The 111,991-nt window shown below is 60.2% G+C and carries 102 protein-coding genes, 7 tRNA genes and 2 other RNA genes (2 of these 111 only partly in view); 68 read left to right on the forward strand and 43 right to left on the reverse strand.

What is annotated here, in order from left to right:
• From cysT to FO014_RS17035, 7 genes are all read left to right on the forward strand, one after another.
• Positions 1-236 carry the final stretch of a sulfate/thiosulfate ABC transporter permease CysT gene (gene cysT / locus FO014_RS17005; protein WP_105232058.1) on the forward strand. Its footprint begins 604 nt before the window's first position, so the window shows 236 of its 840 coding nt (coding positions 605-840); its start codon lies beyond the left edge, outside the window; its stop codon occupies positions 234-236.
• Positions 236-1,105, forward strand: a complete 870-nt coding sequence (gene cysW / locus FO014_RS17010; protein ID WP_105232057.1) for a sulfate/thiosulfate ABC transporter permease CysW — start codon at positions 236-238, stop codon at positions 1,103-1,105. Before cysT ends, cysW begins: the two co-directional genes overlap by 1 nt.
• Positions 1,102-2,190, forward strand: a complete 1,089-nt coding sequence (gene cysA, locus FO014_RS17015) for a sulfate/thiosulfate ABC transporter ATP-binding protein CysA (RefSeq protein WP_160030379.1) — start codon at positions 1,102-1,104, stop codon at positions 2,188-2,190. The genes cysW and cysA overlap by 4 nt, the downstream gene beginning before the upstream one ends.
• Before the next feature lie 77 nt (positions 2,191-2,267).
• Complete coding sequence (cysM, locus tag FO014_RS17020) at positions 2,268-3,149, forward strand: cysteine synthase CysM (RefSeq protein ID WP_160030380.1); 882 nt, start codon at positions 2,268-2,270, stop codon at positions 3,147-3,149.
• A 141-nt stretch (positions 3,150-3,290) separates the two neighbouring features.
• The gene (locus FO014_RS17025) at positions 3,291-3,980 is read left to right on the forward strand and encodes an SDR family oxidoreductase (RefSeq protein ID WP_246168141.1); all 690 of its coding nucleotides are present in this window, start codon (positions 3,291-3,293) and stop codon (positions 3,978-3,980) included.
• 279 nt (positions 3,981-4,259) lie between these two features.
• Complete coding sequence (locus FO014_RS17030; RefSeq protein ID WP_105232054.1) at positions 4,260-4,940, forward strand: response regulator transcription factor; 681 nt, start codon at positions 4,260-4,262, stop codon at positions 4,938-4,940.
• A 5-nt stretch (positions 4,941-4,945) separates the two neighbouring features.
• Entirely contained in the window at positions 4,946-6,265 is a 1,320-nt protein-coding gene (locus FO014_RS17035) for an ATP-binding protein (RefSeq protein ID WP_160031430.1), read from the forward strand.
• Between the two features lie 41 nt (positions 6,266-6,306).
• Here FO014_RS17035 and crr read toward each other — a convergent pair whose 3' ends face one another.
• The 5 genes from crr to cysZ all read right to left on the reverse strand — a co-directional run bounded on the left by crr (position 6,307) and on the right by cysZ (position 11,322).
• Positions 6,307-6,816, reverse strand: a complete 510-nt coding sequence (gene crr / locus FO014_RS17040) for a PTS glucose transporter subunit IIA (protein ID WP_004936467.1) — start codon at positions 6,814-6,816, stop codon at positions 6,307-6,309.
• Positions 6,817-6,865: 49 nt separating this feature from the next.
• Entirely contained in the window at positions 6,866-8,593 is a 1,728-nt protein-coding gene (gene ptsI, locus FO014_RS17045) for a phosphoenolpyruvate-protein phosphotransferase PtsI (protein ID WP_160030382.1), read from the reverse strand.
• 46 nt (positions 8,594-8,639) lie between these two features.
• Entirely contained in the window at positions 8,640-8,897 is a 258-nt protein-coding gene (gene ptsH / locus FO014_RS17050) for a phosphocarrier protein Hpr (RefSeq protein ID WP_000487600.1), read from the reverse strand.
• Between the two features lie 402 nt (positions 8,898-9,299).
• Entirely contained in the window at positions 9,300-10,268 is a 969-nt protein-coding gene (gene cysK / locus FO014_RS17055; protein WP_160030383.1) for a cysteine synthase A, read from the reverse strand.
• Between the two features lie 292 nt (positions 10,269-10,560).
• The gene (gene cysZ, locus FO014_RS17060) at positions 10,561-11,322 is read right to left on the reverse strand and encodes a sulfate transporter CysZ (RefSeq protein ID WP_160030384.1); all 762 of its coding nucleotides are present in this window, start codon (positions 11,320-11,322) and stop codon (positions 10,561-10,563) included.
• Positions 11,323-11,545: 223 nt separating this feature from the next.
• Between cysZ and zipA the strand changes: the two genes are divergently transcribed.
• The 3 genes from zipA to FO014_RS17075 all read left to right on the forward strand — a co-directional run bounded on the left by zipA (position 11,546) and on the right by FO014_RS17075 (position 14,870).
• The gene (gene zipA / locus FO014_RS17065; RefSeq protein WP_160030385.1) at positions 11,546-12,556 is read left to right on the forward strand and encodes a cell division protein ZipA; all 1,011 of its coding nucleotides are present in this window, start codon (positions 11,546-11,548) and stop codon (positions 12,554-12,556) included.
• Between the two features lie 77 nt (positions 12,557-12,633).
• Positions 12,634-14,655, forward strand: coding sequence for an NAD-dependent DNA ligase LigA (gene ligA / locus FO014_RS17070; RefSeq protein ID WP_160030386.1), 2,022 nt, complete (start codon positions 12,634-12,636; stop codon positions 14,653-14,655).
• On the forward strand, positions 14,655-14,870 hold the full coding sequence (locus tag FO014_RS17075) for a DUF3820 family protein (protein ID WP_015673278.1): 216 nt from the start codon (positions 14,655-14,657) through the stop codon (positions 14,868-14,870). Before ligA ends, FO014_RS17075 begins: the two co-directional genes overlap by 1 nt.
• A 33-nt stretch (positions 14,871-14,903) precedes the next feature.
• On the opposite strand, the gene FO014_RS17080 is transcribed toward FO014_RS17075, so the two are convergent.
• On the reverse strand, positions 14,904-15,890 hold the full coding sequence (locus tag FO014_RS17080; RefSeq protein WP_160030387.1) for a bile acid:sodium symporter family protein: 987 nt from the start codon (positions 15,888-15,890) through the stop codon (positions 14,904-14,906).
• A gap of 96 nt (positions 15,891-15,986) precedes the next feature.
• Between FO014_RS17080 and FO014_RS17085 the strand changes: the two genes are divergently transcribed.
• Positions 15,987-16,907 (forward strand): LysR family transcriptional regulator, encoded by a 921-nt coding sequence (locus tag FO014_RS17085; RefSeq protein ID WP_160030388.1) that lies wholly within the window; start codon positions 15,987-15,989, stop codon positions 16,905-16,907.
• Position 16,908: 1 nt separating this feature from the next.
• On the opposite strand, the gene FO014_RS17090 is transcribed toward FO014_RS17085, so the two are convergent.
• From FO014_RS17090 to FO014_RS17100, 3 genes are all read right to left on the reverse strand, one after another.
• A complete protein-coding gene (locus tag FO014_RS17090) occupies positions 16,909-17,340 on the reverse strand; it encodes a FlxA-like family protein (protein WP_160030389.1) in 432 nt (143 codons plus the stop codon).
• Between the two features lie 57 nt (positions 17,341-17,397).
• Positions 17,398-17,946 carry a nucleotidyltransferase family protein gene (locus tag FO014_RS17095; protein ID WP_160030390.1) on the reverse strand — a complete coding sequence of 183 codons (549 nt, stop codon included), beginning with the start codon at positions 17,944-17,946 and terminating at the stop codon, positions 17,398-17,400.
• Positions 17,947-18,007: 61 nt separating this feature from the next.
• Positions 18,008-18,910: a LysR family transcriptional regulator gene (locus FO014_RS17100; protein WP_160030391.1), complete on the reverse strand. Its 903-nt coding sequence runs from the start codon at positions 18,908-18,910 to the stop codon at positions 18,008-18,010.
• 401 nt (positions 18,911-19,311) lie between these two features.
• On the opposite strand from FO014_RS17100, the gene budA reads away from it, so the two are divergent.
• The gene (gene budA / locus FO014_RS17105; RefSeq protein WP_160030392.1) at positions 19,312-20,091 is read left to right on the forward strand and encodes an acetolactate decarboxylase; all 780 of its coding nucleotides are present in this window, start codon (positions 19,312-19,314) and stop codon (positions 20,089-20,091) included.
• Positions 20,092-20,160: 69 nt separating this feature from the next.
• Entirely contained in the window at positions 20,161-21,846 is a 1,686-nt protein-coding gene (alsS, locus tag FO014_RS17110) for an acetolactate synthase AlsS (protein WP_105232042.1), read from the forward strand.
• Between the two features lie 131 nt (positions 21,847-21,977).
• Here the strand turns inward: alsS and FO014_RS17115 are convergent, their stop codons facing one another.
• On the reverse strand, positions 21,978-24,272 hold the full coding sequence (locus FO014_RS17115) for a TonB-dependent siderophore receptor (RefSeq protein WP_105232041.1): 2,295 nt from the start codon (positions 24,270-24,272) through the stop codon (positions 21,978-21,980).
• 313 nt (positions 24,273-24,585) lie between these two features.
• Here FO014_RS17115 and fes point away from each other — a divergent pair, with 313 nt between their 5' ends.
• The 3 genes from fes to FO014_RS17130 all read left to right on the forward strand — a co-directional run bounded on the left by fes (position 24,586) and on the right by FO014_RS17130 (position 30,117).
• Positions 24,586-25,968: an enterochelin esterase gene (fes, locus tag FO014_RS17120; protein ID WP_160030393.1), complete on the forward strand. Its 1,383-nt coding sequence runs from the start codon at positions 24,586-24,588 to the stop codon at positions 25,966-25,968.
• On the forward strand, positions 25,946-26,155 hold the full coding sequence (locus tag FO014_RS17125) for an MbtH family protein (protein WP_105232039.1): 210 nt from the start codon (positions 25,946-25,948) through the stop codon (positions 26,153-26,155). The genes fes and FO014_RS17125 overlap by 23 nt, the downstream gene beginning before the upstream one ends.
• A 65-nt stretch (positions 26,156-26,220) precedes the next feature.
• Positions 26,221-30,117 carry an enterobactin synthase subunit F gene (locus FO014_RS17130; protein WP_201282949.1) on the forward strand — a complete coding sequence of 1,299 codons (3,897 nt, stop codon included), beginning with the start codon at positions 26,221-26,223 and terminating at the stop codon, positions 30,115-30,117.
• 75 nt (positions 30,118-30,192) lie between these two features.
• Here FO014_RS17130 and FO014_RS17135 read toward each other — a convergent pair whose 3' ends face one another.
• From FO014_RS17135 to fepD, 5 genes are all read right to left on the reverse strand, one after another.
• A complete protein-coding gene (locus FO014_RS17135) occupies positions 30,193-30,387 on the reverse strand; it encodes a hypothetical protein (protein ID WP_160030395.1) in 195 nt (64 codons plus the stop codon).
• A 72-nt stretch (positions 30,388-30,459) separates the two neighbouring features.
• A complete protein-coding gene (locus FO014_RS17140) occupies positions 30,460-31,083 on the reverse strand; it encodes a hypothetical protein (protein WP_160030396.1) in 624 nt (207 codons plus the stop codon).
• Between the two features lie 97 nt (positions 31,084-31,180).
• Positions 31,181-31,984: an ATP-binding cassette domain-containing protein gene (locus tag FO014_RS17145; RefSeq protein WP_105232035.1), complete on the reverse strand. Its 804-nt coding sequence runs from the start codon at positions 31,982-31,984 to the stop codon at positions 31,181-31,183.
• A complete protein-coding gene (gene fepG / locus FO014_RS17150) occupies positions 31,981-33,006 on the reverse strand; it encodes an iron-enterobactin ABC transporter permease (RefSeq protein WP_111736682.1) in 1,026 nt (341 codons plus the stop codon). The genes FO014_RS17145 and fepG overlap by 4 nt, the downstream gene beginning before the upstream one ends.
• Positions 33,006-34,079 carry a Fe(3+)-siderophore ABC transporter permease gene (gene fepD, locus FO014_RS17155; protein ID WP_160030397.1) on the reverse strand — a complete coding sequence of 358 codons (1,074 nt, stop codon included), beginning with the start codon at positions 34,077-34,079 and terminating at the stop codon, positions 33,006-33,008. The genes fepG and fepD overlap by 1 nt, the downstream gene beginning before the upstream one ends.
• 136 nt (positions 34,080-34,215) lie before the next feature.
• On the opposite strand from fepD, the gene entS reads away from it, so the two are divergent.
• Positions 34,216-35,487 (forward strand): enterobactin transporter EntS, encoded by a 1,272-nt coding sequence (entS, locus tag FO014_RS17160; protein WP_160030398.1) that lies wholly within the window; start codon positions 34,216-34,218, stop codon positions 35,485-35,487.
• On the opposite strand, the gene fepB is transcribed toward entS, so the two are convergent.
• A complete protein-coding gene (gene fepB, locus FO014_RS17165) occupies positions 35,474-36,424 on the reverse strand; it encodes a Fe2+-enterobactin ABC transporter substrate-binding protein (RefSeq protein WP_160030399.1) in 951 nt (316 codons plus the stop codon). The genes entS and fepB overlap by 14 nt on opposite strands.
• 234 nt (positions 36,425-36,658) lie before the next feature.
• Here fepB and FO014_RS17170 point away from each other — a divergent pair, with 234 nt between their 5' ends.
• Genes FO014_RS17170 through dhbA form a run of 4 tightly spaced genes read left to right on the forward strand, consistent with a single transcriptional unit; the run spans position 36,659 to position 41,128 of the window.
• The gene (locus tag FO014_RS17170; RefSeq protein ID WP_160030400.1) at positions 36,659-37,867 is read left to right on the forward strand and encodes an isochorismate synthase; all 1,209 of its coding nucleotides are present in this window, start codon (positions 36,659-36,661) and stop codon (positions 37,865-37,867) included.
• Positions 37,868-37,874: 7 nt separating this feature from the next.
• Positions 37,875-39,506, forward strand: coding sequence for a (2,3-dihydroxybenzoyl)adenylate synthase (locus tag FO014_RS17175; protein WP_160030401.1), 1,632 nt, complete (start codon positions 37,875-37,877; stop codon positions 39,504-39,506).
• A gap of 3 nt (positions 39,507-39,509) precedes the next feature.
• Entirely contained in the window at positions 39,510-40,376 is an 867-nt protein-coding gene (locus FO014_RS17180) for an isochorismatase (RefSeq protein ID WP_160030402.1), read from the forward strand.
• The gene (dhbA, locus tag FO014_RS17185) at positions 40,373-41,128 is read left to right on the forward strand and encodes a 2,3-dihydro-2,3-dihydroxybenzoate dehydrogenase (RefSeq protein ID WP_160030403.1); all 756 of its coding nucleotides are present in this window, start codon (positions 40,373-40,375) and stop codon (positions 41,126-41,128) included. The genes FO014_RS17180 and dhbA overlap by 4 nt, the downstream gene beginning before the upstream one ends.
• A 275-nt stretch (positions 41,129-41,403) precedes the next feature.
• Here the strand turns inward: dhbA and FO014_RS17190 are convergent.
• From FO014_RS17190 to FO014_RS17215, 6 genes are all read right to left on the reverse strand, one after another.
• Positions 41,404-41,530, reverse strand: a non-coding RNA gene (locus FO014_RS17190) — RtT sRNA.
• A gap of 75 nt (positions 41,531-41,605) precedes the next feature.
• Positions 41,606-41,732, reverse strand: a non-coding RNA gene (locus tag FO014_RS17195) — RtT sRNA.
• A gap of 74 nt (positions 41,733-41,806) precedes the next feature.
• Positions 41,807-41,882 (reverse strand) — tRNA-Lys (locus FO014_RS17200).
• 7 nt (positions 41,883-41,889) lie between these two features.
• Positions 41,890-41,965: transfer RNA gene (locus tag FO014_RS17205), tRNA-Val, on the reverse strand.
• A gap of 39 nt (positions 41,966-42,004) precedes the next feature.
• Positions 42,005-42,080: transfer RNA gene (locus tag FO014_RS17210), tRNA-Val, on the reverse strand.
• A gap of 27 nt (positions 42,081-42,107) precedes the next feature.
• A tRNA-Val gene (locus FO014_RS17215) sits at positions 42,108-42,183 on the reverse strand.
• Positions 42,184-42,476: 293 nt separating this feature from the next.
• Here FO014_RS17215 and gltX point away from each other — a divergent pair.
• The 3 genes from gltX to FO014_RS17230 all read left to right on the forward strand — a co-directional run bounded on the left by gltX (position 42,477) and on the right by FO014_RS17230 (position 44,359).
• Positions 42,477-43,892 (forward strand): glutamate--tRNA ligase, encoded by a 1,416-nt coding sequence (gltX, locus tag FO014_RS17220; RefSeq protein WP_160030404.1) that lies wholly within the window; start codon positions 42,477-42,479, stop codon positions 43,890-43,892.
• Positions 43,893-44,145: 253 nt separating this feature from the next.
• Positions 44,146-44,221, forward strand: a tRNA-Ala gene (locus tag FO014_RS17225).
• 62 nt (positions 44,222-44,283) lie between these two features.
• A tRNA-Ala gene (locus tag FO014_RS17230) sits at positions 44,284-44,359 on the forward strand.
• Between the two features lie 123 nt (positions 44,360-44,482).
• Here FO014_RS17230 and FO014_RS17235 read toward each other — a convergent pair.
• Positions 44,483-45,670 (reverse strand): NupC/NupG family nucleoside CNT transporter, encoded by a 1,188-nt coding sequence (locus FO014_RS17235; protein ID WP_160030405.1) that lies wholly within the window; start codon positions 45,668-45,670, stop codon positions 44,483-44,485.
• A 379-nt stretch (positions 45,671-46,049) separates the two neighbouring features.
• Here FO014_RS17235 and FO014_RS17240 point away from each other — a divergent pair, with 379 nt between their 5' ends.
• The gene (locus FO014_RS17240) at positions 46,050-47,291 is read left to right on the forward strand and encodes an Nramp family divalent metal transporter (protein WP_160030406.1); all 1,242 of its coding nucleotides are present in this window, start codon (positions 46,050-46,052) and stop codon (positions 47,289-47,291) included.
• 55 nt (positions 47,292-47,346) lie between these two features.
• Here FO014_RS17240 and FO014_RS17245 read toward each other — a convergent pair whose 3' ends face one another.
• Both FO014_RS17245 and FO014_RS17250 read right to left on the reverse strand, forming a co-directional pair.
• Positions 47,347-47,811 (reverse strand): DUF2502 domain-containing protein, encoded by a 465-nt coding sequence (locus tag FO014_RS17245; RefSeq protein ID WP_160030407.1) that lies wholly within the window; start codon positions 47,809-47,811, stop codon positions 47,347-47,349.
• Positions 47,812-48,020: 209 nt separating this feature from the next.
• Positions 48,021-49,010: an aldo/keto reductase gene (locus tag FO014_RS17250; protein WP_160030408.1), complete on the reverse strand. Its 990-nt coding sequence runs from the start codon at positions 49,008-49,010 to the stop codon at positions 48,021-48,023.
• 215 nt (positions 49,011-49,225) lie between these two features.
• Here FO014_RS17250 and FO014_RS17255 point away from each other — a divergent pair, with 215 nt between their 5' ends.
• The gene (locus tag FO014_RS17255) at positions 49,226-50,887 is read left to right on the forward strand and encodes an alpha-keto acid decarboxylase family protein (protein ID WP_160030409.1); all 1,662 of its coding nucleotides are present in this window, start codon (positions 49,226-49,228) and stop codon (positions 50,885-50,887) included.
• On the opposite strand, the gene FO014_RS17260 is transcribed toward FO014_RS17255, so the two are convergent.
• On the reverse strand, positions 50,884-51,750 hold the full coding sequence (locus tag FO014_RS17260; RefSeq protein ID WP_160030410.1) for a LysR family transcriptional regulator: 867 nt from the start codon (positions 51,748-51,750) through the stop codon (positions 50,884-50,886). The genes FO014_RS17255 and FO014_RS17260 overlap by 4 nt on opposite strands.
• A gap of 100 nt (positions 51,751-51,850) precedes the next feature.
• Here FO014_RS17260 and FO014_RS17265 point away from each other — a divergent pair, with 100 nt between their 5' ends.
• From FO014_RS17265 to glk, 3 genes are all read left to right on the forward strand, one after another.
• A complete protein-coding gene (locus tag FO014_RS17265) occupies positions 51,851-52,291 on the forward strand; it encodes a multidrug/biocide efflux PACE transporter (protein WP_160030411.1) in 441 nt (146 codons plus the stop codon).
• Positions 52,292-52,357: 66 nt separating this feature from the next.
• Entirely contained in the window at positions 52,358-53,053 is a 696-nt protein-coding gene (locus FO014_RS17270) for an aspartate/glutamate racemase family protein (RefSeq protein ID WP_160030412.1), read from the forward strand.
• A gap of 162 nt (positions 53,054-53,215) precedes the next feature.
• Positions 53,216-54,178, forward strand: coding sequence for a glucokinase (gene glk / locus FO014_RS17275; RefSeq protein ID WP_160030413.1), 963 nt, complete (start codon positions 53,216-53,218; stop codon positions 54,176-54,178).
• A gap of 62 nt (positions 54,179-54,240) precedes the next feature.
• Here glk and FO014_RS17280 read toward each other — a convergent pair whose 3' ends face one another.
• A complete protein-coding gene (locus tag FO014_RS17280; protein ID WP_160030414.1) occupies positions 54,241-55,467 on the reverse strand; it encodes an L-lactate MFS transporter in 1,227 nt (408 codons plus the stop codon).
• A gap of 386 nt (positions 55,468-55,853) precedes the next feature.
• On the opposite strand from FO014_RS17280, the gene FO014_RS17285 reads away from it, so the two are divergent.
• Positions 55,854-56,150 (forward strand): DUF2502 domain-containing protein, encoded by a 297-nt coding sequence (locus FO014_RS17285; protein ID WP_160030415.1) that lies wholly within the window; start codon positions 55,854-55,856, stop codon positions 56,148-56,150.
• Here FO014_RS17285 and FO014_RS17290 read toward each other — a convergent pair whose 3' ends face one another.
• The 3 genes from FO014_RS17290 to FO014_RS17300 form a co-directional block, all read right to left on the reverse strand.
• Positions 56,151-56,885: a LytR/AlgR family response regulator transcription factor gene (locus FO014_RS17290; protein WP_160030416.1), complete on the reverse strand. Its 735-nt coding sequence runs from the start codon at positions 56,883-56,885 to the stop codon at positions 56,151-56,153.
• Between the two features lie 7 nt (positions 56,886-56,892).
• Entirely contained in the window at positions 56,893-58,578 is a 1,686-nt protein-coding gene (locus FO014_RS17295; protein ID WP_160031431.1) for a sensor histidine kinase, read from the reverse strand.
• Positions 58,579-58,681: 103 nt separating this feature from the next.
• On the reverse strand, positions 58,682-60,172 hold the full coding sequence (locus FO014_RS17300) for a UbiD family decarboxylase (protein ID WP_160030417.1): 1,491 nt from the start codon (positions 60,170-60,172) through the stop codon (positions 58,682-58,684).
• Between the two features lie 133 nt (positions 60,173-60,305).
• Here FO014_RS17300 and FO014_RS17305 point away from each other — a divergent pair, with 133 nt between their 5' ends.
• Positions 60,306-61,199, forward strand: a complete 894-nt coding sequence (locus FO014_RS17305; protein ID WP_160030418.1) for a LysR substrate-binding domain-containing protein — start codon at positions 60,306-60,308, stop codon at positions 61,197-61,199.
• Positions 61,200-61,220: 21 nt separating this feature from the next.
• Here FO014_RS17305 and FO014_RS17310 read toward each other — a convergent pair whose 3' ends face one another.
• Positions 61,221-62,465, reverse strand: coding sequence for a DUF1479 domain-containing protein (locus FO014_RS17310; protein ID WP_160030419.1), 1,245 nt, complete (start codon positions 62,463-62,465; stop codon positions 61,221-61,223).
• A 294-nt stretch (positions 62,466-62,759) separates the two neighbouring features.
• On the opposite strand from FO014_RS17310, the gene alaC reads away from it, so the two are divergent.
• A complete protein-coding gene (gene alaC, locus FO014_RS17315; RefSeq protein ID WP_160030420.1) occupies positions 62,760-63,977 on the forward strand; it encodes an alanine transaminase in 1,218 nt (405 codons plus the stop codon).
• 70 nt (positions 63,978-64,047) lie between these two features.
• On the opposite strand, the gene ypdK is transcribed toward alaC, so the two are convergent.
• From ypdK to FO014_RS17330, 3 genes are all read right to left on the reverse strand, one after another.
• A complete protein-coding gene (gene ypdK, locus FO014_RS17320) occupies positions 64,048-64,107 on the reverse strand; it encodes a membrane protein YpdK (protein ID WP_370447008.1) in 60 nt (19 codons plus the stop codon).
• Between the two features lie 548 nt (positions 64,108-64,655).
• A complete protein-coding gene (locus FO014_RS17325; protein WP_160030421.1) occupies positions 64,656-65,096 on the reverse strand; it encodes a type II toxin-antitoxin system HicB family antitoxin in 441 nt (146 codons plus the stop codon).
• A gap of 1,047 nt (positions 65,097-66,143) precedes the next feature.
• Positions 66,144-66,218, reverse strand: a tRNA-Arg gene (locus FO014_RS17330).
• A 379-nt stretch (positions 66,219-66,597) separates the two neighbouring features.
• Here FO014_RS17330 and ccmA point away from each other — a divergent pair.
• From ccmA to mlaA, 10 genes are all read left to right on the forward strand, one after another.
• Complete coding sequence (ccmA, locus tag FO014_RS17335; RefSeq protein ID WP_160030422.1) at positions 66,598-67,230, forward strand: cytochrome c biogenesis heme-transporting ATPase CcmA; 633 nt, start codon at positions 66,598-66,600, stop codon at positions 67,228-67,230.
• The gene (ccmB, locus tag FO014_RS17340; protein ID WP_111736694.1) at positions 67,230-67,889 is read left to right on the forward strand and encodes a heme exporter protein CcmB; all 660 of its coding nucleotides are present in this window, start codon (positions 67,230-67,232) and stop codon (positions 67,887-67,889) included. Before ccmA ends, ccmB begins: the two co-directional genes overlap by 1 nt.
• Positions 67,890-68,003: 114 nt before the next feature.
• Positions 68,004-68,741, forward strand: a complete 738-nt coding sequence (locus tag FO014_RS17345) for a heme ABC transporter permease (protein WP_160030423.1) — start codon at positions 68,004-68,006, stop codon at positions 68,739-68,741.
• Positions 68,738-68,986 carry a heme exporter protein CcmD gene (ccmD, locus tag FO014_RS17350; RefSeq protein ID WP_105232003.1) on the forward strand — a complete coding sequence of 83 codons (249 nt, stop codon included), beginning with the start codon at positions 68,738-68,740 and terminating at the stop codon, positions 68,984-68,986. The genes FO014_RS17345 and ccmD overlap by 4 nt, the downstream gene beginning before the upstream one ends.
• Entirely contained in the window at positions 68,983-69,474 is a 492-nt protein-coding gene (ccmE, locus tag FO014_RS17355; RefSeq protein WP_105232002.1) for a cytochrome c maturation protein CcmE, read from the forward strand. The genes ccmD and ccmE overlap by 4 nt, the downstream gene beginning before the upstream one ends.
• Complete coding sequence (locus FO014_RS17360) at positions 69,471-71,441, forward strand: heme lyase CcmF/NrfE family subunit (RefSeq protein ID WP_160030424.1); 1,971 nt, start codon at positions 69,471-69,473, stop codon at positions 71,439-71,441. The genes ccmE and FO014_RS17360 overlap by 4 nt, the downstream gene beginning before the upstream one ends.
• Entirely contained in the window at positions 71,438-71,989 is a 552-nt protein-coding gene (locus FO014_RS17365) for a DsbE family thiol:disulfide interchange protein (RefSeq protein WP_160030425.1), read from the forward strand. The genes FO014_RS17360 and FO014_RS17365 overlap by 4 nt, the downstream gene beginning before the upstream one ends.
• Entirely contained in the window at positions 71,986-72,450 is a 465-nt protein-coding gene (locus tag FO014_RS17370; protein WP_160030426.1) for a cytochrome c-type biogenesis protein, read from the forward strand. Before FO014_RS17365 ends, FO014_RS17370 begins: the two co-directional genes overlap by 4 nt.
• The gene (gene ccmI / locus FO014_RS17375; RefSeq protein ID WP_160030427.1) at positions 72,450-73,661 is read left to right on the forward strand and encodes a c-type cytochrome biogenesis protein CcmI; all 1,212 of its coding nucleotides are present in this window, start codon (positions 72,450-72,452) and stop codon (positions 73,659-73,661) included. Before FO014_RS17370 ends, ccmI begins: the two co-directional genes overlap by 1 nt.
• 37 nt (positions 73,662-73,698) lie before the next feature.
• Complete coding sequence (gene mlaA / locus FO014_RS17380) at positions 73,699-74,460, forward strand: phospholipid-binding lipoprotein MlaA (RefSeq protein WP_015673230.1); 762 nt, start codon at positions 73,699-73,701, stop codon at positions 74,458-74,460.
• A 75-nt stretch (positions 74,461-74,535) separates the two neighbouring features.
• On the opposite strand, the gene fadL is transcribed toward mlaA, so the two are convergent.
• Positions 74,536-75,813, reverse strand: a complete 1,278-nt coding sequence (fadL, locus tag FO014_RS17385; protein WP_160030428.1) for a long-chain fatty acid transporter FadL — start codon at positions 75,811-75,813, stop codon at positions 74,536-74,538.
• Between the two features lie 385 nt (positions 75,814-76,198).
• On the opposite strand from fadL, the gene FO014_RS17390 reads away from it, so the two are divergent.
• From FO014_RS17390 to sixA, 4 genes are all read left to right on the forward strand, one after another.
• Positions 76,199-76,495, forward strand: coding sequence for a YfcZ/YiiS family protein (locus FO014_RS17390; RefSeq protein WP_160030429.1), 297 nt, complete (start codon positions 76,199-76,201; stop codon positions 76,493-76,495).
• A 203-nt stretch (positions 76,496-76,698) separates the two neighbouring features.
• On the forward strand, positions 76,699-78,009 hold the full coding sequence (gene fadI, locus FO014_RS17395; RefSeq protein WP_160030430.1) for an acetyl-CoA C-acyltransferase FadI: 1,311 nt from the start codon (positions 76,699-76,701) through the stop codon (positions 78,007-78,009).
• Positions 78,009-80,171, forward strand: a complete 2,163-nt coding sequence (gene fadJ / locus FO014_RS17400) for a fatty acid oxidation complex subunit alpha FadJ (protein WP_160030431.1) — start codon at positions 78,009-78,011, stop codon at positions 80,169-80,171. Before fadI ends, fadJ begins: the two co-directional genes overlap by 1 nt.
• 451 nt (positions 80,172-80,622) lie before the next feature.
• Positions 80,623-81,105: a phosphohistidine phosphatase SixA gene (gene sixA, locus FO014_RS17405; protein ID WP_160030432.1), complete on the forward strand. Its 483-nt coding sequence runs from the start codon at positions 80,623-80,625 to the stop codon at positions 81,103-81,105.
• Positions 81,106-81,168: 63 nt separating this feature from the next.
• Here the strand turns inward: sixA and smrB are convergent, their stop codons facing one another.
• On the reverse strand, positions 81,169-81,699 hold the full coding sequence (gene smrB, locus FO014_RS17410) for an endonuclease SmrB (protein WP_105231992.1): 531 nt from the start codon (positions 81,697-81,699) through the stop codon (positions 81,169-81,171).
• 266 nt (positions 81,700-81,965) lie between these two features.
• Here smrB and prmB point away from each other — a divergent pair, with 266 nt between their 5' ends.
• The 6 genes from prmB to FO014_RS17440 all read left to right on the forward strand — a co-directional run bounded on the left by prmB (position 81,966) and on the right by FO014_RS17440 (position 86,739).
• Positions 81,966-82,898, forward strand: a complete 933-nt coding sequence (prmB, locus tag FO014_RS17415) for a 50S ribosomal protein L3 N(5)-glutamine methyltransferase (RefSeq protein WP_160030433.1) — start codon at positions 81,966-81,968, stop codon at positions 82,896-82,898.
• 62 nt (positions 82,899-82,960) lie between these two features.
• Positions 82,961-84,046: a chorismate synthase gene (gene aroC / locus FO014_RS17420; protein ID WP_105231991.1), complete on the forward strand. Its 1,086-nt coding sequence runs from the start codon at positions 82,961-82,963 to the stop codon at positions 84,044-84,046.
• 104 nt (positions 84,047-84,150) lie between these two features.
• On the forward strand, positions 84,151-84,978 hold the full coding sequence (mepA, locus tag FO014_RS17425) for a penicillin-insensitive murein endopeptidase (RefSeq protein ID WP_160030434.1): 828 nt from the start codon (positions 84,151-84,153) through the stop codon (positions 84,976-84,978).
• Between the two features lie 3 nt (positions 84,979-84,981).
• Positions 84,982-85,782, forward strand: a complete 801-nt coding sequence (locus FO014_RS17430) for a sulfite exporter TauE/SafE family protein (protein WP_105231990.1) — start codon at positions 84,982-84,984, stop codon at positions 85,780-85,782.
• Positions 85,783-85,848: 66 nt separating this feature from the next.
• Entirely contained in the window at positions 85,849-86,397 is a 549-nt protein-coding gene (locus FO014_RS17435) for an elongation factor P hydroxylase (protein ID WP_105231989.1), read from the forward strand.
• A gap of 60 nt (positions 86,398-86,457) precedes the next feature.
• Positions 86,458-86,739 carry a YfcL family protein gene (locus FO014_RS17440; RefSeq protein ID WP_105231988.1) on the forward strand — a complete coding sequence of 94 codons (282 nt, stop codon included), beginning with the start codon at positions 86,458-86,460 and terminating at the stop codon, positions 86,737-86,739.
• Between the two features lie 58 nt (positions 86,740-86,797).
• Here FO014_RS17440 and mnmC read toward each other — a convergent pair whose 3' ends face one another.
• Complete coding sequence (gene mnmC, locus FO014_RS17445) at positions 86,798-88,819, reverse strand: bifunctional tRNA (5-methylaminomethyl-2-thiouridine)(34)-methyltransferase MnmC2/FAD-dependent 5-carboxymethylaminomethyl-2-thiouridine(34) oxidoreductase MnmC1 (protein ID WP_160030435.1); 2,022 nt, start codon at positions 88,817-88,819, stop codon at positions 86,798-86,800.
• Between the two features lie 171 nt (positions 88,820-88,990).
• On the opposite strand from mnmC, the gene fabB reads away from it, so the two are divergent.
• The 8 genes from fabB to FO014_RS17485 all read left to right on the forward strand — a co-directional run bounded on the left by fabB (position 88,991) and on the right by FO014_RS17485 (position 98,654).
• Entirely contained in the window at positions 88,991-90,211 is a 1,221-nt protein-coding gene (fabB, locus tag FO014_RS17450) for a beta-ketoacyl-ACP synthase I (protein ID WP_160030436.1), read from the forward strand.
• Positions 90,212-90,426: 215 nt separating this feature from the next.
• Positions 90,427-90,849, forward strand: a complete 423-nt coding sequence (locus FO014_RS17455) for a hypothetical protein (RefSeq protein ID WP_160030437.1) — start codon at positions 90,427-90,429, stop codon at positions 90,847-90,849.
• Between the two features lie 69 nt (positions 90,850-90,918).
• Positions 90,919-91,248, forward strand: a complete 330-nt coding sequence (locus tag FO014_RS17460) for a copper-binding protein (protein WP_160030438.1) — start codon at positions 90,919-90,921, stop codon at positions 91,246-91,248.
• Positions 91,249-91,256: 8 nt separating this feature from the next.
• A complete protein-coding gene (locus FO014_RS17465) occupies positions 91,257-92,513 on the forward strand; it encodes a TolC family protein (RefSeq protein WP_160030439.1) in 1,257 nt (418 codons plus the stop codon).
• On the forward strand, positions 92,513-93,847 hold the full coding sequence (locus tag FO014_RS17470) for an efflux RND transporter periplasmic adaptor subunit (protein ID WP_160030440.1): 1,335 nt from the start codon (positions 92,513-92,515) through the stop codon (positions 93,845-93,847). Before FO014_RS17465 ends, FO014_RS17470 begins: the two co-directional genes overlap by 1 nt.
• Complete coding sequence (locus tag FO014_RS17475) at positions 93,844-96,978, forward strand: efflux RND transporter permease subunit (RefSeq protein ID WP_160030441.1); 3,135 nt, start codon at positions 93,844-93,846, stop codon at positions 96,976-96,978. The genes FO014_RS17470 and FO014_RS17475 overlap by 4 nt, the downstream gene beginning before the upstream one ends.
• A 220-nt stretch (positions 96,979-97,198) precedes the next feature.
• The gene (locus FO014_RS17480; RefSeq protein WP_160030442.1) at positions 97,199-98,236 is read left to right on the forward strand and encodes a hypothetical protein; all 1,038 of its coding nucleotides are present in this window, start codon (positions 97,199-97,201) and stop codon (positions 98,234-98,236) included.
• Between the two features lie 139 nt (positions 98,237-98,375).
• Positions 98,376-98,654 carry a hypothetical protein gene (locus tag FO014_RS17485; protein WP_246167982.1) on the forward strand — a complete coding sequence of 93 codons (279 nt, stop codon included), beginning with the start codon at positions 98,376-98,378 and terminating at the stop codon, positions 98,652-98,654.
• Positions 98,655-98,719: 65 nt separating this feature from the next.
• Here the strand turns inward: FO014_RS17485 and apbE are convergent, their stop codons facing one another.
• Both apbE and flk read right to left on the reverse strand, forming a co-directional pair.
• The gene (gene apbE / locus FO014_RS17490) at positions 98,720-99,751 is read right to left on the reverse strand and encodes an FAD:protein FMN transferase ApbE (RefSeq protein ID WP_160030443.1); all 1,032 of its coding nucleotides are present in this window, start codon (positions 99,749-99,751) and stop codon (positions 98,720-98,722) included.
• Between the two features lie 74 nt (positions 99,752-99,825).
• Positions 99,826-100,848: a flagella biosynthesis regulator Flk gene (gene flk / locus FO014_RS17495; RefSeq protein ID WP_160030444.1), complete on the reverse strand. Its 1,023-nt coding sequence runs from the start codon at positions 100,846-100,848 to the stop codon at positions 99,826-99,828.
• 191 nt (positions 100,849-101,039) lie between these two features.
• Here flk and FO014_RS17500 point away from each other — a divergent pair, with 191 nt between their 5' ends.
• The 5 genes from FO014_RS17500 (at position 101,040) to FO014_RS17520 (ending at position 105,396) form a co-directional block, all read left to right on the forward strand.
• Complete coding sequence (locus FO014_RS17500; protein WP_160030445.1) at positions 101,040-101,405, forward strand: copper resistance protein; 366 nt, start codon at positions 101,040-101,042, stop codon at positions 101,403-101,405.
• A 48-nt stretch (positions 101,406-101,453) separates the two neighbouring features.
• Positions 101,454-103,499, forward strand: coding sequence for a protein-disulfide reductase DsbD family protein (locus FO014_RS17505; protein WP_160030446.1), 2,046 nt, complete (start codon positions 101,454-101,456; stop codon positions 103,497-103,499).
• Entirely contained in the window at positions 103,496-104,212 is a 717-nt protein-coding gene (locus tag FO014_RS17510; protein ID WP_160030447.1) for a DsbA family protein, read from the forward strand. The genes FO014_RS17505 and FO014_RS17510 overlap by 4 nt, the downstream gene beginning before the upstream one ends.
• Positions 104,205-104,705, forward strand: coding sequence for a protein disulfide oxidoreductase (locus FO014_RS17515; RefSeq protein WP_160030448.1), 501 nt, complete (start codon positions 104,205-104,207; stop codon positions 104,703-104,705). Before FO014_RS17510 ends, FO014_RS17515 begins: the two co-directional genes overlap by 8 nt.
• Before the next feature lie 298 nt (positions 104,706-105,003).
• Positions 105,004-105,396 (forward strand): hypothetical protein, encoded by a 393-nt coding sequence (locus FO014_RS17520; RefSeq protein ID WP_160030449.1) that lies wholly within the window; start codon positions 105,004-105,006, stop codon positions 105,394-105,396.
• A gap of 56 nt (positions 105,397-105,452) precedes the next feature.
• Here FO014_RS17520 and FO014_RS17525 read toward each other — a convergent pair whose 3' ends face one another.
• The 3 genes from FO014_RS17525 to FO014_RS17535 are packed head-to-tail and all read right to left on the reverse strand — an operon-like array spanning position 105,453 to position 108,408.
• Complete coding sequence (locus FO014_RS17525; RefSeq protein WP_160030450.1) at positions 105,453-106,973, reverse strand: tripartite tricarboxylate transporter permease; 1,521 nt, start codon at positions 106,971-106,973, stop codon at positions 105,453-105,455.
• A gap of 9 nt (positions 106,974-106,982) precedes the next feature.
• Positions 106,983-107,414 (reverse strand): tripartite tricarboxylate transporter TctB family protein, encoded by a 432-nt coding sequence (locus FO014_RS17530; RefSeq protein WP_105231970.1) that lies wholly within the window; start codon positions 107,412-107,414, stop codon positions 106,983-106,985.
• Positions 107,415-107,427: 13 nt separating this feature from the next.
• Positions 107,428-108,408 carry a Bug family tripartite tricarboxylate transporter substrate binding protein gene (locus FO014_RS17535; RefSeq protein WP_105231969.1) on the reverse strand — a complete coding sequence of 327 codons (981 nt, stop codon included), beginning with the start codon at positions 108,406-108,408 and terminating at the stop codon, positions 107,428-107,430.
• 125 nt (positions 108,409-108,533) lie between these two features.
• Between FO014_RS17535 and tctD the strand changes: the two genes are divergently transcribed.
• Together tctD and FO014_RS17545 are read left to right on the forward strand one after the other, a co-directional pair.
• A complete protein-coding gene (tctD, locus tag FO014_RS17540; protein WP_105231968.1) occupies positions 108,534-109,208 on the forward strand; it encodes a transcriptional regulator TctD in 675 nt (224 codons plus the stop codon).
• Entirely contained in the window at positions 109,195-110,610 is a 1,416-nt protein-coding gene (locus tag FO014_RS17545) for a sensor histidine kinase (RefSeq protein WP_160030451.1), read from the forward strand. The genes tctD and FO014_RS17545 overlap by 14 nt, the downstream gene beginning before the upstream one ends.
• A 51-nt stretch (positions 110,611-110,661) precedes the next feature.
• On the opposite strand, the gene FO014_RS17550 is transcribed toward FO014_RS17545, so the two are convergent.
• Entirely contained in the window at positions 110,662-111,573 is a 912-nt protein-coding gene (locus FO014_RS17550; RefSeq protein ID WP_160030452.1) for a DMT family transporter, read from the reverse strand.
• 121 nt (positions 111,574-111,694) lie between these two features.
• Here FO014_RS17550 and FO014_RS17555 point away from each other — a divergent pair, with 121 nt between their 5' ends.
• Positions 111,695-111,991 carry the 5' end (the start) of an AraC family transcriptional regulator gene (locus FO014_RS17555; protein WP_160030453.1) on the forward strand. It continues 477 nt past the right edge of the window, so the window shows 297 of its 774 coding nt (coding positions 1-297); it begins with the start codon at positions 111,695-111,697; the stop codon falls past the right edge of the window.

Here is a 111,991-nt window from a genome sequence, read left to right on the forward strand (position 1 = left end):
GCACCGCAATTTCTTTCACCCGCAGCCTGGGCGAGTTCGGCGCCGTGATTTTTATCGCCGGCAACATCGCCTGGAAGACCGAAGTGACCTCGCTGATGATTTTTGTGCGCCTGCAAGAGTTTGATTACCCGGCGGCCAGCGCCATTGCCTCCGTGATTCTGGCGGCGTCGCTGCTGCTGTTATTTAGCATCAACCTGCTGCAAAGCCGCTTCGGCAAGCGTATTGGGGGGCACTAATGGCTGATATCTCTGCCTTCAACGGCGCTCAGCGGCAGCGCATCAACTGGGGTAAATGGGCGCTGATCGCCATTGGCGTGCTGTTTTCACTGCTGTTGCTGGTGATCCCGATGATTTCCATTTTCGCCGAGGCCTTTTCCAAGGGCAGCGGCGAAATGTGGCGCAACCTGATGGATGCGGACATGCTGCACGCCATCTGGCTGACGGTGCTGATCGCGTTGATCACCGTGCCGGTTAACCTGATTTTCGGCACTCTGCTGGCCTGGCTGGTAACGCGCTTTACCTTCCCGGGCCGCCAGTTGCTGCTGACGCTGATCGACATTCCATTTGCCGTGTCGCCGGTAGTGGCTGGCCTGATTTACCTGCTGTTTTACGGCAGCAACGGCCTGCTGGGCGGTTGGCTGGATGCGCATAACATCCAGCTGATGTTCTCCTGGCCGGGCATGGTATTGGTGACGGTATTTGTCACCTGTCCGTTTGTGGTGCGTGAGCTGGTGCCGATGATGCTCAGCCAGGGCAGCCAGGAAGATGAAGCCGCCATTTTGCTGGGCGCTTCCGGCTGGCAGATGTTCCGCCGGGTGACGCTGCCCAATATTCGCTGGGCGCTGCTGTACGGCGTGGTGCTGACCAACGCCCGCGCCATCGGCGAATTCGGCGCCGTATCGGTGGTTTCCGGCTCAATTCGCGGGGAAACCTACAGCCTGCCGCTACAGGTTGAGCTGCTGCAACAGGATTACAACACCGTCGGCTCGTTTACCGCCGCCGCGTTGCTGACCATTATGGCGATAGTGACCCTATTTTTGAAAAGCGCTCTGCAATGGCGTCTGGAACGACAGAACGTACGCCGCGAGCGGGAGGAAAACCAATGAGCATTGAGATTAACAACATCAGCAAATATTTCGGTCGCACCAAAGTATTGAACGACATCTCGCTCGATATTCCTTCCGGCGAGATGGTGGCGCTGCTCGGACCGTCCGGCTCCGGCAAAACCACCCTGCTGCGTATTATCGCCGGGCTGGAAAGCCAGAGCGGCGGCAAACTGGGATTCCACGGCACCGACGTCAGCCGGATGCACGCGCGCGATCGCCGCGTAGGGTTTGTGTTCCAGCACTATGCGCTGTTCCGCCATATGACGGTGTTCGATAACATCGCCTTTGGCCTGACGGTGCTGCCGCGTCGCGAACGCCCCAACGCGCAGGCGATCAAACAGAAAGTCGAGCGGCTGCTGGAGATGGTGCAGCTGGCGCACCTGGCCAACCGTTATCCTTCGCAGCTGTCTGGCGGGCAGAAGCAGCGTGTGGCGCTGGCGCGCGCGCTGGCGGTAGAGCCGCAGATCCTGCTGCTGGATGAGCCTTTTGGCGCGCTGGACGCGCAGGTGCGTAAAGAGCTGCGCCGTTGGCTGCGCCAATTGCACGAAGAGCTGAAGTTCACCAGCGTGTTCGTCACCCACGATCAGGAAGAGGCGATGGAAGTGGCGGACAGCATTGTGGTGATGAGCCAGGGCAATATTGAACAGGTCGGCTCGCCGGTCGAGATTATGCGCGAGCCGGCCAGCCGTTTCGTGCTGGAGTTTATGGGCGAAGTGAACCGTCTGAACGGCGAAATCCGTGGTTCGCAGCTGTTCGTCGGCGCGCACCAATGGCCGCTGGCGTTCCAGCCGATGCATCAGGGCAGCGTTGATCTGTTCCTGCGTCCGTGGGAAATGGAAGTCAGCAGCGAGAGCAGCGCCCGCTGCCCGCTGCCGGTCCAGGTGCTGGAAGTCAGCCCGCGCGGCCATTTCTGGCAGCTGACGGTGCAGCCGCTTGGCTGGCACCAAGAGCCGATTACGGTGGTGCTGGCGGAAGGTCATGAAACCCCGGTGCGCGGCGGCCGTTACTTTGTTGGTGGCCTGAATGCGCGCCTGTACGCCGGAGAACAATTGCTACAACCGGTTGCGCTCGCCAAAAGCGCCTGATAGTTTTTAACTCCCATCAGAAAAATAGCAGGGTCCGGCAGTGCCGGGCCCTATTACATTATGCACAGGCAACGATTGTGACAACGCTGGAACAACACATCGGCAATACGCCGCTGATCAAATTACAACGTCTGGCCGCAGGTACGGGCAGTGAAGTCTGGGTCAAGCTGGAAGGCAACAACCCGGCCGGCTCGGTCAAGGACCGTGCGGCGCTGGCGATGATCCAGCAGGCTGAGCGGCGCGGCGAAATTGCCCCCGGCGACGTGCTGATTGAAGCCACCAGCGGCAACACCGGTATTGCGCTGGCGATGATTGCCGCGATGAAGGGCTACCGGCTGAAACTGCTGATGCCGGAAAACATGAGCATGGAGCGTCAGACGGCGATGCGCGCCTACGGTGCTGAGCTGATTCTGGTCAGCCGCGAACAGGGGATGGAAGGCGCGCGCGATCTGGCGCTGGAGATGGAGCGTCAGGGGCAGGGCAAAGTGCTGGACCAGTTTAATAACCCGGATAACCCTTACGCGCACTTCACCACCACCGGGCCGGAGATTTGGCGCCAGAGCGAAGGGCGCGTGACGCACTTTGTCTCCAGTATGGGCACCACCGGCACCATTACCGGCGTCGGCGAGTACCTGAAGAAGCAGAACGCGGCGGTGCAGATCGTCGGCCTGCAGCCGGCGGAAGGCAGCAGTATTCCCGGCATCCGCCGCTGGTCGCCGGACTACCTGCCGGGTATTTTCCGTCCGGAGCTGGTGGACCTGGTGCTGGATATCAGCCAGGACGCCGCCGAAACCACCATGCGCCAGCTGGCGCAGCGTGAGGGCATCTTCTGCGGCGTCAGCTCCGGCGGCGCGGTAGCGGGGGCGTTACAGATAGCCGCCGCTCATCCCGGCAGCGTGATCGTGGCGATTATCTGCGATCGCGGCGATCGCTATCTGTCCACCGGGGTGTTTAATTAAGCGGGCCTCCGGTTAAACGGCTCAACGTCCGTATTCTGCGTATTATCGTCGATCTTATGTTATTACCCTGAACTATCACCGAGGATGAATACTGTGAGATTTAGCGGCAAAAGTATTGTTATTACCGGCGGCACCAGCGGTATGGGGTTGGCGGGGGCGCTGCGGGTGGTTGCCGAAGGCGGGCGGGTTGCGCTGACCGGGTTGAATCCGGCACGGCTTGCTGCCGCGGCCGAGTTGCTTCCTGCCGGGTCGTTGATTTTGGAAAACGATGCGGCATCAGAAGCGGACGCTGAGGCGTTAGGCGCTGCGCTGGAGTCATGGGGGCACATTGACGGGCTTTGGCTCAATGCGGGCTATGCGGAGGTGGGGACGCTGGAGTCGGTAAATGCCGCGTCGTTTAACCAGATGATGAACGCCAATGTGAGAGGGCCGATGCTGCAGTTGGCTCGCTTGTCGCCGATGCTTAACGCCGATGCATCCATTGTTGTGACCTCTTCATCCTCAACCTATGAGGGTGCGGCAACGACCAGCCTGTATGCGGCCACGAAAGGCGCGATTGTCTCGATGGCGCGCAGCTGGGCGGCCGAGATGGCGGAGCGGGGAATAAGGGTTAACGTATTAATCCCCGGCCCGATAGAGACGAACTTCCGCCATTTTATGCCGGAGGCGTCCCGCCGGCAGTTTGAGGACTTCGTGGTGGGGCAGGTGCCGTTAAAGCGGGCTGGCACTGCCGACGAGGCTGCCGCCGTCGCACTCTTTCTGCTTTCTGACGATGCCTCCTATGTAACCGGCAGCCAGTATGCGGTTGATGGCGGCCTGGTTCGTTATTGATGGTAGGCGCATCAAGCATCAAATACATTCAATCTACGTCAATATCCTGATCGCGTCGGCGGCGTTGGTCGCTCTGTCCGCACACAGCTTCATGGCGCGCTGCTTTCGCTGCCGCCGGCAGATAACCGCCGTCGGCAATGCATCCTCATTACCAGTACACGCGTTTTCCTGCCCTCCGGCTATGCTTTAGTCGGGGCGCTGAACTGTAAGGATTGCGTAAAATCGGCTGCGCAGTAAGCGATTTGGCGGGAAGATAGCGCAAATAGTGAAGGAGTAACCATGAAAATCTTACTGGTCGATGATGACCTCGAATTGGGCACCATGCTGAGCGAATATCTGACGGCGGAAGGCTTCAACGCCAGCCTGGTGCTGACCGGCAAAGCCGGCGTTGAAGGGGCGCTGTCCGGCGATTATACCGCCATGATCCTGGATATTATGCTGCCGGATATGAGCGGCATCGATGTGCTGCGTGAAGTGCGCAAGAAGAGCCGCCTGCCGGTGATTATGCTGACGGCGAAAGGCGACAATATCGACCGGGTAATCGGGCTGGAGATGGGCGCCGATGACTATATGCCGAAGCCGTGCTATCCGCGTGAGCTGGTGGCGCGGCTGCGCGCCGTGCTGCGCCGTTTTGAGGAGCAGCCGGAGGTGCAGGACGGCGACGCTGAAATTGTGCAGGGGGACTTAATCCTGAACCCTTCGACCCGCAGCAGCGAATGGCGTGGGCAGAGCTTTGATTTGACCGCCTCGGAGTTTAACCTGCTGGAGCTGCTGCTGCGTTCGCCGGAGCGCGTGGTGTCCAAGGATGAGCTGTCGGAGAAAGGCCTGGGACGACCTCGAGAGGCCTACGATCGCAGCGTTGATGTGCATATCAGCAATATCCGCCAGAAGCTGGCCGCGCTGCCGGGCTGCACGCTCGGCATTGAAACGGTGCGCAGCATCGGCTATCGCGTCCGGTAAGCATGATGCGCGGCAGACTGTTCTGGAAAATCCTGCTGGGTTATTGGCTGATTTTTATCATCATGATGCAGGTACTGTGGATCTCTTTTGCCGTTTACGGCAACCGGGAGCCGCCGGAGAATGCGCTGGCCCGCCGTTTGGTCAATATGCAGATTACTTCAGCGGTGTCGATGCTGCAAAGCGGCGGCATGCCGGCGCTGAACGCGATGATTGCCGACTGGCCGGTGGAAGATCGGCGTTTTCTGCATGTGACGCCGGCGTCGCAGCCGCCGGTTGGGCAAACATCGCCGCTGGTTGAATCGGGGCGGATGCCGAAAAAAATCGTGGAGTGGGTGCGCGGCGCCGACCGGCAGGGCTATCTGCTGAGTTATGACGTGGAAAGCTTACGCGCCCAATACCGGATGAACCGGCGCTGGCATCTGTTCCATATCCCGGAGCCGATGCTATGGATCGGCGGGGTTGGCGGTTTGCTGTTTAGCGCACTGCTGGCCTGGAACCTGACACGACCGATGCGCCAGCTGCGCGGCGGGTTTGACCGTCTGGCGCAGGGCGATTTGGCGATCCGTCTGTTCCCCTCGATGCGGCGGCGTCACGATGAACTGTCGGAGGTGGCGCGCGATTTTGACTTGATGGCGGAACGGCTGGAAGTGCTGGTCAGCGCGCGTGAAGAACTGCTGCACGATGTGTCGCATGAGCTACGCTCGCCGCTGGCCAGGCTGCAGCTGGCCATCGGTCTGGCGCGGCAGAACCCGGATAACGTAGAGAATTCGCTGCAGCGCATCGAGCATGAAACCGGGCGGTTGGATAAGATGATCGGTGAACTGCTGGCGCTGTCGCGCGCCGAGAACGGCAACCAGACAGGCGAAGAGTATTTCGATCTGTACGGTCTGGTGGCGGCGGTGGTGAATGATGCGCGCTATGAAGCGCAGGTGCCGGGCGTGGAGATTGTGCTGCAGGCCGATGCCGAACAGGAGTACACGGTGAAGGGCAACGCCGAGCTGATGCGTCGGGCGCTCGACAACGTGGTGCGCAATGCGCTGCGTTTTTCCGGCAGCGGACAGCGGGTTACGGTGGCGTTAAAGCGTGCGGAGCAGCAGTTCCATATCGTGGTGAGCGATCAGGGGCCGGGCGTGGAGGAATCCAAACTGTCCAGCATTTTTGACCCCTTTGTGCGGGTAAACTCGCCTAAATCGGGCAAGGGCTACGGTTTGGGTCTGGCGATTACCCGCAAGGTGCTGCTGGCGCACGGCGGTCAGGCCGAGGCGCGTAACGGCGAGCGGGGCGGGCTGGTGATCACCCTGAAGGTGCCCGGCTGGCAGGCATAAAAAAACGGCGCCGATGGGCGCCGTTTTTATCTCATTCGCAATTACTTCTTGATGCGGATGATCGGGGTCTCGCCCACGGTGACGCTGCCGGACAGTTTGATCAGCTCTTTGATCTCGTCCATGTTGGAGATAACCACCGGCGTCAGGGTAGACTTGGCTTTCTCTTCCAGCAGAGGCAGGTTGAACTCGATAACCACATCGCCTTTCTTGACGCGCTGGCCTTCTTCGGCAATGCGTTTGAAACCTTCGCCTTTCAGTTCTACGGTATCGATGCCGAAGTGCACGAACAGCTCAATGCCGCTGTCGGATTCGATAGAGAAAGCGTGGTTGGTTTCGAAAATTTTACCGATAGTGCCGTCAACCGGAGCAACCATTTTGTTGCCGGCAGGTTTGATGGCAATACCGTCGCCGACGATCTTTTCAGCGAATACTACATCAGGCACATCTTCGATGTTGACGATTTCGCCAGAAAGCGGAGCGACGATCTCGATAGTGCCCGTGTCTTTCTTGTCATCTGAAACCAGAGATTTCAACTTATCGAACAAACCCATGATCTTCTCCTAAGCATTTAATTGGGCGGCGTTCCAGTGTCGTGGAAGTTTAGCAGAGTGTCTTCTCTTCGATGAACTTATTCACGCAGTTCATCAGATCTTGCGCCGTTGGCTGTGCCAACGCCTGCGCTGCCAACGCCTTCACATCTTCGAAATTGGTATTACGAATAATTTTCTTGATGCGCGGGATTGAAATCGCACTCATGCTGAACTCATCCAGCCCCATGCCCAATAACAACAGTGTAGCACGTTCATCACCAGCCAGTTCACCGCACATGCCGGTCCACTTGCCTTCTGCGTGAGATGCGTCAATAACCTGTTTGATCAGGCCAAGCACTGATGGGGACATCGGGTTATAGAGATGAGAAATCAGCTCGTTGCCGCGATCTACCGCCAGAGTATACTGGGTTAGATCGTTTGTCCCAATACTAAAGAAGTCGACTTCTTTCGCCAGGTGGTGAGCAATCACCGCCGCGGCCGGGGTTTCGACCATCACGCCGACCTCGATGGTTTCGTCGAACGCCTTGCCTTCTTCACGCAGCTGCGCCTTCAGCGTCTCCAGTTCGCCCTTCAGATCGCGTACTTCTTCCACGGAGATAATCATCGGGAACATAATGCGCAGTTTACCGAAGGCGGAGGCGCGCAGAATGGCGCGCAGCTGTGCGTGCAGAATTTCCCGACGGTCCATGGCGATACGAATCGCGCGCCAGCCGAGGAACGGGTTCTCTTCTTTCGGCAGGTTCATGTACGGCAGGTCTTTATCGCCGCCGATGTCCATGGTGCGGACGATGACCGCCTGTGCGCCCATGGCTTCCGCAACGGCTTTATACGCCTGGAACTGCTCTTCTTCGGTCGGCAGCGCGTCGCGGTCCATGAACAGGAATTCGGTACGATACAGGCCCACGCCTTCCGCGCCGTTGCGTTCAGCGCCGGCGACGTCGCGCACGGTGCCGATGTTGGCGCAGACCTCAACCTGATGGCCGTCCAGCGTGATCGCCGGCAGGTCCTTCAGTTTGGCCAGATCGTTTTTCTCGGTGATATACAGGTTTTGCGCGGCTTTCAGCTCGTCGATCACGTCCGCGGTCGGGTTAACGTAAATCTTGTTGTTGACCGCGTCCAGAATCAAATAGTCGCCGTTTTTCACCTGCTTGGTCACGTCGGTGGTGCCGACGATGGCCGGCAGCTCCAGTGAGCGCGCCATAATCGAGGTGTGAGAGGTGCGGCCGCCGAGATCGGTAATAAAGCCCAGCACCTTGTCCAGGTTGAGCTGCGCGGTCTCGGAAGGCGTCAGGTCGGCGGCGACCAGAATCACTTCATCCTGGATGGAGCCCAAATCGACGATCGGCATCCCCAGAATGTTTTTCAGCAGACGCTTACCGATGTCACGTACGTCGGCGGCGCGTTCTTTCAGGTATTCGTCGTCCAGCTCTTCCAGCGCCTTCGCCTGGCCTTCGATCACGGTATAGGCGGCGGCGTCGGCGGAAGCCAGTTCATCTTTGATTAGGGCTATGATTTCCTGCTCAAGCTCTTCATCTTCCAGCAACATGATGTGGCCTTCGAAGATGGCTTCTTTCTCTTCACCGAAGGTTTCGCCGGCTTTGGTCTTGATGGCTTCCAGCTGCTCCGATGCTTTGGCGCGGCCTGCCAGGAAACGTGCAACTTCCTGCTCCACAAGGTCTGCGGAGATTTTCTTCCGGTTGATGACAATTTCATCTTCTTTCAGCAGGAGAGCCTTACCAAAAGCGATGCCCGGTGATACTAAAATGCCTGAAATCATAACCCTACCTTACTCTTGACTGGTGTTAACTAAAAAGACGGGCCGATTACTCAAGCTCTGCCATCAGTTTAACCAAGTGCTCAACGGCTTTCTGCTCGTCTTCGCCTTCAGCAGAAATGGTTACTACGGTCCCTTGGGTCAGGCCCAGAGTTTGCAGCTTGAACAGGCTTTTGGCGCTGGCGCTTTTGCCGTTGGAGGTCACGGTGATTTCAGACGTGAAGCCTTTAGCTTCTTTAACGAACTGAGCGGCTGGGCGGGTATGCAGACCATTCGGAGCGGTAATAGTAACTTCTTGCTGGAACATTGATGTTTCCCCAACTTATTGGATGAATATTGTGGAGCTAAAGTTTAGCCTAGCGGGGCGACTTTAGCTTGTCCGTTTAGCGCCTGACTATGGTACAGGGGCGAGGTTTGATGCAACAGAAAACGACGCTTTACCCCGCCCAGATCAAAAAAACCGTACCGGCGGGCCGTCGTTTCAATCCGCTCCCCATTATGCCGTGTTTTACGCCGCGGCGACAAACGCGTAAATCGATTCAGCGCAAATCAGAGGCGGGAGGCGATTAATTTTGTGCATCGAAATAATGGAAGGGTTAAATACTAGAGCTAAGGGGTAAAATCAATCTTTGGCGGGTATAAACTTTGATCCAGCCCACAAAAAAGCACCCCGTGAGGTGCTTTTTTAGCTTTTTGTGCACAGCCTGAATTATTGCTGTAATTCCTGCTCGGTGAACAGATCGGCAAACAGCGCGGTGCTCAGGTAGCGCTCGCCGGAAGAGGGCAGAATCACCACTATAGTCTTGTCGGCGAACGCCGGCTCCTGGCTCAGTTTGACGGCGGCTTCCACCGCGGCGCCGGAGGAGATGCCGGCCAGAATGCCTTCTTCTTCCATCAGACGGCGCGCCATGTTAATGGCTTCGTCATTGGTGATTTGCACCACGCGGTCGACCTGATCCAGATCGAGGTTGCCCGGAATAAAGCCGGCGCCGATGCCCTGAATCTTGTGCGGGCCGGGCTTGAGCTCTTCGCCCGCCAGCGCCTGGGAGATCACCGGCGAGTCGGTCGGCTCAACGGCCACGGTGGTAACGGCCTTGCCCTTGGCGTTCTTCAGATAACGGCTGACGCCGGTCAGGGTGCCGCCGGTGCCGACGCCGGAGATAAATACGTCCACGTCGCCGTCGGTATCTTCCCAGATTTCCGGGCCGGTGGTCTTTTCATGAATTTCCGGGTTCGCCGGGTTGCTGAACTGCTGCAGAATAATATAGCGATCCGGATCGGTGGCGACGATTTCTTCCGCTTTGGCGATGGCGCCCTTCATCCCTTTGGCGCCTTCGGTCAGCACCAGATTGGCGCCCAGCGCTTTCAGCAGCTTGCGACGTTCGATGCTCATGGTTTCCGGCATGGTCAGCGTCAGTTTATAACCACGCGCCGCTGCCACGTAGGCCAGCGCGATGCCGGTGTTGCCGCTGGTCGGTTCAACCAGTTCTTTGCCCGGCGTCAGGATGCCGCGTTTTTCCGCGTCCCAAATCATATTGGCGCCGATGCGGCATTTAACGCTAAAGCTTGGGTTGCGGGATTCGACCTTGGCGAGGATGCGCCCGTTACCGATGCGGTTCAGACGAACCAGCGGCGTATGGCCGATTGTTAATGAGTTGTCTTCATATATCTTGCTCATAGCCCGTCCTTTAACTCTATGAATAATGTAGGGAACCTCGAAAGCATACGCTAACGTTCCCGGCAGGGAAGTAAGGAATTGGTATATTGATATGTTATTAGAGAATATGTGCCAGAAGGGTTATTTTTTCAAATTATATGTAAATTCAAGTAATTATTAGTGTTTGGCGCACTTGTTCGGCGAAGGATTTGTCAGCAGCGCTGCTGCTGTGCGGTTATAAGGCGCGATTGCGACGGCGGGAAACGATGACCAACAGCTCTGCAAGCAGGGCCGTTGGTCAGGGGAGGGGGGATTAATGTGCGACGAACCGATGGCGGTAGCGGTCAACCCACATCGCCGTGGCGCCGCATACCGCCACCGGCAGGATCACCAGGTTAAGGATCGGGATCAGGGTAAACAGGCTGACCAGCGCGCCGAACTGCAGGTTATGCACCTTATTCTGCCGCAGGGCGCGGCGCATATCGGCAAAGCTGACCTTATGGTTGTCGAACGGGTAGTCGCAGTACTGAATCGCCAGCATCCAGGCGCTGAACAGGAACCACAGTACCGGCGCCACCGTCTGGCCGACGACCGGCACAAAATACAGCAGAAACAGCACCAGCGCGCGCGGCAGGTAGTACGCCAACTTACGCCATTCACGCGCCATAATGCGCGGCACGTCTTTGACCAGGCCGACCATGCCGCTGTCCGGCAGCGGTTTGCCGGTCAGTTGGCCTTCCAGCTGTTCAGCCAGCAGGCCGCAGAACGGCGCGGCGATCAGGTTGGTGATGGTGCTGAACAGATAGCCGGCCACCAGCACCACGGAGATGACGGTGATCGGCCACAGCAGGTAGCTGAGCCACTGTAGCCAGTCCGGCACGTGCGCCATCATTTGCGGGATCCAGCCGCCGAGCTTGCTGAAGAGCCACCAGAAGGCGGAACCCATCAGCAGCACGTTGACCAGTAACGGCAGCACCACGTAGCGTTTAATGCCGGGACGTGAAATCAGGCGCCAGCCTTCAGCAAAGTAATGCATGCCGCTGGCGGAGGAGGAAGTTTGCTGCGAATAAGACATATCTTAAGTTATCTCGTTAACAGAACGGGCAAGCTGGCTATCATATAGGGATGATTTTCCGCTGACTAGCGTGTTGTTGGCTGAAAAAAAAGCAAAAAAGGCAGAATTATCATCTTTATTAGCATAAAGTTCAGCACGGACTTGCACTTGTCTGCACAGGCAAATAGAGTTAAAGAGTGAATGTTTGCCGCGGTGGCAATGTATTGGAACAACAGAGATAGCAATGATGCAGGATTTGCGTCTGATATTAATCGTTGTTGGCGCGATCGCCATAATAGCGTTGTTATTACATGGTCTGTGGACCAGCCGTAAGGAACGCTCGTCCCTTTTCCGCGATCGCCCAGCCAAGCGTTCTAAAAAAGAACGTGAACCAACTTCTGACGACGACTTCGATGACGGCGTGGGAGAAGTGCGTGTGCGCTCCGCCCATCCGCACGATGAGCCGTCGTTCGGTGATTTCGATGCCGCTCGCGAAGAACCGGTAGCTGCGTCGAAGTCCGCTCCGGCGGCTGAGCCGGTGCCGCGCGAGGTGCAGCCGGCAGCACATCAGCCCGCGCCGCTGTCTCAGCGTCCGGACTACGATGATGTGCTGCTGGACGACTACGCGCCGGAAGCGAAACCCGTTGAGAAACCGGCCGAAGAACAGCCTGCGCCGCGCCGAGAGCCGCGCGTCGACGACCTGCCGCCGGCAGAGCCAGAGCCTGCGTTTGAACAGGAAGCAGCGCCTGCGCCGCAGCCTGAAAGCAAACCGGCCGAACCCGAGCCTGTAGCGGAGCCCGCACCGGCTCAGCCGGCGCCGGAGCCTGCCAAGCGCAAGGAAACCGTACTGGTGCTGCACGTTGCGGCGCATCAGGGCGGCGTTATCGGCGGCGAAGTCTTGCTGCAGAGCGTGCTGCAGTCCGGCTTCCAGTTCGGCGAAATGGGCATTTTCCATCGCCATATCAGCCCGGCCGGCAGCGGCCCGGTGCTGTTCAGCCTGGCGAACATGGTGAAACCCGGCTCTTTCGACCCGGATTCAATGTCTGATTTCTCCACGCCGGGCGTGTCCATGTTTATGATGGTGCCGTCCTACGGCGATGCCAATCAGAACTTCAAGCTGATGCTGCAGTCGGCGCAGCGCATCGCTGACGACGTTGGCGGCGTGGTGCTGGATGACGAGCGTCGCATGATGACGCCGCAAAAGCTGGAAAGTTATAAAGCGCGCATCCGTGAAGTGTTGGAAAACAACGCCTGACGGTTGCGATGCGCACTGAACATTACGTCTCCTGAAACCCCCACTCGTTGGGGGTTTTTTATCTCTGATGGTGAGCTATGGCCACAACAATCGAAACAATCAATCAACTGCGAACCCAATTACGCCATCATGAATACCAGTACCACGTGCTGGATGCGCCGGAAATTCCCGATGCGGAATATGACCGCCTGATGCGCGAGCTGCGCGAACTGGAAGAGGCGCACCCTGAGCTGGTCACCGCCGATTCGCCGACCCAGCGCGTCGGCGCCGCGCCGCTGTCGGCGTTTGAGCAGGTGCGCCATGAGGTGCCGATGCTGTCGCTGGACAATGTGTTCGACGATGAGAGTTTCCTGGCGTTTTATAAGCGGGTGCAGGACCGGCTGAAAAGCAGCGAGGCGCTGAGTTTCTGCTGCGAGCTGAAGCTGGACGGGCTGGCGGTCAGCCTGCTGTATGAAGACGGCGAGCTGGTGCGCGCCGCCACGCGCGGCGACGGCACCACCGGCGAGAACATCACCGCCAACGTGCGCACCATCCGCGCCATTCCGCTGCGTCTGACCGGCGACAATATTCCGCGCCGGCTGGAAGTGCGTGGCGAAGTGTTTATGCCGCAGGCCGGCTTTGAAAAAATGAATGAAGAGGCGCGCCGTAAGGACGGCAAGGTGTTCGCCAACCCGCGTAACGCCGCCGCCGGCTCGCTGCGTCAGCTGGACCCGCGCATTACTGCCAAACGTCCGCTGACCTTCTTCTGCTACGGCGTCGGCCTGCTGGAAGGCGGCGAACTGCCGCGTAGCCATCGGCAGCGCCTGATGCAGTTTAAAGCCTGGGGGCTGCCGGTCAGCGATCGCGTCAGGCTGTGCAGCGGCAGCGACGAGGTGCTGGCCTTTTACCGCCAGGTTGAACAGGACCGCGGCGGGCTCGGGTTTGATATCGACGGCGTGGTGGTGAAGATTGATGATATCGATCTGCAGGAACAGCTGGGGTTTGTCGCCCGCGCGCCGCGCTGGGCTACCGCCTTTAAATTCCCGGCGCAGGAGCAGATTACCCAGGTGCGCGAGGTCGAGTTTCAGGTCGGCCGCACCGGGGCGATTACGCCGGTGGCGCGTCTGGAGCCGGTGCTGGTGGCCGGCGTCACCGTCAGCAACGCTACGCTGCACAACGCCGATGAAATTGAACGGCTCGGGCTGCGCATCGGCGATACGGTGATCGTTCGTCGCGCCGGCGATGTGATCCCGCAGGTGGTGGGCGTGGTGGAAGAGCGTCGTCCCCTCGATGCGCGCGAGGTGGTGTTCCCGCAGCACTGTCCGGTATGCGGCTCCGACGTTGAGCGGGTGGAAGGCGAAGCGGTCGCGCGCTGCACCGGCGGCTTAATTTGCGCGGCGCAGCGGAAAGAGGCGCTGAAGCACTTTGTCTCCCGCCGTGCGCTGGACGTCGACGGCATGGGCGACAAGATCATCGAACAACTGGTGGAAAAAGAGTACGTTAAGGATCCCGCCGGTCTGTTCCGCCTGTCTGCCGGTCTGCTGACCGGGCTGGATCGCATGGGGCCGAAGTCGGCGCAGAATCTGGTCAATGCGCTGGAGAAATCCAAACAGACCACCTTTGCCCGCTTCCTGTATGCGCTGGGCATCCGCGAGGTCGGCGAAGCCACGGCGGCCAACCTGGCGGCGCATTTCGGCTCGCTGGACGCGCTACGAGCGGCGGACGTCGAAGCGTTAAAACTGGTGCCGGAGGTGGGCGAAGTGGTGGCGAAGCACGTGGTCAACTTCTTTGCCGAAGCGCTGAATCAGCGGGTGATTGACGAACTGGTCAGCCCGCAGATCGGCATTAACTGGCCGGCGCCGGTGGTGGTGGCGGCAGAAGAGATAGACAGCCCGTTTGCCGGTAAAACCGTGGTGCTGACCGGTTCGCTGAGTCAGCTGTCGCGTGATGAAGCCAAAGATCGCCTGACGGCGCTGGGGGCGAAAGTGAGCGGCAGCGTATCGAAGAAAACCGATCTGGTGATCGCCGGCGAGGCCGCTGGTTCCAAGCTGGTTAAAGCACAGGAGCTGGGCATCGAGGTGATCGACGAAGCGGAAATGATCCGCCTGCTGGGTGACTGATGGAAAAGGAAAACCTGATTGAAATCGCCAATACGGTGATGCCTTTCGGCAAATACCAGGGGCGGGTGCTGATTGATTTGCCGGAAGAGTATCTGCTGTGGTTCGCCCGTAAGGGCGAATTTCCCAAAGGCAAACTGGGTATGCTGATGGAGATGACGCTGGCGCTGAAAATTGAAGGATTGGACGCGCTGGTGAAGCCGCTGAAACGCGGCTGACGACGGGGACGCCGCTGCGTCCCCGTTTTTGTATCAGGCGGTTTTCTCCTTCGCCGCCTGCTGCTGCCGCAGCTGTTTTTGCTGATAGCGCCGCGCCAGCATCGCGCAGGTCATCAGCTGCACCTGATGGAACACCATTAACGGCAGCACCATCACTCCGACGCTGGCGGCCGGAAACAGAATATTGGCCATCGGGATGCCGTTCGCCAGGCTCTTTTTCGAGCCGCAAAACACGATAGTGATCTCATCCGCTTTATTGAACCCCAGCCAGCGCGCCATCTGGATATTGATCAACAGCACAACGGCCAGCAGCGCCAGGCTGACGAGCAGAATAAACAGCAGCGCCTTCCATCCCACCTGATGCCAGATGCCGTGGGTCACCGCTTCGCTGAAGGCGGCGTATACCACCAGCAGAATTGACGTCTGGTCGGTTTTGCCAATCCATTTCCGGTGGCGGTCAATCCATTTGCCGATCAGCGGCCGCGCCAGGTGGCCGGCGATAAACGGCACCAGCAGTTGCAGCACGATACTGCCGACCTGCTGCAGGCCGCCGGTTTCGCCATGCACGTTCAACAGCAGGCCGACCAGCAGCGGCGAAACGAAGATGCCCAGCAGGCTGGAGGCCGAGGCGCTGCATACCGCCGCCGCCACATTGCCGCCGGCCAGCGAGGTAAAGGCGATGGCGGACTGCACCGTCGCGGGCAAAATGCACAGGTAGATAAAGCCGTTATACAGTTCCGGACTGACGGCCACCGGCGACCACCACTTAAACAGCACGCCGAGCAGCGGGAAAATGATAAAGGTGCTGAACATCACCCACAGATGCAGCCGCCAGTTATTGCTGCCGGCGAGAATCGCCTCGCGCGACAGTTTGGCGCCGTGCATAAAAAACAGCAGGGCGATGGCGGCGACGGTCAGGGTATTCAGCCAGCCGACCGCCACGCCGCGTGCCGGCAAAAACGAAGCTAACAGCACGGTGGCGAGCAGCGTCAGGGTAAAACGGTCGGGGAGAAATTTCATATGGCTAAACTCGTACGGGAAAATAATAGGAATAGTGTGGCGCGCCGGAATATAATAATAAAATTGATTTATTTAATTTATATATGAATAAAAATCATGAACTATTCCCTGAAGCAACTGCGCGTATTTGTCGCCATTGCGCGCCACGGCAGCTTTAGCCGCGCCGGCGAAGCGATAGGGCTGACGCAGTCGGCGGTCAGCCACAGCGTCAAAGAACTGGAAGCGGAAATCGGCGTGCGCCTGCTGGACCGCACCACCCGTGAAGTGTTGCTGACCGACGCAGGGCGTCGCTTGGCAAACCGCGTTGAACGTTTGCTGGATGAGCTGCAGGCGTCGCTGCTGGACGCGCGCAGTTTCGGCGTTCAGCGCAGCGGCACCGTGCGGGTGGCTTCCAGCCAGACCATTTCGGCACACCTGATGCCGCAGTGCATCGCCGCCGGCGAGCAGCAGTATCCGGACATCCGTATCCTGCTGCGCGACCAGGCGCAGCAGTGGGTGCTGAACAGTATCCGCAACGCCGAGGTGGATTTCGGCATCGTGGTCGATCCGGTGCAGGCGATCGACCTGGATTGCGAGCCGATCCTGCATGAGCCGTTTTTACTGCTGTGCCGGGACGATCACCCGTTTGCCGACCTGCCGCAGGTGCACTGGTCAGCGCTGAGCGGCAGCCGGCTGGTGCTGCAGGATTACGCTTCCGGCAGCCGGCAACTGATCGACAGCGCGCTGCGTCAGCAGGGCGTGGAAGCGGAAGTGGTGCAGGAGATCGGCCATCCGGCCACGCTGTTTCCGATGGTGGCCGCTGGCATCGGCATCAGCATCTTCCCGGCGCTGGCGTTGCCGCTGCCGCAGGGCGGCCAGCTGCGGGTGAAGCGGCTGCAGCCGGAGATCCACCGCGCCCTGATGCTGGTGCGGCGCAAGAACCGCTCACTGTCGCCGGCGGCGGAGGCGGTCTGGCAAGTCGTGCGGGAGCAGGCGGCGCTGTTGCAACAGCAGCGTCAACAACGGTCGGCCGGCTGACTCAGATATAGACGTCCAGCGCGTTGTACGGCGTAGGGCGGTTGACGCCGTCGGCCGTTTTCGCGTGTGCTAACTGCTGTTTTTCCATCTCTTCTTTGCGGATGCGCGCGATCTCCGCCTGCAGCATGGCGATACGCGCCTGGATCAGCTGTTTTTGTCGTTCGATCTGTTTGGCATCGCCGTCTGAGTCTTTCAGCTCCAGCAGCTGTTGCTGTAAATCCTGAATTTGCTGCTGCAGCGCCTTGATACGCGCCGGCGCACCGTGCTCGACGGGCTGGCTGCCATCGCTCTTCTTCGTTTTGCCGGCGTTGGGGTGGGTATCCAGCGGCGTGGTCATCAGCAGCTGGCCGGTTTTACCCGGCGCGCTGACCAGACGGCTGACCGCCGGCAGGGCCGGTTTAAGCGGGATGGACATGATGATGCTGTTTATCATGGCGCTGTTCCTGAGTCGGAGGTTTTCACTCTACTATCGGCAGGCGGCGCATAAACTTTAGACGGCGGACTGCCGTAGCTGCGGCCAGCGCAGCAGCCAGCCTTTATCGGCAATACGCTGCTGATAGGCGGCGAAATTGGCGCTTTTGGCGTTGAAGGTAATACTGTCGGCAAACAACGCCTGCAGACCAAAGGGCGCGACCAGCGTAATGCTGTCGTCGGCGTTGAGCCGTGCGCCGACCGCCGTTTCGATCTCTGTCCAGTAACTGATGGCGTCTTCGCTGCTGCGGTAGGGCGTGCGCCCGGCGCGCAGGTGCATCCGCGCCTGGTTTTTCACCGACCAGGGCTGCGGCAACCACGTCTGCAGGCGCATCTCCAGCATACGGTCGCGTTCGGGCTGCGTACGCAGTGGATCAAAGTGGATCACGTCGATATCGTTCAGCGGTGTCGGCTGCGTATAGCCGTGCCGCCGATCCCAGACGAGATTGCGCACAAAACCGGCGCCGAGGCACCAGTCGCCCAGCCCCAGACGGCGCGCGGCGCGCAGGGCGCTCATGCGCGCTTCATCTTGTTGTAACCACTCAATAATTTGCTGCTCTGGCTGCATAAGGTCTCCTTGGCTGCGGCTACTGTACCCTGAACCGGAGAAGGATGAAATGTGCGGTGTCTCAGGCCCAGCTGGGTGGCTGGCCGATATATTGCTGCAGCAGCGTGGTGAAAGCCGCCAGCCTGGCGGAAACCTTGGCTACCGGGCGCAGCAGATAAATCCCTTGCTCCTCGCCACGGGGGTCGTCCATCAGCGGCAACAGCGCGCCGCTTTGCACGTCCGGCCCTACCACCCAGTTGGGCAGGAAGGTGATGCCGATACCGCTGAGCGCCGCCAGCCGCTGGGCGGTGAAATCATCGCAGCGTAACGCCAGCTTGCAGCGGTTAAGCAGCGCGGCGTCAAGAATTTGCCCCCAGCAGGCCGGCTGCTGCTGATGTAAGCGCGCAATCAGCCGGTGCTGTGGCAGGTCGGCCAGCGTGCTCGGGCGTCCGTAGCGGGCGACATAGGCCGGGCTGGCGCACATCAGCCAGCGCTGGGTGGCGATGCGGCGGGCATACAGCGAGCTGTCTTTCTGCTCGCCGATACGCAGCGCGGCGTCGAGGGACTCCTGTTTGGGGTCGGCGGGGCGCTCGGTGAAATCCAGCTCCACCGCCAACTGCGGATAGCGCTGCGCCAGTTCCGGCAGCAGCGGCAACAGGTAGGTTTTGCCAAAGGTTGGCAGGCAACTGATGCGCAGCACGCCCTGCGGCACATCGCTGAGCGAGTGCAGTTCGGCGCGCAGGGTCAGCATATCGGCCTGCAGCGCTGCGGCGCGGCTCTGCAGCATTTTCCCGGCGTCGGTCAGCTGTAGGCCGCGGGTCGAGCGGATAAACAGCGTCACCGCCAGCTGTTGCTCCAGCGTATCGATATGGCGCACCAGCGAAGAAGGCACCATGCCCAGCTTGCGGGCTGCGGCGGAGAAGCTGCCCAGTTGGGCGACTTCCAGAAAAATCGGCAAATGTTCGGCATAACGGGTGTCGTTCATCTTTGCATTATATGCAAAAGCATTTCTTATGAATATAGGGTTCTCAACGCGGCGGCTTAATCTTACTATTTTTAAGGAGATGACGTGGGTTTCCGACATATCATCGTCGATAAATTAAGAGTAAATGTAAAAATATTACTGTTGTCATAACTTGTTACGTGGTTGTGGCGGATAGCTTCCGGCAACCCTTTTTTTGCTTCAACACCAGAAAACGTTTTTATCACGGCGGAATTAGAGAGATAAAAGGTTAGTAATGTTAATCATTTGTTTCTTCCAACGTGGTTTCGACCCCAGAGGTCGTTTTTTGTTGCCGCTAGCTGAATCGTTACAACGCGAAACGGGCTGGGCAGCATAGTTGAACGTGCGGACGCCGTATGTCCGCGCTGGTGGAGGAGTATTGCATGAACCAGAACCACGGGTGTACCTGTGCGCAGCATTTGGCGCAGGGTTTTGCCAGCCAGTCGGCGGCAACCGGTGAAGGGGAGATTTACCAGATTTCGCTGATGAGCGCGCTGATCGGCGGGGTGTACGAGGGAGACGTCACCATCGCCGAACTGCTGCGCCACGGCGATTTCGGCCTGGGAACCTTCAACCATCTTGACGGCGAACTGATCGCCTTTGACCAGGAAATTCATCAGCTGCGCGCCGACGGCAGCGCACGCCCGGCGCAGCAGGATCAAAAAACGCCGTTTGCCGTAGTGACCTTTTTCAAACCCAGCGTCACGCAGCATTTCGACCGTCCCATCACCAAAGCTCAACTGCATCAGTGCATCGACGAACAGGTGGCCTCGCCCAATCTGTTTTGCGCGCTGCGCGTCGATGGTGAGTTCAGTCATGTGGAAACCCGCACCGTACCGCGTCAGGAACGCCCCTACAAGCCGATGCTGGAGGCGATAGAAGCACAGCCGACCTTCGCCTTTACGCGGCGCCGTGGCACGCTGGTGGGCTTCCGCTCGCCGGATTATATGCAGGGCATCGGCGTCGCCGGTTATCACGAACATTTTGTCACCGACGACCGTAACGGCGGCGGCCACGTGCTGGATTATCAGCTGGAACAGGGGCGTCTGCAGTTTGGCGTCATCACGCGTCTCAACCTTCAATTGCCGCACGATGCGGATTTTCTGCGCACCAACCTCTGCCCGGAGGATTTGGACAGCGCCATTCGTTCTGCCGAAGGCTAAACAGGCCTGCGCCATGCGTGTCGTGGCGCAATAACGGCGGTCGATTTTTTTACTTTATGAGGTGGAACCATGAAACAGCTTAATACGGATGAAAACTGGCAGTGCGGCGCCGATTTGGTGGTGAAAAATCTGGAAGCGCAGGGGGTGAAGCACGTGTTCGGCATCCCCGGGGCAAAAATCGACCGGGTGTTTGATTCGCTGGAGGATGCGCCGTCGATTGAGACCGTGGTGGTGCGTCACGAGGCCAACGCCGCCTTTATGGCGGCGGCGGTCGGCCGCCTGACCGGTAAGGCCGGGGTGGCGCTGGTGACGTCCGGTCCCGGCAGCTCCAATCTGATTACCGGCCTGGCCACTGCCACCTCGGAAGGCGATGCGGTGGTGGCGCTGGGCGGGGCGGTGAAACGTGCCGATAACCTCAAGCAGACCCACCAGAGTATGGATACCGTCAGCATGTTCCGCCCAGTGACCAAATATTGCGCTGAAGTACACGCCGGTTCGGCGATTTCTGAGGTGATCGCCAATGCTTTCCGCAGCGCCGAGTTCGGCCGCCCGGGGGCGTCTTTTATCAGTCTGCCGATGGATATCGTCAATGAGCCGGTGAGCGCGCCGGTGCTGGCCGGCTGCCCCGCACCGCGCATGGGCGCCGCGGCCAGCGACGATATTCAGCGGGCGGCGGCGCTGATTCAGCAGGCCGCCTGCCCGGTGCTGCTGCTGGGGCTGCAGGCCAGTCGGCCGGAAAACAGCGAGGCGGTGCGTCAGCTGCTGTACCGTACGCAGATGCCGGTGGTCGGCACCTATCAGGCGGCCGGGGCGATTGACGTTAATCACTTTGCCCGCTTCGCCGGCCGCGTCGGCCTGTTCAATAACCAACCGGCGGATCAGCTGCTGCAAAAGGCCGATCTGGTGGTCAGCGTCGGCTACGGGCCGATTGAGTACGACCCGTGTATGTGGAACGGCGCGCGTCATCTGAAGCTGGTGCATATCGACGTGCAGCCGGCGGAGATCGACTGTTGTTACCGGCCGGACGTCGAACTGGTGGGCAATATCAGCGCCACCATTCAGGCGCTCGGCGACAGCCTGCCGGGGCGGCTGACCATACCGACGGAGGTGGAAACCATTCTGGCCGATCTGAGCCGCCAGCGCAGCGAGCTGGCCGAGCGCGCGGCGCGCCGCGGCGGCATGCCGATTCATCCGCTGCGCATCGTGAAGGAGCTGCAGGATATCGTCAGCGATGACGTGACGCTGTGCGTGGATATGGGCAGCTTCCATATCTGGATCGCCCGCTATCTGTACAGCTTCCGCGCGCGTCAGCTGCTGATTTCCAACGGCCAGCAAACCATGGGCGTGGCGCTGCCGTGGGCCATCGGTGCGGCGCTGGTGCGGCCGGGGGATAAGGTGGTGTCGATTTCCGGCGACGGCGGCTTTATGCAGTCGAGCATGGAGCTGGAAACCGCGGTGCGGCTGAAAACCAATATCGTGCACGTTATCTGGGTGGATAACGCCTATAACATGGTGGAAATGCAGGAAGTGAACAAGTACCAGCGCAAATCCGGCGTGTCATTCGGGCCGATTGATTTTAAAGCCTACGCCGAATCCTGCGGCGCGGTGGGCTTCGCCGTCCAGTCGGTGGACGAGCTGCGGCCGGTGCTGCGTAAGGCGATGGAGATTCAGGGGCCGGTGGTGGTGGCGATCCCGGTGGATTACGCCGATAACTACAAGCTGATGGCGCAGATGAATTTCAGTCAGATGATTTAAGCGGACTTCTTTACCTGATAGAAAGCGCGCCCAGGAGAGCGTTGATAATAAAAAAAAACCGGTCAGCATGCTGACCGGTTTTTTATGACAGAGCCGGGGGAGGATGTTTTCATCCCGGGCGCTACCCGCTATCAGAAGTGGGTGTTGATGCTCATATAGAAGGTGCGGCCCGGTTCGTTGTAGGTAGCCGCCCCGGCGCCGGCGATATTGACCGCGCCGGTGGTCGGGTTGCCGACGTTCTGCGCGTTGCCGGCGCGGAACTGGCGTTTGTCGAACAGGTTGTCGACCCCGGCGGTCATGCTGACGTTTTTGCTGACGTCGTAGGTGGCGCTGAGACCGACGATGGCGTACGGGCTGACTTCACGTCTTTCGCTGCCGCTGGTGGCTTCCCCTTTGTAGTTGTACTTCTTCGGTTTCTGACGGCCGTACCAGGTCAGGGTGCTCTGCATCGACAGGTCCTGCGTCGCCTGCCAGCTCAGGGTGGAGTTGAGCGTGAACTTGGGAATAACCGACAGGTAATCGTCGGTGGTCTTATTCTTGTTCTCGATCATATAGGTCAGGTTGTTGGTCCAGGAGACCGTTTCGCTGACCGGCACGTTCAGCGACCCTTCCAGACCCTGCACCACCGCCTTAGGCACGTTCTCCCAGCGGTAGATGTCGGTTTTACCGTTGCTGGTCTGGCTGACAGGCGTGTAGCCGGCTTCGATCTTGTTGCGGTAGTCGTTGCGGAAGTAAGTGACGCCGGCCAGCCAGCCGTCGTTGTGGAACTCCAGCCCGATTTCTTTGTTCACGCTGGTTTCTGCCTTCAGATCGTCGTTGCCCATCAGGTAGCAGCCGACGCCGCTGGAGCTGTTGGCGCAGCCCTGGCCTTTGCTGTACAGGATATAGTTCGGGTTGGTCTGGAACAGGTTCGGCGCTTTATAGGCGCGGGCGATGCCCATCTTCAGGGTGAAGTATTCACCCAGCTCCTGCGACAGATTCAGCGACGGGCTCCAGTTATCGCCGGACACCGAGTGGTGATCGTAGCGCATGCCCGGCGTCAGCATGGTGGTGTCGGTGAGCTCAATATTATCTTCGGCAAACAGCGAGAAAATACGCGCGGATGAGTAGGGGCTGCGATCCGAACTGGAGAGACCGTCGATATCGCCGCCCTGCAGCGCCTGGCTGACGATTGAACTGCTCTTCATCTTCTGCTGGTTCCATTCGGCGCCCAGCGTGGCGGTTTGCGGCACCCACATCTCGAACGGCACGCTGACTTCGCTGTGCAGCAGGATATCGTCCAGATCGGTGTCGTTAAAGCCGGCGTCTTTCTCGTTGAAAATCCCTTCGGTGCCGCCGGCCAGCCCTTCGTTCATCCGCGAGTTGCGGGTGTTTTCGTATTGCACATAGTTATTGGTGCTGACGCCGTTGTCCCAGGCGCCCTGATAACGTAAGGCGTAGGTTTCGCGGTACATACGGTTGGTCTCTTTACCGTACATATCCTTCACCAGGTCATTGCTGTTGGTGTTCTGGGTATCGCCGGCGTACAGGTTGCCCTGACGGCCGTAGCCATATTCGAACTCCAGCGATTGCAGATGGGCGAAATCCCAGTGCAGCAGGCCGTTGATGTTTTTGTCGATCACCCCTTCGCGACCGGCCGGCAGGCTGTCGGCATAGGCGCCGTAGCGGTCGGACTGATGACCCTGGTTGATATATTGGGAATCAGCCTGGGTTTTGCTGTAGCCGCCAAACAGGCGGAAGCTCAGGGTATCGGTTAACGGCCCGGCCAGGCTGAAGTCGGTGCGTTTGGTGGCGCCTTCCTCTTTATGCTGCGGAATGTTGTAGTAGGCATTCAGCGAGCCGTGCAGTTCTTTGGTCTGTTTCTTGGTGATGATATTGACCACGCCGCCGGCGGCGCCGCTGCCGTAGCGGGCGGCGGCCGGGCCGCGCAGCACTTCGATGCGCTCAATCATTTCCGGCGGCACCCAGGCGGTGTCGCCGCGGGTATCGCGCTCGCCGCGCCAGCCCTGACGCACCGAGTTGCGGCTGCTGGCTGGCATACCGTCGATCAGAACCAGCGTGTTTTCCGGCCCCATGCCGCGGATATCCAGCTGGCGGTTGTTGCCGCGCTGGCCGCTGGTGGAGTTGCCGGTCAGGTTGACGCCGGGCATGGTGCGGATCAGTTCGCTGATATCGCGCGCCGGCGGGCGCTTTTTGATTTCGTCGGCGGTGATGGTGGAGACGCCGGGCGCCTGCAGGTTCTGCTTGGCGGCGGTCACCAGGATGGTGTCTTCGGCCGGTTTTGCTGGTTTTTTATCGTCAGCGGCGGCGGTGTTTTCCGCGTTTGAGGGGGTATCCGTTTGCTGTGCGGCGTGTGCCAAAGTGGACGCGCCTAAACCCAGGCCGATAAAGGTAGCCAGAGAATAACGAGAAAGTGTGCGATTCATTGTGATTTCCTGCCGTTTTGCCATCCCTGCGGCGTAGCTCATGCCGGCAGGGCAGCCGGTTGTCGTTTTTTATGTCGTCAATGATTCATGGATAGAATAAGCCGGAGACGCGCTCGGCATTCGACCCGTTACTAATAATCGGCATCCGTCCCCGATGAAGAATACCGACCCTGTTTGTGGGCCCGTACACACTATTGCAAATGAAAATAATTATCAATAGTATTCGATTTGCCGTGTCTATATATGCGGTAGGGCAGCCGGATATTTTCCGTGCGCACAGCGTGTTATGCCAACTACCAGGTGAGTGGGTGTTTTGAAAACTGAACAACAGCCAACAAGCAGTACGTTATTAACAAGCAAGCACGTCGGGAGCCATGGCTGGTGGCTGGAGATTGCCCGGCGCGGCACGCCGTTGGTGGAACCGACCGACAACGGCCGCTGGAAGGTGACCTTCCTCTGGCGCGATCCGCAGGGGTGCGAACTGACGTCCGCCTATAAGCGCGTCTGGATCAACATTAATTGCCTGACCGACCACCATCAGCCGAATCCGCCGCAGAGTCTGCAGCGTCTGAGCGGCAGCGATGTGTGGTACTGGCAAACTGAACTGAACGCCGACTGGCGCGGCAGTTACTGCTTTATTCCCAGCATGGACGACCGTCCGCTGCGCGTCGACGGGGCCGATGCCCACGCCAATATGCATGCGCGGCGCCATTGGTGGCATCAGGTGTTCGCCAGCGCGACGCACGATCTGTTGAACCCTTACCGCTCCTGGCCGGCCGCCGGCGGTAATATTGTCTCCGGGCTGCATATGCCGGAAGCGCCGCCGCAGCCTGCCTGGCATGATTTTGACAACTATGAGGTTGCCAGCGGCCGCTGCATTCCGCCGGCGCCGGCGCGTCTGCAGCAGCATACCTGGCACAGCGAGCGGCTCGGCAACAGCCGCAAAGTGTGGGTGTACACCACCGGCGACGGCGATCCGACGCAGCGACCGCTGGCGATTCTGCTCGACGGCCAGTTCTGGGCACAGCAGATGCCGGTGTGGGATCCGCTGATGCAGATGACCCGTGCAGGCCAGTTGCCGGCAGCGATGTATGTGCTGATCGATATTATCGATTTGAAACATCGCGCCCAGGAGCTGAGCTGTAACCCCGATTTCTGGCTGGCGCTGCAGGAAGAGCTGCTGCCGCAGTTGGCGGAGTGGGCGCCGCACAGCGCCGAGGCTGCGCGCACCGTGGTGGCCGGGCAAAGTTTTGGCGGCCTCTCCGCGTTGTATGCCGGGTTGAACTGGCCGCAGCGTTTCGGCGCGGTAATCGCCCAGTCCGGTTCTTACTGGTGGCCGCGGCGCGATATGCTGCAACTGCCGACCCCGCCAGAGGACGCCTGCTGGCTGCAGCGTCAGGTAGAGCAGGGATTGGGCAGCCACGGCGCGCTAAAGGTGTTTATGGAAGCCGGCATGCATGAGCCGTTGGTGCATCGGGTCAGCGGCCAGATGGCGACGCTGCTCAGCCAGCGCGGACATCGGGTGCACTATCGGGCGGTCGAAGGCGGCCATGATGCGTTGTGCTGGCGCGGCGGCCTGCTGGATGGCCTGCAGGCGCTGTGGCAGCCTGATTTTGTCACCGCCCACCAAACCACGCCGGTTGCCGATCCCCGTCTGATTCAAGGAGCCCGCGATGGACATGCCGAACCCGTTTGACGACCCGCAGCAGCGCTGCCTGATTCTGTGCAACGGGCAGCAGCAGTACAGCCTGTGGCCTGACTTCAGTCCGGCACCGGACGGCTGGCGTACGGTGTTCGGCCCGGCAGAACGCGCCGAATGCGTCGGCTGGCTGGAAACGCACTGGCGGGACATGCGGCCCGCCGCGCAGCGTGAGCAACAATGATGACTGGAGCAAGTACGGTGTCAGAAAATTCTAATTTAGCGGCGGATTATCAGGCATGCCCGGAGATGCCGCTGGTTGCGGCGCAGCCCGGCATCTGGGTCGCCGATCAAATTTCGCCGCACGGCAATGCCTATGCGGTGGCGCATTATATTGAACTGAATGGCGCGTTGGACAAAGAGTGCCTGCTGCGCGCCATCGGCCTGGGATTGTCCGAGGCCGATACCCTGCGCCTGCGCTTTGAAGAGCGCGACGGCGTGCCGCTGCAGTGGCTGGATGCAGAGTGTGCCATCCACGCGGCGGAATATCTCGATTTTACCGACTCGGCGGACGCCGAAGCCGCGGCGACGGCGCTGATGGACATCGATCTCGACGGCGAGCTGCGTGTCAGCAGCGGAAACCCGCTGTACCGCAACGTGCTGATGCGCGTGGCGGACGATCGTTGGTTCTGGTATCAGCGCTATCACCATATGCTGGTCGATGGCTTCAGCTTTACCGCCATTACCCGTCGTGTCGCCCACATTTACAGCCGGCTGCGCCGCGGCGAAACGCCGGATCCGACGCCGTTCAGCGCATTTAGCGACGTAGTGGCCGAATATCAGGCGTATCAACAGTCCGCCGGCTGGCAGCGGGATGCCGGTTATTGGCGCGACAAGGCAGCCCAGCTGCCGCCGCCGGCGACCCTCAGCCCGCAGCCGCTGGCCGGGCAGGCGCCGACCACGCGCATTCATCGCCTGAGCCAGCACTGTTCGGCGGCCGATTTCGCGCCGCTGGCGGCGCTTGGCCGCCAGCATCAGCTCAACGCCGCCGATATGACGATCGCGCTGCTGGCGCTGTGGGTGTCGCGCCTGAGCGGCCAGCCGCACTTCAGCGCCGGCTTTATCTTTATGCGCCGTACCGGCTCCGCCGCGCTGTGCGCCACCGGGCCGGTGATTAACGTCTTGCCGATGGAGATGCAGGTAGATCCGCAGGCGACGTTGGCGGAGGTGGCGCTCACGCTCAGCCGTGAGCTGAAGAAGGTGCGCCGCCATCAGCGTTATGATGCCGAGCAGGTGCAGCGCGATCTGGGACGCATTGGCGATGCCGAGCCGCTGTACGGCACGGTATTCAATTTTAAAATGTTTGATTACCAGCTGGATTTTGACGGTATTGCCGGCATTACCCACGATCTGGCCTCCGGGCCGGTGCGCGATCTGGAAATTGCGCTGTTTATCGGCGACGACGGCCAGCTGAAGGTAGAACTGCTGGCCAATGCCGAGCGTTATCAGCGCGATGAACTGGCGGCTCATCTGCAGCGTTTGCCGCTGCTGCTGAGCCAGTTTACCGCCCGGCCGCAGCTGCCGGTGGGGGAAGCCGATATGCTGACCGCCGCTGACCATGCGCTGTTGGAGCAGGTGAATGATACTGCCCACCCGGTGGCGCCGCAGACGCTGAGCGGCCTGCTGGCGCAGCAGGCGCAGCGCACGCCGGACGCGCCGGCGCTGTCCGATGCGCATTTCCGCTTTACCTACCGCGAGACCCGCGAACAGGTGAGCGCGCTGGCGCGCCAGCTGACCGTACAGGGCGTGCGGCCGGGCGATATCGTTGCCGTGGCGCTGCCGCGTTCGGTATTCCTGTCGCTGGCGCTGATGGCGATTGTTGAAGCCGGCGCCGCCTATCTGCCGCTGGATACCGGTTATCCCGATGAGCGTCTGGCGATGATGCTGGAAGACGCCACACCGCGGCTGATTATCACTGAACCGTCGCAGCAGGCGCGTTTTGCCGGACAGAGCGATATCCTGCTGTTCGATGCGCCGCTGGCCGCCGACCATGCCGCGCAGGTCGAGGTGACGGGGCCGACGCCGCACCATCCGGCCTATATTATTTTCACTTCCGGCTCCACCGGCCGGCCGAAAGGGGTACTGGTCGGCCATCAGGCGATCGTTAACCGCCTGCTGTGGATGCAGGACCACTATCCGCTGAATGCGCAAGACGTGGTGCTGCAGAAAACGCCGTGCAGTTTCGACGTGTCGGTCTGGGAGTTCTTCTGGCCGCTGATCGTCGGCGCGCAGCTGGTGATGGCTCTGCCGGAAGCGCACCGTGACCCGCAGCAGCTGCAGCAGCTGATCGCCCGCCACCGCGTGACCACCATGCACTTTGTGCCGTCGATGCTGGCGGCGTTTGTCAGCGCGCTGGAAGGGCCGGAAGCGGTTGAACAGTGCGCCAGCCTGCGCCGGGTGTTCTGCAGCGGCGAAGCGCTGCCGGCCGAGCTGTGCCGTCAGTGGCAGAGCCGCACCGCGGTGCCGCTGCACAACCTGTATGGCCCGACGGAGGCCGCGGTGGACGTGACCTGGCATCCGGCCTGGGGCGAAGCGCTGGCGGCGGTGACCGGCGCCAACGTACCGATTGGCCTGCCGGTGTGGAATACCGGGCTGCGTATTCTTGATGCGCGTCTGCGCCCGGTGCCGCCGGGCGTTGCCGGGGATCTGTACCTGACCGGGGTGCAGCTGGCGCACGGCTATCTGGGGCGGCCGGAGCTGACCGCCAGCCGTTTTGTTGCCGATCCGTTCGGCGACGGCGGGCGGATGTACCGCACCGGCGACGTGGCGCGCTGGCTGCCCGACGGGGCGGTGGAATATCTGGGGCGCAGCGACGATCAGCTGAAGATCCGCGGGCAGCGCATCGAACTGAGCGAGATCGATCACGCGCTGCTGTCGCTGCCGGGCGTGCAGCAGGCGGTGACCCATGCGCTGGTGCTGACCGGTACGCCGACGGACGCCGGTGGCGACGCGCGCCAGCTGGTGGGCTATCTGGTGCCGCAGGCGGGGGTGACGCTGGATCTGACGGCGCTGCGCGCTGCGCTGGCCGACCGCCTGCCGCCGCATATGGTGCCGGTCGCGCTGGTGGAGATGGCGGAGCTGCCACTCAGCGCCAACGGCAAACTGGATCGTAAAGCCCTGCCGCAGCCGCAAAGCGGCACGCGCAGCGCCGGCCGTGAACCGCTGCCCGGGCTGGAAAGCGAGATCGCCGCGGTGTTCGCCCGTCTGCTGCAGCGTGAGCAGGTGTTTGCCGACGACGACTTCTTCGCCTTGGGCGGTCATTCGCTGCTGGCGATGCGTCTGGCGGCGGAACTGCGCCGCGATCTGGATAAGGCAGTTTCAGTCGGACAGGTGATGGTGGCGTCGAAGGTGGAACAGCTGGCGGCGCTGCTGGCGGAGGAGCGTACGCAGGAAGAGGCCGACCGCTGCGGCTTCGACAGCGTGCTGCCGCTGCGCACTACCGACGGCCCGACGCTGTTCTGCCTGCATCCGGCCTCCGGTTTCTCCTGGCAGTTCAGCGTATTGCCGCGCTATATCGATCAGCACTGGTCGCTGGTGGGCATTCAGTCGCCGCGGCCTGACGGCCCGCTGGCGCTGAGCGAAGATATGGATCAGGTATGCGAGGCGCATCTGGCGACGGTATTGTCGGTACAGCCGCACGGCCCGTACCACTTCATCGGTTATTCGCTGGGCGGCACGCTGGCGCAGGGCATTGCCGCCCGGCTGCAGGCGCGCGGTGAAGAGGTGGCGTTCCTCGGACTGTTGGATACCTATCCGCCGGAAACGCAGAACTGGGACGTGATGCTGGACGATAACGTGCTGAAAGAAGTGCAGCGCGAGCGCGAACAGTTCCTGGCGGTGTCGGAAGATACGCTGGACCCGGCGCTGGGTGAGACCCGCACGGCGATGTTCGACAATATTGAAGCCAATTACGCCGACTCGGTACGCTTGCTGTCCCGTACCCATACCGCCAACTTCCGTGGTCAGGCGACGCTGTTTGTCGCCAAACGCACGCTGCAGGAAGGGATGGACGTGCAGCAGACCTGGGCGGAATATGTTGATGCGTTGCAGGTACACGAGCTGGACTGCGCGCATGTGGACATCGTATCGCCGGCGTCGTTCAAGGTGCTGGGGCCGCTGCTGAACCGTATCTTGCGTACGCTGTAGGCGGGCAGGGCGCGTTGCGCCCGATGATGAGGCATTAGAAAGGCGCGTAAGCGCCTTTTTTATCGTTAATCGGTGTCAGTCTGATGGGGAATCGGCATGCACATGCCGATGCAGCATGGGATTATCTGCAGCCGTAGTGCCGGAAGGCGGGCCGGACGCTTCAATAACCGGGTTATTGGATGGCAGGTCCTGTTCTGACTGAACCGAGCGGACCAGGCGGTTGAGCGCCAGGGCCCGGCGCTCGGCGATCGGACGTTTAGTGTTGAGCATCTGCATTTCCCTCGCTTGTCTGCTGTCTGAAAATTGGACAAATTTTACCATGAGTTTGCTGCGAACCCAACGTCAGCGCGCGTAGTTTTCAATATAGGCTTCCAGTGCGCTAAAACGCGTAACGCAGTCCATACTGCCGGGAATCTGCCGGAAGTCGGCATGGGATAAGTAGTAGCGAAGCGTATGCGGATTAATCGCCTGGCGGATGGTTATGCGCAGCGTTTTTTCATCACAGCCGCAGCGTGCTATCAGCCCGAGCGCATAGAAATATAAGGTATACAACACGTACTTAAACATTTTGCCGTGGAGCGGGTGCCGTGCGTTATCCGTCACAAAGTTTTCAAGGGCAGTGACTTCGAGAGTATTGAAGTGAACATCGTAGATACACAGGCAAATGCCGGCAGGCTGCGTAGGGTCCGTTTGTAGTTTGAAGGCAAAATCAAAGCCTTCCTGGTGGCGGTAACGCATGGTGCGGTCGTCAAAGCGTGATACTAAATGGCGCCAGTTGAGTCTGAGCCGATGCATATTGTGGTGTAGCCAGCTTTCATCGGCGCGTTGAACAGCCGTGATGGTCAACCCGCCGGCAATTAACACCGTATTCATATCGGCCAGAGCCTGACGAATGATTTCTTTATGCGTTGTTGCAGAAAGCGGCCTCTGCCGGGGCGGGCATTGGCCGTTGACGATATCTTCCATGATTTAATGCCTTTGATCCGTGGTTCCCGGTAGGTTAACGACGGGGCTGGGGGACGGCAAACGGCGATGTTTAAATCAGGAAGGCCGATCGCAAAGTTCAGGGTTTACCCAGCGGCACCACCAGCGGCGTATGCGATACCGGATCGTCAATGATCATGCACTTCAGGCCGTACACCTCTTCGATCAGCTGCGGCGTGACGATATCTTTCGGCGCGCCTTCGGCGATCACCTTTCCGCCGCGCATGGCAATCAGATGGGTGGCGTAGCGGCAGGCATGGTTCAGATCGTGCAGCACCACCACTAACGTATGGCCGCGCTCGCGGTTCAGCTGGCGCATCAACTCCAGCAGTTCGATCTGGTGGGTGATATCCAGCCAGGTGGTCGGTTCGTCCAACAAGAGCAGCGGCGTTTGCTGCGCCAGCACCATGGCGATCCATACGCGCTGGCGCTGACCGCCGGAGAGCGTGTCGACCGCCTGTTCCGCCAGATCTGCCACGCCGGTGGCGCGCATCGCTTCTTCTACCGCCTGCTGATCCTCCTCCCGCCAGCGGCTGAACAGGCGCTGATGAGGATAGCGGCCACGGGCCACCAGATCGAACACGGTAATATCGCCGGGGGCGATCGACGTTTGCGGCAGCAGCCCGAGCTGGCGCGCCACCTCTTTGGTGGCGTAGTCGCGGATGGGTTTGTCATTCAGCCACACCTGGCCCTGCTGCGGCTGCATCAGGCGGCTGAGGGTACGCAACAGCGTCGACTTGCCGCAGGCGTTGGGGCCGATAATGACCGTCAGCTCGCCGTGCGGAATGGCGACGGACAGGTCGCTCGCCACGATTTTCTTGTCATAGCCCAGCGTCAGGTTTTCGGCGCGCAGCGGCGCGGACAGCGGCGTTACAGTATTCATTTTCTACGTGACTCACGGATTAATAGCCAAATCAGGTAAATACCGCCCAGGCAGACGGTCAGCACGCCGACCGGCAATTGATACGGTATAAACAGCCGCTGGGCGGCGACGTCGGCCGCCAGCAGCAGCAGGGCGCCGGTCAGCGCGGTCAGCAGCAGCACGTGGCGGTTGGCGCACAGGCGGCGGGCGATCTGCGGCGCCACCAGCGCGATAAAGGAGATCGGCCCGGCGACAGCGGTAGCCGCGGCGGTCAGCACCACGCCGAGCAGCAACAGCAGAACGCGCGATCGATCGACCGAAACGCCGAGCGCGCAGGCGGCGTCGTCGCCCATCTCCAGCAGACGCATGCGGCGCGACAGGCCGCACAACAGCAGCGTCGACAGCGCGATTGCCAGCAGCGCCGGCTGGCTTTTCGCCCAGGTGATGCCGTTCAGTGAACCGGCGCTCCACAGGCCGGCGGTCATCGATGCCTCCAGCGACGCGCTGACGATCATCCAGGTATTGGCGCCCATCAGCAGCGCGCGTACCGCGATGCCGACGATAATCAGGCGAAAGGCGTCAACGCCGTTACGCCAGGCCAGCAGGTAGACCAGCAGCGCGGTCAGCAGGCCGCCGGCCAGCGCGCCGCTGGTGATGCCGAGGATACTGCTGTTAAACAGCACCACGGCCACCAGTACACCGCTGTAGGCACCGGTATTGAAACCGATAACGTCGGGGCTGCCCAGCGGGTTGCGCAGCAGCGATTGGAATATCGCGCCGCTGATGCCGAGCGCCGCGCCCAGCAGCAGCGCCATCACCACGCGCGGCAGACGCCACTGGGTGACGATTACCGCCAGATTGGCGGGGCCTTCGCCGCGCAGGGCGTCAATCACCTGCGCAGCGCTCAAAGACAGCGTGCCGGCGCCGAGGGCGTAGACGGCCAGCGCCGCGCAGGCGGCGGTGAGCAGCAGCACGGTCAGGGTGGCGCGCGACAGGCGGGCGGCGCGTTGCGGCGCGGACAACATGGCGGTATGGCTGGCCATCAGCGACTCCTCCTGAACATATGACGCTGACGCACCAGCGCAATCAGCACCGGTGCGCCAATCAGCGCGGTGACGATGGAGACGCGCAGCTCGCCCGGCACCAGGAAACGGCCGACTAAATCGGCGCTGAGCAGCAGGATCGGCGTCAGCACCAGCGTCCAGGGTAAAATCCAGTGCAGTTCGGAGCCGGCCAGACGGCGGGCGATATGCGGCATCATCAGGCCGACGAAGGCGATTGGGCCGACGGCGGCGGTGGCGCCGCCGCACAGCAGGGTGATTGCCAGCAGGCCGAGCAGCTGCGTACGTACGATGCCGGTACCCAGCGCGGTGGCCAGATCGCTGCCCATGCTCAGGCTGTTGAGGGCTTTGGTCAGCCACAGGGCGATCAGCGTACCGAGGAGAATCGGCAGCGCGACGGTGCGCACCACCTGCATATTTTGGATATCCAGCGAGCCGGCCTGCCAGAAGCGCAGCTGGTCGAACACCTGCGGATTAAGCAGAGAAATCCCGGTGGTCATGCCGTCCAGCACCGCGCCCAGCGCCACGCCCGCCAGCGTCAGGCGCACCGGATTCAGCGTGCTGCGCCCGAGTGCGCCTACCAGCGCCACCAGCAGCGAGGCGCAGAGCGCACCGGCAAAAGCGAACCACAGATATTGGCCGATGTCGGTGGCGCCGAACAGCGACATGCCCAGCACCACGGCGAAACCGGCGCCGGCGTTGACGCCGAGAATGCCCGGGTCTGCCAGCGGGTTGCGCGACAAGGTCTGCATCAGGGCGCCGGCCAGACCGAGCGCGATGCCGGCCAGCACGCCGATCAGCGTACGCGGCAGGCGGGCGTCGGTGATGATCACGCAGTCAACGCCGCTGCACTGGCCGTTTAATGCCTGCAGAACGGTGGAGAAGGGGATGGATTGGGCGCCCAGCGCCAGGCTGAGCGCCATCATCAGCAGCAGTATCAGTACGGCGAACAGCAGCGCGTAGAGCCGGCGGCGAAAGGTGCGCGTAGTACCTAAAAACAGAGTTTCCTGGGGCGCTGAAGCAGCGTGCGAGCAATTGTGTGTAAGCCGGAACATAACAGCCCATTATTCAATTGAATATTAATGATATTTATTATCATTATTGATTGTATTCATCTATGGTAGCATGAGTCGCTGCCCCATTGCAGTAGCAAGCGTGCAATTCCTTTATAAAGCTGTGGTGATAAAACACATGAGTAAGCCCTCGATTTTGCTTGATTTTGGTTTGTTAAAGACCAATCAGGCGTTCCGCGCCGTTTTCTGCGCGCGCTTTATCTCTATTCTGGCGCTGGGATTGATGGCGATTGCCATTCCGGTGCAGATCCAGGCGCTGACCGATTCGACGCTGCTGGTTGGTCTGGCGGTGACGCTGGCCGGCGGCGGCATGTTTGCCGGTCTGCTGATGGGCGGCGTCCTGGCCGACCGCTATGAGCGCCGTCGCCTGATCCTGTTTGCCCGCTCCACCTGCGGCGTCGGCTTTGTCGGCATGTGCCTCAATGCGGCGCTGCCGGAGCCGTCGCTGACGGCGATTTACCTGCTGGCGGTGTGGGACGGCTTCTTCGGTGCGGTGGGCGTCACGGCGCTGCTGGCGGCGACGCCGGCGCTGGTCGGCCGTGAAAATATCGTACAGGCCGGCGCCATCAGCATGCTGACGGTTCGCTTTGGTTCGATTCTCTCACCGGCGGCGGGCGGTCTGCTGATCGCCCACGCGGGAGTGGCCTGGAACTACGGGCTGGCGGCGCTTGGCACGCTGCTGACGCTGGTTCCGTTGCTGCGTCTGCCGCAGCTGCCGCCGCCGGAGCAGCCGCGCGAACACCCGCTGAAGGCGCTGGCCGGCGGTTTCTCCTTCCTGTTCCAGAATAAAGTGATTGGCATGGTGGCGCTGATCGGCGCGCTGCTGACCATGGCCAGCGCGGTGCGCATCCTGTATCCGGCGCTGGCCGGCAGTTGGGGCGTTGACGCTTCGCAACTGGGCTTTATGTATGCCGCCGTGCCGCTGGGCGCCGCCCTCGGCGCCTTCACCAGCGGCCGGGTGGCGCAGGTGGCGCGGCCGGGCTGGATGATGCTGCTGACCGCCATCGCTGCCTTTATCGCCGTCGGCCTGTTTGGCCTGATGCCGTGGTACGGCCTGGCGCTGGCGTGTCTGGTGGCCTTTGGCTATCTGAGCGCGCTGAATTCCCTGCTGCAGTACGGGCTGATTCAGAACCTGACGCCGGATGCGTTCCTTGGCCGCGTCAACGGCCTGTGGACCGCGCAGAACGTGGTGGGCGACGCGCTGGGCGCGCTGCTGCTGGGGGCGATGGGGGCGTTTATGCTGCCGGCCATGACCTCGACCGGCTTCGGCTTCGGTGCGGCGCTGCTGGGCGTGGTGCTGCTGTTGGTGATGGGCAGTTTGCGGCGGGTAACGCGCAGCGAACCGGAGGCGACCCTCCAGCCCGCTGTGGCGCAGACTAGCGGGAAGTAAAGCGTTTTTCCAACAGCGTCAGCAGGTTGCTGGCGCTGTAGTAGTCCAGACGGAAGGTTTCGTTGCCGAGCGCATAGACCTGTTTATTTTGCACCGCCGGCAGCTGCGCCAGAAATTTATTATTCACCAGACGCTGTACGTCATTCTCGTCATTGGCGAACAGCAGCAGCGTCTGGCCATTCAGCCCCGCCGCCAGACTCTCTCCCGACAGTTGAACAATATCTTCACGCGAGCCTTGGCTGGTGCTGGTGTGCAGGTTGGCCGGCGGCTGCGCCAGGGTGAACCCCAGCTGCTGCAGCATTTTCCCCTGTGAGGATTCGCCGGTCCACAGGTTGGCGGCTTTGCCGTCCTGACGGAAAACCAGGGCGGAGACCGGCTGCGGCGGCAGCGTGATGTGCTGCTTCAGCGCCTGTTCGCGGGCGGCGAAGTCGGCGGTCAGTTTCTCGGCCTGGGCGTCGCGCCCGGTGGCATAACCCAGCTCTTTCGCCAGCTCCTGCCAGCTTTTATCGTCATAGTTGACCACCAGCACCGGCGCGATGACGGACAGCTGGTCATACAGCTGCAGCGCGGAGTCGCCGCCGGTGGCGGAAATCACAATCAGGTCCGGCGCTTCGCCGGCAATGCTTTCGGCATTGGGCTCGCCGACATACAGACGTTTCACGCCGCGCTGTGTGGCGATCTTTCCCCACTGCAGGAAGAAGCCTTGCTTATCGGTAAAGCGCCCGTTGGGGTTGGTGGCGCCGCTGGCGATCACCGGGGCGTCAATCGCCAGCAGGGTGCCGGTCAGGGTCACGCTGGTGGAAACGATGCGCGTCGGGGGCTGCTTGAGGGTGACGGGGCCGTGGGAGGTTTCAATCGTGCGGGGCCACTGTGGGGAAGCCGCCTGTGCTGCTGAGATGGCCAATAACGCCAGCCCCAAAAGCAGGATCTTCTTCATCCGGGTAATCCTTGTTGGTGTCGTTGACGAGCCTGACTCGCCGTTAAATGCGAAAAGCTTAATGGTTATCATTTATCTAGAGAATACCACAACGTTTATACCATGATTATCAGGGTAAAGAAGTGTTTACGTTTATTGACATAGCCAGAGACGGAGGGTAATTTAGCGCCACGAAACACAAATGATAATCATTATTATATTGGTTATTATTGGCGAATAACAGAGGGCGTACCCATGGATACAGCCGTGAATGGTGCTCAGCAGAAGGCACCGCACGCGAAAGAGAACGAACAGGCGCAATTCGGTGTCGATCCGGCGTCAGGCTTCTTTTTCACATCACCTTTTCGCAGCCTGACGACGCAAGGGTGCTTTGCCACTATCACCCTGCCGGCCGCCGGCGGTGATGATATCAACGGCGAGTTTCAGCAGGCCGTGCGTCACGCCTTTGACGACGCGCGGCTGGCCGGCATAAAAAAGCCGGTGCTGTGCGGCGCGATCCCGTTTGATACCCGCCAGCCGTCGTCGCTGTTTATTCCGCAGCATACCCAGTGGTTTGATCGCGAAGCCTTTATGGCGGCGCAGCCGGCGGCCGACGCCGACGGCCCGGAAATTGACGCCCTGAATGAACTGCCGGCGCAGGCGCCCTTTATGCAGATGGTCAGCGACGCCGTGGCGGCAACCGCCAGCGGCGAGCTGGATAAGGTGGTGCTGTCGCGCCTGCTGGAAATCGAAACCCGGCAGCCGGTCGACCGCCAGGCGCTGATGGCGCGCATTATCGCGCAGAACCCGAACGGCTTTCATTTCCATGTGCCGCTGGAAGACGGGGCGCTGCTGGGCGCCAGCCCGGAACTGCTGCTGCGTAAGTCCGGCGCGCAGTTCTATTCCAACCCGCTGGCCGGCTCCGCCCGACGCGACGCCGATCCGCAGCGCGACCGTGAGGTGAGCGAGCAGCTGCTGGCGTCGAGCAAAGATAACGTCGAGCACGATTTTGTCACCGAAGGCATGCGCCAGGTGCTGACCGGCCGCTGCCGCTACCTGAATATCCCGACGGCTCCCGAACTGCTGAGCACCACCACGCTGTGGCATCTGTCGACGCCGATCGATGGCGAAGTGGACTGCCGCCGGGAGAATGCGCTGTCGCTGGCCTGCCTGCTGCACCCTACGCCGGCGCTGTGCGGCACGCCGACGCTGAAAGCGCGCGATCTGATTGCCGAACTGGAGCCTTTTGACCGCGACCTGTTCGGCGGCATCGTCGGCTGGTGCGACGCCGAAGGCAACGGCGAGTGGGTGGTCACCATCCGCTGCGGCACCGTGCAGGGTCGCCGGGTGCGCCTGTTTGCCGGCGCCGGCATCGTTAAAGATTCTTCGCCGGAGTCTGAATGGCATGAAACCGGCACCAAGCTCAGCACCATTTTGCGTGCGTTTGGATTGAACCAAGGATAACAACACCATGAGTATTGCATTTACCCCGTGGCCGGCCGAGTTTGCCCAGCGCTACCGCGACCGCGGCTACTGGATCGACCAACCGCTGACCGACATTCTCGATCGCCAGGCGGACAGCGACGCGACCGCGCTGGTCGACGCCGAGGGCAGCCTGAGCTATCGCCAGCTGCATCAACAGTCAGATCGCCTGGCCGCCGCACTGCTGCGCCGCGGTATTCAGCCGGGGGAAACCGCCCTGGTGCAGTTGGGCAACGTGGTGGAATTTTATGTCACCTTCTTCGCCCTGCTGAAAATTGGCGTGGCGCCGGTCAATGCGCTGTTCAGTCACCAGCGCAGCGAACTGAGCGCCTACGCCGAGCAAATCAAACCGGCGGTGCTGATTGCCGACAGCAAACACGCGCTGTTCGGCAATGACGATTTTCTGGCGACCTTCCGGGCGCAGCACCCGTCGCTGCGCGTGGTGGCGCTGCGCAGCCAGGCGCAGGGCGAACAGTCGCTGGCGGCGATGCTGGCGGAAGAGCGCGGCGATTTCCGCGCGACGCCGTCTGCGGCCGACCAGGTGGCGTTTTTCCAGCTGTCCGGCGGCAGCACCGGCACGCCGAAACTGATTCCGCGTACCCACAATGATTACTACTACAGCATTCGCCGCAGCGTAGAGGTGTGCCGTTTTGACGGCGAGACGCGTTACCTTTGCGCGCTGCCGGTGGCGCATAACTACCCGATGAGCTCGCCGGGCGTGCTGGGCGTATTTTATGCCGCCGGTCAGGTGGTGTTCGCCGCGGATCCGGACGCCGGCCAGTGCTTCAAACTGATTGAGCAGCATCAGATTAACGTCACCGCGCTGGTGCCGCCGGCGGTCACGTTGTGGCTGCAGGCGATTGAAGAGTGGGGCGGCAACGCGCCGCTCGCCAGCCTGAAGCTGCTGCAGGTCGGCGGCGCCAAGCTGGGCGAAAGCCTGGCGGCGCGCATTCCGGCGGAGATTGGCTGCCAGCTGCAGCAGGTGTTCGGCATGGCGGAAGGGCTGGTGAACTATACCCAACTGGACGATGACGATCGCCATATCCTCACCACGCAGGGCTGCCCGATGTCGCCGGACGACGAAGTCTGGGTGGCTGATGACGACGGTAATCCGCTGCCGGCCGGCCAGGTCGGTCGCCTGATGACGCGCGGCCCGTACACCTTCCGCGGTTACTACCAGAGCCCGGCGCACAATGCCGACGCGTTCGACGCCGACGGTTTCTACTGTTCCGGCGATCTGATCCGCATGACCGAAGACGGCTATATCTGCGTGGAAGGGCGACAAAAAGACCAGATTAACCGCGGCGGCGAGAAGATCGCGGCGGAAGAGATCGAAAACCTGCTGCTGCGTCATGGTGCGGTGATTAACGCCGCGCTGGTATCGATGCCGGATGCGCTGATGGGTGAAAAGAGCTGCGCCTATTTTATCGCCGGCGAGGCGCTCAAGCCGGTGGTGCTGCGCCGTCATCTGCGTGAGCAGGGCGTTGCTGAATTTAAATTACCGGACCGTTTTGTGCAGGTTGAGAGCCTGCCGCTGACGGCGGTCGGTAAAGTTGACAAGAAACTGTTGCGCCAGCGCCTGCTGGAAGCGCAGCAAGCCACCCAGGTCCAGGGAGATTGAACGATGGCCATTCCTAAACTCAATGATTATGCGCTGCCGACCGCGGCTGAATTACCGGCCAATAAGGTCAACTGGGCGGTTGAGCCACAGCGCGCCGCGCTGCTGATTCACGATATGCAGCAGTATTTTCTTAACTTCTGGGGTGAAGACAGCCCGATGATCAAACAGGTGGTGGAGAATATCGCCAACCTGCGCCGCTACTGCAAGTCTCAGGGCATCCCGGTATTTTATACCGCGCAGCCGAACCAGCAGAGCGATGAAGACCGTGCGCTGCTGAACGATATGTGGGGGCCGGGGCTGAATAAGCATCCGCAACAGCAGGCGGTGGTGGCTGCGCTGGCGCCGGAAGAGGATGACACCGTGCTGGTGAAATGGCGCTACAGCGCCTTCCATCGCTCGCCGCTGCAGGACATCTTGCAGGAAACCGGCCGTGACCAGCTGATTATCTGCGGCGTGTACGCGCATATCGGCTGCCTGACCACCTCCATCGACGCCTTTATGCGTAATATCCAGCCGTTTATGGTGGCGGATGGGCTGGCGGACTTCTCGCGCGACGAACACCTGATGGCGCTGCGCTACACCGCCGGCCGCTGCGGCCGCGTGGTCAGCACCGCCGAACTGCTGCCGCAAAGCAACGCCATCGCCAGCAAAGAGGCGCTGCGGGCGATGATCCTGCCGCTGCTGGATGAAGACAGCGAAGAGATGGGCAACGACGAGAACCTGATTGACTACGGTCTGGATTCGGTGCGCATTATGGAGCTGGCGACGCGCTGGCGTAAAATTCGCGGCGATATCGATTTTATCGCGCTGGCCAAAAATCCGACCATTGACAGCTGGTGGGCGCTGCTCGCCGGAGAGCAGGCCGGATGAGCAACTGGGATTTTAGCGGCAAACGCGTGTGGGTGACCGGCGCAGGCGCCGGCATCGGCTTACAGACCGCGCGACAGTTTGCGGAAGCGGGTGCCGAGGTTATCGGCTTTGATCTGCGGTTCGCCGAGTCGGCGTACCCATTTCGCACCGAAGTGCTGGATATCGCTGACGCCGAGGCGGTGGATCGCGTATGCACGCGGCTGCTGGCGGAACACGGCGAGCTGGACGTGCTGGTCAACGGCGCCGGCATTTTGCGCATGGGCCTGACCGACGCCACCAGCAGCGCCGACTGGATGGCCTGCCTGAACGTCAACGCCGGCGGGGCGTTCAATATGTTCCGCCACACGCTGCCGGTATTCCGCCGCCAGCGTCGCGGTGCGATCGTCAGCATTGCCTCCAACGCGGCGCACGTGCCGCGCGTCGGCATGGCGGCTTATTGCGCCTCCAAGGCGGCGCTGCGTAGCCTGTGCCAGACCGTGGGGCTGGAAATGGCCGAATTCGGCGTGCGTTCGAATATGGTGTCGCCAGGTTCGACCAATACGCCGATGCAGCGCGGCATGTGGCAGGATGAAAGCGGCGAGCAAAAAACCATCAACGGTTTCCCCGAGCAGTTTAAGCTGGGCATTCCGCTGGGGAAAATCGCTCAGCCGCAGGAGGTCAGCGATGCCATTCTGTTCCTGGCTTCGGATATGGCCAGCCATATCACCATGCAGGATATTGTGATTGACGGCGGGGCGACGCTGGCGGCCTGAGGGCTACCGTGTGGCTATGGCCGGATAACGGAGGCGCAGCGCAGGCTGCGTCTTTTTTGTTTGGGCTGTGGAAAGGGCGCAGGGCGTGGTGACAGGACGTATATGGCGGATCGTGCAGGATTGATCGCCCTACGGGCCAGCACAAGCGCTGTTCAAAAGCGTAAACGCTTTTGTCTCATCCAACACGACCTCTGAGGCATATGTCATGTTGGCATTGGGGATTATTACGGAGCGCACATGCAAAAAAAAGCGCCAAAAGGCGCTTTTTTCTAAAATGGTGGGTCGTGCAGGATTGACTCGGCCTTTGGCCTTCGCCCTACGGGCAACGCTGCGCGTTGTCGTCTCGCTTCGCTCGGCTCGAACTTGAACGCAGGTTCTCATCCAACACGACCTCTGAGGCATATGTCATGTTGGCGTTGGGGATTATTACGGAGCGCACATGCAAAAAAAAGCGCCAAAAGGCGCTTTTTTCTAAAATGGTGGGTCGTGCAGGATTGACTCGGCCTTTGGCCTTCGCCCTACGGGCAACGCTGCGCGTTATCGTCTCGCTTCGCTCGGCTCGAACCTGAACGCAGGTTCTCATCCAACACGACCTCTGAGGCATATGTCATGTTGGCGTTGGGGATTATTACGGAGCGCACATGCAAAAAAAGCGCCAAAAGGCGCTTTTTTCTAATATGGTGGGTCGTGCAGGATTCGAACCTGCGACCAATTGATTAAAAGTCAACTGCTCTACCAACTGAGCTAACGACCCATAGAAGTGGTGGGTGATGACGGGCTCGAACCGCCGACCCCCTCCGTGTAAAGGAGATGCTCTACCAACTGAGCTAATCACCCACTTCGGGACTTCCAGGTACTGCTTGAGCATGAAAATGATGGTGGGTGATGACGGGCTCGAACCGCCGACCCCCTCCGTGTAAAGGAGATGCTCTACCAACTGAGCTAATCACCCTCATTTTTCTTACTGCTCTCAACAAGATGGTGGGCGATGACGGGCTCGAACCGCCGACCCCCTCCGTGTAAAGGAGATGCTCTACCAACTGAGCTAATCGCCCCGTCTTGTTGGAGTCGCATTATAGGGATAGTTCAAAGTGAGTCAACGGTTTTTAAAATGATTTCAATCGTTCGCCGCAAATTTAAGCAAGCTGCGATATTTATCGCCAGATATGCCGATTCTTTGCGCATAATAGGAAGAAATACGATGCTGGCAGGGTGAAATAAACTTGCCGGACGCCGTGTCGGCGTTGAGGAATTAACGCGTAGTGATACAATGTTGCCCACTTTTTTCAATTCCGAGCAATTGTCGACACCCGTCGACGCGACGTTGCGTAATAAGGCAGTGATCCCAATGAAAATCAAAACCCGTTTTGCACCTAGCCCAACCGGCTACCTGCACGTCGGCGGCGCCCGTACAGCGCTTTACTCCTGGTTGTTCAGCCGTCATGCCGGCGGTGAGTTCGTGCTGCGTATCGAAGATACCGATCTGGAACGTTCCACCCAGGATGCTATCGATGCGATTATGGATGGCATGAACTGGTTGAATCTGGATTGGGACGAAGGCCCGTATTACCAGACCAAACGCTTCGATCGCTATAATGCGGTGATCGACCAGATGCTGGAGCAGGGCACCGCCTACCGCTGCTACTGCTCTAAAGAGCGTCTGGAAGCGCTGCGTGAAAAGCAGATGGAAAACGGTGAGAAGCCGCGTTATGACGGCCGCTGCCGCGACAGCCAGTGCAGCCATACGGCGGATGAGCCGCACGTGGTGCGCTTCCGTAACCCGCAGGAAGGCTCGGTGATCTTTAACGACCAGATCCGTGGCCCGATCGAATTCAGCAATCAGGAACTGGACGATCTGATCATCCGCCGCACCGACGGTTCACCGACCTACAACTTCTGCGTGGTGGTGGACGACTGGGATATGGAGATTACCCACGTGATCCGCGGTGAAGACCATATCAACAACACGCCGCGTCAGATCAATATCCTGAAAGCGCTGGGCGCACCGGTGCCGGAGTATGCGCACGTTTCGATGATCCTGGGCGATGACGGCAAAAAGTTGTCCAAGCGCCACGGCGCGGTCGGCGTCATGCAGTACCGCGACGACGGCTATCTGCCGGAAGCGCTGCTCAACTATCTGGTGCGTCTGGGCTGGTCCCATGGCGATCAGGAAATCTTCTCGGTCGACGAGATGAAACAGTTCTTTACGCTGGACGCCATCAGCAAATCCGCCAGCGCCTTCAACACCGAAAAGCTGCAGTGGCTGAACCACCACTACATTAACCATCTGCCGGCCGAGCAGGTGGCGGTGCACCTGGCCTGGCACGTTGAGCAGCTCGGCATTGAAACGCGCAACGGGCCGGAGCTGAAAGACATCGTCAAACTGCTGGGCGAGCGCTGCAAGACGCTGAAAGAGATGGCGGCGGCCTGCCGTTACTTCTATGAAGACTTCAGCGAGTTTGACGCCGACGCGGCGAAGAAACACCTGCGTCCGGTGGCGCGTCAGCCGCTGGAGACCGTACGCGCCAAGCTGGCGGCCATCAGCGACTGGACGGCGGAAAACGTGCATGACGCCATTCAGGGCGCGGCGGACGAACTGGGCGTCGGCATGGGTAAAGTAGGGATGCCGCTGCGCGTTGCCGTTACCGGCGCCGGCCAGTCGCCAAGCATGGACGTTACTGTACAGGCGATCGGTCAGCAGCGTTCTCTGCAGCGTATCGATATGGCGCTGGCCTATATTGCCGAGCGCGAAGCACAAGCCTGATCGTAAAGGCAGGCCGATGAAAAACCCCGGGGATGCGTTCCCGGGGTTTTTTTTCACTGACCGGACATGTACCCGATCAAATCGCGGGGGAGGAAGCGGCGTATTTTTGCCCGCAATGGTCAATCTTTAGCTGCAAACGCGCTGATTTGGCGGCTTTTTCAGCGCTTGATCGAGGAATTTAATTTAGCCGTTGACAGCGTACGGCGGGTTTCATATTATGCGCCCCGTTCACAGCACAAAGTGATTGTGAGTCGGGGCTATAGCTCAGCTGGGAGAGCGCTTGCATGGCATGCAAGAGGTCGACGGTTCGATCCCGTCTAGCTCCACCAACCTTTATCTCAGAAAGGTTGGCGAAGACACCGTAACGCCGGTTAATGCGGACCACATTTGTGGGGCTATAGCTCAGCTGGGAGAGCGCTTGCATGGCATGCAAGAGGTCAGCGGTTCGATCCCGCTTAGCTCCACCATCATTTAGAAAAGCCGACCTTAGGGTCGGCTTTTTGCTTTGCAGCGTTTAGCGCAGCCTTATCCGGAACACTAGCCAATAAAAAAGGCCGCCGTAGCGACCTTTCTTAACCGCTGCGCGGCGTTTATCCCAGCACCAGGCCGGCGATAGAGGCGGACAGAATGCTGACCAGCGTAGAGCCGTAAACCAGCTTCAGGCCGAAGCGGGAAACCACGTTGCCCTGATGTTCGTTCAGGCCTTTAATCGCCCCGGCGACGATGCCGATGGAGGAGAAGTTGGCAAACGACACCAGGAATACCGACAGCATCCCTTGGCTGCGCGGCGTCAGTTCGGCGCTGATTTTCTGCAGCTCCATCATCGCGACGAACTCATTGGAAACCAGCTTGGTCGCCATAATACTGCCGACCTGCAGCGCTTCATGCTTGGGAATACCCATAATCCAGGCGAACGGATAGAAGAAGTAGCCGAGAAGCTCTTGGAAACTCAGACCGAAGACGGCGCTGAACAGGGCGTTGACGGCGGCGATCAGTGCGATGAAGCCGATCAGCATCGCGGCGACGATAATCGCCACCTTAAAGCCCGCCAGAATATATTCCCCCAGCATTTCAAAGAAGCTCTGGCCTTCATGCAGGTTGCCCAGGTGCAGCTCTTCTTCCTGGCTGGTGTCGTACGGGTTGATCAGAGACAGCACGATAAAGGTGCTGAACATGTTGAGCACCAGCGCTGCCACCACAAATTTTGCGTCCAGCATCGACATATAGGCGCCGACGATCGACATGGACACCGTCGACATGGCGGTGGCCGCCATGGTGTACATGCGTTTTTCCGACATCTTGCCGAGAATATCTTTATAGGCGATAAAGTTTTCGGACTGGCCGAGGATCAGCGAGCTGACGGCGTTGAACGATTCGAGCTTGCCCATCCCGTTCACTTTCGACAGCACGGTGCCGATGACGCGGATCACAACCGGCAGCACTTTAATATATTGCAGAATACCGATCAGCGCGGAGATAAAGACGATCGGGCACAGCACCTTCAGGAAGAAGAACGCCAGGCCTTTATCACCCATGCCGCCAAATACAAACTCAGTCCCTTGTCCTGCAAATCCGAGCAGCTTGTCAAACAGCGCGGCGAATCCTTTTACAAAGCCCAATCCCGCTTCCGAATGCAGGAAGAAGTAGGCCAGTAACACTTCGATAACCAATAATTGAATAACATAGCGAATGCGGATGCTTTTGCGATCGCGGCAGACCAACAGCGCGAGAATCGCCACCACCACTAACGCTAACGCAAAGTGCGCAATATGGGACATGTGTGCTCCAAACTTGAGGCAGGCTGAATTTCGGTTGTCATTCTATGTAACGCTACGTTTAAAAACGAGAGTTCAATTACAAATATGGAAAATTACACTGGGATTTTTCTCAAATCAGCATAATAAACCACCAAAAATCAACATGTTAATAATTGTGCGCATTCGTGGGGATTTTGTGTTAATTTGAGTATTAGGCGTATTTCGTCCTGCATCTGTGCCGTTTTGTTGGGTACAAAGCGTTTGAATTTGCTGCGATCTGTTCTTCAACCTTCGTTGCCGTCTATCACAGAGATAAGTATTACCGCATTAAATGCGATTGATAATTATTATCATCTTGGTAGGATGATGGTTAGCTTAATAATAGTAAGGGTTTCACGATATGCTGAACAGTCGCGCGGTTAACTCCTCAACATCAACCGACCGCCCGTCCAGAAAGATCAAACTTTCTCTGATGGGACCGGCATTTATCGCCGCCATCGGCTATATCGATCCCGGTAACTTCGCCACCAATATCCAGTCCGGCGCCTCCTTTGGCTATAAACTGCTGTGGGTGGTGGTGTGGGCCAATGTGATGGCGATGCTGATTCAACTGCTGTCTGCCAAATTGGGGATCGCCACCGGCAAGAACCTGGCTGAACATATTCGCGATCGCCTGCCGCGTCCGGCAGTATGGGCCTATTGGGTGCAGGCGGAGATTATTGCCATGGCGACCGACCTGGCCGAATTTATCGGCGCGGCGATAGGTTTCAAACTGTTGTTGGGCGTGACTTTGCTGGAAGGGGCGATCCTGACCGGTATTGCCACTTTCCTGATTTTGATGCTGCAAAAGCGCGGGCAAAAGCCGCTGGAGCTGGTGATCGGCGGGTTGCTGCTGTTTGTCGCCGCGGCCTATATTGTCGAGCTGGTGTTCTCGCAGCCGCAGCTGAGCGGGTTGGTTAAAGGCATGGCGATACCGGATCTGCCTAATGGTGATGCGGTGTTCCTGGCCGCCGGTGTGCTCGGCGCTACTATTATGCCGCACGTGATTTATCTGCATTCGTCGCTGACGCAGACCGCCGGCAACAGTTCCAAGGCGCAGCGCTATGCCTCGACCAAGGTCGACGTGGCGTTGGCGATGACCATCGCCGGCTTCGTTAACCTGGCGATGATGGCCACCGCCGCGGCGGCCTTCCACTTTAGCGGCCACAGCGGCATCGCCGATCTTGACCAGGCTTACCTGACGCTGCAGCCGCTGCTGGGGCATGCGGCGGCCACGGTATTCGGCCTGAGTCTGGTGGCGGCCGGTCTCTCCTCTACCGTGGTGGGGACGCTGGCGGGGCAGGTGGTGATGCAGGGCTTCGTCCGCTTCTATATCCCGTTGTGGGTGCGCCGGGTGGTGACCATGCTGCCGTCGTTTGTGGTTATCATGCTGGGGATGGACGCCACGCATATTCTGGTGATGAGCCAGGTGCTGCTGAGTTTCGGCATCGCGCTGGCGCTGGTGCCGCTGCTGAAGTTTACCGGCAACCGCGAGCTGATGGGTGAGATGGTCAACGGGCGCGCGGTTCAGAACATTGGCTGGTTGATCGTCGCTATCGTGGTGGGACTAAACGGCTACCTGCTGTTGAGCAGTCTGTTCTAACCGGCGACGCCGGCCGCAAAACACAACAGGGCGCGAATTCGCGCCCTGTTTGCTATCAGTCATCGTGGTGGTGACGATGGTGGTGCTTATACTCTTTGTAGCGTTCTTTCTGGTATTTTTTATATTCTTTATCACGTTCCTTTTGGTACTTCCTGTACTCTTTTTCGCGCTCTTTCTGGTATTTCTTGTACCTTTTGTACTCGTGCTTATCGTATTTACGATAGCGTCCGTCATGGTAGTAGTAATGTTTGCGCCAGTAATCGTGGTCGCGCCAGCGATAACCATCCCAGTAGTAGCCGCGCCGGCTGCGTTCGCCCAACTCTCGGCCGCGATGGCTCTCCCACCAGTCGCGGTCACGCCAGTCATAGCCGTCCCAATAGTTGCCGCGTCGGTCCTGATCGCCGATACGTAGAGAAACGCCGGGGAGTAAATCGATACTCAAGCCGTCCGCCTGCGCCTGTGGCGCCATGGGAACGGTCGCGGCCACGAAAACGGCGGCCAGTAGCAGAGGTTTGAACATGCTTTCTCCTTATTATCGGCGGTTCATAGGCGGCATAATTTATATGCTGCCTATGAACTGTCCTTATACTTTTGTGCCGTAGCAGGGTAACGGTATCACGACGTCAAACCTTTGAGGGGGAATCCGAAAAGCCTCTAACCCCCGGTAAATTGAGAATCTTCTGTGACGATTAGCCTGCCCGAGACTGAAGGCGATCTGGTTGTAACCGATTACATTAATATCTGTTCGATCAGCGTCAGCTCTTCCTGGCTAAAGTCGCGATGCGCCAGCATGCCGACCGCATCCTCTATCTGCGCCGTTTTGCTGGCGCCAATCAGCACCGACGTGACGGCTTGATGCCGCAGCACCCAGGCCAGCGCCATCTGCGACAGCTTCTGTCCCCGTTGCAGCGCAAGCTGATTCAGGCGGCGCACTTTGTCTAACCGTTCATCAGTCAGCTGCTCGGGGCGCAGGAACTGGCTGCCGCTGGCGGCGCGCGAATCTTGCGGAATCCCCTGCAGATAGCGATCGGTCAGAATGCCGCCCGCCAGGGGAGAAAAGGCGATGCAGCCGACGCCGTGCTGCTGCAGGGTATCGAACAATTGCGTCTCTGCATCGCGTTCAAACAGGGAGTATTTCGGCTGATGGATCAGGCAGGGCGTGCCCAGCCGCTGCAGGATGGCAAACGCTTCGCTGGCGCGCTGTGCCGGATAGTTCGACAGGCCGATATACAGCGCCTTGCCCTGACGCACCAGCAAATCCAGCGCCGCCATAGTTTCTTCCAGCGGGGTATGCGGGTCCGGCCGATGGTGATAAAAAATATCGACATACTCCAGCCCCAGACGGCGCAGGCTCTGGTCAAGGCTGGCGACCAGGTACTTTTTGGATCCCCAGTCGCCGTAGGGGCCAGGCCACATGGTATAGCCGGCTTTGGTCGAAATAATCAGCTCATCGCGGTATGGACGCAGATCGCTTTGCAGCATACGGCCAAAACTTTCCTCGGCGGCGCCGGGCGGCGGGCCGTAATTATTGGCCAGATCGAAATGGGTAATCCCCAGGTCGAAAGCCTGTTGCACCAGCCGGCGCGCGTTATCCAGCGAGGATACTTCACCGAAGTTGTGCCACAGGCCCAGCGCAATGGCCGGCAACTGCAGGCCGCTGCGCCCGCAGCGCTGGTAGTGCATATGTTGATAACGGGAATCGTCCGCCTGATAAGCCATATTCATACTCAAGAATCGCCGATAGTCAGAAAGAAGATTTTTAGTGTATACGCTTTCACTAAAAGGCGCTGCGTACATTAATCTTTCAACTGACGGAAGCCGGCGGTTTCTCGGTATGCGATGCTGTGAAGTTTGGCCCGCCTCTTTTTTGCTCGTAATCTGCGCCCTGTCGTCAATACTTAACGGTACATACCGCAGTCAGACAGGTGACGCTTATGAACGCCCACTACACGGTAGCTGATTATCTTCTCGATCGTCTGGCGCAGATAGGCATCCGCCATCTTTTTGGCGTGCCGGGCGATTACAACCTGCATTTTCTGGATCATGTGATCGATCACCCGCAAATCCGCTGGGTAGGCTGCGCCAATGAGCTGAACGCCGCCTACGCGGCCGATGGCTATGCGCGTTGTCAGCCGGCCGCGGCGTTGCTGACCACCTTCGGCGTGGGTGAGTTGAGCGCCGTCAACGGCATTGCGGGCAGCTATGCCGAGTATCTGCCGGTCATTCACCTGGTGGGGGCGCCGATGCTGCGCGCCCAGCGTGCCGGAGAGATGCTGCACCATACGCTGGGAGACGGTGACTTCGGCCACTTTGCGCGCATGGCGCAAGAGGTGACGGCGGCGCAGGCCAGCCTGACGCTGGACAACGCCAAGGCGGAAATTGACCGCCTGCTGAGCGTGGCATTAACCGAACGGCGACCGGTTTATCTGCTGCTGCCGGGCGACGTGGCGCAGGCGCCGTTGACGCCGCCGCTATCGCCGCTGAGGTTACCGGCGTTTCATTCGGCGCCGGAGGCGCTGGCCGGGTTTATTGCCGCCGCGTGCGAGTTGCTGCAGCCGGCGCGCCACGTCACGCTGGTGGCGGATTTTCTCGCCGAGCGCTTTGGCGCACGGCAGGCGTTGGCGCAGTGGATGGATGAAGTCCCTTTGCCGCATGCAACCTTGCTGATGGGCAAAAGCGTGCTGGATGAAACCCATACCGGGTTTATCGGCACCTACAGCGGCGCGGCCAGCGATCCGCTGGTCAGGCAGCGGGTGGAAGAGGCGGATGCGACCATACTGGTCGGCGTGCGCTTAACCGACACCATCACCGCCGGTTTCAGCCAGCGGTTAACGGCGGAAAAATGTATCGATATCCAGCCGTTCGCCGCCTGCGTCGGCCGGCAGACCTTCAGCCCGCTGGCGATGCATGATGCGGTACAGGCGCTGCATCAGCTGACGATGTCGCTGAACGGGCAGTGGCCGCCGCTGGCCGTGAGTCGCCCGGAATTACCTGCCGCTGAGGGCGATAAACTGGATCAGCACGCACTTTGGCGTCAGCTGCAGGCATTTTTGCAACCCGGTGACGCGATCATTGCCGATCAGGGCACCGCCTGTTTTGGCGCGGCGGCGCTTAGCCTGCCGCAGGGTTGCCTGTTTATCAATCAGCCGCTGTGGGGGTCGATCGGCTACACCCTGCCGGCGGCGTTTGGCGTGCAGACGGCGCAGCCGGATCGTCGGGTGGTGCTGCTGATCGGCGACGGCGCCGCGCAGCTGACGATCCAGGAGTTGGGATCGCTACTGCGTGACGATCTCAAACCGGTGATTTTGCTGCTGAATAATGGCGGTTATACCGTCGAACGCGCCATCCATGGGCCGCAACAGCGCTATAACGATATCGCCGCCTGGGACTGGTGCGCGCTGCCGCAGGCGTTAGGGTCGGCAACGGCCAGCACGGTGCGGCGGGTCAGTACGCCGCAGCAGCTGCAGAGCGCGCTGCAGACGGCCGGCAACAGCGGGCGGCTGGCGTTGATTGAGGTGCTGCTGCCGCCGATGGATGTGCCGGAACTGCTGAACAGCATCTCGCAGGCGATTCAATTACGCAATGATGCCGCCTAGCCTGAAGAACCACTCAGCAGATGTTCCAGCAGCCAGAACCCCGCCGGCCCCGGCGGGGTCAGTTTTGACCAGACCGCATCCACGGAGATCAGCATCGGCCAGCCGCGTGGCTGCAGTTCGGTCAGGTGGCCGTGGTCGTATTGCTTCACCAGCCAGTGCGGCAGTATCGCCCAGCCAAATCCCTGTTCCGCCATCTCCAGCAGCATCAGATAGCTGGGGGCCGACCAGACGCGTCCCTGCGGCTTGTTTCGGTTGTTGATATAGCTGTTGAGATACAGCTGCCGGGTGCTGGCGAGCTGCTCCTGCGTAGGATGGGCGACGCTGGCCAGCGGATGCTGACGAGAGACGAAAATGCCCATTTCGGTGCGCTCCGGCAGCCGCGCCGCCGCGATATCTGACGGGTAGTCCGGCTGCACCGCCAGCATCCCCAGATGGGCGCGACCGCTCTGCAGTAAGTCCAGCACGTCCTCCCCTTCGCCAACCATGCATTCCAGCTCAATATCCTGATAGCGCTGTTCAAACTGCGCCATCAGGCTTTCGTGATAACTCGGCTGATAGGTATCGGAAAAGACGATGGTCAGCCGCGGCTCGATCTTGTCCGCCAGGCGGATGCTCAGGGCGTCCAGCCGTTCGCTGGCGGCCAGAATCTCCTGTACGTGCCCCAGCACTTTATGGCCGGCGACGGTCAGCGTCGGCTGACGGGACTGTCGGTCGAACAGAATTAAATCGAGATCTGCCTCCAGATTGGCGATGGCGGTGCTGATGGTTGACTGGCTTTTCTTCAGCTTACGGGCGGCGGCGGAAAATGAACCGAGCGCCGCGGCTTCAACAAACGCCAATAAGGCTTCGGGAGAGTAGCGCATGGATATATCTACTTTATCGATGGAATCTATTTTTAATCTACGCAAAAAAGCGATGATAATCACCTCACTTTTCCAACAATGAGTAAAAAACAGGTGAGTTATGCAACTGCAAAACAAGTCTTTTAGCGAACGTATCGTCCACGCGGTGGGATTTGAAGCGATCGCCGTCATGATCTGCGCACCGATTGGTTCGTGGATCCTGGGCCGTTCCATGGCGCAGGTTGGCGCTTTGGCGGTGATGCTCTCCAGCGTTGCCATGCTGTGGAACATCGTGTACAACGCGGGGTTCGACCGCCTGTGGCCGGCGAACCGGATAGTACGCAACCTGAAAGTGCGGATGCTGCACGCGACCGGTTTTGAGGCCGGTTTTATCCTGATTGGCGTGCCGATCGCCGCCTTTATGCTGAACCTGACGCTGGTGCAGGCTTTTATGCTGGAATTAGGCTTTTTCCTGTTCTTCCTGCCGTATACCGTATTGTATAACTGGGCCTATGACGCGCTGCGTCAGCGCTGGATCGCGGCTCGGCTGGCGGTGAAATAACCGGTCGTCAAGCGGCGATAGCTCAGGTAAGGTCGTTATTATCCGTAACGTACTCCGGGGGCGACGATGAAAGTGCTGGGACTGTTGGGCGGGATGAGCTGGGAATCCACCATTCCTTATTACCGCATGATCAATGAGCAGGTGAAAACGCAGCTGGGCGGTTTGCACTCGGCGAAAATCGTGTTGTACAGCGTTGATTTCCATGAAGTCGAGCAGCTGCAGCATCGCGGCGACTGGGAAGGCGCCGGGCGGCTGCTGGCGCAGGCGGCGACGGCGCTGCGTGCAGCGGGCGCCGAAGCGATAGCAATCTGCACCAATACCATGCATAAAGTGGCGGATGTGGTGGAGCAGGCCAGCGGCCTGCCGCTGATCCATATCGCCGACGCCACGGCGCAGCAGGTACGCCAGCAAAATATCCGCCGCGTCGGGCTGCTGGGAACGCGTTTTACCATGGAGCAGGATTTTTATCGCGGGCGGCTGCAGGAGAAATTCGGCATTGAAGTGGTGACGCCGGTGGCGGCGGATCGCGACAGCGTGCACCGTATTATCTATGAGGAGCTGTGCCTGGGCCACATTCATGTCGCCTCGCGCGAGGAATACCGACGCATTATCAGCGATCTGGAACAGCAAGGCGCGCAGGGGATTATTTTCGGCTGTACGGAAATCGGCCTATTGGTCGGCCCGCAGGATGCCTCGGTGCCGGTGTTTGACACCACGGCGATTCATGCGCGCGCCGCGGCGGAGTATATACTGGCGCGTTAGGCTGCACGCTTTGCGCGCTGTTTTATGTTCGGCTGAAACGATTTTTGTGATCAAGATCGCTATTGGGCCGCCATGCCGAGGGCAGCGATTGTTGTTTTTCCGGTGGGGTTTTACAGTGTTGGCAACTTGCCGTTTATTCATTTTTTTGCGGAGAAAACATCGATGACATATGCCCTCGTGGGTGACGTTGGCGGCACCAATGCCCGTCTGGCGCTGTGCTCGAAAGAGACGGGAGAAATCAGTAGGGCGAAAACCTACTCCGGCCTGGAGTTTGACAGCCTGGAAGCGGCGATCCGCCAATATCTGCAGGAGCATCAGTTGGAAGTGCAGGACGCCTGCATCGCCATCGCCTGCCCGGTGACGGAAGACTGGGTGGCGATGACCAATCACACCTGGGCATTTTCGATCAAACAGATGAAGGCGAACCTGGGGCTGGCGCACCTGGAAGTCATCAACGACTTCACCGCAGTGTCGATGGCGATTCCGATGCTGACGGACGCCGACGTGCTGCAGTTTGGCGGCGGTCAGGCGCAGCAGGATAAGCCGATTGCCGTTTACGGCGCCGGCACCGGGCTGGGGGTGGCGCATCTGATCCACGTCAATCGCCAGTGGGTGAGCCTGCCGGGCGAAGGCGGCCACGTAGACTTCGCGCCCAACAGCGAAGAAGAGGACATCATTCTGGAAACGCTGCGGGCGGAGATGGGCCATGTTTCGGCGGAGCGCGTGTTGTCCGGGCCGGGGCTGGTTAACCTGTACCGGGCGATCGTCAAATCAGACGACCGGCTGCCGGAGAACCTGGCGCCGAAAGATATTACCGAACGCGCGTTGGCCGACAGCTGTATCGACTGCCGCCGCGCGCTGTCGCTGTTTTGCGTGATTCTGGGGCGTTTCGGCGGCAACCTGGCGCTGACGCTGGGCACCTTCGGCGGCGTTTATATCGCCGGTGGCATCGTGCCGCGCTTTATGGAATTCTTTAAAGCCTCTGGTTTCCGTGCGGCGTTTGAGGACAAGGGGCGCTTTAAGGATTACGTGCAGGGGATCCCGGTGTTTATGATTACCCATGCGCAGCCGGGCCTGCTGGGCGCCGGCGCCCACCTGCGCCAGACGCTGGGGATTGAGCTGTAACGATACGGGCATGAAAAAAGGGGCGCAGCTTAACGGCTGCGCCCCTTTTTGTTGGCCGGATATCAGGCTTTGACCAGTTCCGCCGGTTGGTGTTCGTCCTGCTCGGCCCTGATGGCCGGCTGCGGCGTTTTGATAAACAGCGTAATCAGCAGGGACAGCAGCGACAGGACGCCAATCACCATAAAGGTGGTGTGGAAGCCGCCGAAGTATTTGGCGATAAACGAGCCGGCCAGCGCGCCCAGTCCGAAGCCCTGATAGATGATGCCGTAATTTTTGCTGTGGTTTTTCAGGCCGAAGAAGTCGCCGACAATCGCCGGGAATACGGTGATATTGCCGCCGAAGCAGAAGGCGACGGCGCCGACGCACAGGAAGAACAGGCTGTGGCTGAGGGTAAAGGCGCTCAGGGCGACAATCGCCAGCACGGTGACCAGCATGGTAAAGCTGATGACGCGCATCCGGCCGACTTTATCCGACAGGGTGCCGAGAATAATACGGCCGGCGGTGTTGAAAATCGCCACGGCGGAGACGGTGTTGGCGGCGGTGGCAACATCCATTCCGGCCAACTGTACCCCCATATCCTTGACGATGCCGATCAGATACAGGCCGCTCATACAGGCGGAGAAGAAAATGGCAAACAGCAGGTAGGCTTCTTTGGTCGCCAGCATTTGGCGCACGCTGTAGTTAACGCTTCGGTCACCTTGCGCCGCTGCGTTGGAGGCTGCGGCGGCCGGCTCTTTCAGCAGCAGCGAACCGAAGACGATTAACGCCATTACGATAACGCCCCAGTAGAAGAAGGCGGCGGAGACGCCCGCATTGGCAATCAGCGCGGCGTTAACGTATTTGAACAGCAGGCTGCCGCTGCCGAAGGCGCCGACGGAGATGCCGGAAATCAGCCCTTTGTTGGCCGGGAACCACTTGATCAGGTTGGACAGGGTGGAGATATAGGCGATGCCGACGGCGAAACCGACCACCACGCCGGCCAGCAGATAAATCATATCCAGCGAGCTGGCGTGGGCGCTGGCGATCAGCCCCAGCCCGACCAGCACGCCGGCGGCCAGCGTCAGGTTGCGGATGCCGAAGCGTTCCTGCAATTTGCCGGCGAACAGAGTGGAAAACGCCAGGAAGAAACTGGTGATGGAGAACGTGGTGGCGACATCCGCCAGGCCCCAGTGGAATTTATCCACCAGCGGCTGGTTAAACAGGCTCCAGGTATAGATAGTTCCCAGGCCCATCTGACAGATGATGGTGCCCAGAACGATAAGGCTGCGATTTACCGGTTTTGTTCTCATGGCCGGTTTCTCCTGTATGTAAGTGTGCGTTACCCGTGGTGAAAATGCGCGGAGCAAATCGGCTCTGCAGTATGGGGATATTATATGGCCGGGGTGGCGGCCGGCGGCGGATTGGGCATGAGTTGCCTCTGCCGAGGAATGAAATGCATCAGACGCTGCATGAGTTGCCGTTTTTGGCGCAAAAACGATGTGGAATGCCCCCCTGGACATGTGATCTAAATCAAAATTATCAACGATTTATTGCCGAACGACGAGGACGGATTGTGGGGGAATTGTGAAGGTTCTGTGCGGATGAGGTAAACCGGCGTTTGTCTGATGGAGCGGCTGCGGGTGTGGTATTAGGGTAACGGCAGGCGGATTCGATCCGTTAATGCAGGAGCCATAGTATGAAAAAAAGAGCACTATTATTGGCGGCGCTACTGGCGCTACTGGCGCTGCCGCTGGTGAGCCAGGCCGGAATTTTTATTAACGTCACCCCGGACAGCGCATGGCGCGTCGGCGACCGTGACCACCGCGGCCACTACTGGGATGGCCACCGCTGGCGCGAGGCGCGCTGGTGGCGTGCACATCACCGCGATTACCGGCCGCCGCGCCACTACCGCGAGCACGACCGTCCGCCGCACCGGGCGGATTTCCGTCAGCGGGAATGGCATCACCACCACGATCACCATCACCGCGGCTAATTACAGACGCATCAGCTGGCGGAACGCCTTAACCTTGCTGCGGCTGACCGGCACCTCAAACTCCAGGTCGCTCAGCCGCAGAATATAGGTGTTGTTAAACCAGGGCACGATTTCGCGGATTTTCGCCAGGTTGACGCAGTAGGAGCGGTGGCAGCGGAAGAAATGCTCTTCCGGCAGCCGGGCGTAAAACTCGCTGATGTTCATCGGCATCACAAACTCTTCACGGCGGGTGTACACCCGCGTCACCTTCTCATCGGCCGCCGCATAGTAAATGTCGTTGATGTCGGTAACGATGATGCGATCGTTTTTTATCAGGTTAATGCTGTGGCCGCCGCGCCCGGCCGGCTGCGGCTGTTCGGGTTGGTTCAGCGAACGCTGGTGCAGCGCCTCCAGCTTTTGCAGCATGGTGACGATACGCGCCTCGTGGTACGGCTTGAGGATATAGTCGAAGGCTTCGATCTCAAAGGCTTCCACCGCGTGCTCTTTATAGGCGGTGATAAAGATAATCGCCGGCCGGTGGGCGAACTTGCTGATGTTCTGCGCCAGCAGCACGCCGTCGAGAGACGGGATATTAATATCGAGGAAGATGGCGTCCACCTGATGATTTTGCAGGTATTTCAGCACATCCAGCCCGTCATCGAAGGTGGCCTCGATGGTGATGCTGCTGTGCTGTTTGATCAGGTAGCTCAGCTCTTCCTGCGCCAAAAACTCATCTTCAACAATGATGGCTTTCATACTTTCCTCACGCTTCTTCTGCCGGCTGTTCGGCGGCCGGGCGCCGTTTGCCGCCGTCTTTAGTGATATAAAACGCAATTTCGGTGCCTGGCTCCAGACGGCGAATCTTCAGCCCGGCGCCGTACAGCAGCGAGACGCGGTGGTGCACATTGAGCAGGCCGATATGGTTGCCCGGCATTTCGTTGCGCGCCACGCGGTCGATCACCGACTGGCTGATGCCGTGGCCGGTGTCTTTTACCGAAATGCGGATGCGCTCACCGTGGTCCTTGACCGCAATCACCACCACGCCTTTGCCGCGGCAGGGCTGAATGCCGTGCACGATGGCGTTCTCCACCAGCGGCTGGATCAGCAGGCTGGGAATGCGCAGCGCGATATCGTCGTCGATATCGTAGATCACCGTCAGTTTATCGCCGAAGCGCGCCTGTTCAATGGCGATATAGTCCTGCACCTGATGCAGCTCTTTGCGGATGTCAATCGGCTCGTCGTTCAGCTCCAGGTTATAGCGCAGGTAGCGCGACAGGTTGATAATCAGCTGGCGCGCGGTGTCCGGGTTCAGGCGGATCAACGAAGAGATGGCGTTCAGCGCATTAAACAGAAAGTGCGGGTTGATTTTGCTCTGCAGCGCGCGCATTTCGGCCTTGTCCGCCATTTGGCGCAACTGCTCAATGCGGGACACCTCCATTTGGGTGGAGATAATCTGTGACAGGCCGACCGCCATCACCTTCAGGGTATTGGTGATCTGGTGTGCGTGGCAGTAGTAGATTTTCAGCGTGCCGCTGACTTCGCCCTTTTCCCACAGCGGGATCACCAACTGCGAGTGGATCTGCGGCGTGGCGGGGCTTTCGTGATTGTTCTTGATGATAATTTTGCCGTGGCGGATGCTTTCCCGCGTCACCCGGCTGAGGCTTTCCCGCCCGACCGGATAGTGCTCCTCGCCGACGCCGACGTAGGCCAGTACGCTTTGGGTATCGGTCATCGCCACCGCATCGGCCTGAATATCGTGGCGGATAATATCGCAGATGGTGGTCAGCGATTCGCTGTTGAAGTTGCGGAAATAGGGCAGCGTTTTACGGGCGATATCCAGCGCCAGCTTGGCCTGACGTGCGGCGATCACCTCTTTTTCATCCTCGACGCTCTGCACCAGCAGCACGATCAGGCCGATGCACACCGTGCCGAGGATCATCGGCAGGGCGATTTGCGCCACGATCTCCAGCCCCAGCTCGGTCGGCGACGCCCACAGGACGATCAGCAGCATGGTCAGGCTTTCGCACAGCATGCCGCCGAGAATGCCGATACGCCAGCGACGCTCTTTTTTCACCTTCAGGTTGATATAGGCGGCGCTGATGCCGGCGATGATGCTGGTGATCAGACAGGGCACCGAGGTAATGCCGTCGATATCGATCAGATAGCGGTGCACGCCGGCGATAATGCCGGTGACGACGCCGACCCACGGCCCGAACAGGATGCCGCCGGCCATAATGGCGATCACCCGCACGTTGACCAGCGAACCTTCGACGTTGATGCCGGAATAGGTGCTGAACAGCGCGAACAGCGAGAATATGGCGGTGACCGCCGCCAGTTCCAGCGGCGTGTGCTCCTCTTTTTGCAGCAGCTGGCGGAACAGCCGGGTGCGCGTCAGGAAGAACAGGCAAATTAACATCAGCGCGGCACGATCGAATACCGCTAACAGCATTTCAAAAAAAGGGTGCACAACGGCTACTCGCTGCGGCGAAACAAGGTGGCGCCCAGTATATCACAGCGTCGGGCGCCGGCTCAGGGAACGCGCGTCCTCGCCGTCAGCGTTTAAAGCCCGGAATAAAGCGCGTGACGTCCACCTCCATAAAGGCGCTGCGCTGGAACTGCGCCTTCAGCGCGTAGGGCACCGTGCAGTCAAAAATCGCCTTGCAGGCGATGCCCTCCGCGCGGATGGACGGACTGAAGGCCGGTGATGATGACGGATCCAGCGGGTGGCAGCGTACGCCGGGAATAAACACCGTGCTGACGTCGCCCTGATAGCGGGTGGTCATCGCCCACATCACGTCGTTCATATCGAACAGATCGACGTCCTCGTCCACCAGCATGACGTGTTTCAGCTCTGAAAAAGCGGCGAATGCCAGCAGCGCCGCCTGCCGTTGGCGGCCTTCGTCGTTTTCCGAGCGCTTTTTCACCTGCAGCACCGCCAGATATTTGCCGGTGCCGGGGGAAGGGCAGTGGACGTTCAGCACAAAGCCGGGCAGCGCCCGCTCGACCATCTGCAGAATGCTGGCCTCGGTGGGGATGCCGGCCAGATTAGTGTGTTCATCGCTGGCGCCGATGCAGGTTTGCAGGATCGGGTGTTTGCGGTGGGTGATCGCCTTCACTTTGATCACCGGCAACGCCGCTTTGGCCTCCCCGGTATAGCCGGGGAACTCCGGCATCGCCTTGCCGCTGTTGGTGTGCTGATCTTCACGCACCCGCACGCCCGGCAGCAGTTCGCCCTCAATCACCACCTCGGCGTGGGCGATGGCGCGCGCCGCCACCGTCAGGCACGGTGCCAGCTCCACCGGGCGATTGCGCAGCGCGCCGGCCACCGACAGCTCGTCGAAGCCCAGCGGCGTGGTGGGCGGCTCAAAACAGGCGCCGATCTCAATGGCCGGATCGACGCCGATGCTGATGGAGATCGGTAGCGGCTGGCCTGCCGCTTCGGCCTTCATGCGAAAGGTATCAAGGTGGCGGCCGGGCACGAAGTACATCGAAATTTCATCTTTGCCCTGGACGCACAGGCGGTGAATGGTCACGTCATGTTCGCCGGTTTCCGGGTCGGCGGCGTAACACATGCCCAGCGTAAAATAGGGGCCGGCATCGTCCGGCGTATTGGTCGGCGCCGGCAGCAGTTTGAGGATGTCGAAGTCCGGGGCGCTGGCCAGGTGCACCACCTCCTGGCAGGCGGCCTGCTCACGTGGGATCTCCACCGGCGCAATCGGCTTGCTCACCGAGTCTTTCAGCAGCCAGGCCAGCCGTTCCGGCGTACTGCCCAGCAGGTGGGCCACGCGCTTGCGCGACGCCAGCAGGCCGATCAGCACCCGCATATCGTCATAGCCTTTGATGCGGTTGAACATCATGGCCGGGCCGATGCGCGTCGGGCGCATCACGGTGCCGTGCGCGCCGACGTAGCGGTATACGCCGGACAGTTCGGCCATCGGATCGACCGGTTCATCGGTGGCGATCAGTTCATCATCAATGTGGCGCAGCAACTCCAGGGCGGAACGCAGGTCGTGCACCTGCGGCAGTTCGGTGGTCGTGGTCATTGGCGTTGTCCGTCAGGTTGTAGGGGTAAGGCGATTTATTGGTGGTTATTTCTCCACTATCGGGCGAGGATTGATTTCTGTCTAATAGGCTTTAGCCTGTTTTTAATCATCATTCGTTATCACAGGATGGCTTATGAGCGACATGCGTCAGCTGTACTCGTTTATTGCGCTGGCCGAAGAGATGCACTTCGGGCGTGCGGCGGCCAATGTGCACATTGCCCAGCCGGCGCTGAGCCAGCACATCAAGCTGTTGGAGCAGCGTCTGGGGCTGCGGCTGTTTGAACGCGATCGCCGCCACGTGGCGCTGACGCCGGAAGGGCGCGTGTTGCTGGAGAAAGCGCGCGATACGATAGGTCGCTATGAAGGACTGCTGCAGACCGCCGCCAGCCTGCGCAGCGGCGCCGACGGCGCGATCCGGCTGGGATATGTCGGATCGGCAATTTACGATCCGGCACTGATGACGCTGATGCGCGACTACCGTCAGGCGCGGCCGGGCATCGAGCTGGCGATGGAGGAGCATGATGTGAACCGTCAGCTCACCCTGCTGCAGAACGGCGATCTTGATGCGGCGCTGGTGCGTACGCCGGTGCCGCAGTTGCCCGGGCTGGTTTACCGGCAGGTGGTGCAGCGGGCGCTGATCGCGGTGCTGCCGAAGGATCATGCGCTGAGCGCGGCCGGTACGTTGTCGCTGCGGCAGCTGGCGCAGGCGCCGTTTTTGATCCAGAACGATCCGCCGGGCGTCGGGCTGGCCTGGTCGGTATTGGCCGCCTGCCGGCGCGCCGGCTTTACGCCGCACCCGCTGAAAGCCACGCGTGATGTGGCGGTGACCATCGGGCTGGTGGCGCTGGGGATGGGCGTGGCGCTGGTGCCGGAGACGCAGGCGCTGGCGCGGCGTGAGGATATCAGCTACCACCCGCTGGACGATCCGCTGGCGGTGAGTACGCTGACGCTGGCCTACCGGCAGAACACTCAGCAGGCGGCGGTGAAGGACTTTGCCCGCTTTGTCCGGCAGCGCGCCGCGAACTGAGGTACGGCGCGCTACGGGCGGTTATTTCAGGCCGAGCTGTTCTCTGCCGAGCGGCGTCAGTAGCTCTTCGCCGCCACGGCCGACGAAGTCCACTTCGAAATCGTCCGCGGCGAAGTCCGGCGGCGTGCGGCCGCTCAGAAAGCTGGGCAGCTGACGCTGCAGATAGGCGTCGTTCTTTTCACAGCCCGGCGCGGCGGCGATATACATCACGTTACTGTCGAACTCGCCGTGGTGCTCGTTTTCCACCGCGTGGATCACATCACAGTGCCAGAATACGCAGTCGCCCGGCTCCAGATCCGGAATAGGGGAAATCCCTTGCAGTAAAAGGGGATGCCATGTTTCCGAAATCGACAGCGCGCGTCCCGGCGCGGCATCGCACAGGTCGTCGTCGGCCACGTCGTCCTGCAGCGCGCGCAGCAGCACATAGGCCATGGCGTTGGCAATCGGCACCAGATTCAGCGTGCCGGCATGGGTGCGCTGCGGCGTCAGCGCGGTCCAGCCCTGAAAGGTGCGGAACATCGAGCAGACCGCCGGCGAGGCGATTTCCCACACCTCGGTGCGGCCGTCGGCGGCGAAAGGATTATAGCGTTGCCAGTCGCCGGAGAACACGTGGCGGTAGACATAGCGGAAATTCTCGTCCAGCCAGCGTTCGATGGTGCCGCTGTCGACGTGCGGCGACAGGCCGAGTGAGGAGGAGTTGGGCGGACGGCGGCGGGTTCGGTCGGCATAGGTGGCGACGCGCTGCGGGTCGAAGTGCTGTTTGCCGTTGCTTTCAGTTTCCCACAGGCTGTTCATAAACACCTGCACCGCATGCATGCGCCGATCCTGCCGCGCTTCCACCTGCGGCTTCGACCAGTAGATACCGTAAATCTGCGGCTTGCTGGCGGCCAGCTTGCCGAAGTAATTATCTTCGGCGGCGTTTTTCAGCCGTTCGACGAAATTGTTGCGCGTCAGATAATCGCCGATCTCACGGTTCCAGCCTTCGGCGGTATCGCGTGGAAACACGCCGCGAATGGCGCAGGCGCCGCGCTGCCTGATCAGCGCTTTTTGCTGCTCGCTCACCCGCTGTTGCAGGATATCATCGGCGTCGATTTGCGGCACCGGATTGCGGCCCGCGGCCAGATCATGGCGAATCTGCTCCACCTGCTGGCGGATGTTGTCTTCCAGCGCCAGAAACACCTCGCGGTAGTTGGGCAGCGCCTGGCGCAGCTGCCGTTTAACGTTTCTGATGGCGGCGGGGATATCGTCGATAACCAGTGCTGTCATAAGGTGCTCCTATCTCGCCGGTAGGCGTCGTCGGTGACAGAGAGTAAGTAATACTCTTGTTGTTTTTACGTTAATGATTATCTGGCCTAAAACAGGATAAATAAAGCGCAATATTTCATTCGAAACTTCCTCTTTTTTGTTATTCGAAAGGTTTCAGCGCTGAAAGCGGTAATGAAAAAAGTTATTGTTCAGGGGATGGACAGCCTGAATCTGCTGCGATATGTTCGATAACAGGCCAAAAACTGGCCAGCGTCGCTCGGACGGTCCGGGCGCTTACGTCTCTTCGAGGAATCTATGGCTGATAATCACAGTCCGCGCCGCTTTACGCGCATTGAACGTCTTCCCCCGTATGTCTTTAACATCACCGCCGAACTGAAGATGGCCGCACGCCGTCGCGGCGAAGATATTATCGATTTCAGCATGGGCAACCCCGACGGCCCGACGCCGCCGCACATTGTGGAAAAGCTCTGCACCGTGGCGCAGCGTGAAGATACGCACGGCTACTCGACTTCACGCGGTATTCCGCGTCTGCGCCGGGCAATCTCGCGCTGGTATCAGCAGCGTTATCAGGTGGAGATCGATCCGGAAAGCGAAGCCATCGTCACCATCGGCTCCAAAGAGGGGCTGGCGCATCTGATGCTGGCGACGCTCGACCATGGCGATACCGTGCTGGTGCCGAACCCGAGCTACCCGATTCATATTTACGGCGCGGTGATCGCCGGCGCACAGGTGCGTTCGGTGCCGCTGGTGGAAGGCGGTGATTTCTTTGGTGAGCTGGAGCGCGCCATCCGTGAAACCATTCCGCGGCCGAAAATGATGATCCTCGGCTTTCCCTCCAACCCGACCGCGCAGTGCGTGGAGCTGGATTTCTTTGAGCGGGTGGTGGCGCTGGCGAAGCAGTACAACGTGCTGGTGGTGCATGATCTGGCCTATGCCGATATCGTCTATGACGGCTGGCAGGCGCCGTCGATTATGCAGGTGCCGGGGGCCAAAGATATCGCGGTCGAGTTTTTCACCCTGTCGAAAAGCTACAACATGGCCGGCTGGCGCATCGGCTTTATGGTGGGCAACCCGGAGCTGGTCAGCGCGCTGACGCGCATCAAGAGCTACCATGATTACGGCACCTTTACGCCGCTGCAGGTGGCGGCCATCGCCGCGCTGGAAGGCGACCAGCAGTGCGTGCAGGATATCGCCGAGCAGTATCGCCAGCGCCGCAACGTGTTGGTGAAAGGCCTGCATGAGGCCGGCTGGATGGTGGATAACCCGAAGGCGTCCATGTACGTCTGGGCGAAAATCCCCGAGCCTTATGCTCACCTGGGGTCGCTGGAGTTCGCCAAACGCCTGTTGGCGGAGGCGAAGGTCTGCGTGTCGCCGGGTATCGGCTTTGGTGAGTATGGTGACGATCACGTGCGCTTTGCACTGATTGAAAATCAGGACCGTATCCGCCAGGCGGTACGGGGCATCAAGGCGATGTTCCGCGCTGATGGTCTGATCGCGCCGGCGGCCAAATAGCGCGCCAGATGCAGAAATAACAAAGGGGCGCCGGTGCGCCCCTTGTTGCCGTTCTGGGTTTGGCGGTCCGTCAGGAAACCATATACATGAAGGTACCAACCCATGCAACCAGCATGAATGAAATGCCCATCAAAAAGTATTTCACTTAATAACTCCCCTCATGGAGTGCTCGCAAGTCAACGATCCCGATTGTTGTGCTGAGTATTTTATAGGATGCCCGGTGCGCCTGGCCGGTTCTTTTTGTCATAAAAACAGCCTGTTGGCAGCCTGAGCTTCCCGGTCGCCGCATTTTATCCGTTTAAGAAAACACGGGAAACGCGACAGGATCGGCGCTCAATGTACTCCCAATCTTTGTATTATTTCAATACTGTGTTTTTGATCACGTTTTTTGCCGCTTTTTTAACCAGTATTCATTGTTTATTCACTGATTTTTCTTCAGAGAGTGGCGGCTAACATTAGTCGGTAAGAGGCCACCCGCAGAGGCGGCCACGACTTTACCAAAGCAGAATAACGATGGCTGCTACGGCAGACCAAAATAGTAGGCAAATGATCAGTACCGTTAGCCAGATATGACGATATATCCACTTCATGTTTAACCTTTATCTGCGCCGGTGAAAGAGGGTAACACCCATCATCGGCAACCGCAGGAGAATATTTAGTCCGGCGGCGCACAAATTTTTACGGTTTATCGCAGAGATGAACCGAGGCCCGGATTTCGTAGCCCAGTAAAAAGAGTGCCTGTTCCAGCGCCTCGGCTTTGGACGCGTAGGCAATATCCAACAGGCGGTTCATCTGGCCGGCGTTAAAACCCAGTTTGCGCGCCAGTAATGCTTTCGGCATCTGTTGTGCCAGTAGTGTGTTATGCAGCGCAATTTTAAGTTGCGCCAACAGCGGCAACGGCACACGCAGCTCTGCTGCGTCGCATGATGAGGGGGGCGGCACCGCGCGGCCTTCATCAAGCTCAATGGCGATGGCGGTCAGCAGTGCGTCTTGTGCTTCCAGTTCGATGTCTTCACGTTTATAGCTGGCGGCCTGAAATTCCGGGAAATCACGAAAGCCGATGTGCCAGCAGTCGTTTTCATTATCAAAGTGGTAGTAGGCCGGGTAGTGGCTAGGCATGGCAGTTCCTGATTAACGGCATGATTGCAATGCGCAGCAGGGTAACATGACTCAGGCGATAAGAGAGGGGGAGCTGTGTGAAATGTCGTCCTCATTGAGGACGGGTTGATGTAAAAAGTCATCGTTAAATGATTCCATAAAAAGAATTATACGATTGAAAATTTGTTTGTTTTTTAAACTTCACGTGCTGTGTGTCACCGCATTATAAATTAATTTAATCAATATTCCTAATGCCTACTATTTAGTATTTGCAAGAAAACGTGTTGCCAACCGTATTTCCTAGGACTTTTCTAGTTGATGGCTGCAATAAATCAACAAATTTTATACAAATAATTTATGCCCTTAATGGTGGGGATTTTTATCAGAAGAGGGCACCTTAAAAATCATAATTTTCTTTGAAATTAAAAGAGTAAGTCAATTTTGTGCGTCGATCGTGAAGATGGTTGATTTTTTGTTTAGGTAAAGCAACTCTTGGTATTTATTATTAATTTTTATTGTTAATTATGTTGATTATGGTAGCCACCGAAACTATTCGTCAAATAATATTTTTGCTTTTATTATGGCCATTCAACGCGATGTATTTATGGTTTATTTGTTTTAAGTGTTTGATTGTTAAATTTAAATTATGTGGCCGTGAGCTGTTTTTAAATTGCTTTGGCTATATCCGGCGTGTCAGGGATGAGTTTGCTGGCGGGGCGTTTTGATATGCTGCATCAATGTTGATTGATGCGGTTGATTAACCATTAACACGAACTGGGTAAGGAAGGAAAGCGCTCACTTGTCACTCTTGCGTTGGGTTGCGGTGGTGTGAGGCTACAGGAGAAACACTGCGTGAATAATAATACATGCAAAAGCCGGCCCTAATTGTTTAATTAACTGATTTTTTTGTGACTCGCCTTTATTGTTTTATGTCAGCAAGGGGAAGCTGCGCCAACTACCTGCAACATCGGGTACGGTAGTCTTAAGCCCGAGGTATGGCTATGGCGTAATATTTCTATTCATCAATCAATAGGAGAATGTAGGTGTTAGCGTGCTGAAAGCGGTGAATGGTACCCCCGACTGGAATCGAACCAGTAACTAGCCCTTAGGAGGGGCTTGTTATATCCGTTTAACTACGGGGGCATGCCGAAGTCGGGAGCCATTATACCCGTTTTTCTCCCCAGAATAAGCGCTTAGCGGTGCGTTTGGTTAATCATTCGCCAGTGGCGACGCCGGCTGAGTGGTGAGCAGGGCGTTCAGACGCAGATGGCGCGGGGTTAACACGGCGATGGCACGCCGGATGACGACATGCCATCCAGGCGCAGGCTGGGGGAAACCAAGTTGGTCAAATTGCAGAAAAAAGTAACAAGGGTTTAACGTTGGCGCATTTTTCTACGCATTATTGATCTGGTGCGCAATATTACCCCTATTGGAGTAGTTTCTGCGCTGGCCGCAGGCTACGAGGTGCCGATCGCTTGTGCTATCATGCGCACACCCAAAGAACAATAGCCGAGTCCTGCCGATGCTGGAAGCCAAAAACCTGAGTTGTGTCCGCGATGAGCGCACCCTGTTTAGCGGGCTGAGTTTTTCGGTGAGTCCGGGCGATATGGTGCAGGTGGAAGGGCCGAACGGCGCGGGAAAAACCAGCCTGCTGCGCATTCTGGCCGGTCTGGCGCGCCCGGACGACGGCGAAGTGCGCTGGCGGGGCGAGAATACCCGCCGCAGCCGCGAACGCTATCATGCCGAGCTGCTGTTCCTCGGCCACCAGCCGGGCATCAATGCGATGCTGACGCCGTTTGAAAATCTGCGCTTCTATCAGCGTGCGGCCCGCGGCGGCGACGGACAGGCAATCTGGCAGGCGTTGGAGCAGGTGGGGCTGGTCGGCTATGAGGATCTGCCGGTGGCGCAGCTGTCCGCCGGGCAACAGCGTCGCGTCGCGTTGGCACGACTGTACCTGAGCGACAGCCCGCTGTGGATCCTGGACGAGCCGCTGACCGCCATCGATAAACAGGGCGTCGCCGAATTGATTCGCCATTTTGAACAACATGCGCAACAGGGCGGTATGGTAGTGTTGACCACCCATCAGGAGCTGGCCGGCAGCCAGCGGCCAGTGACGAAAATTAGCTTGTCGGACGCAGGGATGGAGACGGCCTGATGTTTTTAACCCTGCTGCGGCGTGAATTGAAAATCGCCTTTCGCAAAGGCTCGGAAATCGTTAACCCGCTGTGGTTCTTTCTGATCGTTATCACGCTGTTCCCGTTGGGCGTCGGCCCGGAGCCGCAGCTGCTGGCGCGTATCGCGCCGGGCATCATCTGGGTGGCGGCGCTGCTGGCGTCGCTGCTGTCGCTGGAAAGACTGTTCCGCGACGACTTTCTTGACGGCTCGCTGGAACAGCTGCTGCTGCTGCCAACCCCGCTGCCGTTGGCGGTGTTAGGCAAAGTATGTGCTCACTGGGTGGTGACGGGGCTGCCGTTGCTGCTGCTGTCGCCGCTGGTGGCGCTACTGCTGTCGCTGGACGTGCAGACCTGGCTGGCGGTAGCCGCCACCTTGCTGCTCGGCACGCCGACGCTGAGCCTGATCGGCGCCATCGGCGTCGGGCTGACCGTCGGGCTGCGCAAAGGCGGGGTGTTGCTGAGCCTGCTGGTGCTGCCGCTGTATATCCCGGTGCTGATCTTCGCCACCGGCGCGATTGACGCTGCGGCGATGGGGATGCCGATTGACGGCTATCTGGCGATACTCGGCGCGATGCTGGCGGGCAGCGTGACGCTGGCGCCGTTTGCCACCGCCGCTGCGCTGCGGGTAAGCGTGCACTAGCTAACAGATAAGAAGAGCCGGGCAACGCCGACAAGAGCGGCCCCGGCATACATCATTTGCCGCCCCGCAGCGCAGGGCGGCGGACGTTTTCATTTACCGTGAGCAATGACAACAATGTGGAAATGGTTACATCAATTCGCCAAGCCCGAGAGGCTCTACCAGGTTTGTGGGCGCTTAGTACCCTGGCTTGGCGCGGCGGGCGCCGTCTGCCTGCTGCTCGGCTGGATATGGGGCTTTGGCTTCGCGCCCAAGGATTATCAACAGGGCGATAGTTTCCGCATTATGTATATCCACGTGCCGGCGGCGATGTGGTCGATGGGCATTTACGCCTCCATGGCGGTGGCCGCTTTTATCGGCCTGGTATGGCAGATGAAAATGTCCGATACCGTCGTCGCGGCGATGGCGCCGGTGGGGGCGGTATTTACCTTTATCGCGCTGGTGACCGGCTCCGCCTGGGGTAAGCCGATGTGGGGCGCCTGGTGGGTCTGGGACGCGCGCCTGACCTCCGAACTGGTGCTGCTGTTCCTGTATATGGGCATCATCGGGCTGTACAACGCTTTTGAAGACCGCCGGCTGGCCGGCCGCGCCGCCGGTATTCTGGTGCTGGTCGGCGTGGTCAATATCCCGATTATTCATTTCTCGGTCGAATGGTGGAACACGCTGCATCAGGGGTCGACCAATATGCAGCAGAGCATTGCGCCAAGCATGCGTACGCCGCTGCGCTGGGCGATCCTCGGCTATTTGCTGTTCTTTATTACCCTGACGCTGATGCGCCTGCGCAACCTGATTCTGGCGCAGGAGCGTCATCGCCCGTGGGTGGCGGCCCTGGTTAACAAGGAGCGTCAGTCATGAATGCCGCATTTTCCTCCTGGACGGCGTTCTTCGCCATGGGCGGTTACGCCTTTTATGTGTGGCTGGCGGTGGCCGCCACGCTGATTCCGTTGCTGGGTCTGGTGTGCCATACCCTGTGGCAACGCCGGCAGCTGCTGGCCGATGTGCGCCGCCGTCAGGCGCGCGAACGCCGTATCCGCCAATCACAACATGCTAAAACATCGGCTGCGCCGCAGTCCGCCGCTGCGCGGGAGAAATCATTGTGAATCCACGTCGTAAAAGTCGCCTCTATCTGGCCATTGTGGTGCTGGTCGGCATCGCGCTTACCGCTTCGTTGGTGCTGTATGCGCTGCGCTCCAACATCGATCTGTTTTATACCCCGGGTGAAATCCTGCAGGGCAAAGGGGAAAATCACGAAAAACCGGAGGTCGGGCAGCGCCTGCGCATCGGCGGCATGGTGATGCCGGGCTCGGTGAAGCGCGATCCGGAAACGCTGAAGGTCAGCTTTAAGGTGTATGACGCGCGCGGCGCGATCGCCGTGACCTATGAAGGCATCCTGCCGGATCTGTTCCGCGAAGGGCAGGGCGTGGTGGCGCAGGGCGTGCTGGGGGAAGGCAACGTGGTGAACGCCAAAGAAGTGCTGGCCAAGCACGATGAGAAATATACCCCGCCGGAAGTGGCCGATGCGATGAAAGAGAACCATAAAGGGCCGGCGTCGGCCTATCGCGCGCCGCAGGAGGACAGCCAGTCATGATACCGGAGCTGGGAAGTTTTCTGTTGTGTCTGGCGCTGGCGGTATCGCTGCTGCTGAGCATTTACCCGCAGTGGGGAGCCGCGCGTCAGGACCGCCGCATGATGGCGGTGGCGCGTCCGCTGACCTATGGCATGTTCGCCGCCATTGCGCTGGCGTTTATCTGCCTGGTGCACGCCTTTATCGTTAACGATTTTACCGTCGCCTATGTTGCCGCCAACTCCAACACGCAGCTGCCGGTCTATTACCGCATCGCCGCCACCTGGGGGGCGCATGAAGGCTCGCTGCTGCTCTGGGTGCTGCTGCTGAGCTGCTGGTCGCTGGCGGTGGCGCTGTTCAGCCGCTCCATGCCGCAGGATGCGGTGGCGCGGGTGTTGTCGGTGATGGGGATGATTACCGCCGGTTTCCTGCTGTTTATCATCATGACTTCCAACCCGTTCACCCGCACCTTGCCGAACTTCCCGATCGACGGCCGCGATCTGAACCCGTTGCTGCAGGACGTCGGGCTGATTTTCCATCCGCCGCTGCTGTATATGGGCTACGTCGGCTTTTCGGTGGCGTTTGCCTTCGCCATTGCCTCGCTGATGGCCGGGCGGCTCGACACCGCCTGGGCGCGCTGGTCGCGGCCGTGGACTACCGCCGCCTGGGTGTTTCTGACCCTCGGCATCGTACTGGGCTCCGCCTGGGCCTACTACGAGTTGGGCTGGGGCGGCTGGTGGTTCTGGGATCCGGTGGAGAATGCCTCCTTCATGCCGTGGCTGGCGGGCACCGCGCTGATGCACTCGCTGGCGGTGACGGAAAAACGAGGCACCTTTAAGGCGTGGACGGTGCTGCTGGCGATCACCGCGTTCTCGCTGTGCCTGCTCGGCACCTTCCTGGTGCGTTCCGGCGTGCTGGTGTCGGTGCACTCTTTTGCCTCCGATCCGGCGCGCGGCATGTTTATTCTCGCCTATCTGGTGATTGTTATCGGCGGTTCGCTGCTGCTGTACGCCTTTAAAGGCGGCCAGGTGCGCAGCCGGGTGCAGCACGAAACCTTTTCCCGCGAGACCTTCCTGCTGGGCAACAACGTATTGCTGATGGCCGCGATGCTGGTGGTGCTGCTGGGCACGTTACTGCCGCTGGTGCATAAGCAACTCGGGCTGGGCAGCATCTCGATCGGCGAGCCTTTCTTCAACACCATGTTCACCTGGCTGATGGCGCCGATGGCGCTGCTGCTGGGCATCGGCCCGCTGGTGCGCTGGCGCCGTGACGAGCCGAGCAAGCTGTGGCGTCGCCTGGGCGTTGCGCTGGTGGTGACTCTGCTGCTGTCGATTCTGCTGCCGTGGCTGCTGCAGGACAGCATTGCCGGCATGACGGTGGTCGGGCTGCTGATGGCGGTCTGGGTCATTGTGCTGACGCTGATGGAGCTGCACGAGCGCGCCACGCACCGTCACGGCTTCTGGCGCGGCCTGCGCCATTTGTCGCGCAGCCACTGGGGCATGGTGCTGGGGCATTTGGGCGTGGCGGTAACGGTGATCGGCATCGCCTTCAGCCAGAACTACAGCGTGGAGCGCGACGTGCGGATGAAGGCCGGCGACAGCGTGGATATTCACGACTATCACTTTGTGTTCCGCGACGTGCACGATATCCGTGGGCCGAACTACACCGGCGGGGTCGGCATTATCGACGTGACGCGCAACGGTAAGGCGGAAGCGACGCTGCATGCGGAAAAACGCTACTACAGCGTGGCGCGCAGCATGATGACGGAAGCCGCGATCGACGGCGGACTGACGCGCGATCTGTACGCGGCGTTGGGCGAGGAGCTGGACGACGGCTCCTGGGCGGTGCGGCTGTATTACAAACCGTTCGTCCGCTGGATCTGGTTCGGCGGCGTATTTATGGCGCTGGGCGGGCTGCTGTGTATCCTCGATCCGCGTTATCGCATGAAGAAAAAACTGGCGCGTCAGGGCAAGCGGGAGGCGCAGGCATGAACCGTAAACTGTTATTTATTCCCTTAATCCTGTTCTTGTTGCTGGTGGCCGCCTTTATGGTGCAGCTGACGCGCAACGCCGGCGGGGAGGATCCGACCATGCTGGAATCGGCATTGATCGGTAAACCGGTGCCGACCTTTAAGCTGGAGTCGCTCGATCGGCCGGGTAAAACCTACGATCAGGCGGTGCTGCGCGACGGTAAACCGATATTGCTGAACGTCTGGGCCACCTGGTGCCCGACCTGCCGCGCCGAACACCAGTATCTGAATCAGCTGGCGAGCCGCGGCGTGCGCGTGGTGGGGCTGAACTACAAGGACGACCGCGCCAAGGCGGTCAACTGGCTTAACAGCCTGGGCAACCCTTACGCGCTCAGCCTGTTTGACGGCGACGGCATGCTGGGGCTGGACCTTGGCGTGTACGGCGCGCCGGAAACCTTTCTGATCGACGGGCAGGGCATTATCCGCTACCGCCACGCCGGCGATATGAATGAACGGGTCTGGCAGCAGGAAGTGCTGCCGCTGTACCGCAAGTACGGAGGCGCAGTATGAGATTCGCCGCCGTGATATTGGCCGCATTGCTGAGCTTTAGCGCCGCTGCGGCCATTGATACTTACCATTTTGATTCGGTGGAGCAGGAGCAGCAGTATCGCGAGCTGACCGAACAGCTGCGCTGCCCGAAATGCCAGAACAACAGCATCGCCGATTCCAACGCCATCATCGCCGCCGATATGCGCGCCAAAGTCTATGAACTGATGATGCAGGGGCAGAACAAGCAGCAGGTCATCGATTATATGGTGGTCCGCTACGGCAACTTCGTCACCTATGAACCGCCGGTGACGCCGGCGACGCTGATCCTGTGGGTCGGCCCGCTGCTGTTTGTGCTGATTGGCGGCGCGGTGGTGATTATGCGCAGCCGCCGCCGCACTCCGGCGGATAACGACGACTTCTCCGCACAGGAGCAACAGCGTCTGGCGGCGCTGCTGGAAGAGACTGACAGGAAGAAACGCTAATGGCTTTTTGGCTGATGATTATCGTGTTGCTGCTGGGCGCCGTCGCGCTGTTGCTGGTGCCGGCTATGCGGCAGAACCGGGCGGACAGCGCCACCAGCCGCGACACGCTGAACAAGGTGCTGTACCAGGAGCGTCTGAGTGAGCTGGAACAGGATGAACAGCAGGGCGTGGTCGCCGAGCGTCCCGAACTGGTGAAAGAGCTGCAACAGAACCTGCTGGACGATATTCCCGGCCAGGCGACGGCGCAGAGTAAACCGATCAACCGCTGGGCGCTGTTGCCGGGCGTGCTGCTGCTGATCGTGGTGGCGGTTGGCTTTTATCTGAAAACCGGCGGTATGGCGCAGGTGGCGGCCTGGCGGCAGGTGCAGGATCAGATGCCGGCGCTGCGCGCCCGGGTCGCCAACGAGCATGCGCAACCGCTCAGCATGGAAGAGATCGCCCGTCTGGGGCTGGGGCTGCGCACCGCGCTGCAGCAGGACGGCCGTAATATCAATGACTGGATGATGCTGGGGCGGGTCGGTATGGCGCTGAATAACGCCACCACCGCCACGCAGGCGTTTGCCCATGCCTATCAGCTGGATCCGAATAATCTGGAAGTCCGTCTGGGGTACGCCGAAGTGTTGACGCGTTCCAACGATCCGGAAGATAACAAGCAGGCGTCGCTGATGCTGCGTAAAATGATCGCTGAAGATCACAGCAACCTGCGTATTCTCAGCCTGTTGGCGTTTAACGCTTTTGAACAGGGCGACTACCGGCAGGCCATCGGCGCCTGGCAGGTGATGCTAAAATTATTACCGGCTGACGATCGCCGTGCGGAAGTACTAAAGCGCAGTATTGAACAAGCAAAAGTACAGGCCGGCGACGAAACTGTTAAACTTGGTGTCAATGTCACGTTGTCTCCAGAGGCAGCCAACGCATTACCCCAACAAGGGACGCTGATAATTTCGGTGACCGATGGCAAAAGCCCGGTGCCGGTTGCTGTAAAACAATTACCTCTGAGCCGTTTCCCGCTGTCGTTCTCGCTGGATGACAGCAACGCCATGATGCCGGAGCGTTTACTGTCGTCGCTGCATCAGGTAAAGGTGCGCGTGCGGATTTCTCATGACGGTCTGGCAACGCCGCAGGCCGGCGACTGGTTCGGTGAGAGTGCGCTGCAGACGTTCAGCGGTAACGGGCAAGTTAGCGTTCAGATAGACAAACAGGTCCCTTAATAAAAGACTGAGCGTACTGTTTTTTATGGAGAAAAATATGAACTTTCGCCTGACTGGGCTGGCTTTCGCAACGGTGTTGCTCGTCGGGTGCGCCAGCACCCCTGAGAACGAACCCCAAGGGCGATCCGATCCTTTGGAAGGATTCAACCGGACGATGTTCGATTTTAACTACAACGTGTTGGATCCGTATGTGCTGCGGCCGGTGGCGGTAGCGTGGCGTGATTATGTGCCGCAGCCGGCGCGTAACGGACTGAGTAACTTTACTTCTAACCTTGAAGAGCCGGCCAGCATGGTCAACGCCTTCCTGAAGGGCGACCCGTACCGCGGGATGATCCACTTCAACCGCTTCTTCCTGAACACCATCCTCGGCATGGGCGGCCTGATCGACGTGGCCGGCATGGCTAACCCGAAACTGGCGCGCGAAGAGCCTAACCGCTTCGGCAGCACGATGGGGCACTATGGCGTCGGTTACGGCCCGTATGTGATGCTGCCGGGCTATGGCAGCTTCACCCTGCGTGACGAGGGCGGCGACTGGGCCGATTCGCTCTATCCGGTGCTGAGCTATCTGACCTTCTGGATGTCGGCCGGCAAGTGGGTGGTGGAAGGCATTGAGACTCGCGCCCAGCTGCTGGATTCCGATGGCCTGCTGCGCAACTCTTCCGATCCGTACCTGATGGTGCGCGAGGCGTACTTCCAGCGCCACGACTTTATCGCCAACGGCGGCGTGCTGAAGCCGGAAGAGAACCCGAACGCCAAGGCGATTCAGGGCGATCTGGACGATATCGACTCGGCGGAATAGGCCGGCACAGAAAGCGTATAAAGAAAAACCCGCCATTCGGCGGGTTTTTTTATCGCTGATGCTGTCGGGCGCAGCTTAGAACGTGTAGTTGAAGTTAGCGCCGTACAGCCAGGCTTTACCTTCAGACTCGAAGGTGTACGGGCCTTCCTTGACGGTAACGTGCTGACCGTGCATATAGGAGACGCCCACGTCCACCGAGGCGTTCTGGTTGAACGCGTAGGTGGTGCCGGCGCTGAGCCAGAAGCGGTCCTGATCCGGGATGGAAATGGAGCGGTTCTGGGCCGGTACCGGGCTGTCATCGAAGGCGATACCGGTACGGAAGGTCCAGTTATCGTCGTAGTAATAGGTGGTACCCAGCGCGATGCGGTAAGCGTCTTTGAAGCCTTCATGCTTCTCGAACAGCGTCTGGCCGTTGCTGCCGGTGGCGCGCAGCTCCTGGAACTGGCTCCAGCTGGTGTACGCCAGGCTGTAGTGAACGGCCCACTTTGGCGCCACCCGGTTATAACCGGAAATTTCCCACATCTCAGGCAGGTGCAGCGACAGAGAGCCAGGAATGGTGTTGCCGTCGGTGCCCCATGGCAGGCCGGTCATGCCCTGCATCGGGTTAAAGCTTGATGGGACGCTGCTCTTGTAATCGCCGTCGAAGTCGACTTTGATTTCGGAACGGTAGGTCAGGCCGTAGCGGTTGTTTTCATCCACTTCATACAGGATGCCGGCGTTCCAGCCGTAGCCCCATTCGTCGCCCTTCAGGTGTGAAATCTGGGTATCGGCAGGCATGCCGACCGCGGCGCCGCTTTCGCCGGCGTAGCGTTCGAGCTTGGCCTTGGCGTACAGCGCATCAAAGCCCAGGCCGAAGCTGAAGTGCTGGTTCAGGCGGTACGCGGCGCTCAGGTTGAGGTTAACGGTGGTCAGATCGGTTTTACCGGCGTACGGGCCGGCGGTATAGCCGTCGTTAAATTCGGTCGCCAGGCCGTAGTTGCTGGTGACCGAGCCGCCGACGGCCCACTGGTCGTTCAGCGGGTGGATATAATGAAGGTTCGGGATCCACTGTGCCGGCGCGATGTTTTTCGCATCCAGGCTGTTGCCGGAGCGTGAAGTACCGGAAATATCAACGCCCGGGTCGACAAAGATGGCGCCGGCGGAGAAGGTCGGGCGGTCAAACATCATCATGGTCGCCGGGTTGCGGCTGGCTGAGGTGGCATTGTCGGCGACGGCGCCTTCACCAGAAAAAGAACGGCCTAAACCAGAAGAAGAGTACTCATTCAACTGGAATCCTGCGGCATACACGTTTGAAGAAATAATCGCCACTGCAGCTGCAAGAGCTGTTTTCTTGAATAGGTTTTTCTGGCTCATGACCAAAACCTCATTATGTGTTTATTATTTAAACTATGTTACACGTGGTAACAAGGAGCGCGGGATTGTAGGGTCCGTTATCCATCAGACAAATCAGACCAGTGGCTGAATTATAGGTCTGACCTGTTAAGATGTTGCAACTTTGTTTTTGAAATATTTCCAAGTTGATATCAAAAAAGAGATCTGCTTAACAAAACGCCAGCGGTAAATAACAAAATTCCTATGTTTATTTATCAAATGAATATTTTTATTTGTGATTTCCATCACTTAAAACACCTACAGAGAGTAAGTGCTAGTGATCTCATACGGCGAGGCGTAAAATGGCTTACAGAATCTTGGGTCTTTGCGCCGGGTCATACCCCAGGCGTCGTGAGGAGAATTGACTATGTCAGATGCAATGAATAAATGCAGCGCGCAGGAAACGGCAGCATGCTGCTGTGTGGATGTCGGCACCGTGATGGACAATACCGACTGCACCGCGTCCTACAGCCAGATTTTTACCGACGAGCAAGACGCGCAGCAAACGCTGACGGCGCTGACGGAAAAAGCGCGTTCGGTGGAGTCCGATCCCTGCGCCATCAGCAGCAGCCTGCAGCCGGTAGACGGCGGCGTGCGATTGAACGCTGATTTCACCTTTTCCTGCCAGGCGGAAACGCTGATTTTTCAGCTGGGCCTGCGTTAACGCATCACGGTATTCTGCGCGGCACCCGCCGCGCAGCCTCTTTATTTTCCCCTTGCCGGTTTATCCCCCCGTTTGAAAGTTGCTCCTGCTCGCAGATTTCACCTCTGACGGTTTGCCAAATGTAAACATCTGGTTAACAATGACCTCATCAGGTCAGACCTGTTTTGCGGATTGCGCTGACGTTACTTTCTTCAGGAGCATTTATGAGTAAGGCACTGCCGCTGGTCACCCGTCAGGGAGACAGAATTGCAATAGTTAATGGATTACGCACCCCGTTCGCCAAACAGGCGACCGCCTATCACGGCGTGCCGGCGGTGGATCTCGGTAAAATGGCGGTCAGTGAGTTGGTGGCGCGCAGCGGCATCGACGCGACGCTGATTGAACAGCTGGTGTTTGGCCAGGTGGTGCAGATGCCGGAGGCGCCGAATATCGCGCGCGAGATCGTGCTCGGCACCGGCATGAGCGTACATACCGACGCCTACAGCGTCTCCCGCGCCTGCGCCACCAGTTTCCAGGCGATCGCCAACGTGGCGGAAAGCATTATCGCCGGCAGCATCAGCGTCGGCATTGCCGGCGGCGCTGATTCTTCCTCCGTACTGCCGATCGGCGTCAGCAAAGCGCTGGCGCGTACGCTGGTGGACGTCAACAAAGCGCGCACGCTGTCGCAGCGCCTGAAGCTGTTCAGCCGGTTGAAGTTCCGCGACCTGCTGCCGGTGCCGCCGGCGGTGGCGGAATACTCCACCGGCCTGCGGATGGGCGACACCGCCGAACAAATGGCGAAGACGCACGGCATCAGCCGTGAAGATCAGGACGCGCTGGCACACCGTTCTCACCAGTTGGCGGCCAATGCCTGGGAGCAGGGCTGGCTGCACGATGAAGTAATGACGGCATACGTGCCGCCGTATAAGGCGGAACTGACCGAAGACAACAATGTCCGCAAAGACTCCAGCCTGGCCTCCTACGCCAAATTAAAGCCGGCCTTCGATCGTAAACACGGCAGCGTGACCGCGGCCAACAGTACGCCGCTCACCGACGGTGCGGCGGCGGTGCTGATGATGAGCGAATCCCGCGCCAGAGAGCTGGGGCTGCGGCCGCTCGGCTATCTGCGCAGCTTCGCCTTTGCCGCCATCGACGTCTGGCAGGATATGCTGCTGGGGCCGTCGTACGCCACGCCGCTGGCGCTGGATCGGGCGGGCATTACGCTGGCCGATTTAACGTTGATTGATATGCATGAAGCCTTCGCCGCGCAGACGCTGGCCAACCTGAAAATGTTCGCCAGCGCGGCGTTCGCCCACGAGAAGCTAGGGCGCGACGCGGCGATCGGGGAAGTCGACATGGAGAAGTTCAACGTACTGGGCGGCTCTATTGCCTACGGGCATCCGTTTGCCGCCACCGGCGCGCGCATGATTACCCAGACGCTGCATGAGCTGAAACGTCGCGGCGGCGGTCTGGGGCTGGCGACCGCCTGCGCCGCCGGCGGTCTGGGCGCGGCGATGGTTGTGGAGGTGGAATAATGAGCGCAGCGACCAATGCACTGCATGAGCAACGGGCTCCACAGACGGCGTTTCGTCTGACCCTGCGGCCGGACAACATCGGCGTGATTACCATCGACGTGCCGGGGGAAAAGGTCAATACGCTGAAGGCGGAGTTTGTTGAACAGATTAACGATGTGCTGATCCAGGCGCAGCAGCAGACCACGCTGGAAGGCCTGGTCATTATCTCCGGTAAGCCCGATTCCTTTATTGCCGGCGCCGATATCACCATGATCGCCGCCTGCAACAGCGCCAAAGAGGCGCAGTCGCTGGCGAAGAAAGGGCAGAGCACGCTGGCGCAGCTGGCGGCTTTTCCGGTGCCGGTGGTGGCGGCGATCCACGGTGCCTGTCTGGGCGGCGGGCTCGAGCTGGCGCTGGCTTGCCACAGCCGGGTATGTTCCCTGGACGATAAAACCGCGCTCGGCCTGCCGGAAGTGCAGCTGGGGCTGTTGCCGGGATCCGGCGGCACGCAGCGGCTGCCGCGTCTGATTGGCGCCGGCAAAGCGCTGGATATGATGCTGACCGGCAAACAGATCCGCGCCCGTCAGGCGCTGCGCATGGGGCTGGTGGACGATGCGGTGCCGCACGCCATTTTGCTTGAGACGGCGGTCGCGCGCGCCAGGCAGGGCTGGTCGGCGCGGCGCGAACTGCCGTGGCAGGAACGGTTGCTCAACGGCCCGCTCGGGCGCAGTGCGCTGTTCGCCATCGTGCGCAAGAAAACGCTGGAGAAGACGCACGGTAATTATCCGGCGGCGGAGCGGATTATCCAGGTGGTGCGTACCGGTTTGGACCAGGGCAGCGCCAGCGGTTATGAGGCCGAGGCGCGCGCGTTTGGCGAGCTGGCGATGACGCCGCAGTCAGCGGCGCTGCGCAGCCTGTTTTTTGCTTCCACCGCGCTGAAAAAGGAGCGTGGCGCCGATGCGCAGCCGCACGCGCTTGAACGGGTCGGCATTCTGGGCGGCGGCCTGATGGGCGGCGGCATCGCCTGTGTGACGGCCACGCGCGGCGGTTTGCCGGTACGTATTAAGGACATCAGCACCCAGGGCATTAATCACGCACTGAAATACAGCTGGGACGTGCTGAGCAAGCGGGTGCGCCGCAAACGCATGCGTCCGGCAGAGCGGCAAAAGCAGATGATGCTGATTTCCGGCACCACCGATTACTGCGGTTTTGAGCAGCTGGATATTGTGGTGGAGGCGGTGTTCGAAGATCTGGCTCTGAAGCAGCAGATGGTGGCGGAGGTAGAGCAGCATGCCGCGCCGCATACCGTCTTTGCCTCTAACACCTCTTCGCTGCCGATTAGCCAGATCGCCGCCAAGGCGCAGCGGCCGGAGCAAGTGATCGGCCTGCACTATTTCAGCCCGGTGGACAAAATGCCGCTGGTGGAGGTGATACCGCATGCCGCAACCAGCGCCGCAACCATCGCCACTACCGTGGCGCTGGCGCATAAGCAGGGGAAAACGGCGATAGTGGTGGCCGACCGCGCCGGTTTTTACGTCAACCGCATCCTGGCGCCCTATATTAATGAGGCGGCGCGCTGCCTGCTGGTCGGCGAGCCGATCGAGGCGCTGGATAAGGCGCTGGTGGATTTCGGCTTCCCGGTGGGGCCGATTACGCTGTTGGACGAGGTCGGCATCGACGTAGGCACCAAAATTATTCCTATTCTGGTGGAGGAACTGGGGCCGCGCTTCGCCGCGCCGGCGGCGTTTGATGCGGTGCTGAAAGATGGCCGCAAGGGGCGCAAGAACGGCAAGGGCTTCTATCTGTATCCCAGCGAAGGCCAGCAGCGCCAGCGCCGAAAACGTGCCGATGCTTCGGTTTATACGCTGCTCGGCGTCACGCCGAAGGCGCATCTGCCGCCGGCGGAGATCGCCCAGCGCTGCGTGATGATGATGTTGAACGAAGCGGCGCGTTGTCTGGAAGAAGGCGTGATTCGCAGCGCCCGCGACGGCGATATCGGCGCGGTGTTCGGCATTGGCTTCCCGCCGTTCCTCGGCGGACCGTTCCGCTATATGGATGAGCTTGGTGCGGAGACGGTGGTGAAAACCCTGCAATATCTGCAGCAGCAGCACGGCGAGCATTTTGCGCCGTGCGAACGTCTGCAGCGCATGGCACAACAGGGCGAGCGTTTCTATCCCCGCTAGCGGGCAGCATGGCGGCCCGATTTGCACTACAGTAACAGCAGGGGCGTGATGTGATCGCTATCACTCCTTGCAACACCTGCAATCCCGGACGCTGTACAGGGAGATAGGGGCGAGGTAACGTAGGTTGTCGGCGGCGAAGGGTGAGCCGCCGGTATGAAATCTCGCGCATTGCGCGTGAAATTTAACCTGTTGAATTGGTTGTAAAGTGAACGATGGCTTCGCGTAAAGTCGCGCCGACGGCGAAAAAACGGCGTTTTCTTTACGTGAACTTTCAGGCAAAATGCCCGGCCGCCATAGAGAGACGGCGCGTTATCGTTTGGAAGCACAATGTGCTTTTGCGTTAATCAGGGGCCCGGCGCTACGGCACGTTCAGCGTGGCCGGTAATGAGCCGGAGTCATTGAAGCGGCTGCTGCAATTACGCAGTTATTTTGTCAACAACAGCGGTGCACTATGCAAGTTTTGATTATGCGTCACGGAGAGGCGGCGCTCGATGCGGCCAGCGATGCGGTAAGACCTCTTACCCTTTGCGGCCGTGATGAGTCACGTCAGATGGCGGCCTGGTTGAACACCAAGTCTGTGGATATTGAACGCGTGCTGGTCAGTCCTTATCTGCGCGCCGAGCAGACGCTGGACACGGTGCGTGCTGCGCTGACGCTGCCGGATGGCGCGGAAGTGATGCCGGCGCTGACCCCGGGCGGCGACGCCGCGCTGGTCGGCAGCTATCTGCAGGTCCTGGCGCAGCAGGGGGTGAAGTCGGTGCTGGTCGTTTCTCACCTGCCGCTGGTCGGCTATCTGGTGGCGGAACTGTGCCCGGGCGAATGCCCGCCGATGTTCGCTACCTCGGCGATCGCCTATGTCGAACTGACGCAGGACGGCAGCGCAGGCAAGCTGGAGTGGCAGGTCAGCCCGTCACAGCTGATGGCGAAAGTCTGACGGCGCAATGCGCATTAACCGCAAAGGGCGATGATAAACATCGCCCTTTGTCATTTCAGCGGCCTAGTCAGCCAGTTCGACCAACAGCAATATGGCGGCATTGCCGCCCCATTCTTTCGGCGCCTGATGGAACGCCAGCACGTCCGGGTGCTGCGCCAGCCACAGCGGCGTCTGCTGCTTGAGAATATGTTTGCCGTGCCCGTGCATCACGCAGGCGCAGTAGACGTGCTCGCGTTTACAGGCGGCGATCAGCGCCCCCAACTCCTGTTTGGCCTGCAGTTGCGTCAGCCCGTGCAGATCGAGAAACAGATCCGGCACATAGTCGCCGCGGCGCAGCTTTTTCAGTTCAAACTGGCTGGCACCGGGGCGTACATAGCGGGTCGGGCCGTCTTCGTCCAGCTGCGGCTGGAACTCATCGGAAAAATAGAAACTGGCGTCGACCTGTTCCTGCAGCAGGCGCTGCGGCGGCGTCTGCTTGATTTTGGGTTTGGGCGGGCGGTGGACAATGGTGTCCTGACGCAGCTTCTTGGCGCCCGTCACCGAGTCTCTGAAGAGCTGCAGTTCATCCTGGCTCAGCGGCGGTTTGTTCTTCATGGTTCTCATTCACTGACGACTATTTTAGCGTTAGTTTATCGTGTCGCGCGCGATCTGACGACGCAAAACTGTTGCCGTCAGGTTAAGCCAGGTTAATGAGAAGCGGCTAACCTTAACGTGATGACCGCGCATCCTGCCCGCCAGCCGCCGTTTACCGGTGCGTCGGCAACTTGCTGCAGGGGCGTATATAGCTGCTGATTTGTCGCGGGCTTCGTGGCAAACTATGCGGCTATCTCATGAATCACAGCCGCCTGCCGGAGGGCACTTTGGACAAAATTTTCGTCGACGAAGCAGTGAACGAACTGCACACCATTCAGGATATGCTGCGCTGGACCGTCAGCCGCTTCAGCGCCGCCAATATCTACTATGGTCACGGAACCGATAATCCGTGGGACGAAGCGGTGCAGCTGGTTCTGCCGAGTTTGTATCTGCCGCTGGATATTCCGGAAGAGATGCGCAGCGCGCGTCTGACCTCCAGCGAGCGCCATCGCATCGTCGAGCGGGTGATCCGCCGCATCAACGAGCGCGTGCCGGTGGCGTATCTGACCAACAAGGCCTGGTTCTGCGGCCTGGAGTTTTACGTTGATGAGCGCGTGCTGGTGCCGCGTTCGCCGATTGGTGAGCTGATCAACGATGGGTTCAGCGGCCTGATCCCGCATCCGCCGCGCCATATTCTGGATATGTGCACCGGCAGCGGCTGCATCGCCATCGCCTGCGGGTACGCCTTCCCGGAAGCGGACGTGGACGCGGTGGACATCTCCAGCGACGTGCTGGCGGTTACCGAGCGCAATATTCAGGCGCTGGGCGTTGAACATCAGGTGATCCCGATCCGTTCCGATCTGTTCCGCGACGTTCCCGCGATCCAGTACGATCTGATCGTCACCAACCCGCCGTATGTTGATGCCGAAGATATGTCCGATCTGCCGGAAGAGTTTCGCTTTGAGCCGGAACTGGGCCTGGCGGCGGGCAGCGACGGCCTGAAACTGGTGCGCCGCATTCTGGCCTGCGCGCCGGACTTCCTCAGCGATGACGGCGTGCTGATTTGTGAAGTCGGCAACAGCATGGTACACCTGATGGAGCAGTACCCGGATATTCCGTTCACCTGGTTGGAGTTTGCCAACGGCGGCGACGGCGTATTTATGCTGACCAAGCAGCAGCTGGTGGACTGCAAGGCGCATTTCAGCATGTATCGCAGCTGATGATTTTCCCTGGCCTGCTGCTGCAGGCCCGATAACAAAAAATGTAACGGTAAGGAGCCGTGATGGCAGGGAACAGTATTGGGCAGTTATTCCGCGTCACCACCTTTGGCGAATCTCACGGGGTGGCGCTGGGATGTATCGTTGACGGGGTGCCGCCGGGCATCGCGCTGACGGAAGAAGATTTGCAACATGACCTGGACCGCCGTCGTCCGGGCACTTCGCGCTATACCACGCAGCGCCGTGAACCCGACCGGGTGCGCATTCTTTCCGGCGTGTTTGAAGGCGTGACCACCGGCACCAGCATCGGCCTGATGATCGAAAACACCGATCAGCGTTCGCAAGACTATGGCGCGATCAAAGACGTGTTCCGTCCGGGCCATGCCGACTACACCTACGAACAGAAATACGGCGTGCGCGACTACCGCGGCGGCGGCCGCTCATCGGCGCGGGAAACCGCGATGCGCGTGGCGGCCGGCGCGATTGCCAAAAAGTACCTTGAACAGAAATTCGGTGTGAAGGTGCGCGGTTACCTGGCGCAGATCGGCGACGTCAGCTGCGAGCTGAAAGACTGGGAGCAGGTTGAGCAGAACCCGTTCTTCTGCCCGGATGTCGACAAGCTGGAAGCGCTGGATGAACTGATGCGCGCGCTGAAAAAAGAGGGCGACTCCATTGGCGCCAAAGTCAGCGTGGTGGCGGAGAACGTGCCGGTCGGCCTCGGCGAGCCGGTGTTTGACCGCCTGGATGCCGATCTGGCGCATGCGCTGATGAGCATTAACGCGGTGAAAGGCGTGGAGATTGGCGACGGTTTTGCCGTGGTCACCAAGCGCGGCAGCGAAAACCGCGATGAAATTACCCCGGAAGGCTTCCAGAGCAACCACGCCGGCGGCATTCTCGGCGGCATCAGCAGCGGCCAGCCGGTGATTGCCCATCTGGCGCTGAAGCCAACCTCCAGCATTATGGTGCCGGGGCGCACCATCAACCGCCAGGGCGAAGCGGTGGATATGGTCACCCGCGGCCGCCACGATCCGTGCGTCGGCATTCGCGCGGTGCCGATCGCCGAAGCGATGATGGCGATCGTGCTGATGGACCACCTGCTGCGTCAGCGCGGGCAGAACGGCGACGTGCTCTCCGACGTGCCGCGCTGGTAACCGCGCCGTATCATTGTTCTCATGTCTGGGCATCGTCACGATGCCTGTTTTTCCGGCGGCGCGGCATTGCGTCCGTCCGCATGGCGAAATCAATGGATATCACGATGAAAAATGGGTTGTTGGGTCTGATGGCGCTGCTGGCGTCAACGTCCGCGCTGGCGTTGACGCCGTGGCAAAAAATTGATCATCCGGTAGCGGGTTCGGCGCAGGCGATCGGCGGCTTTGCCAACGGCTGCGTGATCGGCGCCCGGCCGCTGCCGCTCAATGCGGCGGACTACCAGGTGATGCGTCAGGATCAGCGCCGCTATTTCGGTCATCCGGAACTGCTGGCGTTTATTCAGCGCCTGACTCGCGAGACCGGACAGCAGGGGCTGGGCACGGTGCTGATCGGCGATATGGCGATGCCGGCCGGCGGGCGTTTCAGCAGCGGCCATGCCAGTCACCAGTCCGGTCTGGACGTCGATATCTGGCTGCAGCTGCCGCATCAGCGCTGGAGCGAGCGACAGCTGCTGAAGCCGCAGCCGATAGATCTGGTGAGCGGCGACGGCATGCGGGTGCGTAATAATCAGTGGCAGCCGCAGATTGGTTCGCTGATCAAACTGGCGGCGCAGGACGAGAAAGTGGCGCGCATCTTCGTGAACCCGGCGATTAAACAGCGGCTGTGCGACGATGCCGGCAGCGACCGCGGCTGGCTGCATAAGGTACGACCGTGGTTTGGCCACCGCGCCCATATGCACGTGCGGTTGAGCTGCCCGCCGGACAGCCTGGAGTGCAAGGATCAGGATCCACCGCCGCCGGGCGACGGCTGCGGGGCTGAACTGGCCAGCTGGTTTGAGCCACATCAGCCAAGTTCGAAACCGGGCAAGCGGGTTGTGCCGCCGTTGCCGCCTTCCTGTCAGGCGTTATTGGATAACCATTTTTCGGCGGAATAATTCATGGACTGGTTGATGGTCAGCCCCGAAATGCTCGGGGTGTTGTTTGCCGTGGCGTTATTGGCGGGTTTTATTGATTCTATCGCCGGCGGTGGCGGATTGCTGACGGTGCCGGTGCTGCTGGCGGCAGGGGTGCCGCCGGCGCAGGCGCTGGCGACCAACAAGCTGCAGTCGGTGGGCGGTTCGCTGTCCGCCAGCCTGTACTTTATCCGCCGTAAGGCGGTCAATCTTGGCGAACAGAAGCTGACGATCCTGCTGACGTTGATCGGTTCGATCGCTGGTGCGATTCTGGTGCAGCATATGCGCGCCGATCTGCTGCGGCAGATGCTGCCGCTGCTGGTGATTGGCATCGGGCTCTATTTCCTGCTGACGCCGCGTCTGGGAGAAAGCGATCGCCAGCGGCGTCTGAGCGCGCTGCCGTTCGGTCTGGTGGCCGGCGGCTGCGTCGGTTTTTACGACGGCTTTTTCGGCCCCGGTGCCGGCTCTTTCTACGCGCTGGCCTATGTGACGCTGTGCGGCTTCAACCTGGCGAAATCCACCGCGCACGCCAAGGTGCTGAACTTCACCTCCAACTTCGGCAGCCTGATCTTCTTTATCATCGGCGGCAAGGTGGTGTGGGGCATCGGTTTGCTGATGCTGGTCGGGCAGGTGCTGGGCGCGCGGATGGGCGCGCATATGGTAATGACGCGCGGGCAGAAGCTGATTCGCCCGATGATCGTGGTGGTTTCACTGGTGATGAGCCTGAAGCTGCTGTACGACAGTCACGGCGCTGAAATCCAGCAATGGCTGGCCATGCATTTTTAACGGGTCAATCGGGCGGCAACGTGAAATAATAGCCTCCCTGTTTTTGTGGTTACTTTGAGTTTTTTTATGTCAGACACGCACCAGTATCCCCAGCTGATTGAGATTTTTAATCAGTGCTTCAGCGACGATTACAATACGCGCCTGGTTAAAGGCGACGACGAGCCGATTTATCTGCCGGCGGATGATGAGCTGCCTTACCACCGCATCGTGTTCGCCCATGGTTTCTACGCCAGCGGCCTGCATGAAATTTCCCACTGGTGTATCGCCGGCGCAGAGCGGCGCAAGCTGGTCGATTTTGGCTACTGGTACTGCCCGGACGGCCGCGATGCGCAAACGCAAAGCGAATTTGAGGCGGTTGAAGTCAAACCACAGGCGCTGGAGTGGCTGTTCTGCGTCGCCGCCGGCTTTCCGTTCAACGTCAGCTGCGACAACCTGAACGGCGACTGTGAGCCGGATCGCGTCGCTTTCCAGCGAAAAGTACGCGCCCGGGTGCTGGAGCTGCTGGAAAAAGGCATTCCCGAACGGCCGGCGCGCTTTATTCAGGCGTTACGATCGTTTTACAATACGCCGCCGCTGACGGCTGAGAATTTTCCTTACCCGGAAGATCTGAACTGATTTTACTTTAAACACCGCTCCTGACCGGCGACATGCCGCAGGGGAACATGAGGACATGCGATGATCGCTGAATTTGAAGCGCGCGTTTTGGCGCTGATTGATGACATGGTAGACCACGCCAGTGATGATGAACTGTTTGCCGGTGGCTATCTGCGCGGTCATCTGACGCTGGCGGTAGCCGAAGCGGAAGAGCAGGGCGAACACAGCGCCGAACAGCTGAAGGCGCGGGTTGAAGACAGCCTGCATAACGCCATCCGCGCCGGTGAATTGTCGCCGCCCGATCAGGTGTTGGTGGAAGCGATGTGGGAGAATTTGTACCAGGCCGCATTGCCTACCGCCTGATTCTGCACTTTGCTGCCCTTCTCGCCGTACGGGGAGAAGGGCGCACCTCTTGCCCGGTTTACAGCGGGCGTCCCTTCAGCAGTTTTCTTACCCACATCCGGTTCGGATTAAGCGCCGCCAGCACCTCGGCATCGGCCGGCAACGGCTCGCCGAACAGCTGCGCCGCCAGAATTTCCGCCGTCAGCGGCGCGGAACACAGCCCGCGTGAGCCGAGCCCGCCGAGCATAAACAGGTTCGGGTAGCCCGGCGCCTTATCAATCTCTTCTCCGCGCTGCCGCCGTTTTGGCAGATTCTGGTAGCACGCCAGGGTTTGCGGGTAGTCCGGCAGCGCGCCGGCCATCGGCAGATGATCGCGCGTGGCGCAGCGCACGCCGCAGCGGGCCTGCCCGTCGCTGACGTTCGCCTGCTGCGTCCATGCCTGTTGCGGCAGACAGCGCAGCAGCCGCGCGCGGTTTTCCTGTTGTTCCTGCTCGCTGTAGGCGGTATCGGTCACGCCGCGCTGGTAGCTGGCGCCGATGCAGTGCTGCTGATGCTGCGGGCTGACCGGCGTCAGATAACCTTCATAGCACAATACCTGTCGCAGCTGGCCCAGCGCCGGTGCGGTCGGAATATGGGAGACCTGGCCGCGCACCGCATACATCGGCAGTTCGGCGCACTGGGGCAGCGTCGCCAACTGGTGGCCGTTGGCCAGCAGCACTACGTCATGCCGGCGGCTGTCGCCGTGGCTGAAATCAAGCCGCCAGCCGTCCTGCTCCGCCGTCAGCGCACTGAGCCGGTGGCGGTAATGGCAGCGTAGCCCCTGGCGCTGCGCCAGTTCCAGCGCGCCGCGCGTCAGTTCTGCCGGGCAGAGCCAGCCGCCCTGCGGATAATTGATGCCGCCGAAGCCGCTGTCGACGCCGCACAGCTGGCTGAGCGTATCGCGATCGGCACCGAAGGCGAACGCCGCCGGCCAGTCGGTGCCCAGCATATTGTCGATTTTCGCCGCGCTTTTTTCATCGTAGGCCAGCTGGCTGACGCCGCACCACTGATGCTCAAAGACGACGCCGCTGTCGGCCAGCGTGTCATACAGACGGCGGGCGAAGGGAAAGGCGGCGCTGAAAAAACGCTCCAGCACGTCGCCGCGGCCGTTGAGCAGCGGATACAGCGCCCCCTGACGGTTGCCGGAGGCGCCGGCGGCCGGCTCATCATCCGCGCAGTACAGCGTCACCTTGGCGCCGCGCCGCAGCAGCGCCAGCGCGGTGAGGGCGCTGGCGATACCGCCGCCGACCAGTGCGATATCCTGCGTCGCATCGGCGGCCGGACGGTGGAACCAGGGGGCCGGATCGGGCGTCGGCGCGCTGTCCGCCGGCAGCGTGCCGACCAGCATTTCGCGTTTCTGACCGAAGCCTTTGACTCTTTCCACCGTAAAACCCGCCTGCTGCAGGCCGCGACGCACGAAGCCGGCGGCGGTAAATGTGGCGAAGCTGCCGCCCGGCCGGGCAAAGCGTGCCATGGCGGCGAACAGTTGTTCGCTCCACATATCGGGATTTTTCGCCGGGGCGAAGCCGTCGAGGAACCAGGCGTCGACCTGATTATTGATGCTGTGATCGAAGCGCGGCAGCAGCGCGTTGACGTCGCCGAACCACAGATCGAGCGTGATGCGCCCCTCCGCCAGCAGCAGGCGGTGACAGCCGGGCAGCGCCTGCGGCCAGCTGGCGCGCAGTTGATCGGCGTACGGCGCCAGCTCCGGCCAGCGGGCGTGCGCCGCCGCCAGATCCGCCGGCTGCAGCGGGAATTTCTCAAAGCTGATAAAGTGCAGGCGTTGCAGCGGGGCGGTGGGGTTCGCCTGCAGATGGCGTTCAAACGCCTGCCACAGGGTTAAAAAGTTCAGCCCGGTGCCGAAGCCGGTTTCCGCCGCGATAAACAGCGGGCGCGGGTGTTCGGCGAAGCGCGCCGGCAGCCGGTTGCCGCCGAGAAAGACGTAGCGGGTTTCCTCCAGCCCATCCTGATTGGAAAAATAGACGTCATCAAACTGTTTCGAAACAGGTGTACCCTGTTCGTTCCAGGATAGCGCTGCGGTTTGGATGGGGGAGTTGTTCACGGTGGGTTGCTCGTCATTCAAGGGGGTAGCGCGATTTTAACGGCGCTGGCGCTGCGGCGCAAACTGGATAAGAATAAAGCTGAAAAACGCTGATCGGACTTGTTCGGCGTACATCTGTACGCTAAAGTGCGAGGCAAAATCCCGAATGTAAAATTGTGGAAGAGGTATTGAATGAAACGTGCAGTGATTACTGGCCTGGGTATTGTCTCCAGCATTGGTAATAACCAACAGGAGGTCCTGGCGAGCCTGCAGGAAGGTCGTTCTGGGATTACTTTCTCTCAGGAGCTAAAAGATTCCGGCATGCGTAGTCACGTATGGGGCAATGTTAAACTGGACACTGCCGGCCTGATCGACCGTAAAGTCGTGCGCTTTATGAGCGATGCTTCCATTTATGCTTACCTGTCCATGCAGGAAGCGATTCAGTCCGCAGGTCTGACGGAAGAGGTTTATCAGAACAACCCGCGCGTTGGCCTGATCGCCGGCTCCGGCGGCGGTTCTCCGCGCTTCCAGGTGTTCGGCGCCGATGCGATGCGCAGCCCGCGCGGCCTGAAAGCCGTCGGCCCTTACGTGGTCACCAAAGCCATGGCCTCCGGCGTTTCCGCCTGCCTGGCGACGCCGTTTAAAATCCACGGCGTCAACTACTCCATCAGCTCCGCCTGCGCCACCTCCGCACACTGTATCGGTAATGCGGTAGAGCAGATCCAGCTGGGCAAACAGGACATCGTATTTGCCGGCGGCGGTGAAGAGCTGTGCTGGGAAATGGCCTGCGAGTTTGATGCGATGGGCGCACTGTCCACCAAATATAACGAAACGCCGGAAAAAGCTTCCCGCACCTATGACACCGATCGCGACGGCTTCGTTATCGCCGGCGGCGGCGGTATGGTGGTGGTGGAAGAGCTGGAGCACGCGCTGGCGCGCGGCGCGCACATTTATGCCGAAATCATCGGCTACGGCGCCACCTCCGACGGCGCGGATATGGTCGCACCATCCGGCGAAGGCGCGGTGCGCTGCATGCAGATGGCGATGCAGGATCTGGATGCGCCGATCGACTACATCAACGTGCACGGCACCTCGACGCCGGTTGGCGATGTGAAAGAGCTGGGCGCGATCCGCGAAGTGTTCGGCGACACCACGCCGGCCATCTCTTCCACCAAAGCGATGACCGGCCACTCGCTGGGCGCCGCCGGCGTGCAGGAAGCTATCTACAGCCTGCTGATGCTGGAACACGGCTTTATCGCCCCGAGCATCAACATCGACAATCTGGACGAGAAGGCGGCGGGGATGGATATCGTTACCCAGCCGACCACGCGCGCACTGAACACCGTGATGTCCAACAGCTTCGGTTTCGGCGGCACCAACGCCACGCTGGTGATGCGTAAACTGCAGAAGTAAGTTTATTCATCAGCTGGATAGATTCAGTGTTAACAATGGGTTCGGTTTACCGAACCCATTTTTTTGCGCGTTAATTGCCGAATGCTCCCCCCGCCATTGACTGAAATCAAAGAATTTTATCCCCTCTCCGTCATGATTGGCCTCACCTTGTCACGGAGGTGAAGGGCATTCGCCGTTCCGCAATACTCTTGGTGACATATTTTCAGGAAGAATAAATGTCCGTTCAGGCCGTCCTTTCACAGTTTATGCATCGTCTGCGCTTCGTCAGCAAGCGTAGCGGCGCATGGCTGTTGCTGCTGGCCTGGCTGCTGCTTAACGGCCAGCTGGCGCTTGCCGGTCACGGCTGCGATTTGCAGCCTGACGGCAGAGCGGTCGCCGCACAGCATATGTCGCATCTGCAGCAGGCGACGCCGGGCATGGACAGCCATACGGGCGCCGATGCGCTGTGTGAAAAACACTGCGTGCCGGATAACGCGCAGCAGGATCATGCCAGCCCCTCGCTGGCGGTCTTGCTGGTCGGTCTCAGCGTGTTGCTCGCCATACCGCGAACCACCGCGCGAATTTCTCTTATCCACTGGCAAACGCCGCCGATAGCAGGGCCGCCGACAGAGGTTGTATTCTGTCGGTTCCGTGAATAGCCAACCCCGCGCTTTACCGTCTCCCGGACGGCATGTCGTGTTGGTTAACTATTTTATGGAGCTATTGTCATGCGTAATTTATTGAGCGTTGCCGTTTTTTCTCTTCTGTTGTTATCCCCCGTCGTGCAGGCCGAAGAGCCGACGACCTTCCACCATGCTGCCACCGAACACGGTGCGGCGGTCACCCACACTCAGGGCGTGTTGAAAGCCTGGAATCCGCACAAGGTGTCGATCGCCCACCCGGCTATCGAATCCCTCGGCTGGCCGCCGATGACCATGAACTTCCTGCAGCCGCAGCCGCCGTTGGCGGAGCTGCCTGCCGATACGCCGATTGAATTCAGCTTCCGCCAGGTTGATGGCGGCTACCAGCTGATTACCCTCAGCGCCAGTCAGCAGTAAGGAGCGGTATGTCCAACTTATTTTCTCACCCGGCACGGGTGGGCTGGCTGCTGCTTGTCTGCTGTTCGGCGAGCGCGCAAGCGGCCGGCCTGACGCTGGAACAATCGCTGTCGGCGGCGGAGCGTTACTCCGCCGAGCTGTCCGCCAACCGCCATCAGGTTTCCGCACTGCGCAATATGGCGGATTCCGCGCTGCAGTTGCCCGATCCCAAACTGAAGCTGGGGATTGAAAACATACCGGTGCAGGGCGGCAACGGCCATCGCCTGACGCGCGACGGCATGACGATGGGACGCATCGGCATCATGCAGGACTACGTCAGCGGCAATAAGCGTCAGCGAAAAGCCGATACGCTGCGGGCCGAGGCGGAAAAAACCTCGGCCAACAGCGCGGCGATCCGCGCGCGTTTGCAGCAGCAGACCGCACAAGCCTGGCTGGAGCTGGCGTTAAGCCAGCAGACCCTGCGCGACGCCAGGGCGTTGGTTGCGGAGAGCGAGCGCCAGATTAGCGCGCAGCGCGCCGGCGTGGCCAGCGGCAGTTCGTCGGCCAGCGAGGTGGTGGACGCACGTCTGACCCTGCTGGCGATGCAGGACCAAATCAGCACCGCCGAGCGCGACGTGACGGTGGCGCAGGCCAGGCTGACGCAGCTGACCGGGCAACAGATCGAGCAGGTCGTTGGTAAGCTGCCGCGCTTTGAGCGTTTGCCGGCCGACGGTGAGGTGCTGCGCCAGGCGATACGCCAGCATCCGGACGTGGTGCAGGCCGGCCGCGAAGCCGATGTGGCCAAGGCGCGCTCCGCCCAGTCGGCGATTGCCGCCATTCCCGACGTTGGCGTGGAGGTGTATTACGCGCGCCGCGCCGACGGCTATGAAGATATGGCCGGCGTCATGCTGAGCGTCGACCTGCCGCTGTTTAAAGCGCAGCGACAGGATAAAAACTATGCCGCCGACGTGTCGCGCACCCTGGAGGCCAACGACCAGCTGACCTTGCTGATCCGCGACCATCGGGCGCAACTGGACACTCTGTTGGCTCAGTATCAGGCGGCGCAGGCGCAGTGGCAGCGTCAGCGTCAGCAGGCGATTCCACTGCAGCAGCAGCGTCTCGATCTGCTGCTGGCGCAGTACCGTAGCGGCAGCAGCAACCTTTCCGCTGTGCTGGCGGCGCGTCGCGCGTTGCTGGATGCCCGGCTGAACGCCGGCCAGGCCGCCCGTCAGCTGGCGCAGCTGTGGGCCGCCATCCGTTACCTGATCCCGCAGGAGATCCTCTGATGAAAATGCGTTTTAACCTTGCGTTATTGGCGGCGCTGGCGGCAGGCGCCGGGGCCGGTTACTGGCTGGCGACGTCGTCGCCATCATCGGCACCGGCAGGGAGCGCGGCGCCGGCGGGCGAGCGTCAGGTGCTGTATTGGTACGACCCGATGGTGCCGGGGCAGCGCTTTGACAAGCCGGGGCCTTCACCGTTTATGGATATGGATCTGGTGCCGCGCTATGCCGACGAGGTGCAGGAGCAGGGCGGGGTGACCATCAGCGCCCGTCAGCAGCAAAACCTTGGCGTGCGCACCGCAGCGGTGGAGCTGCGCCCGCTGGCGCCGCAGCTGGAGGCGTACGGCAGCGTGGCGATTGACGAGCGCGGCGTGCAGGTGATCGCCGCGCGCGCCAGCGGTCTGGTGGAGAAGCTGTGGGTGCGCGCCAGCCAGCAGCAGGTGAAAAAAGGCCAGGCGCTGGCGCAGCTGTGGATCCCGGCGTGGCATGCGGCGCAGCAGGAGTATCTGGCGGTGCGACGTCTGGGGGACAGCGCGCTGAGCGCCGCGGCGCGTCAGCGCCTGCAGCTGCAGTTTATGCCGGAGTCGGTGATCCGCGAGGTGGAGCGCAGCGGCCGGCCGCAAACGCGCATTACCGTCACGGCGCCCGCCAGCGGCTTTATCAACAGTCTGGATGTGCGTGAGGGCGCGCAGGTCAGCGCCGCGCAGGGGCTGTTTGAACTGGCGACGCTCGACCGGGTATGGATGGTGATTGACTATCCGCAGGCGCAGGCCGGGGTGGTGCAGGTCGGCGATGCGGTTAGCGCCGGCAGCGCCAGCTGGCCGGGCGAACGTTTCAGCGGCACGATCGATGAACTGCTGCCGAATGTCGATCCGCTGACGCGCACCTTTAAGGCGCGGGTGCAGCTGCAAAACCCGCAGCAGCGGCTGAAACCGGGCATGTACCTGCAGGTGCGCCTCAGCCAGCCGGCGGCGGGGCGGCCGGTGCCGGCAATTCCGCTGGAGGCGTTGATCATGAGCGGCGATCGTAACCGGGTGCTGGTGAGCGAAGGCGACGGCTACTTTATACCGGTCGAGGTGGAAACGGGCCGGCAGCAGGACGGCTGGGTGGAGATCACGCGCGGGCTGAAGGCCGGACAACGGGTGGTGACCGCCGGACAGTTCCTGATCGATTCCGAAGCCAGCCTGCGCAGCGCGCTGCCGCAGCTGACGGCTGAAAAAGAGCCTCACGATCGCGGGGCACATCAGCCGCCTGCGGCCGCGATGGAGCACGGGGAACATTCGACGCCGCAAGCGCATGGCGAACATGCGGATCATCATGCACACGGAGGTCACCAATGATTGCTGCAATCATTCGCTGGTCGCTGCGCAACCGGCTGCTGGTGCTGCTGGCGGCGGCGATGCTGGCCGGCTGGGGCGTCTGGGCGCTGCAGAAAGCGCCGCTGGACGCGCTGCCGGATCTGTCCGACGTGCAGGTGATCGTACGCGCCAGTTATCCGGGCAAAGCGCCGCAGGTGGTGGAGGACCAGGTGACCTATCCGCTGACCACCACCATGCTGACGGTACCCGGCGCGAAAACCGTGCGCGGCTTCTCCATGTTCGGCGACGCCTATGTCTACATCCTGTTTGAGGACGGCACCGATCTGTACTGGGCGCGCTCGCGCGTGCTGGAGTCGCTCAGCCAGGTGCAGTCTGCGCTGCCGCCGCAGGTGAAGGTGGCGCTCGGGCCGGACGCCACCGGCGTCGGCTGGGTGTATGAGTACGCGCTGGTGGACAGGAGCGGCCGTCACAGCCTGGCGGATCTGCGCGCGCTGCAGGATTGGACGCTGAAATTTGAGCTGAAAACCGTGCCCAACGTCGCCGAAGTGGCCAGCGTGGGCGGCATGGTACGCCAGTATCAGGTGGTGCTCAACCCGGAAAGCCTGCGCGCGCTTAACGTCTCCCACCAGCAGGTGGTCAAGGCGCTGCAGGAGGCCAATCAGGAAGGCGGCGGCGCGCTGCTGGAAATGGGGGAAGCGGAGTATATGGTGCGCAGCGCCGGCTATCTGAAAACGGCGGCGGATTTCGCCAATGTGGTGATAACGGTGCGCGACGGCGTGCCGATCCTGCTGTCCCAGGTGGCGACGCTGCGCGAAGGGCCGGAAATCCGCCGCGGCGTGGCGGAGCTGAACGGCGAAGGGGAGGTGGCCGGCGGTATTGTGGTGATGCGCTACGGCCAGAACGCGCTGGAAACCATCAATGCGCTGAAGGACAAGCTGCAGCAGCTGCGGCAGACGCTGCCGCCGGGCGTGGAGATCGTCACGGTTTACGACCGTTCACAGCTGATCGAGCAGGCGATCGATAACCTGTCGTTCAAGCTGCTGGAGGAGTTTGTGGTGGTGGCGCTGGTGTGCACGCTGTTCCTGTTCCACTTCCGTTCAGCGCTGGTGGCGATGGTGACCCTGCCGCTCGGTATTCTCGGCGCGTTTGTGGTGATGCACTATCAGGGGGTGAACGCCAACATTATGTCGCTGGGCGGTATCGCCATCGCCATCGGCGCGATGGTGGACGCGGCGATCGTGATGATCGAGAACATGCATAAGGTGCTGGAGCAGTGGCGGCAGCGCCATCCTGAACGGCAGCCGGAAGCGCAGGACTACTGGCGTATTGCCGAGCAGGCGGCGGTTGAGGTCGGGCCGGCGCTGTTCGGCAGCTTATTGATCATCACGCTGTCGTTTATTCCGGTGTTCACGCTGCAGGCGCAGGAGGGCAAGATGTTCGCGCCGCTGGCCTTCACCAAAACCTACGCGATGGCGGTGGCGGCCGGGCTGGGCATTACGCTGGTGCCGGTGCTGATGGGCTACTTTATCCGCGGACGTATTCCTGATGAGCAGGCCAACCCGATCAACCGCTGGCTGATTCGCCTGTACCAGCCTTTGCTGGCGGCGGTGCTGGCGCGGCCGCGCCTCACGCTGGCCCTTTCCGCGCTGCTGCTGGCGCTGACGCTGTACCCGCTCAGCCGGCTGGGCAGCGAATTTATGCCGCCGCTCGACGAAGGGGATCTGCTGTATATGCCTTCGACCCTGCCGGGGATTTCGGTGCGTGAAGCGGGGCGTCTGCTGCAGCTGACCGACCGGCTGATTAAAACGGTACCGGAGGTGGAGACGGTCTTCGGCAAGGTCGGGCGGGCGGAAACCGCCACCGACCCGGCGCCGCTCACCATGCTGGAAACCACCATCCGTTTTAAACCGCGCGACCAGTGGCGACCGGGCATCACCATGGACAAGCTGGTGGCGGAGCTGGACGAGGCGGTCAAGGTGCCGGGCATTGCCAACGTCTGGGTGCCGCCGATTCGCAACCGGCTGGATATGCTGTCTACCGGGATTAAAAGCCCGGTGGGGATCAAGGTCAACGGCAGCAACCGCGCGGATATCGAACGCGTCGCCGGGCAGATTGAGCAGGTGGTGCGGCAGGTGCCGGGCGTCTCCTCGGCGCTGGCGGAGCGGCTCAGCGGCGGGCGCTATGTTGATATTGATATCGATCGTCAGCGCGCTGCCCGCTATGGCGTGTCGGTGACCGAGCTGCAATCGATGGTGGCTTCTTTGGTCGGCGGCGAAAACGTCGGCGAAACCATTGAAGGGCGGGCGCGCTATCCGATCAACGTGCGCTATCCGCGCGAGATCCGCGACTCACTGCAGGGGCTGCGCGATCTGTCGGTGGTGACGGCGAACGGCAGTCAGCTGCCGCTGTCGGCGCTGGCGGATATTCGCGTCAGCGACGGACCGCCGATGCTGAAAAGCGAGAACGCCCGGTTGTCCGAGTGGATCTATGTCGATCTGCGCGGGCGGGATCTGAAGTCGGCGGTGGAAGAGATGCAGCACGCGGTGGCGCAGCAGGTCAGGCTGCCGTCCGGTATTTCGCTGAGCTGGTCCGGGCAGTTCGAGTATCTGGAACGCGCCAGCGCCCAGCTGAAGGTCGTGCTACCGGTCACCTTGGGGATTATTTTTGTGCTGCTGTTCGTCACTTTCAACAGCGTGCGCGACGCGCTGCTGATTATGGCGACGCTGCCGTTTGCCCTGATCGGCGGCGTCTGGCTGCTGTATCTGCTGGACTACAACCTGTCGGTGGCCGGCGCGGTGGGCTTTATCGCCCTGGCCGGGGTGGCGGCGGAGTTCGGCGTGATTATGGTGCTGTATCTGAATCAGGCGCTGCACAAGCAGCGGCAGAGCGGCCGGCCGATGACCCGCCAGCAACTGCTGGCGGCCATCAGCGAAGGGGCGGTGCTGCGCGTCCGGCCGAAGGTGATGACGGTGGCGACCATTATGGCCGGGCTATTGCCGATTATGTGGAGCGACGGTGCCGGTTCCGAGGTGATGCAGCGCATCGCCGCGCCGATGATTGGTGGCATGATCAGCGCGCCGATTTTATCGATGCTGGTGATCCCGGCGGTCTATCTGCTGATGCATAAACCGGCGGAGCCGTCCAGGGAATAACACGTTGATTAATTAGGCGAATCGGTATTTTTATTCCTCGGCGCGGTCGGTAATATGCTGGCAGAATTACCGACCGTAGGTGGTATTAGCGAGGTGAACGGCAATCGGAGGGGGCGCAGGAGCGGCCCTTTACCACCCGGTGACGTCGCCGTTGCCATTCTCTACGGCGACAATTCCAGGACATCACATATATACGTCATTACGACAAGGAGTCTCACTAATGACCTTTCCTTCCTATCTGCGTATTGAACTCGGTTATTGCGTGGTTGAAACACCGGGGTCACTCTCTTCACAGGGCAACATGCTGTTCAGAAATCCACGCAGCGCAGCCGCCGGTTATTTTATGCGGCTAAATGCCGATACGCCCTGGCTGAAGCCCGGACATATCCTGATCGTTGCCGATCCGGCCAATTCCCAGCAAGGGCCGGCCTTAAGGCAGTTACGTCAGGCGAAGAATCGGGTTAACCAGACGCTGGCGCAGGCGGATACGCAACAGGCAAGTTTTCTGCAACGCCATTATGAGACGATAGCCACCGTTCTTAACGGCAGCAGTTCAGGGCTGGCCACGGCCAGCGATGCCGGAAAGCGCTACTTTAGCCGTATTGAAGAGATTCTGAAGCAGATCGAAAGGGCCTACCAAAATCAGTTCCGCACACAGGGATCGTTGATTAGCCAGCAGTTTTTTGTGGAGCGTAACCGGTTATTCGCTGAACTTAAGACGATGCTGGATAAGCCGATTTTCAACCGCCTGCCGCGTAAAATTATTAATCTGCATCCGTATGAGCGGATGAAAAGGGCCTTAAACTTATCCAGCCGTTCGATTGTCCATGAGTGGACGACGGCCGGTGTGGGTGCGATTGGCGGCTACTCGACCTATCTGGACGGCACCAGCAGAGCGATAAGATTCATGCGGAATGCCGGCTGGGTGGGGCTGGGCATGGCTGCGACCAGTACCACCAATGATATCTATAATTCCTGTACGGTCGGCCGCGAAAGCGAATGCACCCGGGTCGCGTTTAAAGGGTATGGTTCATTTATTGGTAGCGCCGGAGGAGGTGCCTTGGGTGGTGGCTGGGGCGCGATGGCCGGCGGCGGTATTTGTGTTGCGCTGGGTATTATCAGCGCACCGATGGCCGGTAGCGCGGGGCTTGCTTGTGCGATAATTGGTGCCTCCGCAGGCAGTCTGACCGGTGGTGCCATAGGGGGGGCATTAGGTGAGTGGAGTGGTGAACGTATTTATAAAATAATAGGTAACTAATGATTTCTGCGATGATGGATCTTGGAGCGATACTTTTTTTTCTGGGCGCTTTTATTGGTTTTCTCACCATGATTTTTTTGGGATAAACCGTAAAAAGTATGAGCGTATCGTCACTCTATACGCAAACGAGGGGTTGTACATGAATGATTTCAATCAACTCGCTGTATATTTTGGTTATCTCGGTAGCTACTTTCCAACCGTTTTTTTCAAAAATTTATTGAAAAATAAAAAGATAAAAACAGGAAAAGATACCTTTGTACCATCGGAGGCGTATACATTTCTGCAATCCCTTCCCCGCGAGCTGACGGGATGGATCACGGTGTATTATCGGATGCATATTATCTGGTCGACCATCTTTGCAAGCGGTGGGGTGCTTGTAGCCATTGGCAGAGCGCTTGGCAGCTACCCTATTGATTAATCAGTGTATCAGTGCAAATGACTGGCAATGGCCCATACGGCCCGCCAGTCATTTGCTATGTGACGCTACTGCAGCAGAAACGCTTTAAACTGCGGTGTCATCTGCGCGCTGAAGCCGTCGTCGGTTTTGCTGATCATATATACCGCCAGCCCTTGCTCTTGCGCCAGCTTCATTGCTTTTTCACTGCCCAGCACCATCAGGCCGGAGTCCCAGCCGTCGGCTTCCAGCGCGGTGGGGGCGATCACCGTTACCGAAACCAGCCGGTGGTTAATCGGCCGGCCGGTATTGGGGTCGATAATATGCGAATAGCGCTGGCCGTTCTGCTCAAAGTAGTTGCGATAGCTGCCGGCGGTGCTGATGCCGTAGCCCTGCAGATCCACCAGAGCCTGCACCGCATTTTCTCGGTCGGTCGGTTTCTGGATCGCCACGCGCCATGGTTTGCCCTGACCGTTAACGCCGCGCGATCGCACCGCGCCGCCTACCGACACCAGATAGTTGGTGAGACCTTTGCGCGCCATCAGCTGCGCCAGCAGATCCGCGCCGTAGCCTTCGCCCAGCGTTGACAGATCGACATACAGCCCCGGCAGATCCTTTTGCAGCCATTCGCCTTGTGCATTGCTGGTCAGCGTCAGGTGCTGCAGGCCGACGTTGCGTTTGGCGGCGTCAATCTGCTGCTGGCTGGGAATGGTTACCGGACGTTTGTCCGGGCCGAAGCCCCACAGGTTCACCAGCGGGCCGACGGTGATGTTCATCGCGTCATGGGTATCGCGGCCGATGCGCTGGGCGGTGAGAATAATATCCGCCATGCCGCGCGGGATCGGCTGCGGCGCGCTGCTGTGTGAACGGTTAAAGCGCGACAGCACCGAATCGGCGCGGTAGGTGGAGATATCGTCATTGGCCTGCTCCAGCAGCGCGTCGATCTCCTGCTGCAGCTGTTGGCGGTTTTCCGCGACCTCGCCACTGATCTTGACGCTGTAAAACGTCCCCATGGTTTTACCGGCGATATCCATCTGCGGGCGGGTGGCGGCGTTATCACAGGCGGCGAGCAGCGTAAGCGCGACGCCGAGCAACAGGCTTCTGGCGAAAGAGTGGGCCATGGCGGGATCCTTGAAGACAAAATAAAGGCGCTATAAATAGAGCAAGGTGCCGAAACTAATAACGGAACGACTCATTACAATACCAGCATCAGCACGATAACCAGCACCAGCACCAGTGCGACCAGCGCCCAGCCCCGCTTGCCGAGCGCGGCCTGCAGCGGCAGCGCCACGTTGGCGATCAGCGGATTGAGCTGCGGCTGCGGCGTCTCGTTATGAATCGTCGGCGTGACGCCGGCCTTTTCCAACCGGCGGGCGAACAGGTGCGTCACCGCCTCGTTGATCTGCGCCTGGGTCAGCGGGGTGTTGGCCGCGCAGTGGAAGCGCGTCTGGCAGTAATCCAGCAGCAGCTGCTGCTCTTGCCGATCCGCCGGCTGTTTGAGCACCGTCAGCAGGTTATTCAGCGTCGGCGCGTGCTGCGCGCTCAGCGCCGTTTTCACCTGCAGATACTGGCTTAACAGCTGGAAATGGCGCGCCGGCAGCGGGTCGTTGGTTTTTACCCCGACCAGATTAAACAGGCTCTGCCAGATTTTGGCCGGCGATTCGCCGGTGGCGGCGCTCAGGCGCGTGACCTGCTGCTGCAGGTTCTGGTGTTCGGCCGGCAGTAAAGGACGGTCGCTGACGGCGCTCTGCTGCGGATGCGGGATGGTCAGGCTGCCGCTCTGCAGCTGGCTCAACACCTGCTGTAACTGCTGGTGGCTGAGCTGGCTCAGCACGGTATGGCCGAACTGCTGGCGGATAAAATCACTGACCGCCTGGCGGTTATTCCCCTGCGGCAGCAGCTCGGTCAGCTGTTGCAACAGCTGGCGGCTGGCGTGATTCTGCTGCGCCTGGCTCAGACGCTGCTGCAGCAGCAGCTCCGCCGGCTGAAAGTGGCGCGCCCGCAGTTCGCTGCCGTCGGTGGCGCCCAGATCGTGACGCAGGCTGGCCCAAATCTCGGCGGATTTGGCCGGGCTGAGCGCCATAATCTTCACCACCAGCTTTTCCAGCATGGTGCGCTGCGCCGGAGAGAGCGGCTGCGTATCGGAGGCGGTGTTTTTCTCCCCGGATGGGGGGCGATCGGAAAGGTTGTGGGCGCCGGGGCCGCTCAAAGGTTGCATGTCACCAGTCCTTCGCTGTGCAGAAAGAAGTCATACCCGGCGAAAAGCGCAGGTTCTATAAATCATATATCGACTATGATACCTGTAAATTCCCCTTATCAATACCATCCGCGCGACATTTCTTTACAGGTAAAACGTTGCCAATCGCCTCGCTGCCGCTAAGATAGGCGGATTACGCTCACGAGGATGTCATGGTCAAACGGCAACAGATTGCAAAATGGTTTTTATGCCTGGCTTGCCTGGTCGTCCTGACATGCATGACGCAGCGTATGGCGAGCCTGCACGCGCTGCAACTGACGCTGGGCATCCCGGCCGTCAGCGCGACGGCGGCCGGTGACGACGGCGATGCCGTTAGCACCACCAGCCCGTGCGAGCTGAGCACCAAATCGTTGCTGGCCGCGCCGCCGGTCATCTTTGAAAGCGTACTGCTGGGGCTGGGCCTGCTGTTGGCGCTGCTGGCCCCGGTGATTGCCGCGCGTCTGCGCATTCCGCCGCCGCGTGCGGTTTCCCCTCCCACCCTCAGGGTGCACCTGCGATTATGCGTTTTCCGTGAATGAGACCCTCGCCCAACCTGGACGATAACTGACTCATTTACGGAGAAAAATATGTTGAATACCTTTAGGTCGGCATTAGCCTGCCTGCTGCTGCTATGGCTGCCGATGCTGCAGGCGGCGGACAGCGGCTGGCTGCAAAGCCCGACCAACGATCACGCCAAGGTGCGGCTGCGCGCCGACACTTCCCAGGCCGGCGAAACGCGCCTGCTGCTGTCGGTAGAGCTGCAGAAGGGCTGGAAAACCTACTGGCGCTCCCCCGGCGAAGGCGGCATCGCGCCGGCGATCAAGTGGCGGGGCGATCCGCCGCCGTCGGCCACATGGTTCTGGCCGGCGCCGCAGCGTTTTGACGTGGCGGGCATCACCACGCAGGGCTACCACGACGACGTCACCATCCCGATGGTTATCAAGGGGCCAGCGCCGGCGCGCCTGGCCGGCACCCTGACGCTGTCTACCTGCAGCAACGTCTGCATCCTGACCGACTATGCGTTCAATCTGGATCTGTCGGCGGCCAATGACGTGCGGTTCAACCATGACTTTGCCCAGGCGATGGGCAAGGTGCCGATTGACAGCGGCCTGACCGACAATCTGCGCGTCGGTTACCGCAACGGCGAACTGCAAATCAGCGCCGAGCGCAACGCCGGCGCAAACTGGCATCAGCCCGCGCTGTTTTTTGACACCTTGCCGGATGCGGATATCGGCAAGCCGACCATCAGCCACAGCGGTGCCGAACTGCAGGCGCGGGTGCCGGTCAGCGACGGCTGGGGCGACGCCGCCCCCGATCTGCGCGGACAGACGCTGACGCTGGTGATCACCGACGACGGTCTGGCGCAGCAGACGACGCTGACCGTCGGCGAGCCGCTGGCGGTGTCGTCATCGGGCGGCGTGACGCTGTGGCAGGCGGTGCTGATGGCGCTGGTCGGCGGTTTGATTCTGAACCTGATGCCGTGCGTGCTGCCGGTGCTGGGGATGAAGTTGGGTTCCATTTTGCAGGTGGAACAGCGCGACCGGCGCAGCGTGCGCAAGCAGTTCCTTGCCTCCAGCGCCGGGATTGTAGCGTCGTTTCTGGTGCTGGCGCTGCTGATGACCGCTTTACGGCTGAGCAATCAGGCGCTGGGTTGGGGCATCCAGTTCCAGAACCCGTGGTTTATCGGCTTTATGGTGCTGGTGACGCTGCTGTTCAGCGCCAACCTGTTCGGACTGTTCCATCTGCAGCTCTCTTCCGGACTCAGCACCCGGCTGGCGACCCACGGCGGCCAGGGGATGAGCGGCCACTTCTGGCAGGGGGCGTTCGCCACCTTGCTGGCGACGCCGTGCACGGCGCCGTTCCTCGGCACCGCGGTGGCCTTTGCGCTGGCCGCGCCGCTGCCGGTGCTGTGGGGCATGTTCCTGGCGCTGGGCATCGGCATGAGCCTGCCGTGGCTGCTGATTGCCGCCTGGCCGGCGCTGGCGCTGCGCCTGCCGCGTCCCGGGCGCTGGATGAACGTGCTGCGTCTGGTGCTGGGGCTGCTGATGCTGGCGTCGTCGCTGTGGCTGCTGAGTCTGATGACCAACCATATCGGCGTTCAGGCGACGTTGGTGATCGGCGGTGCGCTGCTGCTGGGGCTGCTGCTGGCGGTCTGGCGTCGCTACGGTGCGCGCTCGGCGGGCATCGCCGGCGCCAGCCTGCTGGTTGTCACCGGCCTGACGCTGCTTACGCTGTCGCTGACGGCGAACCTGTGGCGGCAGCCGCTGCAGGACCGGGTGACGTGGCAGCCGCTGAGCGAGCAGGCCATCACCCAGGTGCTGGCCCAGCACAAGCGGGTGTTCGTCGATGTGACCGCCGACTGGTGTGTGACCTGTAAGGCCAACAAATTCAATGTATTGCTGCGTGACGATGTGCAGCAGGCGCTGATGGCCGATGACGTGGTGGCGCTGCGCGGCGACTGGAGCCGGCCTTCGTCCGAGATTAGCGCGTTTCTGCAACGCCGCGGCAGCGTCGGCGTCCCTTTCAACCAGATTTATGGCCCCGGCAGCCCGAACGGCGTGGTGTTATCACCGTTATTGACCCGCGATGCCGTTCTGCAAACCCTGTCCGCCGCTAAAGGAACTGAACAATGAAGAAGTTTTTGATTATTTTACTGATGATGGTATCCCCCGTGTGGGCCGCCGCTCCTTTCACCCCGGAACAGGAGGCGCGCGTGAAGGAGATGATCCGTGAAACGCTGGTGTCCAACCCGGATATTCTGGCGCAGGCGGTCGACGCCTGGCAGCAGCAAACCTCCGATCAACAGGTCAGCCAGGTGATCAAGCAGCAGGCGAAAACTCTGTATCAGGATCCGGCCAGCCCGCGGCTGGGGGCGAAGGACGCCAAGCTGACGATGGTGACCTTTACCGATTACAACTGTCCGTACTGCAAGCAGTTCGATCCGATGCTGGAAAAAATCGTCAAGAAATACCCGGACGTGGCGCTGGTGGTGAAACTGCTGCCGTTTAAAGGCGAAAGCTCGGTCAGTTCGGCGCGCATTGCGCTGACCACCTGGCAGCAAAACCCGCAGCAGTTCTGGGCGCTGCATCAGCGGCTGATGGCGAAAAAGGGCTTCCATGATGACGCCAGCATCGCCGCGGCGCAGCAGAAAACCGGCGTGAAGGCGGTAACGCCGAGCGAGCAGAGCATGAGCACGCTGCGCACCAATATGCAGCTGGCGGAACAGTTGGGCGTGCAGGGCACGCCGGCGACGCTGATTGGCGATCAGATGCTGCCGGGGGCGGTGTCCTACGAACAGCTGGAGTCGCTGGTGAAGCAGCAGCTGGCGCAGGCCGACCGTGGCTAGGCTGAAACGCTGGGGGCGTGAAATCGCGCTGCTGTTGCTGATGTTGGCGGGGATTCTGTTCGCCATGGATCTGTGGCGCGCACCGCAGGCGCCGCCGGCGTTCGACACCCAGCGGCTGACCACTCTGGACGGCGCGTCGTTCTCGCTGGCGCAGCGCAGTCAAGAACGGCCGCTGCTGGTCTACTTTTGGGCCAGCTGGTGCGGCGTCTGCCGTTACACCACTCCCAGCGTCGCCAAGCTGGCGGCGCAGGGCGGCAACGTGCTGAGCGTGGCGCTGCGCTCCGGCGATGACCAGCAGGTGGCGGCCTGGCTGGCCGCCAAGCGGCTGAGTCTGCCGGTGGTCAACGATCCCGCCGGCGAGCTGGCGGCGCGCTGGCAGGTGGGCGTTACACCCACCTTTGTCATCATCGATAAGGGCAAAGTGGTGCAGAGCACCACCGGCTGGACCAGCTACTGGGGCATGAAGCTGCGCCTGTGGTGGGCGGCCTGGTAGTTTGGGCATAGCAGGGGAGCGAAGGCCGCCGATATAAAAACACAGGTGAAGAAACTCATTCATTATTTGTGTTGGTATTAAGCGGCCTTGGCTCTCTATTTTAAATATTTTCCGGTAATGCATCATGGTTCGGTGTAAGTATTGGTGGTGCTGTTTGCATGGGGTTGGGTAGAGTAACGGCTCCAGCAACTGGTGCTGGTGGATTTGCATGTGCCGCGATCGGCTCAATTGCTGGTGGATATATTGCCAGCACAAGTACAGAATCGATGATTGATATCATCTACGATTACACCGGACTATGAACGATTTAATTAAAAATATCGTAATAACAATTATTGCCATTCAGGCCATAATTTTTTCTTTATATGTTTGTGTGTATGTGGTTTACCACAAGCACTACAACCGTCTGATGGAACTATATAGGGAAAAATATGAATTCCCATTCCCTTATTCATTTCATTGCCAGACAGGAATTTTCGGTTCGGTGGCAATTTGCTATTTCTTTATGATGATAAAGACAGGAAGGAAGGCATTTTTTCTACCAAGAGCAAGTGATGCCTATGCTTTTTCTCATGATATCCCCAGTAAAAAAATGAAGTGGCTGCCAGCTTTGTTTTACTTATCAATGTTATCTTTCTTTTGCCTGGTCTTGATCGCTTTGTTGGCTGCATATATAAAACTATTTACATAAATCAAGCAGTAAAAAAGGCCGGATTATCCGGCCTTTTACATTGCTGCAGATAATGCTTATTCGGCCTTGGCGGTTTCTACCGTCTGGCTGCGGCGTTTGCGTATCACGCGCAGTACCGGCGGCACCACCAGTACCGCCACCGCCAATACCAGCAGACTTTGGGCAATGCCGCTGCCCCACAGAATGCCGTATTCGCCGTTGCTGATCGACAGCGCGCGGCGCAGGTTCTGCTCCAGCAGTTCGCCCAGCACAAAGCCCAGAATCAGCGGCGACATCGGGAAGTGCATTTTGCGCAGGATATAGCCGAATACCCCCAGCCCGACCATCAGCATCAGATCGAAGGTGGTGCTGTGCACCGCGTACACGCCGACTGCCGATACGGCGGCGATCGCCGGCACCAGGAACCACAGCGGAATGGTCAGCATGCGGGTAAACAGACCAATCAGCGGGATGTTCATGATCAGCAGCATCACGTTGGCGATCAGCAGCGCGGCGATCAGCCCCCAGACGATATCGGGCTGTTCGGTGAACATCGCCGGCCCCGGCGTGATGTTGTACAGCGTCAGCGCGCCCATCATCACCGCGGTGGTGCCGGAACCCGGCACGCCCAGCGTCAGCATCGGAATAAACGAGCCGCAGGCCGATGCGTTGTTAGCCGCCTCCGGCGCCGCCACGCCGCGGATATCCCCTTTGCCGAAGGTGTCGCTGTTGCCGCTGATTTTCTTCTCGGTCATATAGGTCAGCGCGCTGGCGATGGTTGCCCCGGCGCCCGGCAGTATGCCGACGAAGAAACCGACTACCGAAGAGCGCAGGGCCGGGCCGGCGCACTCTTTCGCCTCTTTACGGTTAAACAGCAGTCGCCCGGTTTTACGCACCAGTTTCTGGCCGGCGCCGGTGCTCTCCAGCATCAGCAGGATTTCGCTGACCGAGAACAGGCCGATCACCACCACGATAAACTGAATGCCGTCGGAGAGGTGCACGCTGTCGAAGGTAAAGCGGTAGACGCCGGTGTTGGCATCGACGCCGACCGTCGCCAGCCCGAGGCCGATCAGCGCCGCCAGCAGCGACTTCAGCGGGTTCTGGCTCATCATGCTGCCGAGACAGGCGATGGCGAAGATCATCAGCGCGAAGTACTCCGCCGGGCCGAAGGCCAGCGACCAGCGCGCCAGCAGCGGGGCGAACAGAATAATGCCGCCGATGGCGATGATAGAGCCGATAAACGAGCTGACCGCGGAAATGGACAGCGCCACGCCGGCGCGCCCCTGCTGCGCCATCGGGTAGCCGTCCAGCGCGGTCATGATCGCCGCGGCGTCCCCGGGCACGTTCAGCAGGATGGAGGAGATGCGGCCGCCGTACTCACAGCCGATATACACCGTCGCCAGCAGAATCAGCGCCGATTCCGCCGGCAGCTTCAGCGCGAAGGCCAGCGGCAGCAGGATCGCCACGCCGTTAATCGGCCCGAGGCCCGGCAGCAGCCCGACGATGGTGCCGACGAAACAGCCGATCAGCGCAATAACCAGGTTCTGTGGAATCAGCGCCACCTCGAACCCTTGTGATAAATATAACCAGGTATCCATTATCGTTCCTCAGTTCAGCCAGGCGCCGAGCGGCAGCGTAACGTCGAGCAGGCGGTCAAAGGCGTAATACAGCGCTACGCCCATCACCGCGCCGGAGATCGCCGCCGCCGGCACGCGCGCGCCGAACAGCAGTGCGATGCTGAAGGTCAGCAGGGCGGTAGCCAGCGGAAAGCCCAGCAGCTCAAAACACCAGGCGTACAGCGACAGCGTGATGGTCAGCAGCAGCAGACGCTGCAGGGTGGCGCGGTGCGGCCAGGCCACCACCTGCGGATGGCGCAGCAGCATCAGAACGGCGCACAGCGCCATCAGGCTGAGGATGATCAGCGGAAACGGGCGCGGCCCCAACGGCTCATAGCTGTATTCGCTGTGAATGCCCCAGCCGATATACAGGCCGCCGATGCACAGCAGCAGCCACACCCCGGCAAAAATACGATCGCTCATGGATGCCTCCGGATTACTTGGCCAGGCCGAAGGCTTTCGCCTGTTCACGGTAGTCGCTGACCTGTTTCTTCACGTAGGCGTCCAGCTCTTTGCCGCGCAGGTTAAATTCAAACAGCCCGCGCAGGTCACGCTGCTTTTTGAACTCTTCGGTCTGTTGCAGTTTGGCGAAGGCATCGGTCCACCACTGGTACTCTTCATCGCTGACCTTCGGCCCCAGGTAGAAACCGCGGATCACCGGCCACACCAGGTTATAGCCCTGCTCTTTAGCCGTCGGCACCTCGGCCAACTGGCCCGGCAGGCGCTCTTCCGAATACACCGCCAGCACGCGGATCTTGTCGCCCTGCAGGTAAGGCACCATTTCGCTCAGGTCGCCGGATACCGCCTGAATATGGTTGCCGAGCAGCGCGGTCACCGGTTCGCCGCCGCCTTCAAAGGCGACGTAGCGCATCTTGCGCGGGTCGACGCCCACTTCACGCGCCAGCAGCGCGGTTTTCATCCAGTCCTGGCTGCCGATCGAGGCACCGGCGCCGAACACCACGCTGGTGGGATCTTTCTTGAAGGCTTCCATCAGGTCTTTCAGCGTTTTATACGGCGAGTCGGCGCGCACGGCGATCATGCCGTAATCGGTGCCGACCGCCGCCAGCCACTTGACGTCATCCACGCCGTAGCGGCCGAATTTGCCCTGCGACAGGTTGAGCAGCGAGCCGCCGGAGAAGGCGACCACGGTGCCGAACTCCGCCGGGCGCTGGGCGACGATGGCGTTATAGGCCACCGCGCCGACGCCGCCCGGCATATAGGTAACGCGCATCGGTTTATTGATGGCTTTGGTTTCCTGCAAAGACACCTGCAGCAGTTTACAGGTCAGATCGAAGCCGCCGCCGGGCTTGGCCGGCGCGATACATTCGGTACGGTCGGGCGCTTCAATGGCGAAAGCCTGATTGGCTGCCAACAGCAGAGCGGTTGCGGTCAGAGTACGGGTGATTATTTTTTTCATTGCCTTCCCCTAGGTATTTTTTCTTTCAGTCTGTGAGAACTCCCGCTGACACGGGGTTGCCAAATTGTTAAAACATAAACCTTTCATTTACCTTTCAACGTACGGGAAAGTTTACAGGATGTGATATGCGTCTCTTGTTAGTGGAAGATCACCCCGAATTATCCCATTGGCTGCAGAAGGCGCTGACCGGCGCCGGCTTCGCCGTGGACGTGGCGTCGGACGGCGTGGTGGCCGACCATCTGCTGTTAAACGAACATTACAGTCTGGTGGTGCTGGACGTGGAGCTGCCGCGTCTCAACGGGCTGGATCTGCTGGCGCGGGTGCGCAAACGCGGCCAGAACCTGCCGGTATTGCTGCTGACCGCCCGCGCTGACGTCAGCGACCGGGTCAGAGGGCTGAATCTCGGCGCCGATGATTACCTGAGCAAACCGTTTGAACTGGACGAGCTGGAGGCGCGCATCCGCGCGCTGCTGCGCCGCAGCGTGGGCGTCACCCAGCAGACCCTGCAGTTTGGCGCGCTGACTTACCACGACGACGGCTATTTTCTGCTGGATAATCGGCCCTTGGCGCTGACGCCGCGCGAACTGTCGGTGCTGACTACGCTGATTCACCGGCGCGGCCGGCCGGTCGCCAAGCAGCAGCTGTTCGAGCAGGTGTTTACCCTGTCTGACGAGGCCAACCCGGAGAGCATTGAGCTGTATGTGCACCGGGTGCGTAAAAAATTGCACGGCAGCAATGTGGCGATCGTTACGCTGCGCGGTTTGGGGTACAGCCTGGAGCTGAGCGATGACGTGGTTTAAACCGCCGGGTTCACTGTTTTATCAACTGTTGCTGTTTTTTGGTTTGCCGCTGACGATACTGGGCGGCATCTCTATTTACACCCACTACTTTAGCGCCACCCATGCCGCGACGTTGGCCTACGACCGCACGCTGCTGGCGTCGGCACGCACCGTGGCGGAGCGGCTGGTGGTGCGCGAGGGCAAGCTGAAGATCGACGTGCCCTATGTGGTGCTCGACAGCTTCGAGCGTAATATGAATGACCAGCTGTATTACGAGGTGATTTCGCCGCAGGGGCGCAGTATCTCCGGCTATGACGATCTGCCGCTGCCGCCGCCGCACCTGGCGCGTTCCACGCTGTACCCGGCGCTGGTGCATTTTTACGACGCTGAATATGCCGGGCGGCCGATCCGCGTCGCCGCGCTCTATCAGCCGGTGAATGAAGGCGGCATGATGGGCATGGCGACCATCCTGGTGGCGGAAACTCTGGAATCGCGCAACTATCTGGCGCGTCAGATGCTGCTGTCCGCGCTGTTCAGTCAGGGGACGGTGGTGGTGTTGACGCTGACGCTGGCGTTTGTGCTGCTAAAAAAGCTGCTCAAGCCGCTGCGTAAACTGTCGAGCGTGATGATGCGCCGCGATCCGGGCGAGTTGACGCCGTTGCCGACCCTGCTGTTGCCATGGTCGGAAATGCAGCCGCTGCTGCTGGCGTTTAACCGCTATACCGAACGGCTGCGGGTGATGGTGGCGCGTCAGGAGCGTTTCAGCGCCGACGCCTCGCACCAGCTGCGTACGCCGCTGACGGTGCTGAAGACGCAGGTTGGCGTGGCGCTGGCCAGCGATGATCCGCAGCAGTGGCGCGAAAGCCTGCTGGCGATCGGCAAGACGCTGGATAACACCGTGGCGCTGACCGACCGCCTGCTGTATCTGTCGCGGCTGAAGGCGCACGAGCCGCACGGTGAACGCCGGCTGCAGCCGGTCAATCTGGCGCAGGTGCTGCGCGACGCCTGCTTCTCACGTCTGCCGCAGGCGCGCAGCAACGGTATCGACCTGGGTTATGAAGGGGAGGCGGTGTGCTGGATCGGCGGCGAGGCGCTGCTGCTGACGGAGATGTGCGCCAATCTGCTGGATAACGCGCTGAAGTATACGCCGCGCCGCGGCACGGTGACGGCGCGCCTGAGCGCATTAAATGGAGAAGGCATACTGGAAATCGAAGACAGCGGGCCGGGCATTACCCAGCAGGATGCGCAGCAGGCGCTGCAGCCTTTCCGTCGTCTGGATAATGTGGGCGAGCAGCCGGGCGCCGGGCTGGGGTTGGCGCTGGTGAAGGATATCGCCGCCTATCACGCGACGCGGCCGGAGCTGCTGAGCTCTGCAGAACTCGGCGGCCTGCTGGTGCGGGTGCGTTTCCGCTTATTGTCCTGAGCCGGCAGGCCGGGGCGGAGACGCTGTTCTCCGCCCCGGCGTCGTCCTTATTTATTTGCCGAGCTTGCTTGATACCGCCGGCTGCGGTTTTTTACGGCCCAGCGGCGTGCGCAGGCGTTGAGAGAGGATCACCCCCAGCAGAGTGACGCCGCCGCCGACCAGGTGGTAGGCGTGCAGCTGTTCATGCAGGAACAGCACGGCGATCACCGCGGTGAACACCGGCGCCAGGTTCATAAAGATAGAGGTGGTATTGGCGCCGAGGCGGACAACGCCCTGAATCCACAGGAACGGCGCGATAATCGATGCCGGAATGCCGGCAAACAACACCAGCGACAGGTTCTGACTGTTCAGACTGACGTCCGGCGCCATCAGGAAGTTCGGCAGCAGCAGCAGCACGCCGAGGGCGATTTGCACGTACAGCGATTGCCAGTTGGACAGGGCGATCGCCCAGCGTTTGGTCAGCACGCCGTACAGCGCGTAGGAGGCGGTGGCGGCAAACATCATCAGTTCGCCTTTGCCGATGCCGTGCTGCAACAGCGCTCCCGGCTGACCGGCGCTCACCAGCCAGATCAGGCCGCATAATGAAGTCACGCTCCCCAGCGCTACGCCGACGGTCGGCGCCACCCGCAGCAGTACGATGCTGATCAGAATGGTCAGCAGCGGGATCAGCGACACGATAATGCCCATAAACAGCGCGCTGACGCTGTGCGCGGCGTAGTAGGCCAGGCTCTGATAGAGCACCATGCCCAGCAGCCCCAATACCAGCAGTTTGCCGCCGTTAGCGCGCACCGTGCGCCAGTTGCGGATCACGCCGGGCAGCACAAACGGCGTCAGCGCGATCAGCGCCAGCAACCAGCGATAGAAAGAGATCGCTGCCGGGTCGATCGCGCCGGCCGACAGTTTGCTGACCACGGCGTTGATGGACCAGATCAGTACCGCCACCAGAGGGAAGAATATGTTCATGATAATTATTCTCAACAACGTACAAAGTGATGCCTAGTTTACGCATGTCTGGTTTATTGCATATACTGAAAACCAGACAAAAATCACCGTAAACAAGACAACCTGCAGGGGAGATAGCGCTATGCCGGAAATCCGTCATTTCTCAGAAACGCTGATCCCGGCGCCGCAGCTGGTGCAGTTTCGCTGTGAGGCGTTCAATGTGCGCACTGAATTTCAGCCGCACAGCCACTCCTGGGGACAGCTGATGTGGGTGACCAGCGGCGTGATGGTCACCCGTATCGGCGGGCAGCGCTTTCTGGCGCCGCCGGAGTTTGTGCTGTGGGCGCCGGCGGGCGTGGAGCACTCCTGTTATAACCATAAATTGGCGAAGTGCCGCATGGTGGACATCGCCCAGCCGCTGTGTCGGCAGATGCCGCCT

This window comes from Serratia rhizosphaerae (genome assembly GCF_009817885.1).
Taxonomy (GTDB): domain Bacteria; phylum Pseudomonadota; class Gammaproteobacteria; order Enterobacterales; family Enterobacteriaceae; genus Serratia_B; species Serratia_B rhizosphaerae.

Excerpts from the sequence above, each read along its gene's own strand:
- FO014_RS17430 (WP_105231990.1), top strand. The coding sequence starts at position 84,982 with ATGGACTGGTTGATGGTCAGCCCCGAAATGCTCGGGGTGTTGTTTGCC.
- ptsH (WP_000487600.1), bottom strand. The coding sequence starts at position 8,897 with ATGTTCCAGCAAGAAGTTACTATTACCGCTCCGAATGGTCTGCATACC.
- FO014_RS17170 (WP_160030400.1), top strand. The coding sequence starts at position 36,659 with ATGGATACAGCCGTGAATGGTGCTCAGCAGAAGGCACCGCACGCGAAA.
- fepG (WP_111736682.1), bottom strand. The coding sequence starts at position 33,006 with ATGGCCAGCCATACCGCCATGTTGTCCGCGCCGCAACGCGCCGCCCGC.
- FO014_RS17245 (WP_160030407.1), bottom strand. The coding sequence starts at position 47,811 with ATGTTCAAACCTCTGCTACTGGCCGCCGTTTTCGTGGCCGCGACCGTT.
- ccmA (WP_160030422.1), top strand. The coding sequence starts at position 66,598 with ATGCTGGAAGCCAAAAACCTGAGTTGTGTCCGCGATGAGCGCACCCTG.
- FO014_RS17345 (WP_160030423.1), top strand. The coding sequence starts at position 68,004 with ATGTGGAAATGGTTACATCAATTCGCCAAGCCCGAGAGGCTCTACCAG.
- FO014_RS17550 (WP_160030452.1), bottom strand. The coding sequence starts at position 111,573 with ATGAACATATTCTTCCCTCTGGTGGCGGTACTGATCTGGTCCATCAAC.
- FO014_RS17115 (WP_105232041.1), bottom strand. The coding sequence starts at position 24,272 with ATGAATCGCACACTTTCTCGTTATTCTCTGGCTACCTTTATCGGCCTG.
- FO014_RS17290 (WP_160030416.1), bottom strand. The coding sequence starts at position 56,885 with ATGAAAGCCATCATTGTTGAAGATGAGTTTTTGGCGCAGGAAGAGCTG.
- FO014_RS17390 (WP_160030429.1), top strand. The coding sequence starts at position 76,199 with ATGTCAGATGCAATGAATAAATGCAGCGCGCAGGAAACGGCAGCATGC.
- FO014_RS17085 (WP_160030388.1), top strand. The coding sequence starts at position 15,987 with ATGAACTATTCCCTGAAGCAACTGCGCGTATTTGTCGCCATTGCGCGC.
- FO014_RS17135 (WP_160030395.1), bottom strand. The coding sequence starts at position 30,387 with ATGCTCAACACTAAACGTCCGATCGCCGAGCGCCGGGCCCTGGCGCTC.
- FO014_RS17325 (WP_160030421.1), bottom strand. The coding sequence starts at position 65,096 with ATGCCTAGCCACTACCCGGCCTACTACCACTTTGATAATGAAAACGAC.
- FO014_RS17510 (WP_160030447.1), top strand. The coding sequence starts at position 103,496 with ATGAAGAAGTTTTTGATTATTTTACTGATGATGGTATCCCCCGTGTGG.
- FO014_RS17370 (WP_160030426.1), top strand. The coding sequence starts at position 71,986 with ATGAGATTCGCCGCCGTGATATTGGCCGCATTGCTGAGCTTTAGCGCC.
- gltX (WP_160030404.1), top strand. The coding sequence starts at position 42,477 with ATGAAAATCAAAACCCGTTTTGCACCTAGCCCAACCGGCTACCTGCAC.
- ccmB (WP_111736694.1), top strand. The coding sequence starts at position 67,230 with ATGTTTTTAACCCTGCTGCGGCGTGAATTGAAAATCGCCTTTCGCAAA.
- FO014_RS17470 (WP_160030440.1), top strand. The coding sequence starts at position 92,513 with ATGAAAATGCGTTTTAACCTTGCGTTATTGGCGGCGCTGGCGGCAGGC.
- tctD (WP_105231968.1), top strand. The coding sequence starts at position 108,534 with ATGCGTCTCTTGTTAGTGGAAGATCACCCCGAATTATCCCATTGGCTG.
- ligA (WP_160030386.1), top strand. The coding sequence starts at position 12,634 with ATGGCCACAACAATCGAAACAATCAATCAACTGCGAACCCAATTACGC.
- FO014_RS17140 (WP_160030396.1), bottom strand. The coding sequence starts at position 31,083 with ATGGAAGATATCGTCAACGGCCAATGCCCGCCCCGGCAGAGGCCGCTT.
- FO014_RS17180 (WP_160030402.1), top strand. The coding sequence starts at position 39,510 with ATGGCCATTCCTAAACTCAATGATTATGCGCTGCCGACCGCGGCTGAA.
- FO014_RS17265 (WP_160030411.1), top strand. The coding sequence starts at position 51,851 with ATGCAACTGCAAAACAAGTCTTTTAGCGAACGTATCGTCCACGCGGTG.
- FO014_RS17520 (WP_160030449.1), top strand. The coding sequence starts at position 105,004 with ATGAACGATTTAATTAAAAATATCGTAATAACAATTATTGCCATTCAG.
- flk (WP_160030444.1), bottom strand. The coding sequence starts at position 100,848 with ATGCAACCTTTGAGCGGCCCCGGCGCCCACAACCTTTCCGATCGCCCC.
- mepA (WP_160030434.1), top strand. The coding sequence starts at position 84,151 with ATGAAAAATGGGTTGTTGGGTCTGATGGCGCTGCTGGCGTCAACGTCC.
- FO014_RS17435 (WP_105231989.1), top strand. The coding sequence starts at position 85,849 with ATGTCAGACACGCACCAGTATCCCCAGCTGATTGAGATTTTTAATCAG.
- FO014_RS17240 (WP_160030406.1), top strand. The coding sequence starts at position 46,050 with ATGCTGAACAGTCGCGCGGTTAACTCCTCAACATCAACCGACCGCCCG.
- ccmI (WP_160030427.1), top strand. The coding sequence starts at position 72,450 with ATGGCTTTTTGGCTGATGATTATCGTGTTGCTGCTGGGCGCCGTCGCG.
- FO014_RS17360 (WP_160030424.1), top strand. The coding sequence starts at position 69,471 with ATGATACCGGAGCTGGGAAGTTTTCTGTTGTGTCTGGCGCTGGCGGTA.
- FO014_RS17530 (WP_105231970.1), bottom strand. The coding sequence starts at position 107,414 with ATGAGCGATCGTATTTTTGCCGGGGTGTGGCTGCTGCTGTGCATCGGC.
- entS (WP_160030398.1), top strand. The coding sequence starts at position 34,216 with ATGAGTAAGCCCTCGATTTTGCTTGATTTTGGTTTGTTAAAGACCAAT.
- FO014_RS17465 (WP_160030439.1), top strand. The coding sequence starts at position 91,257 with ATGTCCAACTTATTTTCTCACCCGGCACGGGTGGGCTGGCTGCTGCTT.
- fepD (WP_160030397.1), bottom strand. The coding sequence starts at position 34,079 with ATGTTCCGGCTTACACACAATTGCTCGCACGCTGCTTCAGCGCCCCAG.
- FO014_RS17250 (WP_160030408.1), bottom strand. The coding sequence starts at position 49,010 with ATGGCTTATCAGGCGGACGATTCCCGTTATCAACATATGCACTACCAG.
- FO014_RS17480 (WP_160030442.1), top strand. The coding sequence starts at position 97,199 with ATGACCTTTCCTTCCTATCTGCGTATTGAACTCGGTTATTGCGTGGTT.
- FO014_RS17075 (WP_015673278.1), top strand. The coding sequence starts at position 14,655 with ATGGAAAAGGAAAACCTGATTGAAATCGCCAATACGGTGATGCCTTTC.
- FO014_RS17025 (WP_246168141.1), top strand. The coding sequence starts at position 3,291 with ATGGGGTTGGCGGGGGCGCTGCGGGTGGTTGCCGAAGGCGGGCGGGTT.
- sixA (WP_160030432.1), top strand. The coding sequence starts at position 80,623 with ATGCAAGTTTTGATTATGCGTCACGGAGAGGCGGCGCTCGATGCGGCC.
- ptsI (WP_160030382.1), bottom strand. The coding sequence starts at position 8,593 with ATGATTTCAGGCATTTTAGTATCACCGGGCATCGCTTTTGGTAAGGCT.
- FO014_RS17095 (WP_160030390.1), bottom strand. The coding sequence starts at position 17,946 with ATGCAGCCAGAGCAGCAAATTATTGAGTGGTTACAACAAGATGAAGCG.
- FO014_RS17535 (WP_105231969.1), bottom strand. The coding sequence starts at position 108,408 with ATGAAAAAAATAATCACCCGTACTCTGACCGCAACCGCTCTGCTGTTG.
- FO014_RS17090 (WP_160030389.1), bottom strand. The coding sequence starts at position 17,340 with ATGATAAACAGCATCATCATGTCCATCCCGCTTAAACCGGCCCTGCCG.
- fadL (WP_160030428.1), bottom strand. The coding sequence starts at position 75,813 with ATGAGCCAGAAAAACCTATTCAAGAAAACAGCTCTTGCAGCTGCAGTG.
- FO014_RS17475 (WP_160030441.1), top strand. The coding sequence starts at position 93,844 with ATGATTGCTGCAATCATTCGCTGGTCGCTGCGCAACCGGCTGCTGGTG.
- FO014_RS17145 (WP_105232035.1), bottom strand. The coding sequence starts at position 31,984 with ATGAATACTGTAACGCCGCTGTCCGCGCCGCTGCGCGCCGAAAACCTG.
- FO014_RS17500 (WP_160030445.1), top strand. The coding sequence starts at position 101,040 with ATGGTCAAACGGCAACAGATTGCAAAATGGTTTTTATGCCTGGCTTGC.
- alsS (WP_105232042.1), top strand. The coding sequence starts at position 20,161 with ATGAAACAGCTTAATACGGATGAAAACTGGCAGTGCGGCGCCGATTTG.
- FO014_RS17295 (WP_160031431.1), bottom strand. The coding sequence starts at position 58,578 with ATGCTGTTAGCGGTATTCGATCGTGCCGCGCTGATGTTAATTTGCCTG.
- FO014_RS17260 (WP_160030410.1), bottom strand. The coding sequence starts at position 51,750 with ATGCGCTACTCTCCCGAAGCCTTATTGGCGTTTGTTGAAGCCGCGGCG.
- crr (WP_004936467.1), bottom strand. The coding sequence starts at position 6,816 with ATGGGTTTGTTCGATAAGTTGAAATCTCTGGTTTCAGATGACAAGAAA.
- FO014_RS17035 (WP_160031430.1), top strand. The coding sequence starts at position 4,946 with ATGCGCGGCAGACTGTTCTGGAAAATCCTGCTGGGTTATTGGCTGATT.
- cysK (WP_160030383.1), bottom strand. The coding sequence starts at position 10,268 with ATGAGCAAGATATATGAAGACAACTCATTAACAATCGGCCATACGCCG.
- FO014_RS17365 (WP_160030425.1), top strand. The coding sequence starts at position 71,438 with ATGAACCGTAAACTGTTATTTATTCCCTTAATCCTGTTCTTGTTGCTG.
- mlaA (WP_015673230.1), top strand. The coding sequence starts at position 73,699 with ATGAACTTTCGCCTGACTGGGCTGGCTTTCGCAACGGTGTTGCTCGTC.
- dhbA (WP_160030403.1), top strand. The coding sequence starts at position 40,373 with ATGAGCAACTGGGATTTTAGCGGCAAACGCGTGTGGGTGACCGGCGCA.
- fadI (WP_160030430.1), top strand. The coding sequence starts at position 76,699 with ATGAGTAAGGCACTGCCGCTGGTCACCCGTCAGGGAGACAGAATTGCA.
- FO014_RS17270 (WP_160030412.1), top strand. The coding sequence starts at position 52,358 with ATGAAAGTGCTGGGACTGTTGGGCGGGATGAGCTGGGAATCCACCATT.
- FO014_RS17460 (WP_160030438.1), top strand. The coding sequence starts at position 90,919 with ATGCGTAATTTATTGAGCGTTGCCGTTTTTTCTCTTCTGTTGTTATCC.
- cysZ (WP_160030384.1), bottom strand. The coding sequence starts at position 11,322 with ATGTCTTATTCGCAGCAAACTTCCTCCTCCGCCAGCGGCATGCATTAC.
- FO014_RS17285 (WP_160030415.1), top strand. The coding sequence starts at position 55,854 with ATGAAAAAAAGAGCACTATTATTGGCGGCGCTACTGGCGCTACTGGCG.
- FO014_RS17455 (WP_160030437.1), top strand. The coding sequence starts at position 90,427 with ATGTCCGTTCAGGCCGTCCTTTCACAGTTTATGCATCGTCTGCGCTTC.
- FO014_RS17440 (WP_105231988.1), top strand. The coding sequence starts at position 86,458 with ATGATCGCTGAATTTGAAGCGCGCGTTTTGGCGCTGATTGATGACATG.
- FO014_RS17505 (WP_160030446.1), top strand. The coding sequence starts at position 101,454 with ATGTTGAATACCTTTAGGTCGGCATTAGCCTGCCTGCTGCTGCTATGG.
- FO014_RS17100 (WP_160030391.1), bottom strand. The coding sequence starts at position 18,910 with ATGAACGACACCCGTTATGCCGAACATTTGCCGATTTTTCTGGAAGTC.
- ccmD (WP_105232003.1), top strand. The coding sequence starts at position 68,738 with ATGAATGCCGCATTTTCCTCCTGGACGGCGTTCTTCGCCATGGGCGGT.
- FO014_RS17300 (WP_160030417.1), bottom strand. The coding sequence starts at position 60,172 with ATGACCACGACCACCGAACTGCCGCAGGTGCACGACCTGCGTTCCGCC.
- budA (WP_160030392.1), top strand. The coding sequence starts at position 19,312 with ATGAACCAGAACCACGGGTGTACCTGTGCGCAGCATTTGGCGCAGGGT.
- cysW (WP_105232057.1), top strand. The coding sequence starts at position 236 with ATGGCTGATATCTCTGCCTTCAACGGCGCTCAGCGGCAGCGCATCAAC.
- zipA (WP_160030385.1), top strand. The coding sequence starts at position 11,546 with ATGATGCAGGATTTGCGTCTGATATTAATCGTTGTTGGCGCGATCGCC.
- FO014_RS17280 (WP_160030414.1), bottom strand. The coding sequence starts at position 55,467 with ATGAGAACAAAACCGGTAAATCGCAGCCTTATCGTTCTGGGCACCATC.
- FO014_RS17125 (WP_105232039.1), top strand. The coding sequence starts at position 25,946 with ATGGACATGCCGAACCCGTTTGACGACCCGCAGCAGCGCTGCCTGATT.
- FO014_RS17485 (WP_246167982.1), top strand. The coding sequence starts at position 98,376 with ATGAATGATTTCAATCAACTCGCTGTATATTTTGGTTATCTCGGTAGC.
- FO014_RS17255 (WP_160030409.1), top strand. The coding sequence starts at position 49,226 with ATGAACGCCCACTACACGGTAGCTGATTATCTTCTCGATCGTCTGGCG.
- FO014_RS17545 (WP_160030451.1), top strand. The coding sequence starts at position 109,195 with ATGACGTGGTTTAAACCGCCGGGTTCACTGTTTTATCAACTGTTGCTG.
- fepB (WP_160030399.1), bottom strand. The coding sequence starts at position 36,424 with ATGAAGAAGATCCTGCTTTTGGGGCTGGCGTTATTGGCCATCTCAGCA.
- apbE (WP_160030443.1), bottom strand. The coding sequence starts at position 99,751 with ATGGCCCACTCTTTCGCCAGAAGCCTGTTGCTCGGCGTCGCGCTTACG.
- alaC (WP_160030420.1), top strand. The coding sequence starts at position 62,760 with ATGGCTGATAATCACAGTCCGCGCCGCTTTACGCGCATTGAACGTCTT.
- FO014_RS17030 (WP_105232054.1), top strand. The coding sequence starts at position 4,260 with ATGAAAATCTTACTGGTCGATGATGACCTCGAATTGGGCACCATGCTG.
- FO014_RS17130 (WP_201282949.1), top strand. The coding sequence starts at position 26,221 with ATGCCGCTGGTTGCGGCGCAGCCCGGCATCTGGGTCGCCGATCAAATT.
- cysA (WP_160030379.1), top strand. The coding sequence starts at position 1,102 with ATGAGCATTGAGATTAACAACATCAGCAAATATTTCGGTCGCACCAAA.
- FO014_RS17235 (WP_160030405.1), bottom strand. The coding sequence starts at position 45,670 with ATGTCCCATATTGCGCACTTTGCGTTAGCGTTAGTGGTGGTGGCGATT.
- FO014_RS17310 (WP_160030419.1), bottom strand. The coding sequence starts at position 62,465 with ATGACAGCACTGGTTATCGACGATATCCCCGCCGCCATCAGAAACGTT.
- fabB (WP_160030436.1), top strand. The coding sequence starts at position 88,991 with ATGAAACGTGCAGTGATTACTGGCCTGGGTATTGTCTCCAGCATTGGT.
- FO014_RS17305 (WP_160030418.1), top strand. The coding sequence starts at position 60,306 with ATGAGCGACATGCGTCAGCTGTACTCGTTTATTGCGCTGGCCGAAGAG.
- FO014_RS17525 (WP_160030450.1), bottom strand. The coding sequence starts at position 106,973 with ATGGATACCTGGTTATATTTATCACAAGGGTTCGAGGTGGCGCTGATT.
- FO014_RS17080 (WP_160030387.1), bottom strand. The coding sequence starts at position 15,890 with ATGAAATTTCTCCCCGACCGTTTTACCCTGACGCTGCTCGCCACCGTG.
- smrB (WP_105231992.1), bottom strand. The coding sequence starts at position 81,699 with ATGAAGAACAAACCGCCGCTGAGCCAGGATGAACTGCAGCTCTTCAGA.
- aroC (WP_105231991.1), top strand. The coding sequence starts at position 82,961 with ATGGCAGGGAACAGTATTGGGCAGTTATTCCGCGTCACCACCTTTGGC.
- fadJ (WP_160030431.1), top strand. The coding sequence starts at position 78,009 with ATGAGCGCAGCGACCAATGCACTGCATGAGCAACGGGCTCCACAGACG.
- FO014_RS17175 (WP_160030401.1), top strand. The coding sequence starts at position 37,875 with ATGAGTATTGCATTTACCCCGTGGCCGGCCGAGTTTGCCCAGCGCTAC.
- glk (WP_160030413.1), top strand. The coding sequence starts at position 53,216 with ATGACATATGCCCTCGTGGGTGACGTTGGCGGCACCAATGCCCGTCTG.